86 protein-coding genes and 1 tRNA gene (2 of these 87 cut by a window edge) are annotated in these 115,343 nt (G+C 43.1%); 44 read left to right on the forward strand and 43 right to left on the reverse strand.

Translation table 11 applies throughout. The features are described 5' to 3' along the window. The 5 genes from ACEN2L_RS11805 to ACEN2L_RS11825 all read left to right on the forward strand — a co-directional run. Positions 1–2,752: the 3' portion of an efflux RND transporter permease subunit gene (locus tag ACEN2L_RS11805; protein WP_441743947.1), read on the forward strand. 389 nt of this gene lie to the left of the window's left edge; 2,752 of the gene's 3,141 nt are visible here — the last part of the coding sequence; its start codon lies off the left edge, out of view; its stop codon occupies positions 2,750–2,752. Between the two features lie 269 nt (positions 2,753–3,021). Continuing rightward, positions 3,022–3,297: an oxidative damage protection protein gene (locus ACEN2L_RS11810; RefSeq protein WP_441743949.1), complete on the forward strand. Its 276-nt coding sequence runs from the start codon at positions 3,022–3,024 to the stop codon at positions 3,295–3,297. 195 nt (positions 3,298–3,492) lie between these two features. Further along, a tRNA-Phe gene (locus tag ACEN2L_RS11815) sits at positions 3,493–3,568 on the forward strand. 324 nt (positions 3,569–3,892) lie between these two features. Then, positions 3,893–4,288: a c-type cytochrome gene (locus ACEN2L_RS11820; RefSeq protein WP_372340870.1), complete on the forward strand. Its 396-nt coding sequence runs from the start codon at positions 3,893–3,895 to the stop codon at positions 4,286–4,288. Positions 4,289–4,414: 126 nt separating this feature from the next. Beyond that, a complete protein-coding gene (locus ACEN2L_RS11825; RefSeq protein WP_441743951.1) occupies positions 4,415–7,045 on the forward strand; it encodes a sensor domain-containing phosphodiesterase in 2,631 nt (876 codons plus the stop codon). Positions 7,046–7,052: 7 nt separating this feature from the next. On the opposite strand, the gene rep is transcribed toward ACEN2L_RS11825, so the two are convergent. Beyond that, on the reverse strand, positions 7,053–9,068 hold the full coding sequence (gene rep / locus ACEN2L_RS11830) for a DNA helicase Rep (protein ID WP_441743953.1): 2,016 nt from the start codon (positions 9,066–9,068) through the stop codon (positions 7,053–7,055). A 160-nt stretch (positions 9,069–9,228) separates the two neighbouring features. On the opposite strand from rep, the gene ubiK reads away from it, so the two are divergent. After that, positions 9,229–9,480 carry a ubiquinone biosynthesis accessory factor UbiK gene (gene ubiK / locus ACEN2L_RS11835; RefSeq protein WP_306020100.1) on the forward strand — a complete coding sequence of 84 codons (252 nt, stop codon included), beginning with the start codon at positions 9,229–9,231 and terminating at the stop codon, positions 9,478–9,480. On the opposite strand, the gene ubiA is transcribed toward ubiK, so the two are convergent. Next, on the reverse strand, positions 9,467–10,333 hold the full coding sequence (gene ubiA / locus ACEN2L_RS11840; protein WP_441743955.1) for a 4-hydroxybenzoate octaprenyltransferase: 867 nt from the start codon (positions 10,331–10,333) through the stop codon (positions 9,467–9,469). The genes ubiK and ubiA overlap by 14 nt on opposite strands. Next, complete coding sequence (locus ACEN2L_RS11845; RefSeq protein ID WP_306020097.1) at positions 10,333–10,914, reverse strand: chorismate--pyruvate lyase family protein; 582 nt, start codon at positions 10,912–10,914, stop codon at positions 10,333–10,335. The genes ubiA and ACEN2L_RS11845 overlap by 1 nt, the downstream gene beginning before the upstream one ends. Before the next feature lie 151 nt (positions 10,915–11,065). Here ACEN2L_RS11845 and ACEN2L_RS11850 point away from each other — a divergent pair, with 151 nt between their 5' ends. Continuing rightward, positions 11,066–11,470 (forward strand): flagellar basal body-associated protein FliL, encoded by a 405-nt coding sequence (locus ACEN2L_RS11850; RefSeq protein WP_441743957.1) that lies wholly within the window; start codon positions 11,066–11,068, stop codon positions 11,468–11,470. On the opposite strand, the gene glpG is transcribed toward ACEN2L_RS11850, so the two are convergent. From glpG to ACEN2L_RS11885, 7 genes are all read right to left on the reverse strand, one after another. Further along, positions 11,445–12,323 carry a rhomboid family intramembrane serine protease GlpG gene (gene glpG, locus ACEN2L_RS11855; RefSeq protein ID WP_441744176.1) on the reverse strand — a complete coding sequence of 293 codons (879 nt, stop codon included), beginning with the start codon at positions 12,321–12,323 and terminating at the stop codon, positions 11,445–11,447. The genes ACEN2L_RS11850 and glpG overlap by 26 nt on opposite strands. A 14-nt stretch (positions 12,324–12,337) precedes the next feature. Then, the gene (gene glpE, locus ACEN2L_RS11860; RefSeq protein WP_441743959.1) at positions 12,338–12,667 is read right to left on the reverse strand and encodes a thiosulfate sulfurtransferase GlpE; all 330 of its coding nucleotides are present in this window, start codon (positions 12,665–12,667) and stop codon (positions 12,338–12,340) included. A 55-nt stretch (positions 12,668–12,722) separates the two neighbouring features. Further along, positions 12,723–13,748, reverse strand: a complete 1,026-nt coding sequence (tdh, locus tag ACEN2L_RS11865) for an L-threonine 3-dehydrogenase (RefSeq protein ID WP_441743961.1) — start codon at positions 13,746–13,748, stop codon at positions 12,723–12,725. Further along, positions 13,745–14,941, reverse strand: a complete 1,197-nt coding sequence (locus ACEN2L_RS11870) for a glycine C-acetyltransferase (RefSeq protein WP_306020112.1) — start codon at positions 14,939–14,941, stop codon at positions 13,745–13,747. Before ACEN2L_RS11870 ends, tdh begins: the two co-directional genes overlap by 4 nt. Positions 14,942–15,079: 138 nt before the next feature. Continuing rightward, on the reverse strand, positions 15,080–17,524 hold the full coding sequence (locus ACEN2L_RS11875) for a putative bifunctional diguanylate cyclase/phosphodiesterase (protein WP_441743963.1): 2,445 nt from the start codon (positions 17,522–17,524) through the stop codon (positions 15,080–15,082). A 3-nt stretch (positions 17,525–17,527) separates the two neighbouring features. Further along, on the reverse strand, positions 17,528–18,694 hold the full coding sequence (locus tag ACEN2L_RS11880) for a hypothetical protein (protein WP_441743965.1): 1,167 nt from the start codon (positions 18,692–18,694) through the stop codon (positions 17,528–17,530). Between the two features lie 2 nt (positions 18,695–18,696). After that, the gene (locus ACEN2L_RS11885) at positions 18,697–19,155 is read right to left on the reverse strand and encodes a substrate-binding domain-containing protein (protein ID WP_306020089.1); all 459 of its coding nucleotides are present in this window, start codon (positions 19,153–19,155) and stop codon (positions 18,697–18,699) included. 179 nt (positions 19,156–19,334) lie between these two features. Between ACEN2L_RS11885 and ACEN2L_RS11890 the strand changes: the two genes are divergently transcribed. Beyond that, positions 19,335–20,633, forward strand: coding sequence for a 3-deoxy-D-manno-octulosonic acid transferase (locus tag ACEN2L_RS11890; protein ID WP_441743967.1), 1,299 nt, complete (start codon positions 19,335–19,337; stop codon positions 20,631–20,633). Here the strand turns inward: ACEN2L_RS11890 and ACEN2L_RS11895 are convergent. Beyond that, complete coding sequence (locus ACEN2L_RS11895) at positions 20,625–21,701, reverse strand: glycosyltransferase family 4 protein (protein ID WP_441743969.1); 1,077 nt, start codon at positions 21,699–21,701, stop codon at positions 20,625–20,627. The genes ACEN2L_RS11890 and ACEN2L_RS11895 overlap by 9 nt on opposite strands. A 102-nt stretch (positions 21,702–21,803) precedes the next feature. Between ACEN2L_RS11895 and ACEN2L_RS11900 the strand changes: the two genes are divergently transcribed. Both ACEN2L_RS11900 and coaD read left to right on the forward strand, forming a co-directional pair. Next, on the forward strand, positions 21,804–22,526 hold the full coding sequence (locus tag ACEN2L_RS11900; protein ID WP_441743971.1) for a 3-deoxy-D-manno-octulosonic acid kinase: 723 nt from the start codon (positions 21,804–21,806) through the stop codon (positions 22,524–22,526). A 69-nt stretch (positions 22,527–22,595) separates the two neighbouring features. Continuing rightward, positions 22,596–23,090: a pantetheine-phosphate adenylyltransferase gene (gene coaD / locus ACEN2L_RS11905; RefSeq protein WP_441743972.1), complete on the forward strand. Its 495-nt coding sequence runs from the start codon at positions 22,596–22,598 to the stop codon at positions 23,088–23,090. A 69-nt stretch (positions 23,091–23,159) separates the two neighbouring features. On the opposite strand, the gene ACEN2L_RS11910 is transcribed toward coaD, so the two are convergent. The 3 genes from ACEN2L_RS11910 to ACEN2L_RS11920 all read right to left on the reverse strand — a co-directional run bounded on the left by ACEN2L_RS11910 (position 23,160) and on the right by ACEN2L_RS11920 (position 26,513). Then, entirely contained in the window at positions 23,160–23,759 is a 600-nt protein-coding gene (locus ACEN2L_RS11910) for an SDR family NAD(P)-dependent oxidoreductase (RefSeq protein WP_441743974.1), read from the reverse strand. Then, positions 23,756–24,205 carry an adenylyltransferase/cytidyltransferase family protein gene (locus tag ACEN2L_RS11915; protein ID WP_441743976.1) on the reverse strand — a complete coding sequence of 150 codons (450 nt, stop codon included), beginning with the start codon at positions 24,203–24,205 and terminating at the stop codon, positions 23,756–23,758. Before ACEN2L_RS11915 ends, ACEN2L_RS11910 begins: the two co-directional genes overlap by 4 nt. 1,285 nt (positions 24,206–25,490) lie before the next feature. Next, positions 25,491–26,513, reverse strand: a complete 1,023-nt coding sequence (locus ACEN2L_RS11920) for a glycosyltransferase (protein ID WP_441743978.1) — start codon at positions 26,511–26,513, stop codon at positions 25,491–25,493. Between the two features lie 983 nt (positions 26,514–27,496). On the opposite strand from ACEN2L_RS11920, the gene ACEN2L_RS11925 reads away from it, so the two are divergent. Continuing rightward, positions 27,497–28,531: a CDP-glycerol glycerophosphotransferase family protein gene (locus tag ACEN2L_RS11925; protein ID WP_441743980.1), complete on the forward strand. Its 1,035-nt coding sequence runs from the start codon at positions 27,497–27,499 to the stop codon at positions 28,529–28,531. Positions 28,532–28,550: 19 nt separating this feature from the next. Here ACEN2L_RS11925 and mutM read toward each other — a convergent pair whose 3' ends face one another. The 5 genes from mutM to radC form a co-directional block, all read right to left on the reverse strand. Further along, positions 28,551–29,363, reverse strand: coding sequence for a bifunctional DNA-formamidopyrimidine glycosylase/DNA-(apurinic or apyrimidinic site) lyase (gene mutM / locus ACEN2L_RS11930; RefSeq protein WP_441743982.1), 813 nt, complete (start codon positions 29,361–29,363; stop codon positions 28,551–28,553). After that, the gene (locus ACEN2L_RS11935; protein ID WP_441743983.1) at positions 29,363–29,833 is read right to left on the reverse strand and encodes a hypothetical protein; all 471 of its coding nucleotides are present in this window, start codon (positions 29,831–29,833) and stop codon (positions 29,363–29,365) included. Before ACEN2L_RS11935 ends, mutM begins: the two co-directional genes overlap by 1 nt. A 102-nt stretch (positions 29,834–29,935) precedes the next feature. After that, positions 29,936–30,091, reverse strand: coding sequence for a 50S ribosomal protein L33 (gene rpmG, locus ACEN2L_RS11940; RefSeq protein WP_068372994.1), 156 nt, complete (start codon positions 30,089–30,091; stop codon positions 29,936–29,938). Between the two features lie 11 nt (positions 30,092–30,102). Continuing rightward, positions 30,103–30,339: a 50S ribosomal protein L28 gene (rpmB, locus tag ACEN2L_RS11945; protein WP_441743985.1), complete on the reverse strand. Its 237-nt coding sequence runs from the start codon at positions 30,337–30,339 to the stop codon at positions 30,103–30,105. A 400-nt stretch (positions 30,340–30,739) separates the two neighbouring features. Further along, positions 30,740–31,414 carry a RadC family protein gene (radC, locus tag ACEN2L_RS11950; protein WP_306021519.1) on the reverse strand — a complete coding sequence of 225 codons (675 nt, stop codon included), beginning with the start codon at positions 31,412–31,414 and terminating at the stop codon, positions 30,740–30,742. A 129-nt stretch (positions 31,415–31,543) separates the two neighbouring features. Between radC and coaBC the strand changes: the two genes are divergently transcribed. Further along, positions 31,544–32,734 carry a bifunctional phosphopantothenoylcysteine decarboxylase/phosphopantothenate--cysteine ligase CoaBC gene (coaBC, locus tag ACEN2L_RS11955; RefSeq protein ID WP_441743988.1) on the forward strand — a complete coding sequence of 397 codons (1,191 nt, stop codon included), beginning with the start codon at positions 31,544–31,546 and terminating at the stop codon, positions 32,732–32,734. A 46-nt stretch (positions 32,735–32,780) separates the two neighbouring features. After that, the gene (slmA, locus tag ACEN2L_RS11960; RefSeq protein WP_306021517.1) at positions 32,781–33,371 is read left to right on the forward strand and encodes a nucleoid occlusion factor SlmA; all 591 of its coding nucleotides are present in this window, start codon (positions 32,781–32,783) and stop codon (positions 33,369–33,371) included. Positions 33,372–33,441: 70 nt separating this feature from the next. Here slmA and ACEN2L_RS11965 read toward each other — a convergent pair whose 3' ends face one another. Continuing rightward, entirely contained in the window at positions 33,442–35,076 is a 1,635-nt protein-coding gene (locus tag ACEN2L_RS11965; protein WP_372340899.1) for a M28 family metallopeptidase, read from the reverse strand. A 134-nt stretch (positions 35,077–35,210) separates the two neighbouring features. On the opposite strand from ACEN2L_RS11965, the gene ACEN2L_RS11970 reads away from it, so the two are divergent. The 4 genes from ACEN2L_RS11970 to ACEN2L_RS11985 all read left to right on the forward strand — a co-directional run bounded on the left by ACEN2L_RS11970 (position 35,211) and on the right by ACEN2L_RS11985 (position 38,609). Then, positions 35,211–35,789: a TetR/AcrR family transcriptional regulator gene (locus tag ACEN2L_RS11970; RefSeq protein WP_306021516.1), complete on the forward strand. Its 579-nt coding sequence runs from the start codon at positions 35,211–35,213 to the stop codon at positions 35,787–35,789. Between the two features lie 146 nt (positions 35,790–35,935). Further along, positions 35,936–36,268 carry a DUF1820 family protein gene (locus ACEN2L_RS11975; RefSeq protein ID WP_306021515.1) on the forward strand — a complete coding sequence of 111 codons (333 nt, stop codon included), beginning with the start codon at positions 35,936–35,938 and terminating at the stop codon, positions 36,266–36,268. 74 nt (positions 36,269–36,342) lie between these two features. After that, entirely contained in the window at positions 36,343–38,109 is a 1,767-nt protein-coding gene (locus tag ACEN2L_RS11980) for a DUF885 domain-containing protein (RefSeq protein WP_441743990.1), read from the forward strand. Further along, on the forward strand, positions 38,106–38,609 hold the full coding sequence (locus ACEN2L_RS11985) for a hypothetical protein (protein ID WP_306021513.1): 504 nt from the start codon (positions 38,106–38,108) through the stop codon (positions 38,607–38,609). The genes ACEN2L_RS11980 and ACEN2L_RS11985 overlap by 4 nt, the downstream gene beginning before the upstream one ends. A gap of 117 nt (positions 38,610–38,726) precedes the next feature. Here the strand turns inward: ACEN2L_RS11985 and ACEN2L_RS11990 are convergent, their stop codons facing one another. Further along, the gene (locus ACEN2L_RS11990; protein ID WP_441743992.1) at positions 38,727–41,330 is read right to left on the reverse strand and encodes a glycosyl hydrolase 115 family protein; all 2,604 of its coding nucleotides are present in this window, start codon (positions 41,328–41,330) and stop codon (positions 38,727–38,729) included. A gap of 192 nt (positions 41,331–41,522) precedes the next feature. Between ACEN2L_RS11990 and ACEN2L_RS11995 the strand changes: the two genes are divergently transcribed. Together ACEN2L_RS11995 and ACEN2L_RS12000 are read left to right on the forward strand one after the other, a co-directional pair. Further along, a complete protein-coding gene (locus tag ACEN2L_RS11995; RefSeq protein ID WP_306021511.1) occupies positions 41,523–42,299 on the forward strand; it encodes a 3-keto-disaccharide hydrolase in 777 nt (258 codons plus the stop codon). 176 nt (positions 42,300–42,475) lie between these two features. Next, entirely contained in the window at positions 42,476–43,441 is a 966-nt protein-coding gene (locus ACEN2L_RS12000; RefSeq protein ID WP_441743994.1) for a hypothetical protein, read from the forward strand. A gap of 2 nt (positions 43,442–43,443) precedes the next feature. On the opposite strand, the gene ACEN2L_RS12005 is transcribed toward ACEN2L_RS12000, so the two are convergent. After that, positions 43,444–43,908 carry an EVE domain-containing protein gene (locus tag ACEN2L_RS12005; protein ID WP_441743996.1) on the reverse strand — a complete coding sequence of 155 codons (465 nt, stop codon included), beginning with the start codon at positions 43,906–43,908 and terminating at the stop codon, positions 43,444–43,446. 242 nt (positions 43,909–44,150) lie between these two features. Here ACEN2L_RS12005 and imuA point away from each other — a divergent pair, with 242 nt between their 5' ends. The 3 genes from imuA to ACEN2L_RS12020 are packed head-to-tail and all read left to right on the forward strand — an operon-like array spanning position 44,151 to position 49,382. After that, positions 44,151–44,840, forward strand: coding sequence for a translesion DNA synthesis-associated protein ImuA (gene imuA, locus ACEN2L_RS12010; protein ID WP_441743998.1), 690 nt, complete (start codon positions 44,151–44,153; stop codon positions 44,838–44,840). 13 nt (positions 44,841–44,853) lie between these two features. Beyond that, positions 44,854–46,272, forward strand: coding sequence for a Y-family DNA polymerase (locus ACEN2L_RS12015; RefSeq protein ID WP_441744000.1), 1,419 nt, complete (start codon positions 44,854–44,856; stop codon positions 46,270–46,272). Beyond that, positions 46,272–49,382, forward strand: a complete 3,111-nt coding sequence (locus ACEN2L_RS12020; protein WP_441744002.1) for an error-prone DNA polymerase — start codon at positions 46,272–46,274, stop codon at positions 49,380–49,382. Before ACEN2L_RS12015 ends, ACEN2L_RS12020 begins: the two co-directional genes overlap by 1 nt. Before the next feature lie 37 nt (positions 49,383–49,419). Here ACEN2L_RS12020 and ACEN2L_RS12025 read toward each other — a convergent pair whose 3' ends face one another. The 4 genes from ACEN2L_RS12025 to ACEN2L_RS12040 form a co-directional block, all read right to left on the reverse strand. Then, the gene (locus ACEN2L_RS12025; protein WP_441744004.1) at positions 49,420–51,534 is read right to left on the reverse strand and encodes a YjbH domain-containing protein; all 2,115 of its coding nucleotides are present in this window, start codon (positions 51,532–51,534) and stop codon (positions 49,420–49,422) included. Further along, entirely contained in the window at positions 51,534–52,253 is a 720-nt protein-coding gene (locus tag ACEN2L_RS12030; protein ID WP_441744006.1) for a capsule biosynthesis GfcC family protein, read from the reverse strand. Before ACEN2L_RS12030 ends, ACEN2L_RS12025 begins: the two co-directional genes overlap by 1 nt. A gap of 32 nt (positions 52,254–52,285) precedes the next feature. Further along, positions 52,286–52,963, reverse strand: a complete 678-nt coding sequence (locus ACEN2L_RS12035) for a YjbF family lipoprotein (RefSeq protein ID WP_441744007.1) — start codon at positions 52,961–52,963, stop codon at positions 52,286–52,288. 78 nt (positions 52,964–53,041) lie between these two features. Further along, positions 53,042–53,467, reverse strand: coding sequence for a hypothetical protein (locus tag ACEN2L_RS12040; RefSeq protein ID WP_441744009.1), 426 nt, complete (start codon positions 53,465–53,467; stop codon positions 53,042–53,044). A gap of 612 nt (positions 53,468–54,079) precedes the next feature. Between ACEN2L_RS12040 and ACEN2L_RS12045 the strand changes: the two genes are divergently transcribed. Beyond that, entirely contained in the window at positions 54,080–55,321 is a 1,242-nt protein-coding gene (locus ACEN2L_RS12045; RefSeq protein ID WP_306021077.1) for a malic enzyme-like NAD(P)-binding protein, read from the forward strand. Positions 55,322–55,410: 89 nt separating this feature from the next. On the opposite strand, the gene ACEN2L_RS12050 is transcribed toward ACEN2L_RS12045, so the two are convergent. Continuing rightward, positions 55,411–55,923, reverse strand: coding sequence for a hypothetical protein (locus tag ACEN2L_RS12050; RefSeq protein ID WP_306021078.1), 513 nt, complete (start codon positions 55,921–55,923; stop codon positions 55,411–55,413). A gap of 246 nt (positions 55,924–56,169) precedes the next feature. On the opposite strand from ACEN2L_RS12050, the gene ACEN2L_RS12055 reads away from it, so the two are divergent. Continuing rightward, a complete protein-coding gene (locus ACEN2L_RS12055) occupies positions 56,170–56,805 on the forward strand; it encodes an RpiB/LacA/LacB family sugar-phosphate isomerase (RefSeq protein ID WP_441744012.1) in 636 nt (211 codons plus the stop codon). 94 nt (positions 56,806–56,899) lie between these two features. Here ACEN2L_RS12055 and ACEN2L_RS12060 read toward each other — a convergent pair whose 3' ends face one another. The 3 genes from ACEN2L_RS12060 to ACEN2L_RS12070 all read right to left on the reverse strand — a co-directional run bounded on the left by ACEN2L_RS12060 (position 56,900) and on the right by ACEN2L_RS12070 (position 59,997). After that, positions 56,900–58,219 carry an alpha/beta hydrolase family protein gene (locus ACEN2L_RS12060; protein WP_441744014.1) on the reverse strand — a complete coding sequence of 440 codons (1,320 nt, stop codon included), beginning with the start codon at positions 58,217–58,219 and terminating at the stop codon, positions 56,900–56,902. 144 nt (positions 58,220–58,363) lie between these two features. Then, entirely contained in the window at positions 58,364–59,167 is an 804-nt protein-coding gene (gene iolB, locus ACEN2L_RS12065; protein WP_441744016.1) for a 5-deoxy-glucuronate isomerase, read from the reverse strand. An 8-nt stretch (positions 59,168–59,175) separates the two neighbouring features. Next, positions 59,176–59,997 carry a MurR/RpiR family transcriptional regulator gene (locus tag ACEN2L_RS12070; protein ID WP_441744018.1) on the reverse strand — a complete coding sequence of 274 codons (822 nt, stop codon included), beginning with the start codon at positions 59,995–59,997 and terminating at the stop codon, positions 59,176–59,178. Positions 59,998–60,150: 153 nt separating this feature from the next. Between ACEN2L_RS12070 and ACEN2L_RS12075 the strand changes: the two genes are divergently transcribed. From ACEN2L_RS12075 to ACEN2L_RS12100, 6 genes are all read left to right on the forward strand, one after another. After that, positions 60,151–62,067 carry a bifunctional 5-dehydro-2-deoxygluconokinase/5-dehydro-2-deoxyphosphogluconate aldolase gene (locus tag ACEN2L_RS12075; protein ID WP_441744020.1) on the forward strand — a complete coding sequence of 639 codons (1,917 nt, stop codon included), beginning with the start codon at positions 60,151–60,153 and terminating at the stop codon, positions 62,065–62,067. After that, on the forward strand, positions 62,068–63,909 hold the full coding sequence (gene iolD / locus ACEN2L_RS12080; RefSeq protein ID WP_441744022.1) for a 3D-(3,5/4)-trihydroxycyclohexane-1,2-dione acylhydrolase (decyclizing): 1,842 nt from the start codon (positions 62,068–62,070) through the stop codon (positions 63,907–63,909). It abuts the gene before it with no gap. Between the two features lie 30 nt (positions 63,910–63,939). Next, complete coding sequence (locus ACEN2L_RS12085) at positions 63,940–65,442, forward strand: CoA-acylating methylmalonate-semialdehyde dehydrogenase (RefSeq protein ID WP_441744024.1); 1,503 nt, start codon at positions 63,940–63,942, stop codon at positions 65,440–65,442. Positions 65,443–65,539: 97 nt separating this feature from the next. Next, positions 65,540–66,730 carry an AGE family epimerase/isomerase gene (locus tag ACEN2L_RS12090; protein ID WP_306024433.1) on the forward strand — a complete coding sequence of 397 codons (1,191 nt, stop codon included), beginning with the start codon at positions 65,540–65,542 and terminating at the stop codon, positions 66,728–66,730. 10 nt (positions 66,731–66,740) lie between these two features. Further along, positions 66,741–68,027: a sugar MFS transporter gene (locus tag ACEN2L_RS12095; RefSeq protein ID WP_441744026.1), complete on the forward strand. Its 1,287-nt coding sequence runs from the start codon at positions 66,741–66,743 to the stop codon at positions 68,025–68,027. Continuing rightward, the gene (locus ACEN2L_RS12100) at positions 68,028–69,692 is read left to right on the forward strand and encodes a glycoside hydrolase family 28 protein (RefSeq protein ID WP_441744028.1); all 1,665 of its coding nucleotides are present in this window, start codon (positions 68,028–68,030) and stop codon (positions 69,690–69,692) included. Between the two features lie 353 nt (positions 69,693–70,045). On the opposite strand, the gene ACEN2L_RS12105 is transcribed toward ACEN2L_RS12100, so the two are convergent. Then, complete coding sequence (locus ACEN2L_RS12105) at positions 70,046–71,080, reverse strand: LacI family DNA-binding transcriptional regulator (RefSeq protein ID WP_441744030.1); 1,035 nt, start codon at positions 71,078–71,080, stop codon at positions 70,046–70,048. Positions 71,081–71,456: 376 nt separating this feature from the next. Between ACEN2L_RS12105 and ACEN2L_RS12110 the strand changes: the two genes are divergently transcribed. Then, entirely contained in the window at positions 71,457–72,935 is a 1,479-nt protein-coding gene (locus ACEN2L_RS12110; RefSeq protein WP_441744032.1) for a mannitol dehydrogenase family protein, read from the forward strand. Between the two features lie 113 nt (positions 72,936–73,048). Then, the gene (locus ACEN2L_RS12115) at positions 73,049–73,861 is read left to right on the forward strand and encodes a ThuA domain-containing protein (RefSeq protein WP_306024439.1); all 813 of its coding nucleotides are present in this window, start codon (positions 73,049–73,051) and stop codon (positions 73,859–73,861) included. Positions 73,862–73,931: 70 nt separating this feature from the next. On the opposite strand, the gene ACEN2L_RS12120 is transcribed toward ACEN2L_RS12115, so the two are convergent. Then, positions 73,932–74,921 carry a Gfo/Idh/MocA family protein gene (locus ACEN2L_RS12120; RefSeq protein ID WP_306024440.1) on the reverse strand — a complete coding sequence of 330 codons (990 nt, stop codon included), beginning with the start codon at positions 74,919–74,921 and terminating at the stop codon, positions 73,932–73,934. A 255-nt stretch (positions 74,922–75,176) separates the two neighbouring features. On the opposite strand from ACEN2L_RS12120, the gene ACEN2L_RS12125 reads away from it, so the two are divergent. The 6 genes from ACEN2L_RS12125 (at position 75,177) to ACEN2L_RS12150 (ending at position 84,607) form a co-directional block, all read left to right on the forward strand. Further along, the gene (locus ACEN2L_RS12125; protein WP_441744034.1) at positions 75,177–76,505 is read left to right on the forward strand and encodes an ABC transporter substrate-binding protein; all 1,329 of its coding nucleotides are present in this window, start codon (positions 75,177–75,179) and stop codon (positions 76,503–76,505) included. Beyond that, entirely contained in the window at positions 76,505–77,389 is an 885-nt protein-coding gene (locus ACEN2L_RS12130; protein ID WP_441744036.1) for a carbohydrate ABC transporter permease, read from the forward strand. The genes ACEN2L_RS12125 and ACEN2L_RS12130 overlap by 1 nt, the downstream gene beginning before the upstream one ends. Position 77,390: 1 nt before the next feature. After that, on the forward strand, positions 77,391–78,320 hold the full coding sequence (locus ACEN2L_RS12135; RefSeq protein WP_306024443.1) for a carbohydrate ABC transporter permease: 930 nt from the start codon (positions 77,391–77,393) through the stop codon (positions 78,318–78,320). 13 nt (positions 78,321–78,333) lie between these two features. After that, on the forward strand, positions 78,334–79,422 hold the full coding sequence (locus tag ACEN2L_RS12140) for an ABC transporter ATP-binding protein (RefSeq protein ID WP_441744038.1): 1,089 nt from the start codon (positions 78,334–78,336) through the stop codon (positions 79,420–79,422). Positions 79,423–80,304: 882 nt separating this feature from the next. Then, complete coding sequence (locus tag ACEN2L_RS12145; protein WP_441744040.1) at positions 80,305–83,007, forward strand: TonB-dependent receptor; 2,703 nt, start codon at positions 80,305–80,307, stop codon at positions 83,005–83,007. A 217-nt stretch (positions 83,008–83,224) separates the two neighbouring features. Further along, positions 83,225–84,607, forward strand: a complete 1,383-nt coding sequence (locus tag ACEN2L_RS12150; RefSeq protein WP_441744041.1) for a hypothetical protein — start codon at positions 83,225–83,227, stop codon at positions 84,605–84,607. 98 nt (positions 84,608–84,705) lie between these two features. Here ACEN2L_RS12150 and ACEN2L_RS12155 read toward each other — a convergent pair whose 3' ends face one another. From ACEN2L_RS12155 to ACEN2L_RS12185, 7 genes are all read right to left on the reverse strand, one after another. Next, positions 84,706–86,448, reverse strand: a complete 1,743-nt coding sequence (locus tag ACEN2L_RS12155; protein ID WP_441744043.1) for an Lnb N-terminal periplasmic domain-containing protein — start codon at positions 86,446–86,448, stop codon at positions 84,706–84,708. A gap of 96 nt (positions 86,449–86,544) precedes the next feature. Beyond that, positions 86,545–86,910 (reverse strand): adenosine deaminase, encoded by a 366-nt coding sequence (locus tag ACEN2L_RS12160; RefSeq protein ID WP_306024448.1) that lies wholly within the window; start codon positions 86,908–86,910, stop codon positions 86,545–86,547. Between the two features lie 147 nt (positions 86,911–87,057). After that, positions 87,058–89,340 carry a GH92 family glycosyl hydrolase gene (locus ACEN2L_RS12165; protein WP_441744045.1) on the reverse strand — a complete coding sequence of 761 codons (2,283 nt, stop codon included), beginning with the start codon at positions 89,338–89,340 and terminating at the stop codon, positions 87,058–87,060. Between the two features lie 175 nt (positions 89,341–89,515). Beyond that, positions 89,516–90,157, reverse strand: coding sequence for an HAD-IA family hydrolase (locus ACEN2L_RS12170; RefSeq protein ID WP_441744046.1), 642 nt, complete (start codon positions 90,155–90,157; stop codon positions 89,516–89,518). A gap of 4 nt (positions 90,158–90,161) precedes the next feature. Continuing rightward, positions 90,162–92,495, reverse strand: coding sequence for a GH92 family glycosyl hydrolase (locus ACEN2L_RS12175; protein ID WP_441744047.1), 2,334 nt, complete (start codon positions 92,493–92,495; stop codon positions 90,162–90,164). Between the two features lie 80 nt (positions 92,496–92,575). After that, the gene (locus ACEN2L_RS12180; RefSeq protein ID WP_441744049.1) at positions 92,576–93,304 is read right to left on the reverse strand and encodes a FadR/GntR family transcriptional regulator; all 729 of its coding nucleotides are present in this window, start codon (positions 93,302–93,304) and stop codon (positions 92,576–92,578) included. Positions 93,305–93,519: 215 nt separating this feature from the next. Next, positions 93,520–95,022, reverse strand: coding sequence for a catalase (locus ACEN2L_RS12185; protein ID WP_441744051.1), 1,503 nt, complete (start codon positions 95,020–95,022; stop codon positions 93,520–93,522). Positions 95,023–95,438: 416 nt separating this feature from the next. Here ACEN2L_RS12185 and acnA point away from each other — a divergent pair, with 416 nt between their 5' ends. The 5 genes from acnA (at position 95,439) to ACEN2L_RS12210 (ending at position 108,550) form a co-directional block, all read left to right on the forward strand. Next, positions 95,439–98,204, forward strand: coding sequence for an aconitate hydratase AcnA (acnA, locus tag ACEN2L_RS12190; RefSeq protein ID WP_441744052.1), 2,766 nt, complete (start codon positions 95,439–95,441; stop codon positions 98,202–98,204). A 734-nt stretch (positions 98,205–98,938) separates the two neighbouring features. Further along, positions 98,939–100,030, forward strand: a complete 1,092-nt coding sequence (gene fbaA, locus ACEN2L_RS12195) for a class II fructose-bisphosphate aldolase (protein ID WP_306022959.1) — start codon at positions 98,939–98,941, stop codon at positions 100,028–100,030. Between the two features lie 90 nt (positions 100,031–100,120). Next, on the forward strand, positions 100,121–101,107 hold the full coding sequence (locus ACEN2L_RS12200) for a polysaccharide lyase family 7 protein (protein ID WP_441744054.1): 987 nt from the start codon (positions 100,121–100,123) through the stop codon (positions 101,105–101,107). A 503-nt stretch (positions 101,108–101,610) separates the two neighbouring features. Beyond that, complete coding sequence (locus ACEN2L_RS12205; protein WP_441744056.1) at positions 101,611–104,646, forward strand: TonB-dependent receptor; 3,036 nt, start codon at positions 101,611–101,613, stop codon at positions 104,644–104,646. 322 nt (positions 104,647–104,968) lie between these two features. Beyond that, positions 104,969–108,550 carry a VCBS domain-containing protein gene (locus tag ACEN2L_RS12210; protein WP_441744058.1) on the forward strand — a complete coding sequence of 1,194 codons (3,582 nt, stop codon included), beginning with the start codon at positions 104,969–104,971 and terminating at the stop codon, positions 108,548–108,550. Between the two features lie 220 nt (positions 108,551–108,770). On the opposite strand, the gene ACEN2L_RS12215 is transcribed toward ACEN2L_RS12210, so the two are convergent. The 4 genes from ACEN2L_RS12215 to ACEN2L_RS12230 all read right to left on the reverse strand — a co-directional run bounded on the left by ACEN2L_RS12215 (position 108,771) and on the right by ACEN2L_RS12230 (position 114,793). After that, the gene (locus ACEN2L_RS12215) at positions 108,771–110,735 is read right to left on the reverse strand and encodes a phytase (RefSeq protein ID WP_441744060.1); all 1,965 of its coding nucleotides are present in this window, start codon (positions 110,733–110,735) and stop codon (positions 108,771–108,773) included. Beyond that, the gene (locus ACEN2L_RS12220; RefSeq protein WP_441744061.1) at positions 110,735–111,733 is read right to left on the reverse strand and encodes a purple acid phosphatase family protein; all 999 of its coding nucleotides are present in this window, start codon (positions 111,731–111,733) and stop codon (positions 110,735–110,737) included. Before ACEN2L_RS12220 ends, ACEN2L_RS12215 begins: the two co-directional genes overlap by 1 nt. Positions 111,734–111,817: 84 nt before the next feature. Continuing rightward, positions 111,818–111,958 (reverse strand): hypothetical protein, encoded by a 141-nt coding sequence (locus ACEN2L_RS12225; RefSeq protein ID WP_441744063.1) that lies wholly within the window; start codon positions 111,956–111,958, stop codon positions 111,818–111,820. A gap of 126 nt (positions 111,959–112,084) precedes the next feature. After that, positions 112,085–114,793: a TonB-dependent receptor gene (locus ACEN2L_RS12230; RefSeq protein ID WP_441744065.1), complete on the reverse strand. Its 2,709-nt coding sequence runs from the start codon at positions 114,791–114,793 to the stop codon at positions 112,085–112,087. Between the two features lie 329 nt (positions 114,794–115,122). Between ACEN2L_RS12230 and ACEN2L_RS12235 the strand changes: the two genes are divergently transcribed. Then, positions 115,123–115,343, forward strand: the 5' end (the start) of a protein-coding gene (locus ACEN2L_RS12235) for a diguanylate cyclase domain-containing protein (RefSeq protein ID WP_441744067.1). 682 nt of this gene lie beyond the right edge of the window; 221 of the gene's 903 nt are visible here — the first part of the coding sequence; it begins with the start codon at positions 115,123–115,125; its stop codon lies beyond the right edge, outside the window.

Below are 115,343 nucleotides of genomic sequence, written 5' to 3' on the forward strand. Positions count from 1 at the left end.
TAAATCGTCTTCTGGTTTTTTGTTAGTAGCCGGTTTTTATTCCTCTGACGGGCGTATGGATCGCTTCGATATTTCGGATTATGTGGCCTCTAATGTCAAAGACCAAGTTAGCCGCTTGTCCGGCGTGGGTACTATTCAGTTTTTTGGATCACAATATGCGATGCGAGTTTGGCTTAATCCAGACAAACTAACGCAGTATGGGGTGACGGTCAGTGAAATAATTAACGCTATAAAAGCGCAAAACTCGCAAATAGCAGCGGGTGCATTAGGTGGCGCGCCATCAATTGCTGGCCAACAAATTAGCGCCAGTATCGTGGTAGAAACCGGGCTTGAAACGCCTGAAGAGTTCGGTGATATACTGTTACGGGTTGCTGATGACGGATCAACCTTGCGATTGTCAGATGTAGCACGTATTGAACTGGGTGGTGAAAATTACCAAATATTATCCGAGTACAATAATCAGCCGGCAGCGGGTATGGCTATCAGTTTGGCATCTGGTGCTAATGCTTTAGACACGGCAGCCTTGGTTAAAGAGCGTATTGCTCAATTGCAGCCGCAATTTCCAGCGGGGCTAGAGGTGGTTTATCCTTATGATTCAACACCTTTCGTTAAACTATCTATTGAATCAGTTATTCATACCTTATTAGAAGCCATTGTCTTGGTCTTTTTTGTTATGTTTTTGTTTTTACAAAACTTCAGGGCAACGCTTATACCCACTATTGCTGTACCGGTAGTGTTGTTAGGCACCTTCGGTATTCTGTATCTGTTCGGTTACTCAATAAATACCCTCACGATGTTTGCCATGGTATTGGCTATTGGGTTATTAGTTGATGACGCAATTGTCGTAGTAGAAAACGTTGAACGGGTGATGCATGAAGATGGCTTGTCGCCCAAAGAAGCCACTAAAAAATCGATGAAGCAAATTACCGGAGCACTTATTGGTATTGCGTTAGTGCTATCTGCGGTGTTTGTGCCGATGGCCTTTTTTGGCGGTTCAACAGGTGTGATTTACCGTCAGTTTTCCGTCACCATTGTATCTGCGATGGCACTATCGGTGCTGGTGGCGTTAATCTTAACGCCGGCCTTATGTGCCACTATGCTCAAACCTATTTCTAAAGAGCACAAAGCGCAAAGCGGCTTCTTCTTTTGGTTTAACAATAAATTTGAATCCATGACCAAAGGGTACCAAAACTCATTGGGTCGCATTTTAGGTCGTACCGGCCGTTATATGCTGATTTATGTCGTTTTGGTTGCCGTACTAGGCGTGTTATTCATGCGTTTACCGACAGGCTTCTTACCTGATGAGGATCAGGGGCGTATGTTTGCTCTTGTTTCTTTGCCCCAAGGTGCCTCAATGGAGCGCTCATCTTTGGTGATGGATAAAGTAGAAAACTACTTTTTAGAAGATGAAAAAGAAAATGTTGAAGCGATGTTTTCAGTGGTTGGCTTCAGTTTTCAAGGTAGCGGACAGAACAACGGTATGGCCTTTTTACGACTCAGAGATTGGGAAGAAAGACCTCGAGAGGATCAAAACGTTCAAGCAGTGGCTGCGCGCGCCATGAGGGCGTTATCGCAACTTAAAGAAGCGTCCGTATTTGCTTTTATTCCTCCACCTATCGCTGAATTAGGTAATGCCACTGGTTTTACATTTGAGCTACAAGACCTTAGTGGTAAAGGGCATCAGGCGTTAATGGCTGCACGTGACCAATTATTAGGTATGGCGTCTCAAGATAGTCGTTTACTCGGAGTACGTCCTAATGGCTTAGGGGATACCACCCAATTTAAAGTCAATATTGATAAACAAAAAGCCATGGCCTTAGGAGTGTCAATCGCCGATGTCAATCAAGTATTTACTACTGCTTGGGCTTCTACTTACGTCAATGACTTTGTTGATGGTAATCGAGTGAAAAAGGTCTTTGTGCAAGCCGACGCCCCTTACCGCATGATGCCGGATGATATTAAAGACTGGTATGTGCGAAATGATGAAAACAAAATGGTGTCACTCAGTGCGATCAGCACCTTTGGATTGGTATCAGGCTCACCTAAATTAGAGCGCTATAATGGCGTTTCGTCTGTCGAAATTTTAGGGCAAGCCGCTCCGGGTCTGAGTTCTGGTGCAGCAATGGAAGCAATGGAAGAATTGGCAGCCAAGCTTCCTGAAGGTTTTGGATTTGAGTGGTCAGGGTTATCGCTACAAGAGCAAAAATCGGGTTCGCAAGCGCCCATGTTATACGCGCTGTCGATCCTAATTGTATTCCTATGTTTGTCCGCCTTATATGAAAGCTGGAGCATCCCTACCGCGGTGGTATTAGTTGTGCCGCTAGGGATTTTAGGTGCAGTGATTTTTACCTTGCTCAGAGGTCTTACAAACGATGTGTATTTTCAAGTCGGCTTGCTCACCACCATAGGTTTGGCCGCCAAAAACGCCATATTAATTATTGAATTTGCGAAAACCTTGTATGAAGAGGGAAATAGTCTGATTGATTCTGCAATTGAAGCATCAAGGCAGCGTCTACGTCCTATCATCATGACATCTCTAGCCTTTATGTTGGGCGTTACTCCCTTAGTATTAAGTTCAGGAGCAGGCTCCGGAAGTCAGCACGCTATTGGTACTGGTGTATTTGGTGGAATGTTTTCTGCAACTGTTCTAGCCGTATTCTTTGTTCCGCTGTTTTTTGTATTTGTTTATCGAATTTTTGGTATAGACAAAAAACAAAGCGAACCACAAAAAGAGGATGAAAGTCATGTTTAGTCCCTTATTTGTTGCCTTGGTGATGGTTATCTCCCCAATGCTGGCCTACGTCTTGGGTGCGCTACTTTTTTCAATGTTTGAGTGTAAAAAAATGAAATCTACTAGCAAGGTTAAGGCTCAGGCTTAAGGTTGTATTTGCTATTTATTGGGTTAGGACTGAAGCAAACTAATTTGCTAAACTGCTGCCACTATCGATTTTAGGCTTACATGCACCTTTGATTATATCTTTCTTGGGTGCTTGAACGTTATTCAGACAAAAGGGTACTAACATGACTAGAACAGTACAGTGCAAATACTTAAAGAAAGACGCTGAAGGTCTCGACTTTCAACTTTACCCGGGTGACTTGGGCAAGCGAATTTTTGACAACATCAGTAAAGAAGCATGGGCGTTGTGGCAAAAGAAACAAATTATGTTAATCAATGAAAGAAAGCTAAACATGATGAATGCCGAACATCGGCAATTTCTAGAAGCTGCTATGAGCGACTTTTTGTTTGAAGGCAAGGATGTTGAAGTTGAAGGATACGTGCCGGTAAAACAACAGTAAAACCCACTGTTTTTGGAATGAAAGCGGGCAATTTGATAATTATTAACCACTGTTTGTTTGTTTTTACAGCAGTCAGTAAAAAAAGTGTTTTTTTTTATATAAAATAGTTGACTTGAATCGCCATAATCCGTTTAATACGCACCCACGACGAAGCAGGTCCTACAAAACATCGTAAGGCGCTAGTCAACCAGTTTTGCCCAGATAGCTCAGTCGGTAGAGCAGGGGATTGAAAATCCCCGTGTCGGTGGTTCGATTCCGCCTCTGGGCACCATTACAACAAAGCCTGCAAGAAATTGCGGGCTTTTTTGTTTGAAGCGAAATTAAGGTAGATCTATTGTTACCTGTAAAAAGCAGCCTGGCTTATTGCTTAAATAGATATTAGCTGACAGTCTAGCCATTAACTGTGTTGTATTTTTACTTTAAGACGCTTGCCTTCTAAAAATCGATAAGTTTAATATTGGTTGAAACGTCAGGAAAAATTGAAAAATATTTAGGTGAATGACTAAACAGTTGTTCAGTAAAGATTAGTCGTTATAATCTGATCCAGAATTTTGCTGAGGACGTTTTAATAACGTCAACCCTTGTGGAGAGAAACGTGAAAATAAAAAGTTTGATTTATATGGTAGTTGGTTTGTCTTTAACCTTTGTTGCTCATTCTCAGGATGCCGCCTCTGATGATATTAAATCGCGTATTCTACCTATCGGCAAAGTTCACGTTGCTGGTGCTAAGGCCGAAACAGCTTCAGCTGGCCCTCGTAGTGGCGCTCAAATTTATGGTAAAGCCTGTGTGGCGTGTCATGGAGTTGGCGTATTAGGCGCTCCTAAGCTACACGATGCTGCTGATTGGGCGCCTCGTATCAGCCAAGGGTTTGATACTATGTGGCAGCACGCTATTAAAGGTTTTAACGCGATGCCGCCAAAAGGCACTTGTGGTGATTGCACTGACGATGAAATTAAGGCTGCCATTGAGCACATGATTGAAGGTATTTAGTGCTTAGTATATAAGACAAAAGCACAAATTAAGGCCACCTAGTGTGGCCTTTTTCGTTTTTATAGTTTATTTTAAGAGATTAATTTTTGCCAAAATTCTAACTATAAGTGCATAAAAATTCATAAAATGGCTGCTCCCGATATTAATGTGGAACTTTCTCTAGAAGAGTTAAGAGAGTTAGTTCCGCAATTACAACAAGTGACAGAAAAATATAAGCGATCTGAAGCGATTCAGAAGTCGCTATTTGATATTTCTGAACTAGCCAGTTCTGTGAGTGACTTAGCTAGCTTGTACCCAGCAATTCATGAAATTATCGCTGGATTTATGCCAGCAAGAAATTTTTACGTGGCATTTTTAGAAGAAGAAAATGCGATAGTTGATTTTGCTTATTTTGTTGATGAATCTGAAGATTTACTTGAACGACAGATGTCGGCAGAAGATTTAAAAAACAGCTTAACTGGGTATATTCTCTCCAGTGGTAATTATTTATTTTTAGTCAAAGAAAACTTTCAACAACAAGTCGAACAGTTAAATATTAAGTATATAGGCCCCATGCCTGTTGATTGGATTGGTGTGCCTCTTAAGCGAGGGAATCAGATCATCGGCGCAATGGTGGTGCAAAGCTACGACGAGGCAGTACGCTACAAACAAGAAGACTTAGATGTACTGTTGTTTGTTTCACAGCATATAGTGAATAGTTTGGATCGTGTCAAAAGTCGTGAATTAACTGAAAAGACAATCCGACAACGGACAAAACAGCTTCGTCAGATGAATGACGAGTTGCAGGAAGAAATTTCAGAACGTCAAAAAATCGAATCACTGCAACAGGCGCTATTTGAAATTTCTGAATTATCTGCCTCTATCGATACCGATATGAACGTTTTCTATGCCGCTATTCACGATATTCTTTCTAGATTGATTGGCGCGCCAAACTGTTATGTGGCGATACTCGATTCCCAAAAAAACTCCTTAACGTTTCCGTACTTTAAGGATGAGCTAAATACCCAAGCTGAAACCCGTTCATTGGGCCTTGGTTTAACCGAATATGTTATTCGCCAAGGGCGAGCAGCATTACTTGATTCAACTAACGTAGGTCAACTCACACAAGACAATGAGCTGGATGAAAGAATTGCAAATGTGATGATTGCTTCTAATGACTCTTGGTTAGGCGCGCCTTTATTCATTGATGGCAATATTTCGGGGGTGATTGCAGTACAAAGTTACGGTGGTAGTCATAAATATACCCAGAAAGATTTAGAGTTTCTGCGTTTTGTGTCCCACCACATTGCGGTAGCACTAGGGCGTAAACGCTCTACTGAGGCCATTCAAACCTACAATCAGCAGTTGGCGGAAAAAGTCAAAGAACGCACAGAAGAATTAAACCAAACCAATTTGTATTTGCAAAAACAAATTGAAGAAAGAAAACAGATTCAGCAACAGCTCGAATACGACGCGCACCATGATGGCTTAACCGGACTTGCCAACCGAGTACTGTTTAATCATCGACTTGAGCTCGCAGTAGCCAATAAACTTCGTTATCCACAAAATAACTTTGCGGTGGTGTTTATTGACCTCGACCGATTTAAGCAAATAAACGATTCTCTTGGTCACCATGCCGGTGACTGTTTTTTACGTGAAGTGGCTCAGCGAATATCATCTTGTATTCGTGGTCATGATTTACTGGCCCGTTTAGGTGGCGATGAGTTTGTTGTTTTATTTGATAATTTTGAAGTAGAAAAAGACATCGAAGAGATCTCTTCTCGTATCATTAATGCCATTGCTGAGCCTTTTGTTATTGATAATAAAGAAGTGTATTCTGGCGCGAGTATTGGGATTGCTTACATTGAAAACGGTTATCAATCGGCGGATGAAATTTTGCGTGATGCCGATGCTGCAATGTATCAAGCCAAAAGCTCAGGTCGTGGGCGTCATGTTATTTTTGACAAAACAATGCGAGATAAATTACTCGAAGAGCTTGAGATAGAAAGCGAGTTTAGACAAATGCTGAAACTTGAAGCTTTTGAGTGTTATTCGCAGCCAGCCTTTGACTTAATAAGCAAAGAGAACATTTACGAAGAGTGTTACATTAGGTGGGAACATTCAACCCTCGGTAAAATTAAACGAGAGCAGTATTGGCAAATTGCTGAGCAAAGTGGCTTAACCGTTGAGATGGACAAGTTCATGCTCAAAAAAGCCTGCGCTGTGTTAAAGCAATGGTCACTAAGCAACTCACAGAAAGTTAATCACCGTTTAGCCATTAATTTATCTATCCACCACCTTACTCAATCATCGCTAGCAATCCAATTAGTCGAACAAATTAAGCAGGCTGGAGTTGATCCTAAAAAGCTCGTTATCGAGTTTGATGAAAACGATTTAAATCGCCGCTCACAATTTGTCTTACCAGCCATAAAAGTATTAAAACGTTCAGGCATTACCTTGGTATTGGATAATTTTGGTAGTGGCTTAGCGTCTTTGAGTTACTTGTATTCCTACCCTTTTGATTATGTAAAAGTCGATCATCGTTTTGTTAGCACCATTCCTCGTTCTGAGCGCAACTTAAAATTAGTGCAGTCGGTCTTATCTATCTCCACTCATTTAAAATTTAAGTTAATCGCAGAAGGCATTAAAACCGATGAGCAATACCAAGCATTGATTAACGCTGGATGTGAATTTGGTCAAGGGACTTACTTGCAAAAAGTACAGCTATTACCGATTTGTCATGAGGGGATAAAGAGCGTTGAACCTCACCTCATTTAGTGGAGTGTTATTTTTTAGCTAACATATTGCGTAGGTTTGCTATACCAACCTGACCTTTTTGTTGACGTACTTCAGCGCTATCCTTATTTTTCTTTTGTTCCCATACAATGTCGTCCTGAGGCAGTTCATATAAAAATCGACTGGGTTCAGGATTAATGATTTCACCAAATTGACGTCTTTCCTTTACTAAGGTGAAAAATAAATTTCGCTGTGCCCGGGTAATACCCACATAGGCTAGTCGCCGCTCCTCGTCAATATTGTCTTCATCAATACTGCTTTGATGGGGCAGTAAACCTTCTTCCATCCCGACCATAAAAACATAAGGGAACTCCAAACCTTTTGAGGCATGTAGGGTCATTAACTGCACTTGATCTGACTCATCTTGGTCTTCTCCTCGTTCCATCATGTCACGTAAGATGAGGCGATTGACTACTTCTTGTAAGGTCATCGGTGGGTCAAGTTCGTTGCCCTCTAACATACCGCTTATCCAGCCAAATAAAGTACTGATGTTGGCCATAGCCATTTCGGCTGCTTTAGGGCTTGTGCTAGTCTCGTATAGCCATTCTTCATAGCCCATGGCCTTAATCATGTCCCGCACTGTGGAAATGCCATCGCCTCGTTGAACGTGGTCAGACAATTCAACTATCCATCGGCTAAATTGTTCAATTGAAACCAGTGCTTTACCGCTTACATGCTCTTGTAATTGCGGATCAAATGCCGCGGCAAACATTGAGGATTTATTTTTGTTTGCTAAGTTGCCTAGTTTTTCTAGGCTTACACGTCCTATGCCACGTGTAGGGGTATTGATTACCCGTAATAAGGCATTGTCATCATCTTGATTAACCAACAAGCGCAGGTAGGCCATGATATCTTTTACTTCAGTACGTCCGAAAAACGACATGCCACCACTTATTTTGTAGGGGATACGATTACTCATTAAAAATTTTTCGAATACTCGCGACTGAAAATTTCCGCGATACAAAATGGCATAGTCTTTAAAGTGTGTTGCCTTCATAAATTTGTGTGCAAGCATTTCAGCCACTACCCGCTCTGCTTCGTGCTCTTCGTTTTTAGCAATGATGACATTCAAAGCATCACCATAACCGAGCTCAGAAAACAGTTTTTTTTCGAAAACGTGAGGATTATTTTGAATTAATATATTAGCGCAGTGCAGAATTCGACCTGAAGAACGATAATTTTGTTCTAACTTAATTACCCGTAAACTGGGGAAATCTTTTTGTAATAAAATGAGGTTTTGTGGCCTGGCTCCACGCCAAGAATAAATAGACTGGTCGTCATCACCTACCACGGTGAAACGCGCCCGTTCACCAACCAACAGCCGTACTAGCTCATATTGGCTGGTGTTAGTGTCTTGATACTCATCGACTAATAGATAGCGGATCTTCATTTGCCATTTTTGGCGAACCGTTTCGTTCGACTGTAACAACAGCGTTGGCAGTAAAATCAAATCATCAAAATCAAGGGCATTATAAGCACGTAAATTATTGTGATAACGCTGATAAAACTCGGCAAATTCAGCATCACTGGCTGATAGCGACATTTTCTGTAAATGTTCAGGCAAGATTAAGTCATTCTTCCATGACGAAATACGGCTTTGTAATTGGCTCAGTTGTTCTTTATCACCGTCAAGCTCGACAGTGGTGAGATCTTTGAGTAGGGCCAAACTGTCTTTATCATCAAACAGTGAAAATCCCGGTTTTATACCTAGGGTTTTCACTTCAGCCTTAATAATTGTTAAGCCGAGCGTATGAAATGTCGAAACTTTTAAGCCCCTAGCTTCTTTTTTCCCGAGGGTTTGGCCAACTCGCTCTTTCATCTCACGGGCAGCTTTATTGGTAAAAGTAACCGCAGCGATAAATCGGGCAGGCATGTCACATTCACGCACCAAATAAGCTATTTTATTGGTAATTACTCGAGTCTTGCCGCTGCCAGCTCCAGCGAGAACTAAGCAAGGGCCTGAGATGTAATTTACTGCTTCATTTTGGCCTGGGTTGAGTTTCATGTGTCCTTAAAATTGCCTGTTTACTGTGTGGGCCGTGGATTGTAAGAAATTATCAATGTTTTGACCAACAATACCCGAATAGATTGCGCAATGAGGTTTTTTTAAGGTGGTTTATCTTTTGGCTTTGGTTACAATACGTTTTTATTCAAGGACAAAACCCATGTTAAATCCCAAAAAGCTAGAAGAAATAGCCAAACAAATTTCTGACTCAGTACCCCAAGGCGTAAAAGAAATGGCTGAAGGTGCTGAATCACGGGTTAAACAAATTTTACAAAATCAAATTAGTCGCTTGGATTTTGTTAGCCGTGAAGAATTTGATGTGCAAACTCAAGTCTTAATTCGAACCCGTGAAAAATTGGCTGCGCTTGAAGCGCGTATTGCTGCTTTAGAAGCCAGCGCTAAGGAAGATTAAGCCAATAGTGCAGCATAATGCCTAAAGCGATGACTAAACCCACGTAGTGATTATGTAAAAATGCGGCAAAACATGCTTCTCTCACCCGATCTTTAATTAGAAACTGTTGATACAGAAAAAGTCCGAGACTAATAACTAGGGCGCAATATACCGGCCATGAATAGCCGAGTGTGATACTGATGAACAGCAGGATTGCCAAGGTGATAAGTTGCAATGCAAAGATGATTAGTTTGTCGTACTGACCGAATAATACTGCCGTTGATTTAACGCCTATTCTAATATCGTCATCACGATCTACCATGGCATATTGGGTGTCGTAGGCCACCGTCCAGCATAAGTTGGCTAAATACAAACACCATGTTATCCAACTGAGCTCTTGATTGATGGCCATAAAAGCCATAGGAATAGACCATCCAAAGGCGGCCCCCAAAACGACTTGAGGTAGATGAGTATATCGTTTCATAAAAGGGTAAAGAGTGGTTAAGGCCAGTGCGCCAAATGAAAGCACAATAGTTTGCCAGTTCAACCAGAACACCAAAAATAGCGCAATCGCCAACAGCGAAAAAAAGCACATTAAGGCCTGTTTACTACTAAGCTCTCCTGTTGCTAAGGGGCGTTGAGAAGTACGTTTAACCGCACCGTCAATTTTACGATCAGCAAAGTCATTAATAACGCAACCTGCGGCTCGCATGACGACAGTACCAAGTACAAATATCAATAAAATCCCTGATGATGGTACACCCTTCGCTGCTATCCACAGCGCCCATAAACAGGGCCACAACAACAAATAAATACCAATGGGTTTGTCCATGCGCATTAAGCGCCAATAAGCTGAAAAGGGTTTAGTTAACATTAAGTGATACTCGTATCGCTGCATTGTTCATAAGCCGGTGACTGAGGTAAAAACAACTCTGCGACTGACATAGGTAAGCCCGAAAATTGAAATATTGACCGCCGCGCCCATATTGTTTGCTGGCATGAAATATTTAAGGCAGCGGTAACCGCGTTTTTTTCATCTAACTGGGTTAGTTGAAAGGGCATACGCTTAAATCGTGGATCATTGAAAATGAGCTTTCCAAGTGGTTGCTCACCCAACTCTGCAAACTCTGCATCGCACATTTTCTGAGGAATAATCGAACGAGCAAATACCCATGGTTGGTGATTGCCCCACAACACCACCTCTCTAACTTGCCAATCTTGTACGTGCTTACTTGGCACAAGACTATTTAATTGTGACATTTCCTCAAGACTGACCGGGACATGCCGTTGACCTAGTAATTGCACATGAAAATGATCACAGTGTGACTGTAAGCGCTCAGTTAAAGAACCGGTGTCTAACAGCCAGTTTTTAAGTTTGGTGTTAGGGATAAGATAGCGTTCAGGTGGTTGCCAATATGCGCTAAGACCAATTGGAAATGAATGACTCGTTTTCAAATTTTGTTCTTTGTATTTTCAATAGTTTGCATAGTAACAAGACAGACGCTAAGACTAAAGCAAGGAAGATATAGTTTTATCTAATCTCAATAATTTTGTTAAACTGTGGTCACTGTCTAAGTAGGTAATTCAAAATCATATGTATAGATACATGCGTAAAATCTCTTTGATATTTGCTTTAGTGTTTGCTACTCAAGGTCAGCTTGGTGCTCAAGAAGTCGCAGGGAAAAATTTTGCTTATTTTAGTCTTGAGCCCGACATCGTCACTAATTACTTGGGCGTGAATGCACGAAAGTTGGGCTATGTGCGGGTTACATTAGAGCTTATGTTGGAGGATGCGGATTACTTAATCGCAGCTGAGCATCATGCCCCTTTGCTGCGAGCTATTACCATAGAAATTTTTGGCCGCCAGACTGAAGAGAAAGTAAAGTCACTGACTGGTCGTGAAGATATTCGTCGTGCCTGTCTCGAAAAAATGCGTGAATTAATGAAAAAAGAAACAGGCAGTGAGATGGTTAAAGATGTTATTTTTACAAAATATCTCTATCAGGGATAACCTGTTTACATTCAAACCGGCTTAAGACGAAAGCAAATAAACACCCAGATATTAGCCCCGCCGTATGAGCAGTATTGGCCATATGGAGCCACAATATATCGGCATAACCTACGACTAACCAAACCAATAAAAAAATAATTATTGGTTTTGGTAAGCTTATTCCCCATTGCGGTTTTAACCAGCCTAACCACCATACACAGCCTACTAAGCCATATACCACGCCAGACAAACCGCCAAAGTTAGGGCCATCAATCAGAAGTTGGGCAATATTGGATGTAATAGCGGTAAATAAAAATAACAGCAACAAACAACTCTTCCCAAAGGTTTGCTCAATTTGCTTGCCTAACATCCACCACCACAAAATATTAAAAGCGATATGAAGGGTAGAAAAATGAATAAAGGCGGGTCCCACTATCCGCCACCATTGATGGTTATCGGCTAAATCTGACAGCGGCAAAATTCGAAGCCAATTATACGGTCCCAGTATGCCCAAAAATGCCAAGCCAAAAGTGAGTAAGCATACAACCAGTATAATAGAGGTGAGGGGAACTTGTTTGAGGTTTTGCACGATAAGCTGCGACGAAAACCACGAGCTAGCGGGCAAGTTAATACTGTTACCTTGTTGCCAAGCTGCTTCTTGATATTTTGTTGCATAGGGATCAGCAACAAATTCATCTGCAATGGTTTTTGCTATTTGCCACTGTGACTGATGCACCACGACACTATGACCATTAGGTTCATGGGCCAAAATATACTGTGCTTCAACCCCCTGATTTTGCAGATAATCAGTCAATAATCTCGCGGGGCGTTCTTTAGAAAAAGTGACTAATAGGTTTAAATCAGAAATACGTATTTTCCTTACTACTTTTACTCTGCTTGACCTTGAGCGATTGTTTGGCTTTTACGCCACGCCTCAAAACCGCCATCTAAGCTATACACTTCTTCAAAACCTTGGTGGATCAGAAACTGTGCAGCTTGTTGGCTACTAATGCCATGATAACAACAGACAATGACTGGCGTAGAAAAATCCGTACTCGCAACAAATTGTTGCAATGTACCGTTTGTTAAGTGGCTTGCTTGGGGAATATGCGCCGCTGCAAATGAGTTTTCATCACGAATATCGACCACTTTTGCCAATCCCAGGCTTAATTTTTGCTGCGCATCTTGTACAGATATATGAGCGAACTGCTCCATCATATAGCGTTCCTAGTGAGTTTAGGACTAAATAACTTGCGGTATTTAGCCCAATAATTTACTGCCAATTTAGAATGACTTTGCCTGATTGACCCGAGCCCATGATCTCGAAACCTTGTTGAAATTCATCAATGGGAAACTGGTGCGTTATTATCGGACTTAAATCTAAGCCACCTTGAATAAGACTTGCCATTTTATACCAGGTTTCAAACATTTCTCGACCATAAATGCCCTTTATTGTTAAACCTTTAAAAATGACTTGGTTCCAGTCAATAGCCACATCGTTAGGAGGAATACCTAACATCGCGATTTTTCCGCCATTGTTCATATGAGTGAGCATATCTCGCAGGGCTACAGGTACGCCAGACATTTCTAAACCAACGTCAAAGCCTTCGGTCATGCCGAGCTCATTCATCACCTCTTTAAGACTCGTTTGAGTAATATTAATTGCCCGGGTTGCGCCCATCTTTTTGGCAAGCTCCAAGCGAAAATCGTTTACGTCGGTAATCACTACATTACGAGCACCCACGTGTTTCGCTACTGCGCAAGCCATAATTCCGATGGGGCCAGCACCGGTAATTAATACATCTTCGCCAACTAAATCGAACGACAAAGCTGTGTGTACAGCATTGCCGAAAGGGTCAAAAATGGCAGCTAGTTCACTGGAGATATTATGTGGAATTTTAAAAGCGTTAAACGCTGGAATAGCCAAGTATTCAGCAAAAGCACCTTGACGGTTTACCCCTACACCGGTGGTGTTACGGCACAAATGACGACGCCCAGCGCGGCAGTTTCGGCAGTGTCCACAGGTGATGTGCCCTTCGCCAGAGACGCGATCACCAATAGCGAAACCTCTTACTTCTTGTCCTAAAGCAACCACTTCGCCAACATACTCATGCCCCACGACCATAGGCACAGGTATGGTTTTTTGCGACCATTCATCCCAATGATAAATGTGCATGTCAGTGCCACAAATGGCGGTTTTATGGATCTTGATTAATAGATCGTTATGCCCCACCTCTGGCATCTCGCATTCGGTCATCCATATGCCTTTTTCTTTGTGTAACTTGGCTAAAGCCTTCATGCAATCACTCCTAAGTCTTTACCTACGGCAATAAACGCGTCAATGGCTTGATCAACTTGTTCAAGGCTGTGAGCCGCTGACATTTGTGTACGAATACGAGCTTGTCCCTTAGGCACGACTGGGAAAGAAAAACCAACGACATAGATCCCTTTTTCAAGCATGCGCTCAGCCATGTCACTGGCAAGTTTAGCGTCGCCTAACATAACCGGAATAATGGCATGGTCTTTACCTGCTAGCGTAAAGCCTGCATCGGTCATGCGTTGTCTAAAGTGTTTGCTGTTACGATTCAATTGCTCACGTAAGGCTTTGCCTGTACTCATCATCTCAAAGACTTTCAAAGATGCTGCAACAATGGGCGGTGCGACTGAATTCGAAAATAAATAAGGGCGAGAGCGTTGACGTAACCAGCTAATCACTTCTTTTTTACCAGATGTGTAACCGCCAGATGCACCCCCCAAAGCCTTGCCCAAGGTGCCAGTTAATATATCTACACGACCTAATACGTCACAATATTCATGACTGCCACGACCCGTGTCTCCAACAAATCCAGTCGCGTGGCAATCATCGACCATAACCAAGGCATCATATTTATCTGCTAAGTCACAGATGGCTTTTAAGTTTGCAATCACACCGTCCATTGAAAACACGCCATCTGTGGCAATGAGTTTGGTTCGTGCTCCGTCTAAACCAGCTTGAATCAGTTGTGCCTCTAATTCTTGCATATTGTTATTGGCATAGCGATAACGTTTCGCTTTTGATAAACGCACACCATCAATAATACTGGCATGGTTTAAGGCATCAGAAATGATAGCGTCGTCAGCCTCTAAAATGGTTTCAAACAAACCACCATTGGCGTCAAAACAAGACGGGTACAATATGGTGTCTTCGGTTGCTAAAAAGTCGCTGATTTTAGCCTCTAATTGTTTATGAATATCTTGGGTGCCGCAAATAAAACGCACTGATGCCATGCCAAAGCCATGAGAATCCAACCCCTGTTTTGCTGCCGTAATAAGATCGGGGTGATTAGCCAAACCCAAATAATTGTTTGCACAAAAATTGAGTACTTGCTGGGCGTTGTTGACGGTTATATCAGCTTGTTGACTCGAATTAATAACACGTTCTGTTTTGTACAAACCTTGGGCTTTAGTGTCTTCAATTTGCTGCTGTAGGCGGTTAAAAAAGTCTTGTTTCATCATGCTGTCCGTTGAAAGTCTAGGAGGCTATTCTACTGGTATTCAAGGGACATAAGCCAATCTGTTGTGTAAATTAACTCGTGCAGAGTAAGCACCAGTGTCAGTAGAATTTTACAATGTTGAGGATATACTTCAATGCTAGTTAGAAGGGGTAAGCCAAATTCCGTTTTCTACTTTATTGGGTAATAGGCTATAGAGCTCTATTTCGTCAATCGGTTTAGAAATAAAATAACCTTGGCCGATATTACAACGCATCGTGCTTAACATTCCAAGCTGAGCCTGTGTTTCGATGCCTTCTGCTATCACTTGCATACCAAGATTACCGACCATTGCAATAATTGACGAAACTATCTTCATTTCAGCATTATCTTCTTGCATGGTAGAAACGAAACTGCGATCTATTTTTATGTATTCAACCGGCATTTGCCTTAAATAAGACAACGATGAATAACCAGTACCAAAATCATCGATTGAAAAGGTAAAACCTAAGGCACGTAACTGATGCATGGTATCGATGGTTTGCTTTACATCAGCTACGACGGTTTGCTCAGTGAGTTCTAATTCGATTTGCGAGGCATCACGAGAGTAAACCACCAATTGCTCTTTGAGAAAGGGAATAAGTAAGGGATCCAAAAACTGACTAGCAGATAGATTTACCGCTACTTTTAAGCCAGGCATGCCAATTAAATCTAACTTTTCTAAGATGACAAATGCACGGCGTAAACCCCAATAGCCTAAATTGATCATGCTTTCTGAATTTTCAATAACCGGAATAAATTCATCAGGCGCGATACGACCTTTTTGAGGATGAATCCAGCGTATTAAGGCTTCAAAACCAATTAACTTATGAGTATTGATGTCAATCTGGGGTTGCAGAGCAAAACTAAGCTCGTCATTGTGCAAGGCGTGACGAAGTGCTATTTCTATCTCAGCATGGCGCATGACATCGTTCAACATATTGCTATTAAAAATTGTAATTTTATTGCTTCCAGCGTCTTTAGACGCTTTCATGGCAATGTCGGCTTGGCGGATAAATTCATCTACCGAGATAAGTCCTGTATCAGTGCAAGTCACGCCAATACTGCAAGAAGAATAAAATTGACGTTCACCAACAACTATAGGGTCGTGAAAATGTTGAATCAGTTTTTTAGGTAGTTCTTGAGCTCGATTGCCTTGCTCACTTTCGTGAAAAATAATGATGAATTCATCACCGCCAAGGCTGAAAAGTTGTTCATTATCTTGTAAACATTGCTGAATATGGTTTGCGCCTTGGATCAAAAATTCGTCTCCAATACTGTGTCCATAGCTATCATTGACCTTGCGAAATTTATCAAAGTCTAGAAACAGTAAGACGAGCCTGCCTAAAGTATGACTTAAATCGGATAAACGCTTTTTAATCTCATGATTCAGCATGTTTCGATTTGGAAAACCAGTCAGGCGGTCGTATAAGGCAATGGTTTCGAGTTCCTTTGTGCTCTTTTCAATCTTTTTGTCGAGCTCTTCTAATTCATCACCTAATAAACAGGTGGTGTCTTGCAGAATGTCTATTTCATCTAAAAAATATTGCTGGTCGGTTCGTTTATGCTGGCGAAATTCACGATAATTTTTATCTGCCAATAATGGCAGCATCTTGGTAATTGCCATCAAACGTTGGCGAAACTGTCTGGTTAAAAGCCAAATCGCGATAGCGCACAGAATCACTACGAAAATGGATATGCCAATAACATTGGTTCGATAAGCTCTGTGAGCATTACTGACATTACTAATATCATGTACGGTCAATAAATAAATTGCCTCGTCAGTGGTCAGATCAATAGGAATAAGATTTAACAACAAATCACTCTGTGTTGCAGTGAGACGATAGCCTGTAGCAAGAAGAGAACTGACTAATAGATGAGATGGTACTTGCTGCAGCTGGTCTTGCATAAACTGCCGATTACTGGTGCTAATAGGGGGTTTAACAATAAGGTCAGTTACTTTTTTGTTTATTATCTCTTGTTGGCTAATGCCGACTATTGCCAAATCCGCCAAGGTGGTTTGATTCAGTGCTGCTAATACTTCCATCAAGGAGCTACTGATGGTCAGAACAATCACCCGGTCGTTATCAATTAAAATAGGCATACTGATAAATTGTTGGCACTCTTCGAGGCAGCGTACCACCGACAGTGATGATTGTTGTTGCAGTACATCATTAGCATGTTCTTTGACAAACTGAGGGGTGTCATCTGACGTGCTAAACAAAGTTGTGCTGTTGTTATCAATTAACCATAAGTTATTAATTTGCCAATTAATATTTAGGTATTCAAATTCGTGTCTAAGAAAAGCAGCGATCGCGTTAAGTGAGTCAGGGTTGTCGTCTTGAAAATGAACAAATGACTCAAACCAAGATTCAATTCGGTTGCGCAGTAAGTCTTGAATAAGCTGAAATTGTTTTTTATCTTGCTCGCGCAGTAATTGTTGTTGGTATAAATAATCTTGGTCTGTTTTGTTTATCCACAAAGCGGTCATAGAAATACTGGCAATCAAAAGAAAAGCCATAATCAGGCTCATGATTTTAAAAGGCAGACTGACAAAACGACGCATAAATTAGTACCAATACATTAGCTGGATTGCCCACATATCCCAATATTCATGCTGATTAAACTCAGTGTTTGGGATTAAGTAAGGTGCTAAATGACCAGTACCTTTTACTCGGTGATATTCGGTTTGCACTTGAACATTTTTAGCAAATTTCCATGTCAGTCCTAAGGTGAGTTGATCCATATATCCAAAATAAGCGGGAATGTTGCCATCCGATAATGCCTCTAATTTTTTACCACTGCGATCTTTTCTGTCTCTGTCATAGAGATCTAAACGGGTCATTAGTGTTAGTTGTGGATTTAAAAAATAACGACCTTGAACATAGCCACCGTCGGAAGTTGTTTTTAATTTATACGACGGAAAAAACAGGCCATCTAAAGTGGGTTTTTCTCTAATAAATTCTGAAGCAAATTCCCAATTTTCACCTTGATACAAAAAATGCAAATTCATGCGCTGAGTTTTCGTCGCCCCATCAAAATAAATATCTTGCTCTGCGGCATCATAGCTAAAGTCCACTTCTAATAATGAGACACCGAATTGCCATTGCGATGCTTTGGGGCGCCAATAGATGCTGGCTTGAAGATCTTTATCGTGATTTACCTCGCCAAGAGCATGCACACCCAGCAAGCGGTCTCGTTGTTTATTACTGACAGGTGTTGAGCCATAGCTAAGGTTTATATCCCATTCGCCCCACGCATTTTGCGTATTGGCTACGGCCATAATCCCATCCACACCAAGGGCAAAATCTCGAAAGGCGTCAAAGTACATGGATTGTGCTAAGACGATAGATGGTCGGGTGTGTGGCACGTCGCGGGTGGCAGAATAGAGCCAGTGATAATTTTTGTTGCGACCTAACTGTAATTTTAATTGCCAGTCAGCATCGCTGAGTAATTTCCATTCAAGAAAAAGATAGTCAACACGGAATCCTTCCGGGTAGCGATTACCGCCATTTAGATAAACACCTTGCCCTGCAACACGCAATTGATTGTTGATTTTATAAGAGCCGTTTAACCCTACTTCCGTTAACTTTAATGAAACTTCTCCATCATTTTGGACAAAATTACTGTCTTGAGCTTGGATGACGCCTTGGGCCACAAAACCATGAATTTTAAGGTCGTCAGCATGAACATTGAAGGCAAACATAAAAAATACAATGAGACAAAGCCAAGGCATAATTACTGCTCCTCAATTAACTGAATTAAATGAATACCCATGGGTATTTCTGAGGTCATGACATACCCTATTGCGCCTGGTTGTTGTTTTACTTTTGCAAGCATTTCACTTTCAGTTTGCACCCTAATAGGACCTTCTCCTAAGCCAGAAAAAATCAGCTTGTTCCAAATGCGTTCTAATTGATACGGAAACACACCAAGTATCTCGCGACTAAAGAGTTGATGGGTTCCATTTTGGTTGGCGAGTACAAACACCACGATAGGTTGAGCGTTTGGCCAGTTGGTCTGATACATGGTAAAAATGCGTTTTACTTGATCGTTGTCGAGTCGGTCAATATCAACAGATTGATTGGCGATGATACGAATGTTTTTTTCAGCGCAATAGGCAGTAGATAAAGCAAGGTTGATTACAAGTAGTAACCCTATAAAACTAACTTTTGTCGCCATCCCGCCAAATTTCAAGCCATCACTCCATTTAAACGATTTATTTTATACTAGAATATTTGTTTGAAATTCGCACAAATAAATTAGTATTCAATCTCTTACAGCTAAAACTAGTGGTCTAGAGCGCGTAATCCGATATTCATCACTATGCTGAAATCTGGTAAAGTTTAGTCTGATAAAAAACGAGCCTTGAATACATGCCAAGATTGACTGAATTAAGCGTTAAAGGAGAGTTAGCCCGCTATCTTTATTCACTGCTGTGGTTGCTATTATTACCTATTTTACTGATAAATTGGTTATTTAATTTCACTAAATTTAACTCAGTGGTAGCCAAAGAATATTTGTCACGCTTTGGTTATAGTAACAAGAGCATCGTAAAAGGCGGTATCTGGTTACACTGTGCGTCGGTAGGTGAGGTTGTTGCGATGCAACAATTGGTGGAACGACTACTAATCACTCAGCCCTGTGGGGCAATTACAATCAGCACCAATACTATGACAGGGCGGGAGCGTGTTCAGCAACTGTTCGCCGATAAAGTCGTTCATCTGTATTTACCCTATGATTTTTCTTGGTGTATTTATCCACTATTGAAAAAAATACAACCCAGAAAGCTGTTAATTACCGAGATGGAGCTGTGGCCTAACTTATGCCATTGCAGTTGGCGTAAAAAGGTGCCTACTTATCTAGTTAATGGGCGCATGAGTGAAAAATCAGCCGCTAGTTATCAAAAGCTTGCTTGGCTGAGTCAACCACTGCTCAATAAGCTGTCTGGGATTTGTGCTCAAGGCACCAGGGATGTGGATAATTATTTGGCGTTGGGTGCGAATAACACCACCTTAGTGCTGACCAATAATGTTAAGTTTGATTTAGTTATCAGTGAAAATGACTACGCTGAAGCAGCTAAAATGAGTGAAAAATTTCACCTTAAAAACCGCACTATTATCGTTGCGGGTAGTACCCATGATTCGGAAGAGCTGGTGGCGATTGAGGCCTACAGGCAACTAGCGCAACAATTTCCTAATTTGCTTTTGATACTAGTGCCACGCCATCCGCAGCGTTTTTCAGAGGTAAATGACATCTTGCTACAGCAAAAACTGATCTTTACTCGAATGAGTGAGCCGGAGTACAAAGAGAACCTAGAGGTATTACTCGTCGACAAAATGGGTGTGCTACGAGCGTTATATTCTTTAGCCAATATCGCTTTTGTAGGAGGCAGTATTGCCTTGCGCGGGGGGCATAATGCCCTAGAGCCTGCTGCCTTCGGCGTACCTATCTTAATGGGAAAATCAACCTACAATAATCCACAAATTTGTGAAACCTTACATCAAGCAGGCGCGTTAGCCTTTATTGAGAATAGTGACGACTTCAGCCAACAATGTGTCAGGTGGTTGGAGGATGAAACATTGCGCCAGCAAGCTACTGACGCAGGACTAAGGGTTATCAAGCAAAATAGAGGTGCTATTGAGCGTACATTAGCTGTGTTGAATTTATTGTAAGCTGCGAAAATATTCAACCAAACGTATAGCTTCATGCTCAACACCATATTGTTGTTCTACATTTATTCTGCCGTTGCGCCCTAAAGCGAATAATTTTTTTGTGTCTGCAAGTAACTGATCCATTTTTTCCGTTACGGCTTGTTGGTCATTAACTGGCACAATGTAACCATCAATGCCTGGTCGCACAATATCTTCCCATGCGCCCGCTTGGGTGGCTAATACTGCCGCGCCACTGCTCATTGCTTCTAAAACAGTTAAACCAAAACCTTCATTGTCACTCAGTGCACACACTAGGCTTAATGCGCTGAAAATTTTTGGAATAGCTGCAAATGGTAGCTCGTCGGTAAAGGTTATCCGGTTGCCTAGTCCTGCGGCTTCAATCTTCGCTTTGAGCTGGTTGACCAAGTCTTTGTTGCTGCCAGAGATAGCGCCAACAACGACAGCGTTATAATCGGGATACTTATTGAGTACATCAATGCATCCTTGAACAAACAGATGCACACCTTTTTGCTTGCGCACCCGACCCAGAATACCAATCCCGTATTTGCCGCCATAACCTAATGCCTGCCACGCTTTTACTTTATCTGGTGCGGGCGAGTAGTTTTCAATTTGTACACCATGGGGATTAATCATTGCTGGTGGCTCAGCTAAATAAGAAGCAGAGCGATTACTGACTGCAATAACACCATCCATTTGACGTGTTAACCACAGGGTTGACCCCGACCGATGACGTTGCGCCGCAGAACTAAATACCAGCTTTATTTTGGCTCTGAAAAGATATTTCAAAATAACACCTTGGATCATTTCATCTACACGACGTGCATGAAAAATGCGCCATTTGCCATTTTTTAGGGGTTTACGGCACATCCAAGCCGTTTGCCAAAAATTGATAGCCAAGCTTTGGTCAGATAAAAAGTGTTTTCCCATCACTCGCAAATTGATCATGTCGCGTTGATAAGACAAGACTTGCAACATAGTCGAAGTCACACCCGAAAAGTTAGAATTAGAATTACCAATAATGAGTTCCACTTCGTCAGTTGGCACGGGTGTGGTGTAAGATTCACTCATGTTGTATATCCTGCTTATTGATTGAATTGGGCTAGAAAATCGAGACTATTTTTGTGATTTATTTACAATAAGGCTCACACTATCGGGAGTCCGCATAATAGCATGCTACAGATTGAGCGAAAAACTATTGGTGACAGTGTTTTACTGTTCGAAGACGATTTATTGGCTGATGTGTCTGTTGATATGTTTAGCGCAGACTTTTGGCAGCAGCAGCATAAAGTCACAGGTCAAGCGTTTGGACGAGGCGTCACCACTTTTTTTCAACAAAAGGGTAGAGAATACGTATTGCGCCACTATCGCCGTGGTGGTTTAGTGGGAAAAGTCTTACATAATCAGTATTTATTTACGGGGTTACATCGCACCCGCGCTTGGCAAGAAATGCACTTGCTTAAGCGAATGCATCAGTGGGGCTTGCCTGTGCCCAAAGCAGCGGCTGCTCATATATGTCGTAGTGGATTCATTTACACAGCAGATATTATTTTAGAAAAAATCCCCTTAGCCCAAGACGTATTTAGCCTATTAGAAAAACAGCCTTTAAGCCCAGCGGCTTGGACGACAATTGGTGCAGTTATTAAGCAAATGCATGATAAACAAGTCTTTCATCACGATTTAAACATCCACAATATTATGCAAGATGTGCAAGGAAAAATTTGGCTCATCGACTTTGATAAATGTTACATCCGCAAGGGTGAGCAGTGGAAAAACGAGAATTTACAAAGGTTATTACGCTCTTTACGAAAAGAGCGAAGTAAAAATTCCCTATTTTGTTGGCAAGAAGACCACTGGCAATGGTGTCTGAGCGGTTATCAAGGAACTAACCTTTAAAATTAAATTGGCGTGAGGGTAGGTCTTTAAGTTAGCCTAAAGCATTATTTTTGTTGTTAAAGTTAATATATGCACACTAAAGCCATTTATCCGGGTACATTTGATCCTATCACTAACGGCCACGCCGACTTAATTGAGCGTGCCGCCAATATGTTTACTCACGTTATTGTAGGCATTGCCGCCAATCCTAGCAAAAAACCCTTATTCAGTTTAGATGAAAGGGTAGAGTTGATTAAACAAGTCACTCAACATTTACCCAATGTCGAAGTCATTGGTTTTAGAGGTTTATTGGCTGATTTTGCTGAGGATCAAGGCGCAACTGTTCTCATTAGAGGTTTACGAGCAGTTTCAGACTTTGAATACGAGTTTCAATTAGCTAACATGAATCGTCGTTTAAATCCTAATCTTGAAAGTGTTTTTATGACACCATCTGAAGAAAACTCTTTTATATCCAGTACTTTGGTGAAGGAAGTGGCCTTGCACCGGGGCAAAGTAGAGCAGTTTTGTCATCCTTGTGTGCAGAAGGCATTAACTAAAAAGCTGCAGGCTCAACAGGAAAACTAGCAGCAATTGAAGGGCTGTTTGAGTGTAAATTAGGATTAGAGAAAATATCATCTAATCCTAATTAGGTTTTTAAGGATTTAAAATAAACTCATCTTTTCTAAAAAATAGTACATCCCCGCTAGTATATTTTCCATTCAAAATATCGATTACATAACGTGACATATGTCGACAATCCATTGCATTAGCATTGGATAAATTCAAGTTATCTCTAAATTTTGTATCTATGGCACCAGGGCATAAACAGAAGGCTTTGACCTTATCGTTTGCTAAACATTTAGTAAAAGTAATAACAGCCGCTTTTGATGAGCAGTACGATGACCAGTCAGGGTAAGCGTTGAAACCTGCCGTAGATGATATGTTAATAATAGTGGTTTGAGCATTAGCGTGTAAAGCTTGTTTGGATACTAAGAACGTACCGATAAGATTAACATTTATATCATTAATCCAAGCATCAGCATCAGCATCTAAAATACGTTTGGGATGAATGCTCCCAGCATTATTGATAACAGCATCAAAATGTTTATCTGTAAAAAACTGCTTCACTGAGAGCGGATCAGTGACATCAAGTTCTTTGCGACCAACTGTGGTGATATCGAATTGATGCCTAAAGTCAGCAATAAAACTTTGCGCCCAATCCCCGAGGCCACCAGTGACCAATATCTTAATCATTTTTTGATAACATCGGGAATTGAGTGCGTATCAGCAGAACTGACTAATTCCTTATATTGATTATAAATTTGTTTTTTGAGTTTTGTGCTACTAACTCCTGCGCCATAGGGGAAGTAAAAGACTTTCACCCCTAAGTCCCTTAAGTAGTCATATTTACCCTTCCAGTCATCACCAACGACAAAAATATCTATATTCAGATCTTTTACTCTCTCAGTATGTTCAAGAGAGCGTTGCGGGATAACAACATCGGGGTACTTTAGTGCTTCGATAATGGCAATACGTTCTTCAAAAGGAATTGAAGGTGGCTTTTTATAAGAACAAACTAATTCATCAGTGCTGACGCCAACAATTAAAGTATCTCCGAGACCTGCTCCATATTCGATCATTTTTAAATGATTCCTATGAAACAAATCAAAGGTTCCTGACACATAGACAACAGTAGTCATACCATATTCCAAAATTAGAAGAAGAGTTTATACAAATTAAAACATGCTCAAAGACGCTTTAAGTCTTGTCTCGATTTTACCGATGAACGTGGAGAGTAAGCTAACATTTTCTGACGTTTTGACGCAAGGCTGTCGTAACCAATGTAATCGCTGTGGAACAGGGTGGCATCATACTTTCTTAGGTAACTTATTTGATTTTCAATGAGCAGCTCGCGAATTTCTGCTATCAGGTCATCATTTATGAGCTTTATCGACTAATTAGACACCATCGAAAATCTTGCCTAAATATCAATTAGACCTACAAATTAGGAGATATCATTTTTCTTATCATGGCAGTCAAATTAGGCTGCGCACAGGGATGGAAGACTATCAAAATGTTTGGTGATACCGAGCTAGATTGATTACCCAAATACCGGGAATTCAAACACGGTATTGCTACCCTATACGGTAGGGCGAATTATCCGTAGTATCAACAATGAAGCCCTCTCAGAGCGTTTTGGACAATGGATTAATGAAAACGATAAGACAGTAGTAAACCTCATATCACTTTTGATGGCAAAACCTCAGAGGAAGTGGTCGTTGCTCATGAGGCGATGCCCTTCCTACGATGAGTTCGATGCTAATGGCCAACGGTTTAGTGCTATCGCAACGCGAGACAGAGGGTAAGAAAAATGAAATCAAAACGATACAAACTAAGCTGGGTTGTTTATTGTTAAGGGGGTTCGTCAGGAAAGCGCAGACGATGTATTACAACCTAAAGATAATCGAAAAAGTTTACATGAAGAAATCAAGACCTACTTCCATAAACTCAGACGAGAGCGTAGTTTCTTATTTGACGCAGAAGTCGTTACCAAGGTGGATGAGGACGACTTGTGGAACGCTATTATTGCATGTTAGTCATTGAGTTATCGAAAACAGCAGGATTGGTTCTTGGGCGTGAGGTTTAGGGAAGATGAAAGTCAGATTTGGACAAAAATGGAGCCAAAACGTTGCAGTTTTAGACGGGCATTTTCGAATCTAATTAAAGGGCATTGCCTAAAAGATAATGTCGCAGGTAAGAGACATCGTGCAGGTTGGGATGGCAATTTCAAAGCTGAGTTTTTAGTTGGTGGATTTATAACAAAGTATGCTCCCGACCTGTGCGTCTTTAATAGTACAGATGTATCATCCCGCTCGAAAAAGATAGCATCTCACTCAAATAAAAAACAAAAATGAATCCAATTGGCTTTACATTTCTCAATTAACACTACTACTAGACGGTCGAAGAAAGTAAGTTATTAGTTTTTTACCATTGTCCATTATTCTTATATGCGATTAATTGCTGTTGATAAAACTTGATAACCTCGGCCACTTTTTCCTCTGGTGCAAAGCGTCCCATCGGATACTGGCGTTTTTGCAAATATTGGCTTTGTTGTAGTTGTTTGCTTAAATGCGTCACACTATCAATATCGACCAACTCTTTATCAAACAAAGGTTGTAGATATTTAGCACCTTCGGTGGCGGTGGCAATAATCGGTAAACCTGCATGCATTGCTTCTAAAAAAACTAAGCCAAATGGTTCCGTGCGAGCAGCGCTGACAAACAAATCGAAGGATGCTAACCAGTCCTGTGGAGTGTCGCTAAAGCCTGGCATAATGACATGAGCGGGTGCTTCTTCTCGGATCGCTTGCCAGTTTTTCCCTTCGCCCACAATCACCAAATAGCTATTAGGGATTGCCGCCAATAAAAAGGCTTTAATTAACGTATCGTGGCCTTTGCTTTTTTCAACCCTACCTAATGTGCCAATTACTAATGCATCTTCCGGTATCTGATATTCTCGCCGCAGCCTCTGGCCTGCTAGTTCTGTAGTTACACGAGGCCCTGACCAATTGTCTAACTGAATGGTATGCGACTTTAAATGCTTGGGAATGGTTAATAATTGCCAAGGGGCTATTGCAATAAGCGCGTCTAGCTTTGCATGTTGCTGCTTTTTATAGTGAATATGCAGGGTGGCTATGCGTAAACATAAGCCCTTAAGACCTTGCAGAACCCGACAGGCAGCGCTTAAATGCGCGTGTGCCACATCCGGCTTGAGTTGCTTGAGTATGTTGCGGCAGCGATATAAAGCCAACAATTTAATACCACCGATCAGCATGATATTAACCTTTGGAGAAACATGCTGTGCGATTGCATTTGAGCGAGTTTCGGCACCACGTTTATGCAGAATTAGCGTCACATCGTGTTGCTCAGCCTGCAAGTTGGCTAACTCAATTGCATAGCGCTCACTTCCGGCAAAACTATGGGTTAAAATAAGATGGGCAATTTTCACTGTTTTGAAGTCTCGAGTAAAGGGAGTGGTTAAGTTACCGATAAAATGAAACGTTATTTTTTATAAAACGAAAATACATGGTGCCTCATGTTTGCCATATTTACCTCTTTTATATACATGATGGAGTGAAACTCGGCTATTTTTCGTCTGCAGCTAGACTATTTTATAACCCATTAACCCCGGCGTAGAGCGTTTATAGTTATTTTTACCTGTTTATGTGGCCTACCCCATTCTTTTGGCTCTTTCAACGTGTTTTAGAGGGTCTTATCCTGAGCAATATTGTCAGTATATCCGCACGCTGGGGCGCCAACCCAGACTATCCATAAAAACCACCGTGTAATAGCTAGGCTTTGTATTTCTCAGTTTGAGTTGTTTTATCATGATCTCTCTATTGACCTAAGGATCCAGCAAGACTTCCGGTTCCCCTTTGGTAGGGCACAGACCGCGCCAAATAAATACGCGTACTCATATTGCTGCTGTTTAACTACTCTTGGCCGACTTCCTTTTACGACCCATACGCCGGTTGTTGTGTTTCGTTGTCCAAAGCCAGCTTCATCTTGAAACCAAATATCGACCTTATCCAAACGAATGCGCCCTAGACTAAATTTACTCAATTCAATTTCAGTTTTTTTAAATTCTTCTTGGATTTCTTCTGGGAACTATGCAGAAAATGGAGCCAAAAACAAGGCATGGTTTAGGCAGGCATTATTAAATCAGATTAAAGCGCCTCCGCCGAAAGATAACATCTCAGAGAAACGGCAACGTGCAAGGCGGGAAAATAATTTTAGAGCGAAGACCTATTTTGGATGATTTATGAACTAAGTGCGTTGTAGCCCTTCGCAATGGGATAAATAACGGTCGTTGTGGCATTGGTGAATTTCTTGATATTAGTGCTATCTTTTTGCATCATGACTGAGTGAGTCAGGCAAGCTATAGTTTTGTAGTCATGTTTTTTATCTCGGTTAATTTTTAAAGGAAGCGTAGTGAATTATTACTTGTTTTATGTGGTTTTAGACTATTCATTTGAAATACTTAGGCCATTGCAACAAGAAATTCTTAAGCGAGGTGATGATGTTGCGTGGTTTGTTGAAGGCATTGAGGTGGATATGTCAAAATTTCATCCTGAAGAACGTGTTTTATCTTCAGTAGAAGAAGTTATCAAATTTGATCCAATCGCCGTTTTTGTGCCGGGTAACACGGTGCCAAGTTTTATTCCCGGCTTAAAAGTGCAAGTTTTTCACGGTTTTGAATGGAAGAAGAAGGGGCATTATCGAATCCGAGATTGCTTCGACTTATATTGTACCCAGGGGCCTTTGTTCACTGAAGAATTTAATAAGATACGTGCCAATGCCAAAAGTAAGCATTTTGAAATAAAAGAAACAGGTTGGCCTAAAATCGATACTCTTTTTAACGCCCCAGCTTATGAGTGGAGTGATAAACGACCCGTACCCACGTTATTATATGCACCAACCTTCTCACCAGCCTTTACTTCTGCCCCTGATTTATACGAAGAAATTAAGCGTCTTGCACAAGATAAAAAGTGGCAGTGGATTGTCAAATTTCATCCCAAAATGCCGGAGGAGTGGATTGAAAAATTTAGAGAATTAACCTCGGACAATATTCATATCGTTGATATTGAGTCTCTGGCTTCGGTACTGCAGGCCGCCGATGTAATTATTTCAGATACTTCATCCATCATTACCGAATTTGCATTGCTAAATAGACCAATAGTGACGTATAGAAACTCAGTTCCTGAACCCCACTTGATTGATATTCAGGAAGCCAAAGCTTTAGAACAAGCTATTGAACGGGCTTTAACACCCTCTGATGCGCAGATGAAAAAAATTCAAGAGAATGTAGCTAAATTGCATCCTTACAGAGATGGCCATTCCAGTACTCGAGTTTTGGAAGCAACCTTGGACTTAATCAATAGAGGCATAACGCATTTGGATGCAAAACCTTCTAATATCATTCGAGAATTTAAAATGCGTATGAAGCTATCTTATTGGCGTTTTTAAACTGAAAATATTACGCTATTTATTTTTGGCAATTGTCACAAAAGAAGGTATTGCGTTGGCCAATAGTGACTGATTGAATGGGTTTAATGCAATTGACACAAGGTTGATTTAGTCGGCCATATACTCTGAGTTCTTGGGCAAAATAACCGGGTTTACCATCCGCTTGAGCAAAATCTTTTAAGGTCGTACCGCCTTGTTGGATTGCGTGGGCTAATACTTGTTTGATGATTTGGCCAAGGGCAAGGTAATCTTTCTTTTTTACTTTGTCGGCAGGTTTTCTTGGATCAATACCGGCTAAAAATAACGATTCGTTTGCATAAATATTACCTACGCCGACCACAATTTTATTGTCCATGATAAAGTTTTTAACTGCGACGGATTTTCCTCTTGAGCGCTCAAACAGTGTTTTACCGTCAAAATCATCAGTAAGTGGTTCTGGTCCTAGATTGCTGAACACACTTAAAGCAGGTTGACCCACCGCTTGCCATAAACATGAACCAAAACGCCTCGCATCATTAAATCGCAAGCAAGCACCGCTACTCACCACAATATCTAGATGGTCGTGTTTTTTAACTGGCGTATCACTGGGTACAATATGTAATTTGCCTGACATGCCTAAATGAATCACGATGCTGCCGAGTTCGGTATCAAGTAATAAATACTTGGCGCGGCGTCTAATTGACTGAATCACCAAGCCTTCCGCAAGGTGAATATCCTGAGGAATTAACCAACGTAATTGACGATGCCGAACAACAATCTTTTCAATTCGTTGGTTTTCTAAATGAGGGCTTATGCCCAATCGACTTACTTCAACCTCTGGTAATTCAGGCATCACTTATCACTTTCTATGATTAGACTGTTGTAAGGGGCATCAATAAGTTGATACAGGCGCTGTTGGCTTAAAACGAGCGTATTACCATTAACCTCGAATACTTCAAACTTTAGAGGTGATTGCTGGCCGAGCACACTAATAAAAACGATGCGACTATTACTGGCTTGCGAAATACTCAGCTCGTTTGCTGCGTTATCTATCGTGGCGTTTAACCAAGCTTGGTTCAGTTCAACGAGCTGGTGTAATTGCACATCAATCCCTACAGCGCGCCAACCTTGACCGATACGTTCTACCTTTACATCGCCAAAATCTATAGAGGCTATTACAGCGTCTTGGGGTATTAGATGACTGGGCTGCTCACTATCAACACCACCATTGAGAAAATTGGACGTGGAGTTAAACAAGAAAATCAAAATCAACATACTGAAGATAATGACGTTATTCCATGCTCTGCGCGATAATTTAATCATGATGATGTGCTTCTAAGCCCAAATATAATGAATTATGCCATATTGGTAAAACGCAAAAAACCCAGCCAAAGCTGGGTTTTTCAGGAGACAAAACCAGTAGATTTACTTAATTTTGGCTTCTTTGAACAAAACGTGCTGACGAATTTTAGGATCAAACTTTTTGATCTCCATTTTGCCAGGCATATTACGTTTGTTTTTATCGGTAGTGTAGTAGAAACCAGTACCAGCAGTAGAAACTAATTTAATTTTATCACGCATGATCTGATTCCTTAGATTTTAACGCCGTTGGTACGTAAATCAGCTAAAACTGAATCAATACCTTTTTTATCAATTATACGCATACCTTTTGTAGATAAACGCAACTTAACGAAACGGTTTTCACTTTCAACCCAAAAACGGTGGGTTTGTAAGTTTGGCAAAAAGCGGCGACGAGTCGCGTTTTTAGCGTGCGAACGGTTGTTACCTACCGTTGGCCCTTTGCCAGTAACTAAACATACTCTGGACATCGTATTGTCTCCAAACAATCTAAAATTTTAGCTCTGACAAGAAACAATAAGCAACGTGCCAGCTAATTCACTATTAACAAGAGGGCGCATTTTATACAGCAATCCCTAAGTGAGATCAAGAATATTTGCAGAAAAACTACGTTTTTACTATCTCGAAGGGGGTTTTGATGGGCTTATTAAGTTTTATCGCTTTTCAGATCATCAAATTGATCTCGAACAATTTTACAGCGCCGTCATCTCGTTTGTGCCCAAAATGTGACTCAATGGCACCTAGCTACCTTTTTAATGCACTATGCCCTCAACAGTTTTTATCCTCAAGCCCTAGGTTAGTACAAAAGCCGTTTAGCGGAATCATCACTTATTGCGCTTTTAATGACGTTCGCATGGCTCAACTCATATTTTATAGTAAACCGCGCTGGGCAAAAGACACCGCTACGCCATCACCGATAACAAAATGGTCAAGCACTCGTATGTCGACTAAAGCCATGGCGTCGATAATCCGCCGAGTGATATGTTGATCCGCTTGGCTTGGTTCAGCTACGCCTGATGGGTGGTTATGCGCGAGAATAACCGCTGCGGCGTTATCATCTAAGGCTTGTTTAACAAGCACCCTTGGGTACACACTGGCGCTATCGATGGTGCCGTAAAACATAGGGCGATACTTAATTAAACGGTGTTGACTATCAAGCATGAGCATGGCAAATACTTCTTGGCGTTGATCGCGTAACTTAGAGAGTAAAAATGTTTGGGTTTGTTCTACTGAGTTGAGTGCATCGACTCTATCCATTTTTTCCGCAAGAAAACGTTTAGTCATCTCCACACTGGCTTGCAACTGTACAAACTTAGCTTGTCCTAAACCTTTGACCTTACAAAACTCGGTTTGAGAAGCACTACATAAACCACGTAAACTGCCAAAGCTCGATAATAAATAACGGGCTAAATCAACAGCGCTGCAACCTTGAATACCGGTACGTAAAAAAATGGCGAGAAGTTCGGCATCAGAAAGTGATTCTGAGCCCAACTTAAGTAACTTTTCTCTGGGTCTTTCATCCACGGGCCAATCAGTAATTTTCATGCTTCCTTGCCTTCTTGCTTGAATTGAGACTCAATCCGGAATGTGAAGTAAAATAAGCCTAGCAAAAGGATGCCTTTCCAGCCAATATTACAGGGAGTTAGAGACGGTTAATCCATAAATAAGTATGTTATGTCGATAAATAATAAAAATGTATTGTTAGGTATAACCGGCGGCATTGCTGCCTATAAAGCCCCAGACTTGGTCAGAAAACTCGTGGCTCTAGGTGCCAATGTACGTGTGGTATTAACCCAATCTGCACTGGAGTTTGTCAGTCCCTTAGCCTTGCAAGCGGTCTCGGGAAATCCTGTCTCTGATAATTTACTGGATAAAGATGCAGAGGCGGCAATGGGGCATATTGAGCTGGCAAGATGGGCTGATATCTTATTAATTGCGCCCGCAACGGCTAACTTTATGGCGAAGTTGACTCATGGTTTGGCCGATGATTTATTATCGACGCTGTGTCTGGCAACGGCTGCACCTATCGTTATTGCTCCGGCCATGAACCAGCAAATGTGGCATGCCAGTGCCACCCAGCAAAATGTAAATGTGTTACGCCAGCGTCATGTTCGCATTTTAGGGCCAGCTGCGGGAGAACAAGCTTGTGGCGATGTCGGCTTAGGAAGAATGTTAGAGCCACAAGATATTGCTCACTTATTAAATGAAGCTTTGCCTTCGAAAGTGCTACTAGGTAAAAAAGTGATGATTACGGCCGGTCCAACACAAGAAGCTATTGATCCGGTGCGTTATATCTCTAATCATAGCTCGGGTAAGATGGGTTATGCTTTAGCAAAAGCCGCACAAGCGATGGGCGCTGAGGTGGTTTTAGTCAGTGGCCCAACTAACCTTGTTGTTCCGCAAGCGGTGACGACGGTGCAGGTTAAAAGTGCGGAGCAAATGCATCAAAGTGTGATGGAACAGGTTGCTACCTGCGATATTTTTATTGGCTGTGCTGCCGTTGCTGATTATCGACCCGCACAAACTACCCCGCAAAAAATTAAGAAAAATGACCAAGAGTTAACGCTTACTTTTGTTAAAAACCCTGATATCCTTAGCGATGTAGCACATTTGCAACATCCACCCTTTACCTTAGGTTTTGCTGCCGAAACACAGAACGTTAGAGAATACGCACTATCAAAATTAGCCCGTAAAAAGCTCAACATGATTGCGGCCAATGATGTATCAGATAGTCGTATTGGTTTTAACAGTGAGCAAAATGCCTTATCGGTATTTTGGCCGGGGGGTGAAGTTACCTTAGCGATGGCCGATAAACAGAAACTGGCCTTGCAATTGTTGCAACTCGTGTCAGAACAATTTAAATAGAAAACAAAACAATATAGTGAACGCCATTGCTAATTAGGACCAAATAATGCCAGCAACAAAACGCCCCAATCGTCGTGCCCAAATACTGCAAGCTCTAGCCAGTATGTTACAAACCAGCCCTGGTCAAAAAGTGACTACGGCAAAGTTGGCCGCCCACGTGGGAGTGTCTGAAGCTGCGTTGTATCGTCATTTTCCGAGTAAGGCGCGGATGTTTGAGGGCTTGATTGAGTTTATTGAAGAAACCTTATTTTCTCGTATTAATAAAATCCTCAACGAAGAAAAAGACACCGCTACTCGCTGCCAGCTGATTTTGCATCTTATTTTAGGTTTTGCAGAAAAAAATCCTGGTATTACTCGGATTCTAAACGGTGATGCTCTAATGGGTGAGCAAGACCGATTACGTGAGCGTATCGCACAATTGTTTGAGCGCTTAGAGACGCAGATGAAACAAGTACTACGAGAGCGTAAATTACGTGAGGGTAAAACTCTACCTGCAGACGAAGGTTTGATTGCCAACATGCTAATTTGTTATGCCGACGGTAGGATCAATCAATTTATTCGTAGTGAATTTACTCGCCGTCCCACTGAAGGTTTTACTGAACAATGGCAATTTATTAATAAGCAGTTTTTTAACTAGTCGCTGTTTTATACGCCCCATGCAAAAGCCCGCTAGTTTAGCGGGCTTTTTGTGTTAATTGGCTATGCATTTATTTCGAGAAGGTATCACCAAAAAAGTCACCTTCGTTCCAGCTTGAGCGTTTTGCTTGATTCGCTAAGGTTAAACCAATTTGGTAGTTTACTTCGGCAAACTTGGTCGCCGCTTTCCAATTAAAGGCCTGATTAAAGTCATCGCCTGGTTTGTGGTAATTGGTCGCGATAAAGTTACCAAATTGTTTGCTGCCATCAATGTTTGGATCCGCAGACTGCAAGCCCGGTACAATAAATACCGAAGGGATACCTTGTTTAACGAAGCTGTAGTGATCAGAGCGAGTAAATAGCGCTTGCTCTGGCCATGGATCAGGGCTAAGGATTAAGCCAATATTCTCGGCCGCTGTTGCAACTGAGGCTTTTAAATCACTGTGGTCAGCACCAAAGGCAATCACATCAGCAAATTCATAGGTCAAAATTGGCATGTCTAAATTAACGTTAGCAACCAAGGCACTTTGTGGCACAGTAGGATTTTGTGCATAGTAATCAGAGCCTAACAAGCCTTTTTCTTCGCCCGTTACCGCAACAAATAAAATCGAACGCTTAGGGCGGTTTTCGAGTTGACTAAATAAACGCGCAGTTTCAAGCAATACCGAAGTACCTGTTGCATTATCCATCGCGCCATTATTGATTTTGTCTTTGGCGACTGTTTTAGCAAAACCGATATGATCAGAATGAGCAGAGTAAACGATATATTGTTTTTTCAGCTCAGGATCAGACCCTTCCAGAATAGCGACAACATTAGGGCTTGAAATCGTTTTGTGCTCGCTACGTGATTCAAGTTTTACGCTCAGAGGTATGTCAAAACCCTTTGGCGATTTATCTTCTTCTAACATAGCGTAAATCTCATCGAGATTTTGCGGGGCATTAATAAACACAAGTTCTGCTGCTTCTTTACTTAAATAAGCGCTACTTAGCAGTTGCGGAAACACATTCGCTGGCTGACCACTTGCATCTAACCATCGCACGCTTGGAGTGTGCAAGTAGTTCAGTAAATTTTGGTAAGGGCGCACTTTTTCAGCAGTTGGAGTACTAATAGTAATAAAGCCAATCGCCCCATTTTCGCTGGCGTGTTTTTGTTTTTCAGAGCTAGAGCCAAAATGAGCGCCTTCTTCGCTAGGGAATGATTTTGGCTTACCAGACAACGCCACTACAACCTTACCCTCAACATCAACATCCGCATAATCGTCATGCTGTAGTTCAGGCGCTACAATACCGTAACCCACAAAAACCAACTTACCTTCCAACAAGGCGTGTTCAGTCACCGGGTTTGCGCCAGATAAAAACTGTTTCGGGTAAGAGAGTTCTATATCACCTTCTTCGCTGCTCAACGTCATGTTAATTGATGCTTGGTCAACATGGGCTTGTCTGAAGTTAATGCGTTGCATGTAAGTACCATCATCGCCAGCGGGTTTTAAGCCATATTTCTCAAACTCGGCGGCGATGTACAACGAGGCTATTTCGTGGCCACGTGAGCCAGTATCGCGCCCCTCTAACAAGTCATCAGCTAAAAATCGGATGTGGGATTTAATGCGCATTGGATCGGCATGTTGTTCCATTTTTGGGGCATCAGCCTGACAGGCTGCTAATATGATTGAGCCTACTAGAAGGCTGGTGTATCTGCGTAAAGTCATCAAAGCACTCACTATTATTATTGTTGAATAAAACCGTCTTACATTAAGCGAGTTTGCTGCAAAATGCCATCTTGACAGAATCATTATGTCAGCTAATCTATTGAGAACATATGTTCTAAAACTGACTGAATTTTATGCCTCGTAAAGCGCAATACAATGTTGACGCCGTACTAAACCAAGCCATTGATATTTTTCTCGAACATGGATATCACGGGACGATCATGGATGAAATTATTGCGCGTGCTGAGTTTAATCGCCGTGGTTTTTATCTTGAGTTTGGCAGTAAACAACATTTCTTATACTTGGTGTTGGCACATTACCAGCAAAATTACCTTAAAAAGATCATGCAACACCTTGAGACAAACCAAGGATTGCCCTCTATTGCTGCGTTTTTTGAAGCCTATGTCAAACATGTCAAAGGGAAGGGATGTTTACTGATTAATTGTATTGCAGAGCTTGGTTTTGACGATGCGAAAATTAGGGAAATTGGCCGTCATTACCTCGACCGTTTACAAATTGATTTTATTGGTTGCTTAGAAAAAGCACAAAATTTAGAGCAGCTACATCCACAAACTAATATAGAGTCCACAGCGTTGCAGCTTACAAGTTATGTGCAGGGTTTTGCTGTAAATGCCATTTTGGCTGGCGATACTGATGAATTACAAATTGCGACTCAAGCATTACTGGGGCCCTTATCACTCAAGCCGGTATAGATTAGGTCGTTTGAACACCAAATGAGTCAGTAGATTTTACTCTAAGCCTTGAGAACAGCCCGATTCATCTCCATATTTAGCCATCATAACAGCAAAAAACAAATGCCTTTGTTTTATCCTTTATTCACCCCTTTTGAGTTGTCATCATGTCTACTAAAAATCCCTTATTTCGTATTCAATTTATCAGTAACGGCGAGCGTTATGAACTGTTTGTGCGAGAGGTCTCGCAAGGCTCGATGTTTGGCTTTGTTGAAATAGGTGACTTTGTCTGGGATAGCCATACGAGTTTGGTACTAGACCCAAGTCACGAAAAATTAAAATCAGAGTTTGCCGACGTCACCCGTACTTATATTCCCATGCATAGTGTGTTGCGCATCGATGAAGTAAAAAAGCAGGGAAGTTCTAAAATTAGTCAACTATCTGATAAGGTGATGGCTTTTCCTAGTCCTATTTACACCCCGAAAAATACCCCAAAATAACCACATGGTCATTTCAAAACGGGGTCAAATCTCTTATGCTGCGATCTAAGCTCTGAAAAGCATGCGGATTATTGATGAAATTAGTTGTATCGCGATTGTGTATTATTTTGGTTTTGGTGGGTTGTTCACTGGGTACTTATGCTAAGGCTAGCGAAGACACTGAAACCGCGTTTAATACCTTGTTGGATGAGATCTGGCAGTACGAATTATCTGTTCAGCCAGTGAGTGCAACGGGTTATGGAGTGCATCTGTTTGATGACCGCCTCGCCGATACATCACCGGCAGGTTTGGCGGCAGAAGATGCTCAATACCGCTCTTTTTTAGCGCGTTTAGCGACTATCAATAGCGCTGAATTGAGCCGAAATGAGCAAATTACACTGCAAGTTCAGCGCTACCGTTTGCAAGACTACATCGACCAATATGCCTTTAATGCGCATTTTATGCCTCTTACTTCTGAGTCTGGTTTTCATAGTAGCTTAGCGTTTTTACCTGCGATGACGCGTTTTAAGGGTGTTGAAGACTACCAAAATTATCTTGCTCGATTGGCGCAATTTCCCCGTATTTTCGCTGAGCAAATTTATTGGATGAGGCAGGGCATCGCAACCGGTATAGTGCAGCCTAAAGCGGTACTCACAGGCTTTGAAGATTCCGTGAAAGCGTTTATTTTTGAAAAGCCCCAACAGAGCGAGTTTTATCAGCCTTTTTTACAACTTGATAGTGTGGCGATCAATGCAGTTGAAAAAAACCGTCTGCGTTCTCAAGCTGAGCAAATTATCCAAGACTCTGTTTTTGTTGCTTATCAGGATTTTTACGATTTTTTGCTACAAGAATATTTACCTGCAAGCAAAGATAATATTGCCGCTACCAGCTGGCCTAAAGGCCTCGAGTATTATCAAAATCGCAGCAATCACTACACCACCACCACCTTGCCAGTCGAAGATATACATCAATTGGGCCTAAGTGAAGTGAAACGTATTCGTGCTGAAATGCAAATTGTGTTAGATGGCCTCGATTTTGAAGGTGATATAAATCAGTTTATTAACTTTTTACGTAGCGATCCGCGTTTTTATGCAAAAACGCCAGAAGAGTTATTGAAGCAAGCGTCGTATATCGCGAAAAAGATGGACGCTCGCTTACCGCAGTTATTTAATATATTACCGCGTATTCCCTATGGTGTAGCTCCTGTGCCTGAATCTATTGCGCCTAAGTACACGACTGGGCGTTATGTTGCACCCACTCGCGATGATCAACCTGGGTACTATTGGGTTAATACCTATGCCTTAGACAAACGTCCCTTATATGCACTGACGGCATTAACCTTACATGAAGCAGTACCAGGCCATCATTTGCAAATATCCTTAGCTGCTGAGATGCAAAACTTGCCTAATGTTCGGCGCTATAGCTACATGTCGGCTTTTGGTGAAGGCTGGGGACTGTATGCTGAATACCTTGGCAAAGAGGTGGGCATGTACACTAACCCATATGACGAATTTGGCCGTTTGAGTTACGAAATGTGGCGTGCGTGCCGCTTGGTTGTTGATACTGGCATGCACGTAAAAGGCTGGTCTAGAGAGCAAGCCATTGAGTTTATGTTAGAAAATACTGCTTTGTCAGAACACAATGTTAAAACTGAAATCGACCGGTATATTTCGTGGCCAGCTCAAGCCTTGTCTTACAAAATAGGCGAGCTGAGCATTAAAAAGTTGCGTTTAAAAGCCCAAGAAAAATTGGGTGAACGCTTTGATTTGCGGGCATTCCACGACGCTGTGCTGGCCTATGGATCAGTGCCATTGTCTGTTCTAGAAACCAATATTGAACATTATATAGCGAACCAACCATGATCATCTTTGGCGTGATAGCGGTCTTAGTTTTAGCCTTGATTTTTCTGGTTCTGCGTGCACAAAATGCCCAAGCAGAATTAAATAAAGCAAAATTCGAACTTAAAACCTTACAGAAAAACACCAAGTTTTCACTTGGTTCAATTATGTTAATGTCTAAACAATTAACTAATAGCTATCGCTTAAAGTTAGATGCGTTGCGACGTCATGGCGTATTACATGGTAATGACTTAGATGTGGCGCAATTTATTGTCGAAAACGTCGAGTTTGTTGTCATGCAGTGCTGTGAAAAACATGCCACAGTTGAAGAAGCAATCAAAGGGGCGTTAGAGGGGGCAACGATTGATATGGCAGCGGTGCAAGAATATATCGCTCGCCAGTCAGTTGATGTAAGGGTGCCGTGGAGTAAAAACACCTTGGATGGCTATTTAGCAGCCTGTAATAATTTACTGACGACTAAAACCAAAGCCCCCGAAGCTGCAATCGAAGAGGCCGCTATCTGAGATTTCGGTGGGTGGATAGTCAAAAAAAAAGTTTTTACTGCGTAGTTTAAAGTCATTTTTTACCATCAGAATCGAGCAATCGAGTGAATAAGCTCGCTGTTATTCACTCGAAGCCTGTTATTTAGAAACAGATGCACCTAAATAACTGAGTGGAATAGGCGAGGTGCTGGCAACAATTTTTTGTACAACTACGTTGTCATCTAATCGCCATAACTTGATGGTGTGCTGCCCTTTGGGAACATCAACAAATACCCGTTGTAACATACGTGCGTTGGTTTTTACCGCTTCATTCCAATCCCGTTGTTCTTGTAGAGTTGTGGCGTTAGGCGCTGGTAATAGTTTGTCTGCCACTACTTGCATGGGACCATCATCGACCGATAAACCAAAACGTAAGGTAGCTTGACCGGTGGTATTGAGAGTGGGTACCAAAAACACCTGCACACTTAAATCCCCAGTCTGTTCGACAATGATGTCATATTCTAATCGTACCGCATCGTCTTTGTTGGTGGGCTCTTGCCCCTGAGGAAATGCTGTAACAGCCCCTTTGGTGCGGCCTAAGTGGTTAATGACCTTCCATGTTAAGCCTTTGTTGTTGACCGCTCGACTAAAATCAGGCCCTTCAATGGCACTGATATTAGGCTGTAATTTGCCTGTGTTTTGCTCAGTAAATTGAATAGGTTTACTGGGCTTGTCGTTGATGACTCGGGTAATGGCCGGCATGACTTGCTCGTCTGGTTGCTGCCAGCTGGTATAACCAATGTGGGCTTGTGCCATCATGCCGTCCCATTTGCCGTTTAACAGACCATGATAAGTATCGGTAAGTTGTTGGTCCCGCGCAAAAGTCGATTCTACTTGGTCCGCAAAAAAATTCGCTCTGCTGTCATTGGTAGCCGCTAAGCGGTTATTCCAAGCTGCTGCATAATAAAGTGCATAAAGATTAGATAAAGCAGCAATTGGATACTCTACCAGCTGATAATAGGCAGGTAGTTGTGGCTCGCTTAATGATTTTTTAAGCATTAGCATTTCTTGCTCAAGGTCTTGCCACTGATGCACAAGTTTGGCAAATTCACCACCGTCTAGACTGTCGGCTGTTGATTCCCCCAAGTTAAAACTGTTGGCATCGATAAGTTCAGGTTTACGCCTTGCGGCATATTGGCTGTAGCGAGTAATTAGCATGGCAATTTTATCGGCATGTTTAGTGCCAAACGCGGCTTGTGCCCAGTCTTTAGGGTAAGCATGTAGCTTGTCTAAAGTCATGGCTTCTGGGTTCCATGCTTGTGCCATGAAAGCGCTTAGAGGATACTCAACGGGTTTAATATCACCTACATTGACTATCCAAATATTGTGAGCACCCCGTTTGTAAGCAAGATCCATTTGTTGCCATGTTTTTTCTATTTGCACGGTATTGAGCCATTTGTAGTTACGTGGCACACCAACATAATCGAAGTGGTAGTACACCCCAAAGCCCCCTGAACGCTCGAGGTTAGTGGTGGGTAAACGGCGAATTTGCCCCCAATTATCATCAGCGAATAATAACGTGACGTCATCTGGTACCTGCATGCCGTGATCATAATAATCTTGAACTTCTTTATATAAGGCCCAAACTTGCGGGGTTTTTTCTGCCGATTTTTCGGTCACTTGTGCAATGATTTTGCGCTGATCTGCGACGATTGTTTCTAACAACTGAGTTGCGGTATCTTCGTGCATGGCTTCATCACCATCGCCCCGCATCCCCACGGTGATTAAGGACTCGTAGCCTTGCCCATCGCCCTTTGACATCATGCGCTCTATGCCACCACGCCAAAACTCACGTAAGTTTTTTGCATTACTGGCGTAATCCCACTTACCACCAGTAATACCTTTATCTTGGTTGCGGTGCCATTCATGGTGGGCTCGGCTTAAGGGTTCATGATGGGACGTACCCATCACCACACCCATGGCGTCAGCAAGTTTCATGTTGTTCGGATCATCATCGTTAAAGGCTTTGGGTGGCCACATAGCAGGCCACAAATAATTGCCTTTTAGTCTTAATAATAATTCAAAAACATGGGTGTACATTTTGGCGTTTAAACCGCCAAAATGTTTATAAGACCATGTGGTGAAACTGGGTGCTTCGTCATTAATAAAAAAACCGCGATATTGCACTTTAGGGGCGTCTTGATATTCACCTGCATTCACGTAAACATCATTTTGATGTTCAATGGGTACATCAGCAAACCAGTACCAAGGTGACACCCCCATTTGTTCTGATAACTCGTAAGTACCAAATACCGCACCGCGTCTATCTGCGCCTACCACCACTAAAGCTTGAGTGATCCCCGCGAAAGGCGAATCAATCACCACGCGCTTATACGCCTCCCATTTGCCTGTGATGTCGTCGATATTGAGCTTGCCTTGAGTGACTAACAGGTCAATTATCTTACTTTGACCTGCTTCAGCGATAATGACTACTCGGTCATTGGCTTCATTGAGATCATGCACTGTTTTTGACTTCTTGCTACTAACCAAAGCCAAATCTTGCGCAAAGCTTTGAGCGACATGTTGCAAGGCTGAGTTAGCTTGTTTTTCTACAAAAATGGTGGCTGGTTGGCCCGCTTTTATTAGTTCGAAGCTCCCCTTATGTTTCTGCAAACATACCGAGGCGGGTACCTCACAGGCCTGTGCAAAAGAAAAAAGTGATATGCTGATAACGGTCAAACTAACGCGTAAAAAATTATACATAACTAAGCCTTATTGTTCATCTCATTCAGATCACATGAGATGCGTCTGAAAACTCAGTACGCAGTATAGAGGTAAGTAAGTGGTTGCCGGGTTTACTAAATTTGTTAATTCAATAAGGGTATTTTGTATGCTAGGTGTTAAGGTGGTCGTTTGGGCGAGGGTACCATTTAAAAATAATCAATGAGGAACGCCATGCTACATAAGCGATTTTTTGTTTTTTCATCCATATGTTTTTGGCTAAGTGGATGTGCAACTGACAAGCCATCCGAGCAGTGGGTGAACTTATTTAATGGTAACGATTTAACAAATTGGACCGTCAAAATTAATCATCACAAGGTAGGAGAAAATTATGGCAATACGTTTAGAGTTGAAGACGGTTTGCTTAAAGTCAGGTACGACCAATATGAATTCAATGATGAGTTTGGTCACCTTTTCTACAATACGCCTTTTGATAATTTTCATCTGCGACTCGATTACCGTTTTATTGGTGAGTTTGAAGAAGGTGCCCCTAGTTATGCCCGACTCAATAGCGGCGTGATGTTTCACAGCCAGTCTCCTCGTTCTATCAACCTAGACCAAAACTGGCCTATATCAGTAGAAATGCAATTTTTGGCTGACACGGGTGATGGCTCTCGTTTTACTGGCAGTATGTGCTCACCGGGTACTGATGTTGTTTATGCGCAAAAGATATATCCAGAACATTGTTTGCCATCGAATTTTAAAGCCCTCACAAAAGAACAGTGGGTACACGCAGAGTTGATCGTTAAGCAGAACACGATTACGCATATGATCAACGGCGAGGTTGTTTTGCAATACAGTCGCCCCACGATTGATGGAAAAGATGGCATTGTTGTGGGGCAAAGTCCCGAATATAAAGAACACGGCAAGATACTCCAATCGGGTTATATTGGTTTGCAAAGTGAAGGCCAGCCCATAGAGTTTAAAAATATCATCATTAGAAGACTCTGAAGGTTGGTAATACATTTATGGGGTGTAAATGATATTGCGCGCTTCCCCATACTCCCATGTATTTTATGTTTATTGGTATGGGAAATGCAGAACCCTAGTATTAGGCGTGCCAATCGTGTATAAAATTTAATCTTAATTATCCCTGTTCTAACAATACTAATAAAGATTACTGCTACATGATAAATCGGGGCGTTTCAGCTTATTTTCTAATCACACTATTATTTTTAGCCAGTGCCTGCGGTGTTGTCGCCCATGCCAATGTTTCACCATTAATGGATAACGTAACAGTAGTGAATATCCCTTATATGGACAGGCCAGCTGCCCACCGTAGATATACCGATGATTTATTAACCCTTGCACTGCAGTTATCTACAGAAAAATATGGACCTTTTAAGATCATTCGCCAACGTTTTGAAACGGTAGTGGGCCGACAATTGCTTCAGTTAGAAAAAGGGGATTGGTTGTCTGTTGCTACATCAATGCCCTTGCCCAGTTGGTTGGAAAAAGCCGACGTTGTGCATTTTCCAATTATGAAGGGGCTTGCAAGTTATCGTATGTTTTTTACTGATCAAGCACATGTAAGTGCTTTGGCAGAAATTGAATCGCTCGATGTTCTAAAAAAGCAAATGATCGGTCAGGGTCGAGGGTGGTCAACGGCTAAAATACTAGAAGACAATGGTTTTAGAGTGATGTATGGCCCTACTTATGAAACACTCTTCCCTATGTTAGAGGCCAATCGCTTCTCTTTACTGATGCGTGGCATTTATGAAATTGAAGCAGAGCTGCCGCTTTATCAAAAAAACATGCCTAGTTTAAGAATTGCTGACAATTTCGCAGTTTACACCTATTTACCAATGTATTTTTTCGTGAGTAAAAAGCAAGCTAAGTTAAGCCAGCGCTTAAGGTATGGACTTATACAAGCCGCCGAAAGTGGTCAGTTTGATGCGCTTTTCAATCGCTATTTCGCCAGCACGGTGGCGATGTTGCAGAATAATAATCGTTCAGTGTTTTACCTCAACAATACCAACGTTGTTGGCCAAGACTTTAGAAGGGATGAACCCTATTTACTGGACTTTATTCGTCAACTTGAGCGCAATAAGCCTGTTATTCAAAGTGACGAAATCGTTTTGCTTGGTGAGTAAACCTACCCCTTTGTTGCTTTCAAAAGCAGCTCAAACTCGTTTTTGCTCACCGGCATTATCGACAAACGGTGGCCTTTTTTAACCAAACCTATCTCAGTAATATTTGGCATACTTTTGATTTTGGCTAAACTCAGCACTCTAGAAAACTTCTGTTTAAACTGCACATCTACCATCACCCAGCGAGGATTGTCTGGACTGGCTTTAGGGTCAAAATATTTGGACTCGGGATTAAATTGGCTGTGATCGGGGTAAGCTTCTTTTACTACTTCAGCTAAGCCGGCAATGCCTACTTCTTTACAGCTGGAATGATAAAACAATACTTGGTCACCTTGTTTAACCTCGTCGCGCAAAAAGTTACGAGCTTGGTAATTACGAATCCCGTCCCAGTGTTCGGTTTGATCGGGTTTAGCAGCGAGGTCATCGATACTAAAGGCGTCAGGTTCAGATTTAAATAACCAGTATTGCATTGGATTGCCATGATAAATGAAGCAGATAGCCTTAATTATCCTCGATTTAGTCGTGGTTTCAAGTTTGTCTGATGCACTGTGAAAATGTTCAAAAGCTAAGTTTATTAACGGCATTAAAAAAGTTTTTAGGCCGCAGATAAATACGTCTATTTTTTAGTAACTTAGATTTTTACCATGACGCAAAACTTGCATCTCAAAAAAGCCTAAATATACTGTATATAATTACAGTATGTTGTGAGCTTATGAACCCTATCCTTGAACATCTCAAAAATAAAAACCTCTTATGGCAAGCTAATCATACTAGCCAAATAGCGTATGCAAATAGCACGGGTTTTAGTGAGTTAGATCAACAACTACAAGGCGGTTTTCCGCAAAATGGAGTAATAGACATTGAAAGCCCCATTGGCATTGGCGAGCTTCGTTTACTGTTGCCTGATTTATTGGCTCGTCAGCAAAGTGGTGATCGTTTGTTGGTTTTTATCGCTCCTCCCATGCTATTAAACAGTGAAATGTTAGCGGAGTTTGGCTTTGAACTACATCGTGTTTTGATACTAAAAACTATTTCAAGCGCGCAATCTTTGTGGTGTGCAGAGCAATGCTTAGCCAGTGGTTGTTGTTATAGCGTGGTGCTGTGGCAGCACGACATAGCCATAAATCAAGTGAAACGTTTGCATCTGGCGGCAGACAAGGGGGATGCCCTCATCACCATGTTACGCCAGCAAAAAACGGTACAGACTGCTTTACCGGTATCTTTAGCCTTACGTTTACGTGCGCAGCCTCAAGGCTTACATGTTGAGGTAACCAAACGCAAAGGGGCTTGGCCTAGCTCTGCTTTCACTGTGGATATGAGTAATAAATGGCCTGAGTTGAATTGCCAATCTATCGCAGAAAATGTCGTGCAGTTTCCGAATCGTCATTCTCAAATCGCATAGCGAAAACGCAATCATGTTGTGGTTGTATCTCGATTTTCCCAATTTGCAATTAGATGCTTTGCTTGCTCAAGTGCAAGGCGAAAAGATGCCTCCTTTGGTGATCTTAGATCAGCGTAGCCATAACATAGTCCAAGTGAGTGCAAAGGCGAGAGCTGTAGGTATTAATTTAAATATGGGTTTAGGAACGGCTGCTGCACTGGCACAAGACCTACAAGTGGTGCCTTATGAGCCCAAAATAAACGACAACAAGTTACAAGAAATTGCTGAAATATTATATCTCAGCACCAGTGATATTAGCTTTTTTGCACCACAGGGCTTGTTGCTTAGAATTAACCATATGCTGAGACTGTATGGTGACTTAGCGAATTATTGGCAAGTGATAAAAAACCAATTAGCCCCTTTAAAACTGACCTACCATTACGCCACGGGGCACTCACCATTGGCGGCTAAAATCTTAGCTAAAAAAAAATGGGATACCATTAGCGATGATCTTAGATTACTGCATCACAACATTTCTCAGTGCCAACTATATGAAACAGATATTAGCCCTAAAACGCAGCAGCAATTGACACGTGTAGGTGTGCGTACGATACAAGATTTACTTGCCATTTCTTTTGCTGATATGGCTAAACGTTTTGATATTGGGCTAGTTAATTATTTAGGACGATTAAGTGCAGAGTTTAAACATCCAATTGAATTTTATCACCCGCCTGAGATATTTAGGCGTTACATGGAATTATTGTTTGATATAGATAATAGTCAGTTTTTACACAGACCATTAGGGCATTTACTACAGGCATTAGAACAATTTTTGAAGTTGCGTGACCGATTAACACAGACTCTTATCATTCTATTTTATCAACGTGAACATGAGCCTATTGAATGGACGATTGGTTCACAACAAGGAGAATATTTAGCGAGCCGATGGCAAGCGCTGATTAAAATCAAGCTAGAGCAGCTACGCTTAGATTCTGCGGTTTATGCCATCAATCTGACAACGGGGCAAACGCAAATTAGAAGTCCTGATAAAGGCGACTTATTTAGTGCCAAACAAGGCACGTTATCGCGTTTGCAATTGGTTTCGCTGCTGCAAGCTAAGTTAGGCGAAAAGGCAGTGATGAGTCCAATTGTTAATGACGATTATCGTCCTGAGCATGCTGCAAACTATGCCCCACCGGTGTTGCTCGATGAATCCAATCATAATGTGAGCCATATATTACAGGCCATGCGACCTAGTTTTTTATTAACGCCTCCGCAACCTTTACGTGAAAAAGTGAGTATTGTACATGGCCCAGAACGGCTCAATACCGGCTGGTGGGATAATCGCACCGTGGTCCGTGATTATTACATTGCGCGAAATCAACAGGGTCAGTGGTATTGGGTTTTTAAAGAGCAAGATGCGGTTTGGTACTTACACGGTGTTTTTAGCTAATGCGCAGTTCTAGTTATGCTGAATTGTTTTGTCAGAGTAATTTTTCTTTTTTACAAGGCGCCTCACATCCACAAGAGCTGGTAAAGCGCGCTGACTTTTTGGCTTATCAAGCCATTGCTATAACGGATGAGTGTTCTGTAGCTGGCGTGGTAAGAGCTTTTACCGCTATTAAAGATCACCAATTGAGTATTAAGTTGATTGTGGGCAGTTTATTCAAACTCAACGCCCAGCTTAGCGTGATATTACTGTGCCCAAATCGTCAGGCGTATGCAGAGTTATGCCGCATCATTACCAATGCTCGGCGCCGCGCAGTTAAAGGTCAGTATCAACTGGATAGTTGGGATCTTAAAAGTTGTCAGCACTGCCTTGCCCTGTGGTTACCTACCGGTGACGTCCCTAGTGATCATCAAACTGCCAAACAGCTACAAAGCATTTTCAAACAGCGTTTATGGATTGCTGTGCAGCGCCACCTTACTGCCAATGAACACCGATATTTAGAACATTGTCGTTGTTTACAGCAATTATACCACCTGCCGATCACCGCATGTGGTGCAGTGTTAATGCATGATCCTGAGCGTTTGATGTTACAACACGCTTTAACTGCGATAAAACAAGGTAAAAGCATCAGCAGTTTAGGGCGGCATTTATTATCAAACAGTGAGCGTTCCTTACGACCATTAGAAAAACTTCAGCGTTTATATCCGCAGAAATGGTTACAGGAATCGGTTGAGATTGCTGATCGTTGTACCTTTGATATGAGCGAATTACGCTATGAATATCCCGCTGAATTAGTACCTGAAAGAAAAACGGCGACTCAATACCTACGGGAATTAGTTTTACTGGGCATGCATACGCGTTTTGCCCAAGACGGTAAGTTAGCGTTTGCGATTAAACGGATCATTGCCAAAGAGTTGAAGCTCATCAAAGAGATGGGATATGAATACTTCTTTTTGACTATCTATGACATTGTACAATTCGCTAAAAAGCAAAACATCCTTTATCAAGGTCGTGGGTCTGCCGCCAATTCGGTAGTGTGTTATTGCTTGGAAATCACCGCAGTGGATCCTCGGCAAATCGATGTATTGTTCGAGCGTTTTATTTCAAAAGAACGACAAGAAGAACCAGATATCGACGTGGATTTTGAACATCATCGACGTGAAGAAATCATTCAGTACATTTATCAAAAATACGGACGTGAACGTACCGCCATTGCAGCCACGGTAGTGACATATCGACAAAAAAGTGCGATTCGAGAAATTGGCAAAGCCATGGGTATTGATGAAAGCCAATTGGCGTTTTTTATTAAAAACATCGACCGCCGTGATGTGCAAGTTGATTGGCAAGCACAAATTACTGAGCTTGGCTTTGCTTCAGAATCATTGCAAGGCAAACATTTTGTCTATTTGGTGAATGAAATTAAAGGGTTTCCGCGGCACTTATCACAGCACGTAGGAGGCTTTATCATCTCTGCCGGACCCATGTATCACTTAGTACCTATTGAAAATGCCGCCATGGCTGAGCGCACTATTATTCAGTGGGATAAAGACGATCTTGAGAGTTTAGGTTTACTTAAAGTTGATGTACTGGCCTTAGGTATGCTGAGTGCGATTCGCCGAGCTTTTGATTTAGTAAGTACCCACTATCAGCATGATTGGAGTATTGCGAAAATAACTAAGTTAGGTGATGACAGGCAAGTGTATGAGATGATTCAACAAGCTGACACAGTAGGCGTGTTTCAAATTGAGTCACGTGCACAAATGAGCATGTTGCCTCGACTCAAACCTAAATGTTATTACGACTTAGTAGTACAAATCGCCATAGTAAGGCCTGGGCCGATACAAGGGGATATGGTACACCCTTATCTGAAACGGCGCGATGGAATAGAGCAAATCCATCATCCATCTAAAGCCGTTGAGGCAGTACTTAAACGTACTAACGGCGTGCCTATATTTCAAGAGCAAGTGATCAAAATGGCCATGGTGGCTGCAGGTTTTACTGGCGGTGAAGCTGATCAACTAAGGCGGGCCATGGCCTCTTGGAAAAAAGAGGGTGAGCTGCTTAAGTTTCGCGATAAATTAGTCAACGGCATGTTGCGACGAGGCTATGAGTTAGATTATGCCGAGCGGATTTTTAATCAAATAAAAGGCTTTGGTGAATATGGTTTTCCAGAGTCGCATTCTGCTTCATTTGCCGTATTAGCCTATGTATCTTCATGGCTTAAACACTATTATCCACAGGCATTTTACGTCGCATTGTTAAATAGCTGGCCGATGGGCTTTTATCCGCCAGCACAATTAATACAAGATGCGCAGCGTCATCGTATTCATATATTACCTGTGTGTATCAACGCTTCTGACTACGAACATAAATTCGAATTTTATAATAATGATTGGGCTATTAGGTTAGGTTTTAGCCTGATTAAAGGCTTGAAGAAAAACGCGTTAATTTCTGTATTACAACAGAGACCATTAAGTGGTTTTAAACGGATGGAACAAATTAAAAAATTGGGCTTAGCCCGTCACTATTTGGAGGCATTGGCCAGTGCCAATGCCTTTAGTTGTATCAGTGATAATCGTTATGCCGCACGGTGGGCGTTAATGGATAGCGAGAGTGACTTGCCATTATTTAATCAAGTTGCTGAGTCGATAGACATCGGTATGCAAGCTTCATTTGGAATTACAACACCGAGTGCCAGTGATACCTTAATTGAAGACTATGCTTCAATGAGTTTAACCTTGGGCAAACACCCTATTGCCTTGATCAGAGAGGCAGGGCTTCTGCCTAAGCATGTGAGTGCTGAACAACTCATTAATCGGCCGCATAAAACGGTTGTTAGTGTGGTGGGCTTGGTGGTTGGCCGACAACGCCCAGGCACCTCAAAAGGCGTTACTTTTATTACTTTAGAAGATGATACCGGTAGTATGAATGTGATTGTGTGGTTGGCTACTGCGAGAGCCCAGAAGCAAGCGTATTTAAAATCTAAAATATTAAAAGTGAATGGTATTTTGGAGCGGGGCGACGGTGGCGTCACCCATATCATAGCCGGAAAATTAGAAAACTTAAGCCACCTAATTGCCCAGCTTGATTCCCGCTCCAGAGATTTTCATTAAATGTCGCCTATGCACAGCCTCTCGCTAAGGCAAGCTTTTAGTTCAAGAAAGGTGAGCGTAAGTCTGTCATGTCATTTAACTCAGAAGGTCTATTCAACTTCTGACCACCATCACGAGCGATAGGAATCCAAGGGATTCTGCCTCTACCTTTGGCAGGTTCAAAGACAAATAAGTCGAAAGGAATAGAGATATAAAAGCCTTTAGTAAAGCTTCCTTCGCCATACTCTTCAGCGCTTACGTTGGTAAAAGCAGCGTAGGCACCCACGATCATGCCACTGTCAAACCGTTTAGCAAACTCGATATTTACGCCTTTATCTTTGGCTAAAAACTGTCCGGCACTCACCGTTATTTGAGTGTCTGACATAAATGAGGGGCGCCAATAAACATTGGCATGTCCCGTTAGGACCTTATAATCCATAAAGTCCCAATCATTCTCAAAAGAACGCTGCTGAACGTAGTTCAAATCCACCCCAAATGCTAGGTTGCTGTCCACAGGTCGATATAAAATTTCAGCGCCTACCCCACCAAACATCCCTTCTAAGTAACCAGCATAAGCTTGGGCATAGGTATCTTCCATAACTCTATCGAACCAACTTAAATAAGCCGACTCCATGGTGACTTTACTGCGTGTGACATATTCTCTTGTGTAGGTTCTAACACGGGGTAAAGGCGTATTAAGACCATCAACTTTGTAATTAAATTTATCGAAATTTTCCAGTAACGTCGCTTTTATACTACTTTGGATGGAAAAATGGCTATTGAAGGAATAGCCTCCAGTCATATATAAACCGCCTTGATATAGGTAAAAATCTTCCGGGTTACCAAAAGTTTGGATCCAAAAACTTTCTGCTCCATAAAATATACCAGAGGTGATATTGGGATTATAATGAGTTAACGCTTCTTCTGAGGGATCTTGGCGCTTATAAGTTGAGCCAATATCACTTTCCAATGCCTCTAGGCGCGCAGCGGACTTAAATGTATCTGCATCAATGACGGTTTCAAGAATGGGCAAACTACCAGCATTTTCAATTATGTGGTATTGCTTAATATCATTTGGAAGCTCTGATGCGAGAATGCGGCCAACACGCTGAATAGACTCATCCTTGTCGCGATAATTAAGTTGCGAACCATAAAAAGTGATTTGGTTATCCGCTTGATAAGTGGAATTCAGTATGAAACCACCATCCTTTAATAATTCATTATAGAGTTTGTTTCTATCAAGGTCTTGCATTGAAACCGCGGGTGTGGTGTTGATTAAAGAGCGCGGCGCTCTGTCTAGCTTAATCTGTTTAGCCGTATGCATATTTAGCTTGTAGCTTATGCCGAAGCCAATGGTGTTACCGCGCTGATAATTTAAACTGAAGTCGAAATCTTTCCATTGATACACTGCACCAACATTCCATTGGGAATCTTGAACTAAATTACCTGCCCTATCATTGATATAATTTTTACCCTCGTACTCTAGCTTAAGCACTAAACCGTCTACCGGCGTCACATATTCAATTCCGCCGAATAATGAAGTGCTGCCTTTAAAAAATTTACCAAATTCTACGGTACCACCACTGCCAGAAAAACCATCTTCGCGATCACAAAAGCGATCGGCAATTTCACAAAAAGGGTTAGTAAAATTATCGCCCGTTCCCAAATAGCCCCAACCTAAACCAAGGTGAAAATCCAGCGATCCAAAAGCTTTACTCAAAGCAATAAATTCACTATCAAAGAAGCCTGTACCACCGATATCTTTAAAACCTACAGAGACATCCGGAGTATAAAAACTTTCTTGCAAGAGACGAAATTTGACATCTATCCCCTTATCTTTAAGTGTTTGTTTACCACTGAAACTGGGATAGGGGCTATACAAGCGGGTTCGCACATCGGTGTACCTTACTGTTGATTCCATCCAAGGGAATAATTGTAATGTAGCGGACCAAAACCGATATTCCTCATTATCCGTATAATTGAGAGTCAGACTCCCATCGGCAGCCATGCGAGCAGTCGGTGTTTGTATTAAACCTACTCCTCCTTGCACCATTTGTGAGGGGTGGTTATGAACCAGTGGACCATTAGCTTTAATTGATAAACTTGTAGCCATTATTGCGAAGCTAAAAATCCATACACCTAGCTGACGCAAAAAGTCGGTAATACTAACCATTACATTATCCTATTTAAGGCAAGTCGAGCGATTTGATTATTCAAATCTTGGTTGTCACTAAAAAATTGCGACTCATCGAAAGGAACAAATATTTGACTGCCAGGCATAATGTCAACGCAGGCGGCATTCCAATAAGCAATGCCTATTTTATCAATTTGACCATCGGCCGTAATGAGGTAAACAGAATCTTTATTTTGTAGCTCTGGGAGGTTAGCTGCAATATATTCATGGGCGCAGGTATCTTTTTTCATCGAAATATTAAGTGTTTGCGATACTAAACCAAATACATTAAAAAAATTGGGGCGGGTAACTAAGTCGATTTGGTATTGCCCTTGTTCAAATTGCGGGTTTAATTGTGGATTAGTTTGAGCGCGATCATAGTCTAGGTTAATGATGACTCGATCAGCTAGTTGCCAATTTTTTATCTGTTTTATGAGGTCACCGACTAACACTGCATTCTCATCCGACGCGCTTAATTGCATAAACTTCAGCTTAGTTAGAACGTCATTGCGCAGTGTTATAGCATTGCTAGTATTTAAACGAAACAATTTGGCTGCTGGCCAGTACCAGTTGTCTGCATAAGCAATATTATGCAAAACTTGGTCAAGACGCGGAGGTTCAGCAAAGGTAAAATTTTGCTGATTTATATTAATATTAATGTCTGCAGAGCAAATATTCGAAAATAAAATAAAGATATGCAAAACTAATACACGCGTCAAAATAGCGTTCCATTTTTGGAAAAGTAAATAAATCATAATCTCACGGCCCGGCTTACATATGTGACATCAAAAAAATGTCCGTTGGGTAGGATTTTCTGTTTGCTACGCAAAAGTTGCCCGGTCTCCCGATGTAACCAAAACTGATTCACCCAACTGTGTTCCTCTTGCTCTCGTAGTTTACTTGCAGTCATATGAACCTGTTCTTCAATTAAAAGAGTATCAATCGATTTATCTTGAATGGTGATAGAGCGATTCCCCAGAACAGAAAAAGTTGAATCTACATTGACACCAAAATTGACGGAATTAAAGTCAATCACTCTGTGCCAAGTTGTAGCCTCGTCAATCGTGTCAGGAGATAACAATGGGTCAGGTGATGTTGAAAAAATAAAATTGAGATTATCATTCAAAGAAATGGTTTTAATTATTCGACCATTTTTTTCGATGAGCGCTGCATTATCAACCGAGACCCACTTATAGTTACCATTTTCTATGAAAGCTAGGGCTAATATTATGGTTGTTGAGTCCTGCTGTTTTACATAGATTAAATCCGCTGGAGACTGCTTTACCTGTTCTGTGGATAATACAAAATTTTGAGGGTCTTCAAATGCCATGCGCATACTATTTATATACGCTTCATGTGTTGAAGAACAGGAAGGCAAGACAAACAACAGGCTTAAAAATAAAATGAGACAAAATTTACGTTGTTGCATATTCACCAATAGTCGAAGAGCGGAATAAGACACATAAAAAAGCCGCCAAATGGCGGCTCCCTAAACTACACTTAACTACTAGTTAACTAGAGCGGGTGCATAAGTAAATGTTACTGGTACGGTAATGGTAGCTGTACCAGTGTTAGTGCCAGTACCAGTGCCAGTAATAGTAACTGTAGAAGCTGTACCGATACACACACCATCAACCGGTGGTTGATCGCCCTCAGCACATGTATAAACTGGCTCGACGGGTACACATGCACCAGCAACTAATTCTTGTCCATCTGGGCACTCTACAGGAGGGCGGGTTTTTACACTACCATTGCTATTAGCAATGGTAGCCGCAGCCACAGCCGCAGCCGCAGCCGCAGCCGCGATTTGAGGTAAAGTCATCTGACCAATACTGTATTTAGATGAGTAAGTGCCGCCAGCATTTTCCTGAGCATAAAGATTACTAGAAATTAGCAATCCTGCAGTCAATATTGATATCGCAAATTTCTTCATAATTGTTCCTTGCAAAAAATTTTAAAAAGTAAATTTAGGCAAACATAATAATTCATGACTGTTGGGAATTCAATCAATTATTAGTCAAATATATGATGCAGCTGAAGTCTCCGGATTTGGTGTTAACACAAATCGAAAAAATCACTAAAAGTTTACTTTAAATAACTTAAAATTCAAGAGCTTAAAAAATTTATGCAAGGAGAAAAAAATGTTTTTCGCGGCAACAATAATTTTCAACCGAAATGAGGAGTGTGGTGAAATAATTTACTCTTTTTATGATCCGCTATTCAATAAATATAAAAAGAGTTGATTCTTTGTCTATTGTTGCATTTTGTTTGGTCATTTAAAGCGTTTAACAAATTATGAATAGGGTAAGACCAGTTTGTGTCAGTGCCGACACTCTTTTTATCATTCTTGTTTATGCCAAAAATTGCTAAAAACCATGCTTAACGAATAGGTTTCGTAAATACACTTGTGTTACATTCACCTTAGCCGAGTATTTTAAAAACTATAATAAACTCATGGGGTTACGTCTTTTTGTAATTCAATGTGAAATAATACAGGTTATACAACAACTTAGCTTCAAACCCTACACACAGGATTACAATCACAATGACAGATTTTCGTCAGCAAGCTCTTGACTACCATTCCTTACCGGTGCCTGGAAAAATCAGTATTGAACTAACTAAACCAGCAGAAAGTGTAACTGATTTAGCCTTGGCTTATAGCCCCGGTGTAGCAGAACCTGTTCGCGAAATTGCAGCAAATCCGGACGCGGTTTATCAATATACTGGCAAAGGAAATTTAGTCGCAGTTATCTCTAATGGTACCGCTATCCTTGGCTTGGGAAATTTAGGTCCCTTAGCGTCTAAGCCAGTAATGGAAGGTAAGGCGCTTTTATTCAAGCGTTTCGCTGGCATTGATTCCATTGATATAGAAGTTAAACATCAAACTGCTGATGACTTTATCAATACGGTGGCCAATATTGCGGATACATTTGGCGGCATAAACTTAGAAGACATCAAGGCACCAGAATGTTTTGTAATAGAAAAAGCATTAATTGAACGTTGTGATGTGCCGGTATTTCATGATGATCAACATGGTACGGCAATAGTCACTGCTGCCGGAATGCTTAACGCTCTGGAGATTCAAGGCAAACTCATAAGTGAAGTTACCATCGTATGTATGGGGGCCGGTGCAGCCGCTATAGCTTGTATGGAGTTATTAGTAAAATGCGGCGCTAAGCGTGAACGAATTTATATGCTAGACCGTCAAGGTGTTATTCATACGCGGCGCGTCGATTTAACTGAGTATAAGCAGCTTTTTGCCAATAATACTGATAAACGAACCTTAGAAGATGCCTTAGACAATGCTGATGTGTTTGTTGGCGTTTCAGGGCCTGATGTGTTGCCCGCAGAGGCATTGACGTTGATGGCACCTAATCCGGTTATTTTTGCTTGTTCTAATCCCGATCCTGAAATTAAACCTGAACTGGCACATAGTGTCAGGCAAGACCTTATCATGGCCACCGGGCGCTCTGATTACCCCAATCAGGTAAACAATGTATTGTGTTTTCCGTTTATTTTTCGTGGCGCTTTAGATGTACGCGCTTCGCGCATAAACGACGAGATGAAAATTGCCGCAGTTGAGGCTATTCGAAGTATTGCAAAAGAGACTGTGCCTGAAGCAGTGTTAAAAGCCAGTAACGTGACAAGTTTGAGTTTTGGTAAAGAGTATATTATTCCCAAGCCGATGGATCCGCGCTTGCTTAAACGAGTGGCAAAAGCGGTTGCCTTGGCTGCTGTTGAATCTGGCGTTGCCAGAATCGCTCTACCCGCTAACTATATGATGTAGACTCCCGTATATTTTCGGCTCGCTTGTCACTTGAGTTGACAAGCGACCTTTTAATGCTTCTACTGATTTTGTGCCTTTGGGGGCCCATTTTATAAACTGATGACTAAGGCATTATCTCGAATAACAATATTTTGCGGCTGTAATCCAGGAAAAAGCTGATTGATTTGTTTTATATCAAGTAAAAATATCATTGGTAATTGCTGACCAATTGCTTGCTTCAACGAATCTAAAACAGCTGCAGATTGTGCTATCGAGTTATCAAGAACCGTAAATTCCCGCAAGCTAGGTTTAATAATTTCAATTACTTGTTGTTGTTTGTTGAAGTACACCTGTCCTTGGGCACTGGCAATGGCGCGTAATTTTTGGCCGTTTTGCTCCGCCACTATTACCGTTTTTAAGGCAATATTGTTAGTACTGCTGATGAGGGTCACTTTAGGATCAGTAAATGTCACATCAAAGCCTTGGTAACTTTGTTTTACCGGAAAGCTCATGGCTAACATGCTATTAATTTGTTGCTCTGCAAGGGTGATTTCGAATGCCTTGGCACTCAATGTGACTACCATTAATAAACAAAATAAAGTGATACGTTTGAAAGAGACCATTTAACCTCCAAAATTTATAGGTTGATTCTACCGCGTTTAAGGCCCACCCACAGTGAAATTTAAACTGTATTGCAATAAATGTGTTTCTGCTGATTTCAAGCTAGGCATACCCCTACAAAAATCCAATCGTAACCACTTGGTGAATCGAACAAATATTCATAATTAAACTTATCTGATTAATTTGGTTTAGTCAGACCCGTATTAATGCCAAAATTCACGTCAATAAGATGAATATCTGGAGTAATAATGAAAATTGCCTTAATGAACGAGTTTAGCCAAGCAGCTAAAAATGAAGTGGTACTTGCACAATTAAACGATGTAGCAGGTGGATTAGGCCATGAAGTGTTTAACGTCGGAATGAGTGATGACAATGACCATCGTCTAACGTATATCCATTTAGGCATTATTGCCGCGTTATTGTTAAATTCAAAGGCAGTGGACTTTGTCGTATCGGGTTGTGGTACTGGTCAAGGCGCATTAATGTCGCTAAATGCCTATCCAGGCGTTGCTTGTGGCTATTGTATTGACCCTGCTGATGCCTATTTGTTTGCTCAGATCAATAATGGCAATGCACTTGCTTTACCTTTTGCTAAAGGATTTGGTTGGGGGGCAGAGCTAAATGTTCGTTATATTTTTGAAAAAGCCTTTACGGGTGACACGGGTATGGGTTATCCACCTGAGCGCCGTGAATCGCAAGTAACCAATGCTGGGATACTTAACGGCGTTAAAGTGGCAACCAGCAAACCTTTGTTAGAGGGGTTGAAAGCACTTGACCCTGAGTTAGTTAAGACTGCTGTAGGCGGTAAACGTTTCCAAGCTTGTTTTTTTGAGCATTGCCAAGATCAAGCACTCGCGGATTTTGTGAGACCATTTACTGTATAATCCTATTAGGCTTAAAAACTGCTTACAAAAAAGGCCAGTTTAATCTGGCCTTTTTAAATCTAAGTCAGCGTAACTTTATCGCATTTCAGCGTATTCATTGTCCTTCATCGAGGGTTTCAAAACGTAAACCCTTTGCTGTCCGTTTTTTAAATCCCTGCCAATAGTTATGTTCTTTTTTGGGTTCGCCAGCATCATCCATTGCCCATACCCCGTCGTTCGAATTTTCAATAAGGTCCAGATAATCATCCATCGCTACGTTATGTTTTAAGTATTTATTTAACCAAGCTGTGACAAAATGCTGAGCAATATTATTCATCCTAGCACTGTCCCACACGGCATCAATATAATGCTCACTGACATTGAAGCCTAAATCTTTATCAAATACAAAAGACTCTTCGGGTGCAGGCATAACCGCTCCGGCATTGTGATTGGCGTTATCGTATGTGAGTAAAGAGCGTTGGGCATTTTTCACACCTTGCCAAATGGCTCTCACGCCGTTTTCATAACCAGAGACATCATCTTGAGAACCCGCTATAAACAACATCGGCTTGCTGATTTTTTGTAAAGTATTAGCATTCCACATGCCGTAGTTCATCCCCCAAGGCGCAAAAGCAATAACGGTCTTTAAGCGGCTATCGGCTTGTGGTTTTTTGCCTGTTTGATGGCGAGTTAGTGTAGCAAACGCTGGGCTTTGTGGGCTGTTCGCCGCTAGCTCTGTTACGCCAGCGCCCGCATTGATTACTGCACCGTAACCACCCATTGAATAGCCAATAAGTGCGCTGTTTTTAGCATTAACCAAGGCATATAAAAACGACGTAAGGTTAGCAGACATCTGCTCAATTTGGTCTAATACAAATAACTGATCAATAGGACGATTAACCAGGGTAGACGCAAAGGCAGCTCTAGTGCGATAGGTGGAGTCGGTGTGGTCAATAGAGGCAACTACGTAGCCTTTAGAAGCAATATTTTCGGCTAAATGCGCTAGCAAATATCGATTACCCGGGTATCCGTGTGAAATCAGAACTAAGGGGTAAGCTTGTTTATTGACCAAAGGTGCAGCATCACGTACCGCTTTGCCATGCAGTTGAACTTCGTTTTTACCGTCTCGTATGTAGGCGTCTAAGGTCGTTTTGCCTTGACTGTTTTTAACAGCTGGATACCACAATTCCACAGTAAGCGGGCGCTCATATCGCGGTAAAACGGTAGGTTTAGGTTGAGAAGGATCCAGCGCCAACATATCAATTTGGTTAGGGTTAACGAGGGCTATCGTTTTAACGCCAATTGCGTAGGGTCCATACGCGGCTAACTCTGGTGCATCGGGGCGCTGCGTATCGATGCGATTTTCTGCCCAAGCACTATTGAGTGTACCAATAGCCACAGCAGTGTAAAAAAATACTAAACTTTTTTTAATCATAACCACCTCCAAATCCAAGATTATGCTCATATGAATATGACATTCTGAGGAACTATCGGTGGTTTTGCACTGTTTAATTTACAGTCATTCAAGCCTAAAACTAATCGATTGGCTGGAGCCTATTGAACTAAGTGCCTGATAAATTTATTTTTTTAACATCCACTCATGATCGGGATCATTGTAAAACACCCATTCTCTTTTGGGACCCGCCATGACATTTAAATAATACAGATCATAGCCATGTGGTACACCAACAGGGTGATAGCCCTTAGGCACCGTCACTACACTGTTGTGCTCTACGCTAATGGTTTCGTCAATACTGCGGTCGTCGGTATAAACCCGTTGAAAGGCAAAACCTTGTTGTGGTTTGAGTTTGTGGTAATAGGTTTCTTCTAGTGCACTTTCTGTTGGCAAGGCGTCAGTATCGTGCTTATGTGGCGGATAGCTTGACCAATTACCACTCGGGGTGATCACCTCGGTGATCAGAAGTTTTTCCGCGTTCACATTATTCATCATAATATTACGTACATAACGAGTATTGCTGCCTTGTCCTCGGATCATTAACTCGCAATCTTCGGGCTTAATCAATCTAACGGGCAGTTTGCCTGCCGCTGGAGCACGGCATAAGGCAACTTCGCAGTCAGTTAATGCGCTGATAGATAGGGTTTCACCTGGAGGCGCATACACTGCATAAGGCGCTTTATCTTCAAATACGGATTTACGTTCGCCGAGGTTTATAAAATTTTGTTCATGGGTGGCAATATCAACTCTGCCAAATACTACTACCGCACAAACTTCGGTTTTGTCAGTCGCAAAACTCTGGGTTTCACCGGCTTTTAATACTACGACTTCAAAACCGACATAATTCCAATTTGCAGAAGACGGAGTGATATGTTGAATGCGTTTTTTATTGTCCAGAGCCTGGGGACGAATATGTAAATATGACATCAAATTTCCTAAGGGTTATTTGGGTGGTGTATTAGACCTAACATCAATGCTTGAATAATATTCATGCAGCCATTTAATGAACGAAAAGAATGGATTTCAGCTTCTTTAATTTTTATGCATACATCAGCTTGGTCAGCTAGGGGGCTCAACGGGCTATCAGTTAAGGCCACTAATTTTACGCCTCTAGATTTCGCTTCTAAAGCAATGTTGAGCGTTTCACTGGCATAAGGACTAAAACTAATGGCAAACAAGGCATCACCCTCTGACATTAAATTACACTGGGCTTTGCCCATCTGGCCGATACTGTCGATCAGGTGGGCTTTGCGGCCAATATTGTTTAATAGATAGCTAAAATAGGTGGCCACCGGAAATGAGCGCCTTACTCCTTGAATATGAATAATATTTGCTTGATGCAGTAAGGTAATCGCTTGATTGAGTGCGAGGCCATCCACTTGTTCGCACATCGTTTCCATGGCTTGGGCACTGCTGGCACTCACTTGGCGCAACCAGCTTAAACCGCATTGGTCGTCATGTTCGCTTGAAGCTTGGAGCACTGATTGCATACGGGTTTGATAATCTGGTGCTGAGACCAATAATTGGTCTTTAAACAGTTTTTGCATATCACTAAAGCCTTCAAAACCCATGGCATGCGCAAATCTAACCAGGGTTGAGGCATGCACACCCGCAGTGCTCGCGATGCTGGCCACAGTACCAAAGGCGATACTGTTGGGGTTATCTAAGACAAAGCGAGCGACTTGTTGCAGGCGTTTACTCAAAGAAGCGAATTGGCTTTCAATAGCGTGTTCAAGTTCTGATTGCGTTGTAAGCATGACATCCTACGAATGGTTAAAAGGCATCAATCTATCTATTGCAGAATCATAGAGCATAAAAAACAAATATTCCATAATTGATTTTATGAAATATTTGTTCTATTTTAGTTTGGTATTTAATGATTCATTAACAAATAGAGAGTACGGATATCCATGCACGGAGAAAAGAATTTAGATGTTATTTGCTTGGGGCGAGCGTCGGTGGATTTATACGGACAGCAAATAGGCAACCGTCTGCAAGATATTTCGTCTTTTGCTAAATCCCTTGGCGGGTCTTCCTGCAATATTTGTTTTGGTACCGCAAGGCTTGGGCTGCGCTCTTCCATGTTAACCCGCGTGGGAGACGAACAATTTGGCGAGTTTATCCGCGAAGAGCTTCAGCGTGCAGGTGTAGATACCAGCCACGTGATAACTGATCCTGAGCGTTTAACCGCTCTGGCTATCTTGTCCATTAAAACCAAAGAAGAATTCCCATTGTTGTTTTATCGCGCTGATTGCGCCGATATGGCCATCGATGTGAGTGATTTCGACGAAGCTTATATTGCCTCCTCCCGTTCTCTGTTAATCACCGGTACGCATTTTTCAACCCCACATGTGGACAAAGTAGCACGCCAAGCCATTGAATATGCACGTAAAAATAATACAAAGGTTATATTAGATATCGACTATCGCCCGGTCTTGTGGGGCTTAACTCGTCCTGGCGATGGTGATACTCGCTTTGTATCAAATCAAAGTGTAAGTGCACATTTACAATCAATTATTCCTTTGTGCGACTTGATTGTTGGTACTGAAGAAGAAGTGCACATTGCTGGTGGTAGCACCGATACCATCAAAGCGCTAAAAGTGATCAGGCAGCACAGTAATGCAGAGATTGTATTAAAACGTGGCGCCATGGGCTGCTCTATCTTTGCTAATGCCATACCCGATAATATTGATGAAGCGCCGTTTTTTGCAGGGGTAAGAGTTGATGTATTAAACGTATTGGGCGCAGGAGATGCCTTTATGTCTGGCTTCTTACGCGGCTGGTTGCGCGGCGACGACTACGCCACAGCATGTGGCTATGCGAATGCCTGCGGAGCCTTGGTAGTGTCACGCCATGGCTGCGCACCAGCTATCCCCACCCCAGAAGAGCTTGATTACTACATCGCCAATCAATACGAAATCGCAAGGCCTGACCTCGACCCTGAACTTAACTACCTCCATCGCGTTACTACCCGCAAATCCGCTAATTGGAGTGAGTTATGTATTTTAGCCTTTGATCATCGCAAACAGTTTGTAGAGATGGCGCAAGAAGCAGGGGCTAACATCTCTCGTATAAGTGTACTAAAGCAACATATTCTGGCGGCACTACAACAAGTGGTTGAGCAGAAAAAAGTATCGCAGCACGTTGGCGTGTTGATTGATGATACCTATGGCCAAGATGCCCTCAATGCGGTGACTGGAAAAAATTGGTGGATAGGTCGCCCTGTTGAAGTCCCTGCTTCAAGGCCGCTTGAGCTTGAAGGTGGACGTTCTATTGGCTCACGTTTAGTCACATGGCCACAAGAACACATCGTTAAATGTTTGGTGTTCATGCACCCGCAAGACGATGTCGCCATGTGGGACATACAATCAAGGCAAATTATAGAGCTATATCGAGCCTGCTGTGTCAGTGGTCATGAATTACTGCTAGAAATCATTCCACCCAGTGATATGGCCGCTGATGACAACACCGTTGCGAATGCCATGGAGATGATTTACAAACTAAACGTCCGTCCAGATTGGTGGAAGTTACCGTCACCCTCTGTTGCTGCCTGGTCAAAGATCAGCGCACTGATTACTCGTTGTGCCCCACATTGCCAAGGCGTTATTTTGTTAGGTTTAGATGCACCACTAGCCCAACTGGCTAAAGGCTTTGCAGACAGTGCGAACTTCCCTTTGTGTAAGGGCTTTGCGGTTGGGCGTTCAATATTTTCAGCGGCAAGTAAATTATGGTTAGCCAATAAAATTTCAGATACCGAGTTGCAAAACCAAGTAGCTGATAATTATCTCACCTTAGTTGAGGCGTGGAATACACGTAAGGACCAGTAAATGCAAACAGTTACATTAACCGCCGCTCAGGCTCTAGTCGCTTTTTTGCGCCAGCAATACATGGTGATTGACGGTGAAGAACAGCCTATTTTTGCTGGGGTATTCGCGATTTTTGGACATGGCAACGTCGCCGGCATGGGTGAGGCTCTAAACCACGTGCGTAAAGAATTTCCAACATACCGAGCACACAACGAGCAAGGTATGGCGCATGCGGCAATTGCCTTTGCCAAAGCCAATCAACGACGCAGAATGATGATGTGTACAACGTCAATCGGCCCTGGGGCAACCAATATGGTTACCGCAGCGGCTTTGGCCCATGCCAACCGGTTACCGGTATTGTTAGTGGTGGGCGATATTTTTGCTAATCGCAAACCAGATCCTGTCTTACAGCAAATCGAAAACTTTGGCGACCCAAGTATTTCTGCCAACGATTGCTTTAGACCTGTTAGCCGCTATTTTGATCGTATTAGTCGTCCAGAACAGATGATTAACAGCCTGCCGGTTGTCATGCAAACTTTACTAGATCCTGTTAATTGTGGGCCAGCCACTTTAGCATTTCCACAAGATGTGCAGGCCGAGGCCTTCGATTTTCCGACGTCTTTATTTGCTAAAAAAGTGCATCGTATCCGTCAGCCGCAAGCAGAAACCTACGAACTTGAACAAGCCCTAGAAGTTCTCAAAAATGCTCGCAAACCGCTGATCATTGCGGGCGGCGGGGTACTTTACTCTGGCGCCGCGGAGGTGTTGTCAGCGTTTGCTAAAGCTCGTCATATTCCGGTAGCAGAAACCCAAGCCGGCAAAGGTTGTTTAACTTGGTCTCATGAATGCGCTGTGGGTGGCATCGGCGTCACGGGAAGCGAAGCGGCGAATCAATTAGCAGCAGAAGCTGATGTGGTGCTGGCTATTGGCACACGTTTGCAAGATTTCACCACGGCTTCGCGCACCTTACTAGAAAGTGCTGATAAAACTCTGATTCAGCTCAATATTGGTAGCTTTGACGCCGCAAAACATAATGCCTTACCACTGGTGGGTGACGCAAAAGCGACGCTTACCCAGTTAAATGAGCAGTTAAGTACGTGGCGCGCAGGGTCGACATGGATAGCGCAAGCGCAAGCGTTAAATGCGCAATGGCAAGCAAAATACCAAGCGCTTACTGCCAATAATAGCCAAGGTTTACCTTCAGATGCCCAAGTATTAGGCGCGGTAAAACGGGCCTCGCAGCCTACTGATGTTGTGGTGTGTGCCGCTGGAGGATTACCGGGTGAGTTACACAAGTTGTGGCGGGCCGAAGGGCCAGGTACTTACCATGTTGAATACGGCTTTTCATGCATGGGCTACGAAATTGCGGGTGGCTTAGGGGTAAAAATGGCCTCTCCTGAGCGTGATGTCATCGTAGTGGTGGGTGATGGTTCGTACATGATGATGAATTCAGAGCTCGCGACATCCGTGATGTTAAAACAAAAACTCATCGTGGTGCTTTTAGATAATCGCGGCTTTGGTTGTATACATCGTCTGCAAAACGGCACCGGTAACGCTGCGTTCAACAATTTGCTTGAAGATTGTGCAGGCGATCATCATGCCATGCAAATTGATTTTGCTATGCATGCTCGCTCTATGGGGGCAGATGCCGAAAAGGTTAGTAATCTTGATGAGTTAGAAAGTGCCATTACCAAGGCCAAAAAAGCCCCAAAAAGTACGCTTATTGTTATTGATACCGACCCTCTCATTAGCACCGATAACGGCAGCTGGTGGGATGTAGCGGTACCTCAGGTTTCCCATAGAAGTGAGGTTAACGCAGCGTATGAAGCGTATGTTAAACAGCAATCAAAACAACCTTATTAATCCATTAAAAAACGTCTTACGAGAAAAAACATGCACACTTTAGGTAATTTTATCAACGGTCAAAACGTCGCAAGTCAAAGTGGTCACTTTGCTGCAATTTACAATCCAGCAACAGGTGAACAAAGCAAGCAAGTGGGTTTATCGAGCGCAGCAGAAACCCAAGCTGCCATTGCCGCTGCCCAAGCCGCATTGCCACAGTGGAGTGCCGTTACCCCACTAAATCGCGCGCGAATTATGTTTAACTTCAAGGCTTTACTTGAAGCAAATAAAGATGAACTGGCCGCCTTAATTACCGCCGAACACGGTAAGGTTTTCTCCGATGCGCAGGGCGAGCTGACCCGCGGTATTGAAGTAGTAGAATTTGCCTGTGGCATTCCGCATTTGCTTAAAGGCGAACAATCGATGAATGTGGGCCGTGGTGTGGATAGTTTTACCCTCATGCAGCCCGTTGGCGTGTGTGCGGGCATCGCACCGTTTAATTTTCCCGCCATGGTACCGCTCTGGATGTTTCCAGTCGCCATTGCCTGTGGCAACACCTTTGTAATGAAACCCTCTGAAAAAGACCCTAGCGTGCCCTTAAGACTTGCAGAACTCCTGAAAGAAGCGGGGCTGCCTGATGGCGTATTTAATGTGGTAAACGGTGATAAAACCTCAGTTGATGTGCTATTAAGCGACCCAGATGTAAAAGCCGTCAGCTTTGTTGGTTCTACGCCAATCGCTGAATATGTTTACCGCACCGGCAGTGCGAACGGTAAACGAGTACAGGCATTAGGTGGCGCTAAAAACCATATGTTGGTAATGCCTGATGCGGATCTTGATGGTGTAGCTGGCGCATTAATGGGTGCAGCATATGGTTCAGCCGGTGAGCGGTGTATGGCTATTTCAGTGGCTGTGTGTGTTGGCGATGCGACGGCAGATAAACTGGTTGCCCGCTTAAAGCAAGAGATTAGTGAGATGCGTGTTGGTCCTGGTATGGGTTTAGATAATGAAGCACATATGGGCCCACTCATCAGCAGACAACACGCTGATAAAGTATTGAGTTATATCGAATCGGGTATCGAAGATGGAGCGCTTTTGTTAGCCGATGGTCGCGATTATCAAGTAGTAGGTAACGAACATGGTTACTTTGTTGGTCCCACTTTATTTGACAACGTGAAGCCTGGCATGCGCATTTATCAAGAAGAAATCTTTGGTCCGGTCCTATGCGTGGTGCGTGTGAATAGTTTTGAGGAAGGACTTGCCTTAATCAACTCCCACGAATATGGAAACGGTACGTCTATTTTCACCGCGAATGGCGAAGCCGCCCATGCCTACACCCATAATGTTCAAGTGGGCATGGTGGGCGTAAACGTTCCAATCCCTGTGCCAATGGCTTTCCATAGTTTTGGCGGCTGGAAACGCTCAATTTTTGGACCATTAAACATGCACGGTCCTGACGGTGTACGTTTTTATACCAAGATGAAAACTATCACTGCTCGTTGGCCAAAAGGGCAGCAAAGTGAAAATCAATTCACTATGCCAACCATGAAATAATCTGCTTGTTTTTACAGCAAATCAGTATGTTAGAGGGAGCTTGTGCTCCCTGCAGCCATCAACAAAGTGCATGAATACCCAAGGAGATAATAACAACATGACGACTGTGCCATTACCTGCACCATATAATCGTGCCTTTTTGCTTGAACATTGCCATTCAATCTTAAATTTTTATGACCCTAGAGTGATAGATAACGAAGGCGGTTATTTTCATAACTATCTGAACAATGGTGACTTATTCGAAAAAGGTATGCGCCAGTTGGTCAGTAGCTGCCGCATTGTGGTGAATTATGCCCGCGCTAGTCGAGAACTACACAAAGCCGAATATCGTGATGTGGCCTTGCATGGCTTAGCCTTTGTTGAACAAGTGCACTGGCGTCCTGATCAGCAAGCTTATGCGTGGTTGTTGGAGGATCACAATCCACTTGATATGACTCAGCAAAACTACGGCTATGCCTTTGTATTATTGATGTATTCAGCCATTCACAAGGCCGGTATTCGCGATGTTGCTGACAAAATTGCCGCCACCTATCAATTAATGGAAAGTCGTTTTTGGCAGAGTGACTATGAGCTCTATGCTGATGAGCTTAGTGCTGATGGTGTGTTGTCTGATTATCGCGGTCAAAATGCCAATATGCACAGTTGCGAAGCGATGATTGCCGCTTACGAAGCCACCCATGAATTGCGTTATTTAAGACGCGCCAAGTTGATTGCACAAAACATCACCGAGCGGCAAGCGGCGTATACAGATGGTCTGATTTGGGAACATTACACCCCTGATTTTAAAGTCGATTGGGACTACAACCTCGATGACCCTAAAAACCTTTATCGTCCTTGGGGATTCCAGCCCGGCCATCAAACCGAATGGAGTAAATTATTATTGGCTATTCATCGTTTGAGTCCTGACCAAGCATTAGTCACTAAAGCGACGTTCCTCTTTGATAAAGCCTTTGACGTGGCTTGGGATCATCAGCATGGCGGTTTGATTTATGGCTTTGACCCACAAGGTAAGTGGTGTGATGACGACAAATACTTTTGGGTGCAAGCCGAAAGCTTCGCCGCTGCGGCCATGCTGTATCAAGAAACGGGTGACAATAAATACAAAGTCGCCTACGAACAGCTCTGGCAATACAGCTGGACCCACATGATCGATCATGAATATGGCGCGTGGTTCCGGTTACTGACAAGAGACAACAAAGCATATTCAAATCAAAAAAGTAGTGCTGGAGCAAAATGTGATTACCACACCCTCTGCGCGTGTTTCGATGTTTTAACTGGTATGGTGTAAGGAGTCAGCGATGCAAAGTTCACAGTCAAACGTTAAAATTAGTCAAAAGCCTGAAGGCTTGAGTATACATTTTGCCTTTGCGGCCATGACCTCGTTGTTTTTTATTTGGGGTTTTATCACTGCACTTAACGACATTCTTTTACCCTACTTAAAAGGGGCATTTAGCCTGAGCTATCTGCAGGCAGGGCTTGTGCAGTTCTGCTTTTTTGGTGCGTATTTTATTGTTTCTCCTTTTGCCGGACGCATGCTCGAAAAAGTAGGGTATAAAAATGGCATCATCATTGGTCTAGGCACAGTCGCCGCGGGGTGCTGTTTGTTTTTTCCCGCAGCAGAAGCAGCGATTTATGCAGTATTTTTATTTGCTTTATTTGTGTTAGCGGCCGGTATCGCTATTTTACAAGTTTCAGCTAACCCTTATGTAGCGGTTCTCGGATCAGAAGAGACCGCCGCTTCGCGTCTTAATTTTGCACAAGCGATTAACTCTTTAGGTCACACTGCGGGCCCCGCCTTTGGGGCAATTTTGATTTTATCGGCTGTAGAGCAAAGCGGTTCAGCTAAGGCTGTCCAGTTACCTTATCTACTTATCGCGGTGGCTTTAGTGGTGGTAGCCTTGGTTTTTTATAAACTGAAGTTGCCTAACATAAGCGAGCATTTAGACGAGTCAAAAGCCGCTAGTCACTTTACCTTGTTTAGCCATAAACATCTCACTTACGGTGTGTTAGCTATCTTTTTATACGTGGGCGCAGAAGTAGCGGTAGGTAGTTACCTAGTCAATTTTTTTATGCAATTGGGTATTGAAGACATGACCACTGTGACCGCCGGCAAAATGGTATCGTATTACTGGGGAGCGGCCATGGTTGGGCGTTTTGCTGGCGCATTGATCATGCGCTATGTGGCACCCACCACTTTACTTGCGATTAATTCAGTCCTCGCGGTAGCGATGATCATTGTTGCGGTAAATTCCAGTGGTGAAATGGCCATGTGGACCATCCTAGCGGTAGGTTTTTTCAATTCTATTATGTTTCCCACTATCTTCACCTTAGCCATACGTGGTTTAGGGGAACACACGGGGCGCGGGTCAGGTTACTTATGTCAGGGCATCGTTGGTGGGGCCATTTTACCTATGATTCAAGGCCAAGCCGCTGACATGATGACTTTGCAATGGAGTTTTCTCATCCCTGCTGTCTGTTACCTTTATATCGCGTGGTATGCCTTACGGGGCAGTCGTGTGAGTGTGCCAGTAGGAGAATCCGCCTCTGACGCTGAGAAGCAAACGAAACACCCGGAGCGCTCATAAATGAATAGCTATTTAAATCGTCGAGGTTTTATCAAAACCAGTTTAGCGGCCTTTAGCGCCAGTTATTTTGCCTCGTTTTCGATAAATGCCAAACAACTTGAGTCTTATTGGAGGCAATTTCAACAGTCTCGCCACCCCAGTCAAAGACCGATTATTAATACGGGTAAGCGACTAGATGTCAGAGACTTTGGGGCTAAAGGCGATGGAAAAACGAAGGATACCAAAGCCATTCAAGCGGCAATTGACGAGGTAGTTAAAAGTGAGCAGCCCGGCACGGTATGCTTGTCTGCTGGCGTTTATCTTAGTGGTAGTTTGCGCCTCGGCAGCCAAGTTAACCTGCAAATTGACAAACAGGCGATGTTACTAGGCAGTACCGACATTCAGGATTACGAGGATGCGCAGGGCAATATTCTCGCATTATTGGCTGGCGATCACTGTGAGTCTGTTTCCATTAGCGGTGAAGGCACAATTGATGGGCAGGGCAGGCAGTTGGCATTAAATATTAATCGGCTCCATCATGGGGGAAAGCGGGTTGAGGCCGACTTTAACGAGCGTAGAAATCGTTCCAGACATCGCCCTAACGTTGTTGCACTTCATCACTGTCAAAAAATAAAAATCTATGATGTCACCATTAAAAATGGTGCCTTTTGGGTGCAACATTACGCGGCTTGCCAAGATGTAATGATAGATAACATCGTGGTGGACAGTGACGCCTTTTGGAACAATGATGGCATTGACATAAACGATTGCAGAAATGTCCGCATTACCGGTTGTTTTGTGAATGCCGCCGACGACGCCATTTGTCTAAAATCGACCACTGGCGGCGAGTTTCACAACGACAAGGTTTACATTGGGAATTGTGTAATGCGTTCCAGTTCGAACGGCATAAAGTTTGGGACTGAATCGATGCATGGTTTTACTAACGTGACTATAGAAAATATTCGCGTGTTTGATACTTACCGCTCAGCGATTGCCTTAGAAACTGTTGATGGCGCTAAGCTTGAAAATGTGCACATAGATGGGGTAGATGCGAGTAATGTCGGGTGTGCCATTTTCATCCGCTTAGGTCAAAGAAACCGAGATGTACCGCAAAATACTCCCTTAGGCACACTTAAGAATGTGGTGATTAAAAACCTCAAGGCAGAAATTTCCGCAAGCCGCGCCGATGAAGATTATGAAGTGCGCGGACCGGGTCTAAATACCTTTTTTAATCCTATTCCCTCGTCAATTACTGGTTTGCCAGATGCAGCAGTTGAAAACATTCGGTTAGAAAACATTGATATTACCTATCCAGGTCGAGCGAACAAGGGCTTAGCTTATCGGCCTTATGACCAGTTGTTTTTAGTACCACAAGAGCGCGATGCTTACCCTGAATACACCATGTTTGGCGAACTTCCCGCTTGGGGTTTATATGTAAGGCATGCCAAGAACGTAGAGCTGATAAATATTACATTGAGGGTCAATGAGGCTGATTTTAGGCCTGCATTTGTGTTTGATGATGTAAGTGGCTTAAAGCTCAAACAAAGTAAAATCCATGCGCACAATGACAAGCATTTGATACTGCATGATGTCAAAGGACTGTCTGTGGAAGGGGTGTTAGCGCTAGATACAAACAAACAACTTGCGCCTGTTAAACAGGATGCGTGGTATCAGAGCGCCAGCTGAAGTTAAGTTAGTGATACAAACTAAAGGCCCCTAAAAAAGCTAACGTTTATGCTTGAACAGAAAAATGAGCGTTTGGGGGTTTATAGCAATCCGTAACGATAGGAGCTTACTCAGCAAGAACTTAAACCCTGAAACAAGGCGCTTGAATGAAAAAATAGTAGGGCTCTTTCGAGTTCGAGCAACCCAGAGTAAGGACTTTTATACCCTAACCTCTGTTTTGGAGCAAAAGAGAAGGCATCAGCCACTGACGTTTAGCCCCAATCTTGTATCCAAACAGATATCAGAACCCTCAGAAGCTAAAAGATACCCGAGTGCTTATCAATAATCTCAGTTTGGTGGTTAAGCCGAACCCGCTATTTATTGGCTGCCACGCTGGTTGACGCTCGAATAACTAATTCTCCATCAAAAATTTGCGTGCCGTCTGGCCCTCTGGCTGGTACTTGTGATTTTTTATCTTTGAGGCGGCCAATCAATAAACACGCGGCTTGATAACCGATAGTCAACAGTGGATGGCGAATGGTGGTAATGTTAGGCCACACTTTGGTTGTGAGGGCGATGTCATCAATGCCGCACACGGAAATGTCCTGAGGCACTTTTAAATTTCTACTTTGTATTTCGTACAGTACACCCAGCGCCATTTCATCATTGGCGGCAAAAATAGCGGTAGGGCGCGGCGTTTTATTCAACAAGGTCGCGGCGGCATCGATACCTGATTGATAGGTGTAATAACCTTGTGCGATCAAGGCCTCGTTGACTTTTAAGCCCGCTTCTGCAAATGCTTGGCGATATCCTGCTTCACTGCGCTGACTTGATTGCTGATCGGGATGCCCCAACACAAAACCGATGTGCCTATGTTGCAATTTTAGCAGGTAGTTGGTCATGTCATAACTGGCTTTTGTTGAATTAAAGCCAAGTGACTCGCCGCGATTAAGATCTTTAGGGCCGATACGTAAATAACTGACGTTTTTTCTGTCTAACATTTCGAGCAATTCGATTTTGTCGCACATCGGCGGGCGTAAAATTAAACCGTCGACCAAGGTACTGTCGATATATTCTTCTACTTCTTGTACCAGAGTAGGGGAGCGGTAGTTGCAGTCATATAAAAACAGACCCATTTGTTCTTCAGTACAGCCTTGGAGTATGCCTTTTTGCAAGTTCATCAAATAGCCGGGGCTAGTATTGTCTGACACCAATGCAATAAATAACGACCTGTTTTTGGCCAGCGCCATACCCAGTGGATTGCGTTTAAATCCGAGCTCTTGAATGGCCATCTGTACTTTTTGGCGCATTTCGTCTTTAACGTTAGCTTCATTATTTATGACGCGTGATACGGTTTTCTTGGATACACCGGCATGACGGGCTACATCCATAATGGTGACTGATGCCATACTTATTTACCTGTTATTTTCGGCTACGTTTGAATCTAAATGCCTTGCTATGCAGCATGATCATATATAACCGCTTTATTTACTAGAAGAAAGCGCTATTCAGCGAAAAGCGTACGATGAAATGTAGGGCATTGTTTAAATCAATGTTGTGTGTTTTTTGTTAAATTGTTTGATTTTATTTGTTATATGATTTTAGTTATAAAGGGATTTGACACCGGTGTCAAATCCCTTTATAACTTATTGATATCTTCGGACAACGCTGTTCATCATTATTGCTTTGGTCTATTTTTTCGTCATTTGACGACATTAATCTACCAATAGCGCGAGATTTAGCATTTTAGATGATCCAGCCCTATTACATCGTGAGAAAAAATCCATGTCGGCCAGCAGATTAAATTTAGCTTTGCTTGAAAAACAGCAAATCAGCACGTACCGCCAAGCAGAAAAACCAATCAGTATTGTGCATTTAGGCATCGGTGCCTTCCACCGTGCCCATCAAGCTTGGTATACCGATAAGGTAAATTTACTGCAAGAAAATGAACCTTGGTACATTGCTGGGGTGTCATTGCGTAGCAGTAGTGTGCAAAAGCAGTTACAACCACAAGATGGATTGTACAATGTCGTCGAGTTTGACGCAGACTTTCAACATACCCAACTTGTGCAAGCTGTTTCGCAAGTGCTGGTGGCGCCCGACTCACCTGAACGTGTACTTGAATTAATGGCGCAAGAGCACACTAAAATTATCTCACTGACGGTGACTGAAAAGGGATATTGCCACGATCCTGCAACAGGGCGGCTAAACCTTGACCATCCAGATATCAAACATGATTTAGCCAATGCTAATGCGCCCAAATCAGCTATTGGCTATTTGGTGTTTAGTTTGCAGCGCCGGTTTAAGCTCGAAGCCACAGGGGTTACCGTGCTGTGTTGTGACAATCTGCCGCAAAATGGCCACACCCTAGCTGGGCTTGTAGGTGAGTTTGCTAAGCGCATTGACCCTGCTTTAGCATCGTGGATTGTGGACAACGTAAGCTTTCCGAACAGTATGGTAGACCGCATTGTGCCAGCCACAACCGAAGAGGATATCCAACAACACGCTCTAACCGGACGAGAAGATCGTGGGTTAGTTAAAACAGAGCGCTTTAGCCAGTGGGTAATTGAAGATAATTTTATTGTGGGTAGGCCGGCTTGGGAACAAGTTGGCGTGTCACTGGTTTGTGCAGTAGAGCCATTTGAAAAAGCCAAATTGCGTTTACTAAACGGTGCTCATTCGGCACTAGCCTATCTTGGTTATTTGAACGGCTACCAATTTGTGCATCAAGTCATGCAAGATAAATCCTTTGTCGTTTTTTTACGTCACATGATGCGCAACGAGATTTTACCCACTTTAGTCGCACCAAAAGGGATGATACTTGAGGACTATATAGAGCAATTGCTGACTCGTTTTACTAACCCTAACTTACACCATCGAACTTACCAAATTGCCATGGACGGTTCGCAAAAGTTGCCGCAGCGCTTGTTAAATACCATTGAAGATCGTTTAAATAACAATGCGTCTTTTGACTGCTTGTGTTTTGCGGTAGCGGGTTGGTTGCGTTATTCCATGGCATTTGATGGCAAAGGTGAGCCAATTGAAGTGCAAGACCCTTATGCCCGCGAACTTTTTGCCATTCAGCAAGCGCACTTTTATCAGATAGACGATCTAATCGATAACTACTTGTCCTTCGACAAAGTGTTTTCAAGGCAACTAGCGCAGTCAGAATTATTCTGCTCTCGCTTGAAATATTGGCTCGGTATTATCTTGGCAAACGGGATTAATACCGCACTGAAAGTGTTATTGATTGAGGTCAAATAGCCTCAGGCAAACACACGAATATTAATCAAACGGCATATGAACTAAGCATAAGGCGATATGCCAGCAAGTAGCGGATAGCCTCGGTAGGCAGTTGGATAGGACAAAGAAAAGATATGATAAACGTAACAATGTGGAACGAATGTCGTCATGAAGTAGAAGATGAAGAAGTGGCCGAGGTTTACCCAGAAACCATCGGTGGCTGCATCGTCAATATGCTTGAGCCTTATGGCTTTAACTTAAGGTCAGTTACCCTTGATGACGAGCATCAAGGCTTGAGTGACGAGCTAATTGCTCATACTGATGTACTGATTTGGTGGGGCCATCGCTACCATGATGAGGTGTCTGATCAGCTGGTAGATAAACTGCAAAAACGAGTGCTTGAAGGCATGGGTTTGATTGTTTTGCACTCAGGTCACCATGCCAAAATATTTAAGCGTTTATTGGGAACCAGTTGTAACTTAAGTTGGCGTGAAGCCGAAGGTGGTGAGCGTGAGCGCTTATGGTGTTTAAAGCCTTCTCATCCTATCGCTGCCGGGATCCCGCCGCATATTGAGCTGCCAGAGTCTGAAATGTACGGTGAGCCTTTTGATATCCCAGATCCCGATGAATTAATTTTTAACTCGTGGTATCAAGGCGGTGAGGTGTTGCGCAGTGGTTGTACCTTTACTCGCGGACGAGGCAAGATATTCTTCTTTTCGCCTGGCCACGAAACCTTCCCGATTTTTCGTAATGAACACATCATTCGGATTATCGCTAATGCAATTAAATGGAGCAATCAGGCTCATCAAGATGGTTGGTTTTTTGAAAATTGGGGGCGTCCTGAGCCTCTAGAAAAGGGCGCACCACGGCAAACCTACTTTAAAAAACCCCGTAAACTGATGGTGGCTGAAAAGCTTGCGGCTAAAAATGCAAAAAATACTAAATAAGCCATGTCTCGTTAGATCGAACATAAATAAAGCTGCCCGTTGGCAGCTTTATTTATATCGGAGTCATACTTTATAAAACGATAGTTTTGCCGTCAGCGCCAGCGCTGTCTTTAATGGCATCCCACAATTTCGCCATTGCAAGGCCTTGCTGAATATCCGAAGGATTAACAATATCACCCTGAATGGTTTGCATGAACACGTTCATCAAGTTATTGGCTGATTCTTGTTCTTTGCGTACCACGTGACCTGTACTGTCTTCAATTTCAATCCAGCGGCCCCATGCACAAATACGCACTACGTAGTGGGTAAAGTAACACTCAATACGCGAAGTACAGCGAATACTGTTGCCGCAAGCATGCAGGTTAAACAGCGTGCCGTTGGCTAATTCTCCGCTCACCGTCGTGACGATATCAACGGGGTAGTTCATGTTCTGCATATTCGCGGTAATGTTGCGCAGTGGGCTATTCATTATCATTGAGACGGTATTCATCATGTGTGCGCCGGTATCAAACATAAAACCGCCGCCAGAGATCTCAGGTACTTGTTTCCAGTGGCCTTCATAGGTCGTAGCCCAGTTTTCCCAAATTGACGCGGTCACACTAACTAGTTCGCCGTAGGTCTTTTCTTGGACGTCTTTTTTAAGTTGATGAACCAAAGGAGATAAGCCGCCTTGGTAAGCGACCACTAAGGTTTTACCAGACTGTTCTTGTGCAGCAATTAAGCGCTCGGCTTCGGCAACACTGGTAACCATTGGCTTTTCAAGCAAGACATCTAAACCCAACTGCAGCGCCATTTCAGCCTGCTCAGCGTGATTAGCGTGAGGCGTACAAATATATACCGCATCCAAATTATCTTGCTGACTTTGCAGCAATTCTTGCCAGCTTGAAAAGAAAGCGGGCTGAGCTTGCGCTTGTTGCTGTGCGATACGGCCAATATTTTCCATAGCTTGGGCATTGGGGTCCATCACTGCTTGAATACTGATATCCTCTCGGGCTATCCACGTTTCGATATACTGGGTCGCTTTTTTACCACAACCGATCACGGCTAATCTTAGCGTCACTCACTATCTCCTAAGTACCACACAGAGCCAGAATTCTCTCTCCATGTCTTTGTACAATTAAATTTATTTGCTATCTGATACCAACATTAAATTTCATCTTGACACCGGTGTCAAGATCCGTGATATTGAAAATGTGATTATTTTGTTAAATTACCTCGATAAGGTGTTTGCAGTGTGAAGAGTTTTGTTAACGTGTATTTTACGAGTTGCTTGGAGACTCACGGTGGGCGTTTTTATTATGGGGTCGATTGACTGATGGTTAAGTATGTATACAGCCTATTAGCGGTAGTGGCACTTAATGCAATCGTGCCTGCCAATGTGCTTGCTCAGGATTTAGCAAAAAAGTCTACTTTGGTGATTGCCGAACACCGAGCAGCAAGACTTGAAGCCTTATATAGCCTGCAAGACAAGTTAGAGCAGCAATTAGGTGTTCAGCTCAAAATTGTTGAGTATCCGGCACCAGCGCAAGACTATTTTACTAAATTGGTGACCGAGTTAAGAGCAGGCAATGCGCCAGATGTTTTCACTATTCCTAGGGATCTACAATTGGATGATCTCGCGGCCGCAGGTTATTTAGTTGATCTGTCTGGTGCTATGGAAAATTGGGATGGCTATCAACATTTACCAGAGCTGATTAAGTTGTTGTCGAAGGGTAGCTTCGATGGTCACAACTATGCGGTGCCATCTATTGTTGCGGTTGAACAGCTTTACTATCGCCATGATTTGCTAGAACAAGCAGGTATCAGTACCGCTCAACCCACCAGTTGGGACGACCTGCTGAATCGGGCCAGACAAATTAAACACGTAACAGGGCAGTTTCCTTTGTTGTTTCCGGCAGGATTAACCTGGGGTATGGGGTCGTACACCGAGGGTTATCGTTATTTATTGGCAGGTTTTGCCGACTATCAATTATTAGACCAGCAAGGCAGGTATCGGCTCGGCGAAAAAGCGCCCCTTGAGGCCTTTAAGTTTTATCAAACCTTGGTTGATGAACAGTTAATGCCAATCAAACCCCTACTCAATCCAGAACCTTGGGTTATTCCTAAATACGAAATGTTCCCTAAAGGTCAATTGATGATCACCACCTGCGGTACGTGGTGCCGCGTATTTGATTGGGGAGAAAATAGTCGTAATCCTATTGCGAATATTGAGCAAGCGGTCGGTACATGGAAAATCCCAAGTGCAGATGGCTCTGACCCTTTTGTGCTCGCGTCTATGGTTTACGCATGGGCCGTGAACGCTAAATCACGTCAAGCGGATTTGGCTATAAAGTTAGCGCTTGCGCTTGGGGACAACGATGTGGCCATTACCTATGCGCAAAAGCTAGGCAATGTACCCGCTCGTTTAGATGCCGAGCTTCATCCGGATTACGCCAGTTTGGGCATACTTGCTCAGGCTCACAAGTTATTACCTCGGGCGCGAGCATTGCGCACCACAGTAGGCTCAAATGCCGTGATGGCAGGGGTTGCTCGCGCAACTGAGGCAGTGATAATTGGCCGAGAAGACGCTGCTGGAGCACAACAACTATTGGAAGATTACGTCAGCAGTGTCTTGGGCGACGAAGCAGTAAGTAGGAATCAATAATGGCAATGAGTTTTGAACGAAAAAGGCAGCTGGGTTATCGCATGATGATGGCGCCCGCCTTGATATTAATGGGGGCCTTTATTGTATTTCCTGCGTTTTATGCCTTCTCTTTGAGTTTGACGAATGATGCTTTATTAGGCTTTGCTGCCAAAGAATCCTCTTTTGTGGGATTGCGTAATTTCAGCCGTTTATTTAGTGATCCCTTATTTTGGAATTCACTCAAAGTGACTTTGATTTTTGTAATCGGTTCGGCGGTGATTGGTCAGTTTGTTTTGGGGTTTGCCGCTGCCGTATGTTTGCAACGAGATATAAAATATAAATCTATCTTTAATGCCATTATTTGCTTGCCGAATGCCGTACCAGAAATGGTGGTCGGTTTTTTATGGATCTCGATGTATGCCAGTGGCGACTACGGTACCTTAAATCGCATTGTTGCGTGGTTTGGGGTTGACCCACAGCAGTGGCTGTACACCTTTCCTCTCTTTTCGATCATCATCGTAAACACATGGCGGGGTATCGCGTTTTCCATGATTTTGTTGACCTCTGGTCTAGCGTCGATCCCTAAAGACATTTACGAAGCGGCTCGAGTCGACGGTGCGACCGACAAACAAATCTTTATGCGTATTACTTTGCCAATGATGATGCCAACTATCTTTCTGTATATGTTTGTTTCAACCGTAACGACCTTCGCCATTTTTGGTTTGGTTTATACCCTCAGTCGAGGCGGGCCGGCTAATAGCACTGAAATACTCGGTATCTATATTTACAACCAGTCCTTCACCTCATTTCAGCTTGGTTATGGCGCTGCCGTCGCAGTGGTCAGTTTGGTGGTGTCTATGCTGATCGGATTCTTGTATGTGCGTGCGTTAAAGGTTGAGGTGTAGGATGTCGCTAGAAACAAATGTAGTTACACAACGTTATAGCAGCGCAGAGCAAGCAACAAATCGAAAAACGTATTTCACGCTTATTTTGATTTCTCTGTACTGTATTGTGCCGTTTTTTTGGGTTTTACTGGCTGCCTTCGATCCCAAGGCCAGCCAATTCTTGCGTTTACCAGACGAGATAACCTTTGGCCACTTTTGGAATTTATTTGCTAATGAAAATGGCTTGCGCTGGATATTTAACTCGGTTCTTATCATTGGTATTGCAACCCTATTAACCCTGGTGTTTGCTGGCTTTGGTGGTTATGCCCTATCACGCACGCAAGCATGGTGGAAACGTCCTTTGTTGTACGCCATTATTTTGGTGCGCATCGTACCACCACCCGCCTTAATTGTGCCCGTATACAAGGTGATGTTGGCTTTAAACGATATGGTCAACAGCGCAATTCTCAATATTACTGATGACATAGAAACTCAAGTGATGCTGAGCCGCATGTTTTCTTTTGTTGATGGTTATTTAGGGCTAATACTTATTCATACCGCGATGCAATTGCCTTTGGCCATTTGGATCATGAAAACCTTTTTTGATGCCATTCCTAAAGACTATGAAGAAGCGGCGGCGCTAGATGGTGCCAGTCAAATGCAAACCGTGCGAAGAGTGCTTATTCCGTTAGCGTTGCCGGGTTTTGCCGCTGCGGGTCTGTTTGCTTTTATCAACGCATGGGGCGATTTTTTAATGCCCTTAATGTTCACCTCATCACCTGAACTACAAACCTTGCCACTTGGCATGTTTAGAGCGTTTTTACGGGTTGACGCCATTGATTATGGATTTCTTACCGCACTGGCTGTTATCTACACACTACCAGCCGTTATTGCATTTTCGTTTGCTAGAAAGTTTCTGACTCAGACTTTTTCTGGTGGAGTTAAGGGTTAAACAGGACAGCACAATGTCAGAAATTGAATTGATAAATATCAAAAAGCAGTACCAACAAACAGAAATTGTAAAAGGTATTGATATAAAAGTTGAGCAAGGCGAGTTTGCCGTTATTGTTGGGCCGAGTGGCTGTGGTAAGTCGACCTTGCTGCGTATGATTGCCGGCTTAGAAGACATTAGTTCGGGTGAATTACGTATTGGCGGGCAAGTGGTTAACCATGTATCGCCAGACAAACGGGGCATAGCTATGGTGTTTCAATCTTATGCATTGTACCCCCACATGACCGTCGCCGATAACATTGGTTTTGCTTTGAGTTTAAAAAAAGTCGATAAAGCTGAAATCAGTAAACGAGTCAAAGAAGCGGCAGAGATGCTGGAACTTACGCCCTTGTTACACCGCAAACCGGCCGAGCTTTCTGGTGGCCAGCGTCAACGTGTAGCCATCGGTCGGGCGATAGTGAAACGTCCAGAGGTGATCTTATTTGATGAACCACTCTCTAACCTTGATGCCAAGCTTCGGGTGCAGATGAGAGCTGAGCTGATGCGGTTGCACCGCGAATTTGGCTCGACTGTAGTGTATGTCACCCATGACCAAGTTGAAGCCATGACCATGGCGCAAAAAATTATTGTGTTAAATGAAGGCAAGGTCGCACAAGTAGGCAAGCCTATGGAGCTTTATTTGCAACCAGAAAATCAATTTGTGGCGCAGTTTATCGGTATTCCCAAAATGAATTTATTAGAGGGAAACATCGACGGACGAACTTTTACCCTTAACAATGGTGAACAAATAGAACTGCCAGGTGACTTTGCACGCCATACTAAAGCGCAATTAGGTATTCGCCCTGAGCACCTAGAAGTTAGCGATAAAGCAGGGCCATGGCATGTGTTTTTAGTCGAGCGTCTGGGGGTTGAAACCTTTTTACATCTGCGTGATCACAACAATCAACAAGTGGTAGTGAGGCTTGAAGGTGATAGCAAGCTAAACGAAGGCATGAAGGTCACACTAAACTTTGCTGCACAGCGCTGCTTTTTGTTTGACTCAAAGGGCCAACGAATTGCCGCAGCAGTGGCTCAGCTCAACAGAGTTAAAAGCCCCGCTTAGTTGCTCTTAGCTGCGTTTAATCAGCCTTTTGTGGCTCGTGCGTGTCTCGGTCGAAGTACTTGCAGGGGGTGAAGTTCTAAGCGAAACCACCTGCAATTGATTGTTTCGCATAACCGGTACAAAAAAGGGCTTTTGATGCGGCGAAAGCGCTGTCTAAGTAACAACATCCTCAGCGTGGGGCAAGTTTAGATTTTCATCATTCTACCTTAACCAAGCCGCTAGCGCTGGGGCTATGTCACTTTGAACATGATGTTTTACGCGGGGGCGCTTATTACTTACCAAACAGTGCTGAGGCCGGGGTGATAGTAGTGAATAATCCGCTAACCCTTCAATTAGATATCCAGCGTTTTAACGCTCAAGGGTACATAATGAGAACCCGATCAGGCCAAGGGATGGTACGTGAGCCAAGCTAAGAGAATGACGCTACCAAAAGTGCTGCACAAATCATGTCCACTGATGTTTATTCTGGCTCCTCCCATCGTGTTGATTCAAGCCCACCGCTTTGTTTTATAAAAACCTTGCCGTGTTCATCATTTAGTCACAATACAGCCATACATTAAGCATCCTTAGTATAACTTGAATTGTTGTTACCGGTGTCATTACTAATTATAAAGGTCTGTAGCGGTTTTTTAGCTGATTTAATATAGGTAAAAGCGAAATTTGTCTATAACGTATACAAATACTTATCAACATAAAATTTACATTTTATATTAAGCAGCAGCTACACGTTATCTGAAAGCGTGGTTAATGACCTAACTCCCTTTAAAAATAGCGTAATTGGTGAGTTAACAAAAATTTATCAAATATTTACATTTTTTGTTGACACCGGTGTCAGTAATTCATATTGTTATGTTGTTATTTTGTTAATGAAAGGGCACATAAATGAAAAATAGAACAAAAAGCGTACTAGCAATCGCGATAGTAAACGTTTTAGCTACTTCGTATTCACCCGCGTTACTGGCACAAGAATCCACTGATGATACAGAAATAATCGAGGTTAAAGGTTTTAGAAGTTCGGTTATTAAAGCAAAAGATTTAAAGCGTGAAGCGCTGATTGCACAAGATTCAATTGTTGCAGAAGATATCGCAGATTTTCCTGATTTAAACTTGGCTGACTCATTGCAACGTATTCCAGGCGTGGCAATTACCCGTGAAGGCGGTGAAGGTCGTCAAATATCCTTACGCGGTATGGGCCCTGATTTCACCCGAGTAGAATTGAATGGCATGGAAGCGCTTGGTTCATCTTCGTCTCCGATGGATAGTCGTGGCGCAACCAGTCGTTCAAGAGCCTTTGATTTCAATATTTTTGCCTCCGAATTGTTTAATCAAATTGATGTAAAAAAATCTTATTCTGCTGATATGGAAGAAGGCGGTATTGGTGGTACGGTTGGTTTACATACGGCGAGACCATTCAACTATAAAGGCTTTGAATCATTAGTTGGGGTGCAAGGTGGTACCAATACTAATACGGATAGCTTTGATCAACGTTTAGTGGGCATGGTCTCCAACACTTGGGATAATTTTGGTGCATTGGCTTCGATTGCGTATAGCACAAAAGAGTCTCGTGAAATGGGTTACAACACCTATAGATGGCGTAAAAGAAGTACCAGCAACTATAGCGATAGTTTAGATAGTCAAACCCAAGCCTTGCTTGAAGATGGTGAACTGTGGTTCTCCCGAGGTAACCGATATTCAGTATGGAACAACCAGCAAGATCGCCTCGGTGTGACGGCCGCCTTACAGTATCGCGCTTCTGATGATCTAGAATTTAGTCTGGATTTTTTACATGGAGAATTAGAGAACACCTTAGACGAGCATCATATTTCAACGGGCGGCTCCAGTAGTACAGCTTTAGGTTTTGTAGAAGAGCTGGATTACATTGATAACAATGGCGACAAAGAGGTGGTCTTTGCACGTTACTCAAATTCTATAGTTAGAACCGAATCTCGAGAAGATTACAACGAATCAATCTTCGACCAAGTGACCCTGCAATCTAAGTGGACCATCAGCGATGAGTTGAAAATGGTTGCACAAATTGGTAGCAGTAAAGCAGATTATAATCAGCCTAAAGTAAATAAAGCTAACTTGATCCGTCGAAACAGCGGTATTACCACTGACTTTACCCAAGACCGTTTTTATGGCGTGAATACCTACGATTTTGACCCAACCTCATTAGATGGCTGGGCAGTGAAAGATATTTATTTCAAAGAAGACTACATTACCACTGAGTTTGATAATGCTAAGTTGGATTTTGACTACTTAGTCGGTGATTCTGGTACCTTGACCTTTGGCGTTAACTACAAAAAGTTCGTCAACAGCGGAGAGCGTAGAGAGGATTCTGGCTACGTTGAAAACAAGGCTCCACCTCTTAATGCCGGTATTGATACCGTTACAGCTGACATCACTGAAGTCTACTCTGCACATCCAGACCAAAGCTGGTTACAACTCGATATGGATGCAGCTAAAGCCTTTTATGGTTTAAATGGCCTAGAGTTAGGTGAAGACAAAATTGTGCCCACCGAAAGTTATCAAGTACAAGAAGAAACACAAGCCGCTTATGCCCAGTACACTTGGGACAATATGTTAGGTGATTCTTTGTTACGCGGAAATATCGGCTTGCGGTATTACAATACTGAACTCACAGCAACCGGTATTTCTGAAGGCGAACAAATTAGAATAGTGAGAGATTACTCAGGAGTCTTACCGACCTTAAACTTGTCTTATGAAGTAATGGAAGATGTACTGTTGCGTTTTGGTGCCAGCAAAAACTTAACTCGTCCGTCATTAAACGCCTTGTCGGTTTCTGCAAGTGTTTCTCAAGCTACGTTGGCTGAGGGTGACATAGGTAAAGTGACAGTGGGTAATCCAAGCTTAAAGCCTTACTCTTCTGTAAATATCGATACATCAATTGAATCGTATTTTGACGGTGTAGGTTTCTTGTCAGCTGCGGTTTTCTATAAAGATATCAAAGATTTTGTTGTCACTGAGACTTTAACAGAAACCTTTACACTGGCTGAGTTGTCGTTGCCCAATTCGTTGCTACCTAATGGTGGTACACCAACGAGTCAATTTAACGTGACGTCACCGCAAAACTCAGATTCATCTACCATTAAAGGTTTTGAGTTTGCCTTTCAACGTGACTTAGACTTTTTGCCGGCACCTTTTGACAAGTTAGGCGTGATAGCCAACTACACATGGGCAGATGGCACCAGTAAATACCGCAATGTACAAGGCACAGGTGTTGATCAAGTTAAGGCTTTCCAAGGCTTATCGAAAAGCAGCTACAATATGACATTGTATTATGAAACTGATTCATGGGGTGCTCGTATTGCGGCGGCCTACCGTGACAGATTCATCAGTGCTGTTGAAGCCGGTTTAGGTGATGAAGATGAGCGCGGCTTTCATGAAACCACTTATGTAGATTTTTCAGCGTTTTATCAAGTTAATGAGTCAATTAAAATTAATATTGAGGGCATTAACTTGACCAATCAACGAGAAGAGCAATACAGTGATTCCAGTGATCGTCAATACAATACAACAACAAGTGGCAGAACGTATATGGCTGGTGTAACTTACAAATTTTAAGTCAGTTACTCAGCGTTATCGAAAAACGAAAAGGCGTTGCGAATTTCGCAGCGCCTTTTTAATTGATAAATAGCAAAAATGTAAATAACGAATTGCATAACATCCGAGTCTAAAATTGAGAAGTGTCATGTTTTACAAAAGAATACCTCCGAGCAACGCCTTGTTGTGCTTGTTACTACCTGTGTTAGTTTCCTGTCAAAACCATCAGGCGAAGTCATTGAGTGAACACATTACGCAGGCAAATAAAGGCAAACAATGGCTAGCTGGTGATCACCATATACACGGTAAATACAGCGCAAAATGGGATACTTCGACGAATCCGCCCACACCTATATTGCGTGGTGACGCACAATATGCCACCGCTATTTATGCGCAGATGGCAAAGCACCATAACTTAAGTTGGATGGTTACTACAGATCACGGCGGACCGAACCACAGTGAGTTGAATTTACACCAAGCCTATCCTGAACTTGTAGACTCACGTAAAGCCACACCAGAAGTATTGCAGTTCTATGGTATGGAATTCGACACGCCGGGCGCCCGTCATTGTAGTTTGATTATTCCTTACTCTGACAACGAAGCGAGTCAGTTATACAACATTGAAAAAAACTTTAATCGTCGTGAAATAGAGCCTGATACCAGCAGTCGTGATAGCAACGAATTTATGCTTAAAGCACTGCGTAGCATGCAAGCACAAGCATTAAAACCCATTCTAATCACTAACCATCCAGCCAGATTGGCCACTGATCTAGGCACATTCAACAAAGTGACACCCGCTCAGTTGCGCAGTTGGCAAGATGCAGCACCAGATGTGGTCATTGGTATGGAAGGCGCACCAGGTCATCAAGCCAATGCCCTTAATCCTGACGGCTCAATTCGTAAAACTGGGCGTCGTGGTGGTTATGACGACTTCCCGACTATGGGGGGCTTTGATCAAATGACCGCCCAAGTAGGTGGCGTTTGGGACAGTATGTTAGGCGAGGGACGCCATTGGTGGATCACCGCTACATCTGACAGCCATATGCACTATACCGAAGGGCGAACGGACTTTTGGCCTGGCGAATACTCTAAAACCTTTGTATATGCCGAAAAACAATACGACAGTATTCTTGAAGCCCTGCGCGGTGGTCATGTGTTTGTGGCCACAGGTGATTTGATTAACGAACTTTCAGTGTTGGTGAGCGATGAACAAGGGCAACAGGTTGATATCGGTGGCACCTTAAAGGTGAAAAAAGGCGACAAGGTGAATATCCGCATTCGTTTTCGAGATCCCAGCCAGCCAAACTTTGGCCGTGGTACGCCAACGGTAGCCCGTGTCGATGTTATACAGGGTGATGTAACAGGCAAAGCAGCTAATTCTTCTGTCGATCATAATCCAAGTACAAAAGTGAGTGCTCGCTACACTTCAAGCGATTGGCAGGTCAAAGGCGAATATCGGGAATTTCAATTTGCTATTGCGGATATTGAACATTCACAATATATCCGTATTCGCGGTACAAATCAGGCAAATGAACTAGAGCCAACAATCGACCCTCCGGGCGAAGACCCATGGTCTGACTTATGGTTTTACAGCAATCCGGTATTTATTCTGGTGGAATAAGGCCTTATAAGCTTGGCACCGGTTTAGCTGATAAAGCCTGATCGGTGTCAGGCATTTATGGTGCTTGTCGCACTTATTTAGTGCCAAGTTAAATAAGTTTAGTAAAGATACTTAAAATACAGTCCAAATGACTGTTGCTCATTTAAATTTGTCCATTTTTTTTCAAATGTCCCGTGCAGTGAAATATTTTGCTGGGTATAGATAGAGTGAGTAAGGGCTAGGCTTTTAATGACTTGGTCCCCCTGTCGTTGATTGTCGGTAATTGAAAATGACACGAGAGTTTTCATATCAAATATTTGATAAAACATCAGACCTACCTCTGGGCGAGTATAAATATAGCCATGCCCCTCACTAAAGCCTAAACCTACATTCATCTGTGAATACAACAATAAATCATGGGAGAGTTTCACTGCGAGCCCTATGCCGCTATAAATATCTAAGGCTAAAGCACGCTGTAAATACGGGTTTACGTGTTGTTGAACACCAATGCGCAATTGGCTAGATACGCCACCGGTAAAAGGCTCATAGGGCACCAAGCTGCGCATTGCATACAACGACCATTCTTCTAACTCAATCTTTGTATTTTGGGCTGAAACTAAGAGTGATAATGAGGATAGTTCCAGTGCACTTTCACTAAAGAACTGACGATTATCATCTTCGAGTCTGCGTGATGCTGGCATATAGTGAATCTGAAACCAATTTTCGCTGTCTATTTGACGCATCCCTACCGAAAACTGCGAGTCGTTGGGCGCCGCGATGGGCTGTTTATAAGCGCTCAAATCAATGTCGAATTGCTCTAAGTTTTGGTCTTGGCCAAAGGCCTTAAGTATTCCTTTATTATCGTTAAAAGTAGTTCTATCTATCGCTCCATTTTGTAATTGGTAGAGATAAAAACTTTCAAGTAGCTTTAATGATAAAAACTGTGATTCAGCATGGCGTGACGCAAGGTTTGCTAGATTTCGAGAATCGATCTTCGGGTCAGGTATGGGGTTATTTCTCAGGGAATGTGCGTCCTGCAACATTCTAATTTTCCACTTATTTGCAGCTATAACAGTGGTTGTTGATATTAGTTTATTTGCCTGTGCTGACTTCACGACATCTAGAGGTGTGACCCATGCGTTAGGTTCGGGGCTCATTGTCGGTTGGCCGATTGCTAACAGCAGTTGAGTTAGCGTTGCGCAATTATAGGTGTGAAAAAAATAAGGGATGGTCGCATTTTTTAATTCCCATAGGTGGGCGTGAATAAGTTGCAGTTGCTCTGGGTTAAAATCAAGTTGGTATTCCCATACATTCCGTTGCTCTGCGTTTAAATACTGATCAATGTGCTCTTGATAAGGAGATACTTTGAAGAAACTTTGTTTGCCAATAAAGAGACTTTCCCACAGTATTTTTGCAGCATTAATACTGTCTAGTTCGGTAAAAAAAGAGACGGCATGAGAGACGGCGTTAGCCTTGTTATTGGTCCCTTCAATTTTCAACATAACATGGCCCATCATGCTGCTGGCTTGAGTTAGATTTTCAGAGGTATACACCAAATAGATTTTGTCTGCTGGGGCTAAAGTAGAAAACTCTGTGTAGCCTACGCAATCGCTCATTGAGAAGTTTGACAAGCTGATAGTTAACTGGCGTTCAATGTAGCGTTTTCGCGCGGGGAAACGGCAGGCAGCAGATGGCTGCATAGTCAGTAATTCGATCGTTTTGCTTAGTTCATTTAGGCTGCTAAAGTCTTCTGCAGAAAGCAAAAAGGTAGGATCGGAAATTCTAGGAGTATTCGCTTGAGCTTGAATCAGGGCTTGCCATACTGGGTCTTTAGCAAGAGTCTGCATTTGAGTAGGTGACACTGCGGCTTCTGTCTGCTGAGAAAAAGTGCAAATAAGCAATAGCGCAAATAAAAAGGAAGCCGTAAAGCTTCCTTTGTTCAGGTAAAACATGAAATATTAGTTACAGCTGATAGTGACAGAGTCCTGATATTTCCACATTTTTTTACTTCCCATGTCGGTACTTGAACCGAAAACACCACCAGAAAGAATGTTCACCCAAAAAGTAGGTTCAATTTCTTTGTTCAGTTGGGTTTCTGAAGTACAACCTTCAGCATCAGTGACTAAAATTTTATCAGCATTTTCTTTTTTAAGAGTGATAACACCCGGTGCTTGCTGAGTGGCTCCATCAACGTTGACATCAATTTTTTGACCATTAGAGGTAGAGACGTTTATTTTGTGAGTGTCTTCAGAAAGAATTGTGGCACAGCCAGAAGTTACGATTACAGTGGCAGCAACTAAGGTTCTCAAAACCAATTTTTTCATTCAAATTTCCTTTTTATTTTATAATTTAGGCAAAAGCCGCCGGCATTATACTCAAAGTAGTATTCGATGCACTCAAAATAGGTCTGGTTAAAATTTTTTGCAAAAAAGTGCAATAGAGAACGTTATATCCCGCTTGCACCCATCATGCTAATGTTGAATCGACTTAGATGGTGGTAAGTTTTCGCTACCCCATTTAGAGGGCTTTGAGCCCATTTTGAGGATGAGTTCTCCGCCGTTGATGATAGCTTCGTGTTCAATCCACGCCTTATTGAAGTCTTTACCGTTCAAGGTGGCAGAGACGATATATTTGTTTTTATCACTTAAATTATCAGCTTTGATCTTGAAAATCTTGTTGTTACCAACATGCAAGGTTGAAGACTTTAAATACGGCGTATTGAGTAAATAATAAGGTTGACCTGCATTAGGGTATAAACCCATCATATGAAAGGCTAACCATGAGGACATTGCACCCGAGTCGTCGTTACCGGGTAAGCCATCGCGTCCACTATGGTAGTGTTTATCGATGATTTGATGAATTCTATCCGAGCTTAAATAGGGTTTGCCTAACCAGTGGTAAAGCGTTGAGGTTAAGAATGAGGGTTCGTTACCGACATTGTAATAGTCTTTATCAAACAAGGTATTTAAGCGCTGTTCAAAGGCTTGCTTACCGCCGCTTTTTTCAATGAGTTTGGCGACATCGTGGGGCACATAAAACGAGTATTCCCACGAACTGGCTTCATAGAAGAAGCCACACCACCAACACACACAATTTGGCCAGTCTTGGGCGATAGGTGTGTAAGGAATACGGGCGTTTAAGCCTTCAGTGCTGGCGCACGGCACTTCGTCAACCCAATTACCCGTGGCATCTTTAGGCATAATAAAACCCTGCGCCCCATCATGTTCAATGTCGCGCCATAGGTTTTGCCAATTATCAGCTTGTTGGCTAAACCGGTAATACTCGCCCATGCGCTCTAAACCTTCTGCGACAGTTGCCAGTGCAAAGTCATTATAAGCGTATTCAAGTGTACGATTGCCTGCACGAACGTAGTCTGTAGACACATACCCCAAACGATTATAGTCCTCTAAACCGCCTCGGCCTTCTCGCTCCGCATTGCCGCCTGGTGCAATAGTGGCGTTTTTAATCATGGCTTTTAACGCTTGGTGATAGTTCACGCCACTTAACTTTTTAACGTAGGCATCGGCAATCACTACATCAGCATTCGAGCCTCCTTGGGTTCTGCCGTTGCTGTTACCGCTGCGTCCTTCAGGTAAATAACCGTCGTATTGATAGATATTTAGCATGGCGTTGATGATGTCTGCCTGACGCTTGGGCGCGATCAAGGTAATCAGCGGAGAGGATGAGCGAAAGGTGTCCCAAATGGCGTAAAAATCATCGTAGTAGGGCGTGGCGGTCCATAATGGGTTTTCGCCTGAACGGTCAACTGGCATCAACATGGTATGATATAAGCCGGTATAAAACATGATTTTTTGTTCACGGCTGGTGGACTTATCAACTTCAATTTTAGAAATTAGCGCCTCCCACTTGTTTTGCGTATTCTTGACTACCTGGGCAAAATCCCAGTTGGGTAATTCGCTGTTGAGGTTTTGTTTGGCTTTGGCTTCACTGATAAACGACAGTCCTATTTTCAGATTCACCGTTTTACTTTTGTGATTGCTAAACTCACACACTAAACCGGTTTTTTCAGCCGAATCAAACTGGCTGATTTGCGCTGGGTAAAGGGTTTCACTTTTAAACGTGCTGAAGTTGTCACAGGGCTGATCAAACATGGCTGCATAATAAACGGTATAAGCACTGCCGTTGTTCCAACCGCCACGAATACGACTGTAACCGCGCACTTCAGTTGGTGACACGACCTCGACTTCAGAGCCCACAAATTGTTGAGCTTCACGGGAGTCAGGTACCGACTTCTCACCCAGAAAAAAACCACCGTCTATTTTAATGGCGTTGTGTTTGGTGTCTTTGAAGGTATAGCGATGAAAGGCGGCTCGATCAGCGGTGGCTAATTCGGCTGTGATGCCCCATTTACTCAATTCAGCGGCGTAATAACCCACTTTGGTGCTTTCACTGGTGCGTAAACTGTGTTGCTCAATGCTATCAAAGTCACCAGAGTAAGGCATGACGGAAATATTGCCGTATTTCGGGCCGCCACCCGTACCACTAACATGGATTTGGCTAAACCCCACAAGAGCTTTGTTTAAGTCAGGATCGTAACCACTGTTACTGTGAGTGCCAATATCTGGACCTGGTTTTACCATGCCAAAAGGATTGCTTGGTCCAACAAATACGTTACCTAAGCCTACTGAGCCGATAAACGGGTCGATATATTGGTGGTAAGTGGTCTGGGCAATACTGCTGTTACAAAAAATAGTCGCGCTTAACAACAGCGACGTTTTGACTAAATTAGACATGGATTGACTCTTTTTTAATAGTTACGATTCTTTACTCATGAAGCGGGCAAACAAACGCTTCTTGAGGGTGTTAACGTATTTTTAACACACTATTGACACCGGTGTCAATTTCATCGAACGCCTTATCAAAAGGTAAATCAGTGAAGCGTCTGTACCAGTGTGAGAGCGCTCACTATTAACGAATCTTGGCAATTAAACTGGGCAGTTGAGCGGCATTTTCAAACTGGTATACCTGCTCGAAAGGGCAATGTTCTTGATGGGGGTTATAAAAAAATACGTGCATCCCGGCTTTTACTCCCGCCTCTATACCAGCCATGCTGTCTTCAATCACGGCACATTGCGAGGGCGCAAAACCCATTTTTTGGGCACTGCATAGGTAGATGGCGGGGTCGGGTTTAAAGAAGCCAATATCGTAGGCACTAAATAGGTTTTTATTAAAGTACTGGCTTAAACCACACAGGTCTAATGCTTGCTGAATTTTTGTCAGCGGCCCATTTGACACCACTGCTTTGGCTTGCGGCAATTGCTCGAGGGCTTCAGGTATGCCGCTAATAGGGTTGAGTTTACGTTTAAATAACTCGGCTACCACTGCTCGATAACGTTCAATAAAATCATCGCTAAGTGTTACGTGATGAGTTTCAGCTAAATTTGCAAAGATTTTTGCTAACTCACCCCCGCGATAATGTTTAACCAAGTAAGCGGTATCCAGTCTTACGCCCAATGGCCGAAACAAAATAGCGATGGCGCGATTACACAGCCATTCACTGTCGACTAAGGTGCCATCGTTATCAAATAGTAAACACTGAATACGGCTCATCTCGTTATTTTAAGCTGGTATTGGGCGTGTCAGACATGGTTAATTCGAGCACACCACCTTGTACTATTTCACTGTGGCGCAAATAAGTGCGTGACAGGGTAAGCCCGTTTAGTTTGATGGCCTTGATATAGGGGCTTGTTGCATTATTACCTGTGGCGACGATGCTAAATGTGCGGCCCGAGTAATATTGCTGATCGAGATGAATATCGATGCGTTCGAACTGCGGGCTACCTATCCAATAAATGGGGTCGACTTCTGTACCACCAGTGAGTTGAAATAAACCTATCTTCATCAGTACACTCAAACTGCCCATTAAGCCCTGATCTTCATCGCCGTTGTAGCCAAAGTCAGGGCTTAAATCTGCGTACACCGTATCAACGACTTTCCTTGACCAGTATTGAGTTTTCCAAGGCGCACCTGCCGCACTAAACATAAACGCAGTTTGCATACTGGGCTGATTGCCGTAATTAATAGGCGTGCGGCTGTAATCAGCGTTAGCCTCATGGGCATGGGCTTTACCAGAGGTAAACTCCTGTTTTTCTGCGATTTTAAAAGCATCATCAAGGCGTTGAATTAATACCTCATTGCCCCCCATAAGTTCAGCTAAACCCTGGATATCATGGGGCACAAACCACGTACCTTGTGCTGGGTTAGACTCAACAAAGCCGTTTTCATACAAATAAGGATCAAAGGGGGTTTGCCAGCTACCATCTGCATTTCGGGAGCGCATAAAGCCTGATTCTGCATCAAATACATGGCGATAGTTTTGTGCACGATTACTGTAATACGCATAGTCTTCGTCGTGGCCCAAGGCTTTGGCAAACTGAGCTAACGCGTGATCTTGAAAGGCGTATTCTAAGGTCATGCCCGTGCCACGGCGGTGGTTACCATAGTTACTTTCGTTTTCTGGTAAGGGGTAGGGCACATAACCTTTGTCGAGGTAATGGCTCATGCCACCACCCGCTAGGCTGTAATGTTCATAACCTGCTCTGGCCATCATGCCTTGTGCAGAATGACTATGTTGTAAACCCCGATAAGCCAAATCAATATCAAAGTCACGAATACCTTTCATGTAGTTAGACACTATAAAGGGGGTTGATGAGGCTCCCGTCATAACGTAGGTGTAGTTACCACCAGAAGGACCACGCGGAATTTGCCCGCCATCACGATAATACTGCAACAAACTATTCGTAAAATCAGAGGCCACCTTAGGATAAGCCAGAGGCCATAGCGTGCTGATAGTCCACTGTGCACCCCAAAACGAGTCTGAATTATGCTGGTTAAATTTCGGTTTACCTTGAGGGTCAAGGGGGAGTTGCCCCACGCGCGCTATACTGGCTGTTTGATCCATATATTGGCCGTTGGCATCTGAAATAATTCGGCGGCCTTGCAAGGCATGCCATAAGTCGGTGTAAAAACGGCGTCGCTGGTTTTCTGTGCCACCGCTAATTTCAATCTGCGACAGCATCTTGTTCCATGTTGAATCGGCCTGTTGTTTTACTTGCTCGAACTGCCAATGAGCCAGTTCTGCGTCAATATTGGCTTTGGCATTGTGTTCAGACACATAAGAAATGCCCACTTTGAGTAAGGTTGCCTGAGCTTGTCCTTTCAAATTCACTAATACGCCAGCATCTTCGCCATCAATCCCGCTAACGTGTTCAAAAATTTGTTCTTTGCGCCACGCAGTGAGTGTGTCGATGTCTTGATTAAACTGCGCATAAAAATAGACTTTAGTTGGGCGTGGTCGTCTAAACGTTGCTTTGTTAGTGATGAAGCCACTAAGCGCTGAGCTGCCTTGCTGATGAATTTCAGCGTGGCCTAATTCTGAAGGGCCTAATTGGCCGCCAAGTTGAAATAAAAGCTGTTGTGCTTGGTTAGCGGGATACTGAATTTTGTGCAAACCCACCCGAGTGGTGGCAGTAAGCTCTACATTGATATTGTAACGGTTTAAATAAACCTGATGATAGCCTGGCCTGACTTGTTCTTTTTCGTGACTGAAGCTTGAGTAGTAATCATTTTTTAGTTCTTTGAGCGGTGTGTCACTTGAAACAGGCATCACCGATAAGCCAGATAACTGCCATGCATGAACATGACTAAAGCCTTTGATTTCTTCGCTATTGTAGCGATAACCGCTGCCCCAGGCGCCGCCAAGTTCAGTGTCGGGACTTAAGTTGACCATACCAAAAGGTAATGATGCCGAGTCGAAAAAAAACCATCTGCTATTAGCGGTATCGAGATACGGGTAAACCAAATCCGTGTGTGACTCAGTAGCGTGAACATTAACTGAGGCCACCACTAAACTTGCGATACAGAGCCGTTTGGCAAAAGTCATAAGCATGTGTCTATTTCCGAGAAAAATAAAGTTAACTGACTATATACCAACAGGACAGTCCAATTGCAACTTTGGTCTGTCCAATTTTAATCAGCTAGTGATAAGGCATAAGTCTCAGTCACTTGCGATAAATGTTCATGCATAACCTTTCTCGCCCCTTCTGAATCGCGTCGGCTCAGCATCTGATAGAGCTCTTCATGGGCTTTAATATTTGGGTTAGCACCGTGCTGACGGACTTTTTCAGTAAATAAACGACTAATCTCTGAAGATTCTCGCAGGGCCCATAGCCATTCGACCATGGTGAAAATAGCGCTGTTTCTTGATGCGTGTGCAATAAGTTGATGAAACTTACCGTCAAATAATTCTGCTTCTTTGATTTGATTCTGCTCAACCAATTTGCGCATTTGGTTTAAATAAGTTTTTAACTTGAGTAATTCTTCGTTGCTGATGCGCTGTGCTGCCAAGGCGGCCGCTTCGCCCTCAATTAACAAACGTGCTTCCATAATTTCGAAAGGTCCGGGGGCATCTTCTAACAATAAAGAGTTTTTGATTCGGTCTGACTTGAGCACATACACCCCTGAACCGGGTCTAATTTCCACTGAGCCAGATACTTCCAAGGCAATTAGCGCTTCACGCACAGTTTGCCGACTTACATCAAATTGTAAAGCGAGATCCCGCTCTGCAGGAAGGCGATGCCCCGGATTCATATTTTGCGATTGGATCAGCGCTGACAACTGGTCGGCAATATTCAAATAGAGACGCTGGGTATGTGTATGACTTTTGTCGCGCTGGGTGGGTAAAACAGGTACAAACATAGGGATATGGCCAGGGTTTAATTGCGCTGAATTGGACGGTTCAAACCGTAGTGTGTCGTCTTTGGATTGACCAATTTAAGCTATTCGCCCCTGATTTTCAAACCCAAAGCAGATTTAATCATTAGCCCACCCAAGGTATTGTGGGGACACGTTAGGGGGTTGATAGAGTCAAAATAAAAATGGGCAATGCCTATCATTGCCCATTTTCTCGTTACTTATTTATCTTCAAGTGGGGTGTTGTCAGTAATAGGAACCGTATTCACATCGCTATCCATTTCTTCATTGGCCTTGCGAACGCCGGCTTCATACTCAGGATGCACGCGTTTTAATACTGCGTACCATCTCTCTTTAACTGCCATAGAACAAGGTCCCATAGCTGCCGCGTAATTTGCGTATAAGCGTTGCTTTTGTTCGTCGCTGAACAACTCGAAAAGCGCTCTAGGTTGAATAAAGTCGGCATCTTCTGTCTCCTGTTTATATCTATCAGCATTGCCGTCAATTTTTAGTGGTGGCTCTTGCACACTCGGATCAGCCACAGGGCCGTCATGCTGGTTGGGTTCGTAATACGCGTCGGCGTTATCGAAATCATTGGTGAAAAAACGCATTGCACCATCTTTGTGGTAATGGTTCACCTTGGCATTTTTAGGGCGGTTAGCCGGTAAGGCTTCATAATGGGTACCGAGGCGATACCGATGGGCATCTGCATACGAAAATACTCTCGCTTGGAGCATTTTGTCTGGACTTAGGCCTATACCAGGTACGACGTTTGAGGGGCTGTAAGCGGCATTTTCGACCATCTGAAAGTAGTTATCTGGATTTTTATTCATCTCAAGCTCGCCCACTTCTATTAACGGATAATCAGCGTGCGGCCACACTTTGGTCACATCGAAGGGGTTGTAGTTTTGTTGGCCGGCTTCGGTTTCAGGCATCACTTGAATAAACAAGGTCCATTTTGGAAAATCGCCATTATCAATCGCGTTGTACAAGGTTTCTTGGTAGGCCTCTCGGGTTTTACCAATCAATTTTTCGGATTCTTCATTAGTGTAATGCTGATGACCTTGTTGCGTTTTGAAGTGAAACTTCACCCAAAAACGCTCGCCTTGCTTGTTGTACAAACTGTAGGTGTGGCTGCCGTAGCCATTCATGTGCATGGGACTAGTTGGAATGCCGCGATCAGACATCAAAATAGTGACCTGATGTACTGACTCTGGCTGTGCAGCCCAAAAGTCAAACATCGCTTCGGGTGACCGCAAGTTGGTTTTAGGATGACGTTTTTGCGTGCGAATAAAATCGGGAAATTTATAGGCATCACGTACAAAAAACACTGGGGTGTTATTACCCACCATGTCCCAATTACCCTGTTCTGTATAAAATTTTAAGCTAAAGCCTCTCACGTCTCGCTCGGTGTCCGCTGCGCCTGATTCACCGGCAACGGTTGACCAGCGGCTCAGAACTTCGGTTTGCTTACCGATGCTAGAAAAGATATCTGCACAGGTATATTGGGTAATATCATGCGTAACTGTAAATACCCCTTGCGCGCCCCAACCTTTGGCGTGGACAGCGCGTTCAGGTATACGCTCTCTGTTTTGGTGGGCTAACTTTTCAATCAGTTGGTAATCTTGAAGTAGTGACGGACCACGGGCGCCGGCGGTAAGGGTTGTGTCATTTGATGGAACAGGCGTGCCTGCGGAAGTTGTTAGAGTCGGTTTCTTAGACATGTTATTGGTTTCCTTTTTTTAACGCTATCGAGCAAATTTTGTCGAGTAAAACATCTAACTACTGTTCAAATATCACGCCAAAACATGGATCTACGGCTAAATCACTCCCTCGTTGCGGCGTGTAGTACGTCTCGGTTCATCGCAGCTCGTTCAAAAATCGTCAAACAAAGGCTGTTATCCTGTTAAATCCGCAAATGTTACAGGTCAGTGAGTAATATTTACGCTATCTGGGGTGTAAAAATAGGTAAAGCGCGTTAAAGCCCTCTATATAAGGCTTATCATAGCTGGTGTGTAACTTGCTCTTATCACTCCACATTCGTTTCGTCGCCTCGGTATGGAGGATAAGCACTTCATCTTTAAAAATAAGACGTTGGTAGGCGGGCGAAAATTTTTTTGATGCACCAAGGGAGCTTACTATGCACAGCACTTCTCACTATTTAAAAACACTGTCAGTTGATGGCAAAGCGTATCGCTACTTTAGTCTTGAGACTTTAGCCAAAGACTATGCGCTATCTAGGTTGCCATTTGCGGCTAAAATTTTATTAGAAAATTTACTGCGTCATCATGATCAAGCCTTTGTTCAGCCTGAGGACATTGTAAAATTGGCCAGTTGGGATGTATTAGATCCAACACCCACAGAAATAGCCTTTGTGCCCTCTCGCGTTGTATTACAAGATTTTACCGGCGTGCCTGCTGTAGTCGACTTAGCTGCGATGCGCGACGCAATGGTAGATTTGGGTGGCTCACCGCAAAAGATTAACCCATTAAAACCGGTAGAATTGGTCATTGACCACTCTGTTATGGTTGACTTTTTTGCCCAAAAAGATGCGTTTAGTAAGAATACCGCCAAAGAAGTCGAACGAAATAAAGAGCGTTATCAGTTTTTACGTTGGGGTCAGAAAGCCTTTGACAATTTTAAGGTGGTGCCACCAGGTAAAGGCATCGTGCATCAAGTTAATTTGGAATATTTAGCCAGAGTAGTTTTTATCGATGACAAGAGTGACAGTGAAAATTCAGTGAATAATGGCGACAGCGAACAAGCCAATCAAATTAGCTCAGCACTGTTATATCCAGATACCTTAGTGGGTACTGACTCACACACCACCATGATTAATGGCCTTGGGGTATTGGGCTGGGGTGTTGGTGGCATTGAAGCAGAAGCCGCCATGTTAGGGCAGCCGGTTACCATGTTGGTACCAGAGGTAGTAGGTATGGAATTATCCGGTGCTTTACCCGCGGGTACTACTGCAACTGACTTAGTGCTCACCATTACCGAAACGCTGCGTAACTTTGGGGTTGTAGGTAAATTTGTCGAATTTTTTGGCGAAGGTGTCAAACATCTGTCGATTGCTGATCGTGCAACCATTGCTAATATGGCGCCTGAATACGGTGCAACCTGCGGTTTATTTCCATTGGATGAGCAAACTGAAACTTATTTAAAGCTTACTGGCAGAGACGAGCATCACATTAAGGTCATTAAAGCGTATGCCAAAGCGCAAGGCATGTGGGGAACAGAGGCGCAGCAGTCTGCAGAATATCACGCCACTTTGAGTCTGAATCTAAGCGAGGTGGTGAGCTCGATTGCTGGACCCAAACGCCCACAAGATCGTATTCCTTTGACTCAAGCTGCGACCCAGTTTAATCATTGGTTATCAGAGCAGCAAAAATTATTGGTCACCACTGACGATACTGAGAAAGGTCGTTTTGATAGTGAAGGGGGCCAGCAAGTGACGCCTGATGATCACGAGCCTGATTGCGACTACAAAGGCCAGCAATTTAAACTGAAAGACGGCGCTGTTGTTATTGCCGCTATTACTAGTTGTACAAATACTTCAAATCCATCGGTATTGGTAGCGGCAGGTTTGTTGGCCAGAAAAGCCAAGGCCTTGGGGCTTGCGGTAAAACCTTGGGTAAAAACCAGTTTTGCCCCAGGCTCGCAAGTTGTTACTGAATACCTCGACAAAGCACAGTTAACCACCGACCTAGAATCCATGGGCTTTAATTTGGTCGGCTACGGTTGTACTACTTGTATTGGCAATTCTGGTCCTTTACCTGACCCCATTAGTCATGCAATTCGACAGGGAAAACTGAACGTTAGCGCTGTGTTATCCGGTAACCGTAACTTTGAAGGCCGCATTCATTCTGATGTTAAAGCCAATTACCTGGCATCTCCGCCTTTAGTGGTGGCGTACGCACTAGCGGGTAACATGAACGTGGATTTGCTCACCGAACCACTCGGTACTTCTAAGGCAGGCAAGCCTGTGTATCTGCGAGATATTTGGCCAACTAATGATGAAATACAAACCCTAGTGAACGAAGTCGTCAGTAGTAAAATGTTCACTGAGCGTTATGCCCACATTTTTGAAGGCGACGAGAGCTGGAATGCCTTAGAAATAGCTGACAGTGCCCAATATGATTGGCCAGAATCAACTTACGTTAAAAAACCAACCTTTTTTGCCGACATGGCGCTAAAGCCCGCAGCGCTCAGCGCCATCAAAAACGCTCGCTGTTTGTTAAAGTTGGGAGACTCAGTGACTACCGACCATATCTCACCAGCTGGCAGTATTGACCCTTCTGGCCCGGCTGCGGAATATTTACGTGAACATGGTGTGGATGAGCAAGACTTTAATTCATTTGGTTCACGCCGTGGTAATCATGAAGTAATGATGCGCGGCACCTTTGCTAATATTCGTTTGAAAAATCAATTAGCACCTGGCACGGAAGGCGGTTGGACACGGTTACAGCCCTCAGGCGAACAAATGAGCGTATTTGCTGCCGCCATGCAATATCAGCAACAGGATATTCCCTGTATTGTGATCGCCGGTAAAGAATACGGTACGGGGAGCTCACGAGACTGGGCGGCTAAAGGGCCTTTGTTACTTGGTGTAAAAGTAGTGCTTGCTGAAAGTTACGAGCGAATTCACCGCTCGAATTTAATAGGCATGGGCATTTTACCCCTCCAGTTTAAGGAAGGTGAAAGCGCGGCCAGTTTGAAACTTGACGGTACAGAACAATATTCCATAGATGTTATACAACCAGATCAGCAAGACGTAACAGTGAGAGTGGCAAAAGATGATAGCGAATTTAGCTTTAGCGCCACAATACGCATAGATACCCCCAACGAATTTAGCTATTACAGTAATGGCGGTATCTTGCAATATGTATTGCGTCGCTTAAATTAACGCAAAGCCGCAAAGCCGCAAAGCCGCAAAGCCTAAATTGTCCGGCTGTGTATTCAACCAACGTTGCATGCACAGCTCTATTTTTTAACATCAAGCATTCACACTGCGGCCTCTCACCCTCTTTCTCGCCTTTAGTTATCCTATCCCGCGTATTTTTGCATGGCTTATTTTTAAAGGGTCGTAACAGAATTATCAATCTGCGTTCTTGCATCGGTGAACTAATTCGCTCTTTATATGAATTGTGGTATGACCAACTTCCTATTTGACTAACTATCATATGACAAGTGTTCGTCAGTGCCGAGAGTAGAAATTTACGTTGCAAGGTATGAACGGTGCCAGTTTTTAACGATTGTTAGCGCAGAAAGGGCTTTATAACCCATGCGCTATGACCCATGCACTGATTGGTAGAGGAACAAGATGCGAGAGGAGGTAACAAGGAAAACCAACAGAGTTACCCCTTTGTTTTCTATTGAAAACACTAATTGGTTGACAGATTGGTAATAAGTTAATACTGTTTGTTATAGCTTATTGGTCAGGCATTGAACCCATTAACACGCCTGAATGAAGAGTTAAGGTACAAATTTGTAGATACAAATTCGACTTAGCCCCTTTTGTATGGTTTTAAGCTCAGGCTTTGTGGCCCTCCGGATTTGCCGCTCTGGTGGTTACATTAATGAAACTGGCAGGCGAAAATTCTGCTTGTTAAAGGCGATAATCGAGTAAGGAAACCATCAATGAAAAATGTAATTCACCTGCTTCAACCTGGTGTCATAGTGGGTGAAGATGTTACAGCTTTATACAGTCATGCCCGTAGCAATCAGTATGCGTTGCCGGCGGTTAATGTAGTTGGAACCAACTCAATTAATGCCACATTAGAAGCAGCCAAAAGAGCACAATCTCCGGTGATCATTCAGCTATCACATGGCGGGGCACAATTTTTTGTTGGCAAAGGTCTGTCTTTGCCTGGCCAACAATCTGCTGTACTTGGCGCTCTAACTGCAGCGAAGTATGTTCATGCCGTAGCAGAACATTATGCAGTGCCTGTGATGCTGCATACCGATCATGCTGCTAAAAAATTATTACCATGGATTGATGGCTTGTTAGAAGAAGGCGAGCGTTACTTTGAGTTAACGGGTAAACCCTTATTTAGTTCACATATGCTCGACTTGTCCGAAGAGCCATTGCTGGACAATATAGACATTTGTGCAGCCTATTTGTCTCGCATGGCCAAAATGGGCATGACCTTAGAAATCGAACTGGGTTGTACCGGCGGCGAAGAAGACGGTGTCGATAATTCTCATTTAGATAACTCTGCCTTGTATACGCAGCCTGAGGACGTTGCTTTTGCCTATGAACGTCTAAGTCAAATTAGTCCTAATTTTATTATCGCGGCATCATTCGGTAACGTACACGGCGTGTATAAGCCGGGTAATGTGGTGCTCACTCCGAGGATATTGCGAGAGTCTCAAAGCCATGTGTCAGATAAATTTGGCCTACCCGCTAATAGCTTAAACTTTGTATTTCATGGCGGTAGTGGTTCTGAGCCTGAAAAAATCGCCGAGTCACTGACCTATGGTGTGGTTAAGATGAATATCGATACTGATACACAGTGGGCAAGTTGGCAGGGTGTTTTACATTATTACCAGCAGAAACAGGATTATTTACAGGGGCAAATTGGCAATCCGGATGGGGAAGATAAACCTAATAAAAAGGTTTATGATCCGCGAGTGTGGCTGCGTCAAAGTGAAGAATATATGGTAGAGCGACTTTTGCAATGCTTCCAAGATCTTAATTGTGTAAACCGGTATGCACTAAACACGGACTAACAATTAAGGCATGCTGAGTCTGCGCGGAACTTAGTATATTCGCTCAGTCTTTTACGAAATGGGTCATTTTTAGTGTTTGGAGATTATTGAATGAAAACCTTAAACAAAGCGCTATTTAGCGCTTTTATACTAAGTAGTCTATTGGCCTCGAATGAGACAATAAGTGCCACAAGCGCTAATGACTTCACCATTGCGGCGTCGCATCTTTCGTTAGCTGAAGGGGTTCTACTTGGTGATCTACAAAAACTTGATCCGAAAAAAAAACCGAGCGAAAATTTTGACTTATTAGATTGGAGCCTAACGCTGCCAACCGATCTCAACAAAGACAAAAAAGCCGATACCGTTTATGAAAAACCACTGAGTGAAGGCTTCGAATTAAAACCCTTATTTTATACCGCAGATGACGGAGGCATGGTGTTTGCGTGCCCTAATGAGGGGGCAAAAACCTCCAATAATACCAAGTATGCGCGAACCGAGTTGAGAGAAATGTTGCGCCGCGGCAATACCCGCATGAAAACACAAGGAATCACCGGTAACAACTGGGTATTGAGTTCAGCCCATGGCTCAGACCGTAAAAATGCAGGTGCGGTTGAAGGCAGTCTAGAAGCGACGTTAGCGGTTAATCGGGTGTCGACGACGGGAGATGAAAAAATGGTCGGTCGGGTCATTATTGGTCAGATTCATGGGACCGATGATGAGCCAATTAGGCTGTACTATCGCAAGTTGCCTAATAATACCAAAGGCTCTGTCTATTTTGCCCATGAAATAAACGGTGGCGATGATGAGTGGATCGATTTAGTGGGTTCGCGTTCTCACACCTTGGCAGATCCGCAAGATGGCATCGAATTAAATGAAAAGTTTAGTTATAAGATCACCGTAGAAAACGATGTTTTATTTGTCACCTTGATACGACAAGGGAAAGAAAATGTTACCAAGCATTTTGATATGAGCAACAGTGGTTATAGCAGCAGTGACCAATACCTGTATTTCAAAGCCGGTGTTTACAATCAAAATAACGGCGGAACCCCCAAAGACTACGTGCAGGCTACTTTTTACCACTTAGATAATCAGCACTGACAACAACGAGCCAGTGTGATGCGCACTCATAGAGATAACAAACCCTGTGCTAATAGATGAAGCAACGTTACTGCCACTCTACGATACCTGCCGCGTAGACGATCTTGGTCTACGTTAGCCTCTGTTAAGCCTCACCTTTATTTTATATCAAGTGCCCCGCATGGGATGCCCCGCATGGGATGCCCTCATATATCTGTCTCTACATCCTATAGTTTGATGCCTTTCATCATGAATGCTTGCTGCCTGCAACAATCAATCGCTCTGGTCTGATAGTTCCTTATCTTAAAATCCCCTTTTTGGTGATTTTTATTGGTAAGTTTATTATGTGGCTGTTTTCTGAAATTGGTAATTTATATTGGTAAGGTTTATTGGTAACAATTATTTTGTTAATTGGTTGATACATTGCTTTTAATTGCGTATATTCAAAACAACAATTGCATAACATAAATATAACAGGCAATTCTCAATCACATGCTCGCTCAAAAAATAACGGAGAACTCGATATGTCGTTGATATCAAGGAAACATAGAGACTTAAGTAATCAGGAGGAGCAATTTAGGCTTTCGCCTGTTGCAAAATTGGTGAAAGCTGCCGTTTTCGTCTCTTTAACCAGCTCATTGGCATTTGCTGCCCAAGCTCAAGAGTCGTCTGCGCCAACGTCTGCTGACGTCGATGATGAGTTGGAAATCATCAACGTAGTTGGTACACGTAAAACCATTCAAGACCAAATCGCCATCAAGCGTGAAGCGACTACTGTTGTTGATGGTTTATCTTCAGATGACATTGGTGAATTACCAGCTCTGTCAATTGGAGAAGCGCTGGAGTCGATTACTGGTGCGGCGTCTCACCGTGAAAATGGTGGCGCCACGGAAATCACGATTCGTGGTCTTGGTCCGTTTTTGAGTGCAACCCATATCAATGGCCGTGAAGCCACGAATGGTAGTGGTGACCGTTCAGTTAACTTCTCACAGTTTCCGTCGGAGTTGATGAGAAAAGTAGCCATTTATAAAACTCAAGATGCATCGATGATCGAAGGTGGTGTTGCAGGTGTTATTTCCTTAGAAACCGTACAGCCCTTAGATTTTGGCAAGCAACGCATTCAAGGCGAAGTGAAGCTTAATTACAATCCTGATGAAGGTAATATCGACAATTCTTTACAAAGTGATGTGGGCTACCGCGGCACCTTTAGTTACGTCGATCAATTTGAACTAAACAATGGCCAGTCTCTTGGGGTTTCGCTTGGTGTACAACGCCAAGACATCAGTCAGCCAGAGGCAGAATACCGGAGCTCAAGTCCAAGCGGTACATCGCTATGGCCTTGCTTAAACGATCCATCCAACACCAATGAAGGTTTTTACCGCAGTAGTGCTGGTGACTGTGAAGACCAAGTGTCAGGTAGCAGTAATCAAGGGTATCAGACAGGCATAAACCCTGAAACTGGCAAAGCGTACAGTGATGGTACGCCTTATGCCTGGACTGGCAGTAGCCGTAGCTATCGTCAAAATGAAACCCTAGATGAACGTGATGCGTTTTTCTTAGCAGTGCAATATCGCCCAACTGACGCGTGGGATATTAATATTGATGCGCAACTATCAGATCGAACTCAAGAAGAAGCCCGTCATGATTTGATTTGGCTGCAAAAGCGGGTTACGCCAGGAGTAACAGGTCAAAATCTCATTACTAATGAGGTGGGTGGCATACTGCACTGGGAAGGCGAAGAGCGATTTGAATCGGCCGGAGAGCAATTCTCACGCGAAGAAAATTATGTTGGTTATGGCATCAACATTGAGCATTACACGACAGATGCTTTAACTATTAACCTTGATCTTGCTTATTCACAAACCAAACGTGAAGAGCTGCAAATATCCAACCGCGGCAGAACGGCAAATCGTCCGTTCTTTACTTGGGATATGGGAGAGTATATTCCTTCCATTACCGTCACTGATTTTGACGTAAGCGATATAGCTAACTTCACGGATAGCCTACGTACCCGCCTTGACCGTGAAAACGTTCGTGAAAATGAAATTATGTCTGCTCGCTTAGATTTTGAGTACTTGCTTGATTCAGGTATGTTCAGAGCGGTTAAAGGTGGTTTGCGTGTGTCTGAATTAACCTTTTTGCAATTAGGTGGCACTGAAGGTACGGGTTCAAGAACCGAATATGCCTTAGATTCATCCGCCCCTGAAGCACTGGGTATACTTGAAAATTGTCAGATTGATTTCCCTGAAAGCAGCTTTTTATCATCGGTGTCAGACGGCAATCTGATAACCAACGTTGATAGTGACGGAAAGGTAATTAGTAGCGGCACAGGTTCGTCTTGGGCAACCTATGACAATGTCTGTTTTTCACAAGCCGTTGTTAGCTTGAGTGGTGGAGACTTTGCGTACCCCGAGCTTGAGTATGAAAATGCGGGCACAATTGATGTTACCGAAAAAACCAAAGCCATCTACACCATGGTTGATTACGATACTGAAATGTTTGGAAAAATCGTTCGTGGTAATTTTGGCCTACGTATCGTAAACACTGAAGTCACCTCTGTTGGATTTAGAAGTAGTTTCAACGTATTAGTTGATGAACAAGGCATCCTCAGCTTACAAAAAAATGCAGTTAACGAGAGCATTGTAGGAGGTGGTAGTTACACAGAGGTATTGCCAAGTTTTAATTTCGTGATGGATTATTCTGAGGATGTCTTGTTACGTGCGGGTATTTATCGTGGTATGTCACGTGCCAACCCCGGCAACCTTGGCTATAGCCGCGATTTTCAAACGGATGATGATTTAGCGCCTACCTCAATTGCTGATTTGATTGTTGGGGTAAATGGTTCGGGCAACCCCGATACTAAACCGCTCATGTCGTGGAACTACGACCTTGCTGTTGAATGGTATCCCAATGAAGACTCGATTGTTGCACTTGGTCTTTATTACAAACAATTCCAAGGCGGTTATCAGCAAACTACCGTGCTTGAAAACTTCAATATTGAAGGACAAGACTACTCCTTACCTATCACTAACTCAGTAACCACCAACGATGAGTCTGAGATCATCGGCCTTGAAGCGTCACTTGCCTATCGTTGGGATAGTGGCATTGGCATCAAGCTAGGCTACAACTATGCGGATTCAAATTTTGAGTTTGAAGACAGTTTGTACGGTGACACCTTTGTTACCGACGTAGAGGGTAATACAACTCAGCTAACCGCTGGCATCATCGAGCCTGCGGGTGTACCTGGTTTCTCAGAGCACGTATTCAGTGGGCAGTTGTATTATCAAGTGGGTGATTTTGATACGGCACTTATCTACAAATATCGCAGCGACTACTTCCAGCCTTACACCACTGACGGCACACGTTTACGTTACGTTGATGAAGTAGGTGTGTGGGAAGCCCGTGCGTCTTACAAAATCAATAGCAACATTCGTGTGAAAGTCGAAGCGATTAACCTATTCAGTGCACCTAAGTCACAAGATTTCTTTGTTCGGAATAATTTAGGTGAGGTCAATGATTATGGTCCGCGTTTATTCGCTGGAATTAGCCTTAAGTATTAACCGAATCTAATCAGGGCTTAGTCAGAACGCAGCATAGTAAGGGTAAAACTCGCAAGCCAAGGCTGACGGGTTTTATATCGAATGCTTTGGGTTTGATTTGGATAAACCAACCAGCTCAAGGCAATTTTGCTCAAGCGCCTGATTCAGACACTTTATTCGCTAGAAGAAGTTAAAAATTTATAAATACAGTATTGGTAATAACAAAGCTATAGAAAGACAGTTTTTTTGTCATACCAATTCAATTAACACTATGTTGGCATGTACCACCTGTGGTGGATAACTAAGCAACGTAATAGAACTGAAACTTTCAGGAGTAGAAAGCATGGTTAATAAGTCACTTATATCCATCATCGTCGCGACCACCTTAGTGGGTTGTGGTGGTGGTGATAAAGACGAACTGGACGGCAATAGTAGAGGAAGTATCGCAATCACTGGTGGCGACTTAATTGCAGGTGCCACACTGACTGCATTAGCGACTGATGCAGACGGAATCAAAAATGACACCCTAGTTTATGCATGGTCTACAGGCGCAACTGGCTCGTCTTATACCATTACCGAAGCAGACGAGGGTTCAATTATTTCGGTATCGGCTCGATACACCGATGAAAAAGGTATTACCGAAGGGGTAGGGGCTGCTACCTCGGTTATACTGCCAACCCTAGAGGTAAGAGCTAAGGTTGTAAAAGGATCAGTAAGCGGTGCAAGCTGCGAACTATTTGCCGTCAATGAGAGTGGGGTAGCGCTGACGCCTGCTCAAGCCTCAGCCACCTCCGATAATACCGGTGGACTGACATTTGTAGATGTTCACTTTGAAGGTACAGGCCTCGTTTCATGCACTGGCGGAACGTATACCGATGAGTCAAGTGGTGCAACCCTTGACGCCCCAGCGCTTAGAGCGGTGTTGAGTGTTGTTGAAAATTTAGGTCTGGATGATAATGGCGAAGCGATCCCATCACCCCGCTATGTGGTTTCGCCTTTGACTGAGATGGCCGTTCAGGCTTCTAGTGCTGATTTAAATGCTTTTGCAGATAATGCGGCAACTATCAATGCCCGTTTTGGTATTCGTTTTGATACAACAACAGTGCTACCCACAGAAGTAGGAGTGGTTACCCTTGGCGCTGAAGGTGCTGAAAATGCAGACCGTTATGGCTCAGCCTTAGCGCTTTTATCGCAACTCGATGCCGATAACTCAGACAAAGACATGGCTGCTCTGATAGCCGATATTGCCGTTGATGTAGCAGATGGCACATTTTCAGAAGCAAACTTAGCTGCATTTGAAACAGCACAAGTAAACTTACAAACTACCTCTGCCGTTGCTAACGATCTAAATGACGCTTTACTTGACGTTATTGGCTCGGCTATTGGTTACAACAATACGCCAGTTGCAGCCATTATTGAGGGTACATTAAGCGGTACGGTAAAACATACTGCAATGAGTCCTCTAACGGGGGCCGTCAGTGTTGTTGATCCCAATTTTGAAGAAGATGCCATTCTGGCTCAGAGCGACGTGGTACTCGATTTTGGTACCTTCAGTATCAATGCTCAAGGCAGTTGGTCGTATACCGTTGACGTAGACAATGAAACGGTAGCGAACCTTGAAGTCGGTAACTCTGTCAACGATACCGTTACCATCGCGTCAATCGATGGCACCACAGCAGAGATAGCAATTCGTATCGCAGCGCTAACCCAAGTGGTAAAAATTTCAGATACGGGTAGTGACACGGGTGAGATAAAATTTAGCGTTGACAATTTACGTCAAGGCAAGTTGAGCGCTTCATTCTTAAAAGAGGTAACGCTAGGTAGCGATGGAAATGTAAAAGATGCTTACATTGCGCTGTATGGCAGCTCAGGTAGCTCAAGCGAAGCGCTAATTGATTTGCGTATTCAAGGTACGCAAACCGATAGTCTAGGTAACACGATTGAACCTCGATTCTTAGTTCGCAACACCGAAAATAGTGCTTACCCAGGTACAATCGTTACTGCTCCATTTGTTGAAGATAAATTTTATGAAGTAGAGATTACTTGGGATTTGGATGCAACTGAGCAACTCACTATTACCCTTGACGGTGAAGTGATTGGCGGTGGATCGTTTGCTACTGCAGCTGTTGTTGACTCGGATTTTACTAACCTAGATCAATGGTTTGCTGAAGGCATAAAATCGATTCAATTTAGGTTGGGTGACAACGATAGGACCATTCCTTTCGGCGCCTTCTTTGTTGACAACATTGCGGTATATTCCGATGTTGCCGGCACAGTAAGCGTATTTGCTGATGACTTTGAAAGCTATAGTGAAGGCAATACCTTAGACGGTGATGCGAGTTTGTATAGCCCCGCGATCTACTCTGAAGTCGTTGTATTTGATGCGGGTGACGGCACTGTTGAACCGACACCAGCAGCGTTCTTTAATCTAACTGCATCAATTGCCAGCGATCAAACAACACCGTTGACTGACACAGTCAGCATAATCGATCCCGATGAAGGTGAAGCCTCATTAGCGCCAGCAACCTTTACTTCAACCTATGGTGATTTTTCGATTCAAGCCGATGGTAACTGGACGTATACGCTAGATACGGCTAACGCAACTATTGCGGCCTTAGTTCAAGGCGAGAGCGAAACAGATACTATTTCTATTATGTCATATGACGGCACAATGGCTGACTTAGTGATTACAATCACAGGCAGCATAGTTGTGGATACAGGCGCAAATAATGTTGCAAGAATAGTTGATACAACCACTTCAGCTGATGGTGAGTTACGTTTGACAACCGCGTCACTGGCTGAAGGTTCTATTTCTGCATCCCTTAAGCTACAAGCAATTTCTGGCTTCACGGCGACACCTGATGTGGGTGAAGATAATACCGCTTATATTAGTATTTACGGTGGTTCTGCATCTTCGAATAACCTAACGGGTGAAATCATCTTTAGTAATGGCGCAGTTAAATACCGTGATGCTGCAAAAGAGCAGCAAACCATAGAAGGCCTAACTTATGCTGATGATACTGACCTTGATGTAGTTATTGACTGGACTGCAACAGGTTACTCGGTTTCAATCGATGGCGGCACAACGTTTTACGGCCCATATACGGCGATTAATACAGGCACAGCAACAGAAACGTATCAAATCCGTATTGGTAGTTCGTCGAAAGAATCAGCAAAAGAATTAATCGTTGATGACATCGTCATTGCGGATGGAACAGATACAGCCATTCTATCTGATGACTTCGAAATGTATGTTGATGGTGAAGATTTAAGCTCAACTTATTCAAGCTCTGCTGAGGCAACAGTTAGGACGCTAGCGGGAACGAGTGTAGACCTGGTAGCAAGAATCGTTGATACAACCACATCGGCTGATGGTGAGCTACGCTTAACAACCGCGTCACTGGCTGAAGGTTCTATTTCTGCAACCATTAAGCTACAAGCAATTTCTGGCTTCACGGCGACACCTGATGTGGGTGAAGATAATACTGCTTATATTAGTATTTACGGTGGTTCTGCATCTTCGAATAACCTAACGGGTGAAATCATCTTTAGTAATGGCGCAGTTAAATACCGTGATGCAGCAAAAGAGCAGCAAACCATTGAAGGCCTAACTTATGCTGATGATACTGACCTTGATGTAGTTATTGATTGGACAGCAACAGCTTACTCGGTTTCAATCGATGGCGGCACAACGTTTTACGGCCCATATACGGCGATTAATACAGGCACAGCAACAGAAACGTATCAAATCCGTATTGGTAGTTCGTCGAAAGAATCAGCAAAAGAATTAATCGTTGATGACATCGTCATTGCGGATGGAACAGAGACAGCCATTCTATCTGATGATTTCGAAACGTATGCTGTAGGTGATGATCTCAGTACAACTTATTCAAACTCTGCTGAGGCAACAGTTCAAGAAGACTGATCATCTAGTAACGGTAGATCAATCGTTTAAATATGGTGTAAAAAATGCCGCTTAGCAGTAAGCGGCATTTTTTTAGTTTGTACTATGTTTCTAATTCTTGAATGGCCCTTAGCAATGTCATATGCCACTTAACAGGAGCAATTAGCAGTAATAAGAAGGGAGAACATACCCGATAAAAGCATTGCAAATGTCACCAAAGATATTTTCAAGTTTGAGTGTATTACTCTGTTATCCAGCCTTGGATTACGTTGGCAATCATACTGCCACTGACTAATTTAAAGTTTTGTGTGTCGCTGGGCATTATGTTGTGACCGTCTTGAGCCACCATCAATCCTTGCGGAAATTGTGGGCCCAGCGGGGTTGATACTATTTCTATACCATCTGTTTCGGATACGCCGTCGATCATTTTGTCTAAGTCCATGGCGATCTGAAAGCTGCCTAAATAGCGATTGTTGTCTTCAAGGGCAAATACCGCATAGCTGTTGTTACCTTGGCTGGAGGCAATTAAATAGCGTTGTTTGTTCATCTGATAGATGGCGAGGCCTTCAACATCAGCTACAAAGTTATCTGCTAAAGGCGCAATCAGTACTGGCATGCTTTTAGTCGGCATGGCCGGTACTTGCCAAATACCGACTGCTTCTTCACCAAAGTATAACTGCCCACTGTTATCGTCTGCCACGCAGCCTTCGGGTTGGCTGGCGACGTTAAATTCACGTACCAGTGTGCCGTCAATCTTGCCATTATTAGTATTGAGCTTGTATTGCTGAAAACGGCCATTGGTGTCATTCACAAACACATAGTAGTGGTTGTTTGATTGATACATACATAAGCCGTAGGTGTCGTCTAAGTCGGTAGGGAAGTCACTTAACCAACTGACTTCACCCGTAGCAGGGGCGATGGCAAATAAGCTGAGGCTTTTGTTGCTGCGGTTGCTGGCGGCAGCAATATCAATGGTTTGGCCATTAAGCGTAAAACCATAACGCACATCAACATTATTAACGCGGCCCATATCCAATTGTTGCAGCAGTTTGCCTTGTAGGTCATGTACCATCAAACCACGCTTTTTGTTGGTGGCCAAAATACGGCTTTGTGCGGGATTCTGGCGGTTAACCCAAATGGCGGGATCATCGGCAGCATCGCCCGACGTGCCTACCGGTGTGGTTTCTGCCGCAGGGAGTACTTGGCTAAATACCTGATGAGTCGCTGTACCTTTAGGCAAAGTGATATCTATCTTGGCGTGATAGTAACCACCACTTTCGTCGTCGAACAAACCGATGTTTAATCCTTGCTCAGTGCTAAGGGCGACGGCACTTTCTACCGCTTGAGCTTGCTTGAGCGGATAGAAGCCTGCTGATTTAACCTGCGCTGGATCAATTATCCATATGCCCTGTTGCTCTGGTGTGCTAACCAATAAGCTGCCATTGTCGAGTACATTAACTGAGGTGACCTCGCCCTCTAGTTGACCAAATTCACCGGTCGCTGCAACAAGCTCACGTTGCAATTCGGCTTCAGGATCAGCCGAATAGCGCCACACGCCTATGTTACTCTCAACCAGGTAAAGAGCATCACGCTTATCATCCACGGCGCAGGATTTAACTTCGGGTACACCCACAAAATCACGCAGTAGCACATCACTGATGCCTTGTTGATTTCCGTCTACCACAATGCGCTGGCTTACTTTGCCCTGTTCGTCAGCCATAAACAGTGCGGTATGGCCTTGGGGCATGGTGTACCAACATAAGGTTTCGATGGCGGCGCTGGGTTTAATGGTCATTAGTAAGCTAAATTGCAGGGTTTGCCAATCTAAGCCTAGGATCAGCACCTGGCCATTTTCTTTGTTGCTGGTGGCGATTAAGCCAAGTTTTTTGCCAGCAAGGCTCACATTATCGCGCCAATCAAGCGCTTCCATGGAGCCTGCAAAGTGGCTAAGCGTTTGGCCTTGTTCATCAGTGAGCAGAATACCTTGCTCTTCACTGGTCAGTAGCCAATAGCTTTGCTGTTGATGTTTTATCGGAAACGCCAATTTGCCTTTTATATTGTTATTTACCTCAAAAGGGCTCATTTCAAGAGCATTATTTGACTTTAGACTGACTGTCATGCGGTTGTCAGCGTGGTCGTTATTTACCTGACATCCGGCGAGTAGGCAGGGCACTAAAAGGGCGGTAAGTAGACTTCTTTTCATCATTAGTCCTTATTGATTTTGTATTGATACAGCACGTTGCCAGTGCTGCTTATAAATTGGGTTACCAAGGTATTTTGGTTAACAGATACTGCCGCAAAACCTGCCGTTGATTGGGCAAATTTGGCAAATTCACTTTGTTTAACGGGCCGAACTTCAGAGCCTGCACCTGAGACAAAATGAGCTACAGTCGTGCCTTTGGGCTGATTATGTTGTAGGTCGTGTTCGTGACCAGCGTAATAGGCATCCACATGGTATTTTTCAAATATCGGCTCAAGCACTTGGCGAATGCCATCGGTTTCACCATAACGTTTGCCGCTTGAATATAAAGGGTGATGCCCAATCACTATTTTCCACTTTGCTTTGGATGTAGACAGTTTATGCTCTAACCAAACTAGTTGTTTTGGCCCATCTTGTTTTTGGGTTTCAGCGTATTTGGCTTCATTTTTATATTCTGGGTTTAAAGGATTGGTATCTAAAAACACCAACAATACAGATTGCCCACCTTTTAGCTCAAAATTAAGAGCGTAATAGGGAGCAGGCATGTTCCAGCGGCGGCTAATATTGCTGTAGTCGATTTGCGCTTGCCAGTTACCGCGATAATCGTGGTTGCCTAGCGTGGCATACCATTCTTCAAATAAGTGCGGACCAGTGTAAATGGCTTCATACGAGCTATACCAGTAAGGATCATTGACTGAAGCAATGCCGTTTGAATAAAAATTATCGCCGGTGGTCACAATAAAATCGCCATCGAGTTGTTCCATGGTGATGTCCATCCACTTAGCCACGGCGCGTTGCTCATAGTGGCCATTACGGCCCCAGTCGCCTAACACTAAAAAGTTTAGGCTTTTGGGTGTCGTGCTTAATTGCTCAATGTGATGTTGTTGGTAGTAGGCTTCGTCGTAGATTTCTTGGGCTTGCGATTGATCGCAGCAGAGAAATAAAACGGCCAAAAAACCGGCTTGTAATCTTATGCAATGCAAAATTGAGCGGGGTAAAATCATGATTTTCTCCGTTAATACTTAAACAGCTAAACGCGCCAATTAATGGCACGTGGTTGTTTGTAAATAAAGCTGGGTTCATACCCTTTATCCCGAGCGGCGTCCGCTTGAAACTGCACGTTTGTTGGCTTCACTCTTTCGTCCCAATCGGTAACCGACGTTGCGCCAACCGCGTTGCGCCAACCGAGTTGCAATTAGTACGGCTAAACTCATGGGGTTTTCACTCATTTGCCGCCACCGTGCAATTCCATCCTTAGGTTCGCAAAACAATACGTCCCTGTATTCGCTTTCCAATGGTATTGGGTAAAGTGACTACCTAGGACAGGGTAAACCCAGATAAATTGCAATGATGAACTATAACTTCCAATTAAACCCTAGCTCAAAAGTGCGACCATATTCTTCGTATTGGGCGCTGATACTGCGCTTGTCGAAATAGTTGTAATACGCTTCATCATTGATGTTAATGGCGTTGAAATACACATGCATGTTGTCGTTGATAAAGTATTTGGCCATAAAATCCAATTGCTGGTGGGCGTCTTCCATACGCATCATATCGCCATCGATTTCATCCAAGTTTTCACTTTTGTATGAGGTAGTTAAACGCAAGCTCATTAATTTACTTTCGTAACCTATGGTGAAGTTAGCAATTTTATCTGACTGATTAGGTAGGGTGGTTTTAAAACGCTCACCATCTAATTCAGTGATGGCTTCTGAATCACTAAACGTGCCGTTAGCTGACAATAATAAGCCGTTATCGAAAGCTTTAACCCAAGCTAATTCTAGGCCGCTTACCTTGGCAGATTCACCGTTTATGGCTTGCTTTACTTCTTTAAAACCTTCCCAGCCACTGGTGCCCGCTACATCTGCAGTGATAATAAAGTTGTCAATATTTTTGTAAAAATAGCCAACGGATAACACCCCAATGTCACCGGGGTAATATTCTAAAGTGGCATCGAAGTTAGCGGATTCATAAGGCTGTAATTCAGGATTGCCTGCTTCTGCTTCACGTTCCGTGACAAATTCGCCGTCGTCTTCTTCGGTTTTTGATTCGATTATTTGATAGGCACCCACATCTTCAAATTTGGGGCGAGAAATGGTTTGGGTATATGCAAAACGTGCAATTAAGCTATCGTTAAATTCGTAGCGTACGTTAATGCTTGGCAACAAATAATCGTAATTATGGTCTTTTTCCCAAGGGGTATTGACCACCTCTTCGCTATCAGTTTGCTCATTTTCAATCAGTTCAACACGCATACCGGCGGTACTGAAGTCGGTTTTTTCGTAACGCAGACCCGCGACAATACGCAAGTCGTTTATATCAATTTTACCCATTAAATATAGGGCAAAAATGTCTTCGTTATTGCTGTAAGTGGCACCATTGGATTCAACTTCTGAATCCAGTTCAACCAGCTCTAGTGCACTGCGATTTTGATTAAAATTGTCACGCATAACGTGTTTATTCAGACCAGGACCAAAATCGCCGAGGCCCCAATCAGGTGTCGACGTGGCAAATGCAGTTGCATCAACAACATCAAAATCACCGTCATAAATTGACGTATTGGCGCGATTAAACTTTTCGCGTGTACGATATTTGCCTCCAAATTTGATTTCAGTAGAGTGGCCTTGCCATTCGCCTAAACGTGTAAAATCAATCTTTGCACTGCTTTCGGTATCTTTGGCGTAGTTTTTAGCATACTCAATTTCATCTAAGGCATAGTTGCTCATGTCCATGGCGGCAGCATCTTGGGTAATAGTTGGAACTTGCCCCTGCATATCTGAGTCGATGTTCATCTCTTCGCCCACAAAAGTGTAATACAGCGAGTGAGGCTCTTTTTCATCGGCTTTTGAGTAGCCTAATTGATATTCTATTAACCAATCGTCGAGTTGATGTTTGGCGCCAGCGGTGACAGATAAAATGCTTTGAGCTTCGTAGCGGTCTTTACTTTCCCGTTCAATTTCTGAATCATCACCGTCAAAGGTAAAGGTATTTCTTAGGCGGTTTTCATCGTCAGAAAATTTACTGTATAAGCTGCGAATATAATATTGATTATTAAAGTTGGGCCGAAAATCCACGTTCAGTGCTGCGCCTAAACGCTCACGATTAATGGTGTAATAACGCTGTTCGATTTCATCGTCACCGTTCGACTCAATGTTATCAGAGCCAAAGTCGCGGCTAAAATAAGACACCGCAGCAGCTACCCCCCATACTTCGTTGATCACCGTGGTGCCACTGGCCGATACTTTAGGGCTAGTTTTATCACGTAAGCCATTGTGGCTGGCTTGCAAGCTAATACTGGCGCTATCACCCTTTCGGTCAAAGGCACTTAAACTTTTCACTTCCACCGACCCACCAATCGCGTCTCCGTCCATATCAGGGGTGACAGATTTAGACACTTCTAGGCTTTGAATTAATTCGGAAGGAATAACATCTAACGCAACAGAACGCACACCGGCTTCGGGCGAGGGCACATTTAAACCATTAATGGTCACACTATTTAAGTTTGGATCGATGCCACGGATACCAACAAAGCGGCCTTCACCTTGGTCTCGTTCAATGGATAAACCGGGTAAACGTTGTAAGGCTTCAGCGGCATTTTGATCAGGAAATTGACCAATCGCGTCAGAAGACACAATGGATTTTATACTGTCAGAAGCGCGCTGTTGGTTAATGGCAGTGGCTTGGCCAGCACGTTGGCCATAAATCACTATTTTGTCATCGGCAGTCGCCAATATAAAGGCCTGCTCAAGGGTTTCTCCAGCTGCGATAGTAATAGACACTTCTTCAGAAGGTAGGCCTAAATAGCGAATCACTAATGTGTAGTTACCTTGCGGTAGGCTACCAAAGCGAAATGAACCATCACGGTATGATACGGTGCTTATTCCCAATTCTTTGACGGTAATCTGTGCCCCTTCAAAATAGCTGGTTTGGCTTTGGTCAGTCAGCACACCTTGTAAGGTGCCGATGACTTTTTCTTTGGCCAAGGCAGTTGAACTAATGAAGGCAGCTAAACAGGCGAGGGCGAGTTTAGATTTGATTCTTGGCTTGAGGTTTACGCTTGGCATGGTGTGTCTCCGGGCAAATTTCTATTTGCTTTAAAAGCCGTTAATGTTTTGGTGGCCGACACGCTAAAGAAGGGCAATGACAGTTTTATTACGCTGCTATTTTTATCTGGTACTTAAAGGGCCAAAAATACCGAATTGTTGGGGTTTATTTGCACTGCCTGAGCTAATATGACCTCCCCGTAAAGGCCTAAAATTCATAGGTTTGACACTATTTTCCTGCGTTTTTTGTATTTCTTTTCATCTTTTTGTCATCTTGCTGAGCCAAAATGACCTCTTTGCTTCTCCTCCCTTATGTCAGGATAGTGGTTTAGTTTTTTGAGAGCCCATACATGAACTTTTCTTTATTGGCGCGCCATCAGATCTTGGTATCAGTGGTGGCGGCGTGTTTGTTTTTGTCCGTGAGTTTGAGCCTCGGCTTGGGCGAGCTGAAAACGTGGTCCGAAATCCAATGGTTGGATATAGTGGGCGAGGGCAGTGTAGCCGTGTTCTCGCTACTATGGATTGTGGTGTTATTGATTAGTCGCCCGCCTGGGCGTGTGACCACAGGTTT

The organism is Flavobacterium sp. W21_SRS_FM6, assembly GCF_052119645.1.
In the GTDB taxonomy this organism is placed as follows: Bacteria; Pseudomonadota; Gammaproteobacteria; order Enterobacterales; family Alteromonadaceae; genus Paraglaciecola.

Excerpts from the sequence above, each read along its gene's own strand:
- ACEN2L_RS12220 (WP_441744061.1), bottom strand. The coding sequence starts at position 111,733 with ATGATTTTACCCCGCTCAATTTTGCATTGCATAAGATTACAAGCCGGT.
- ACEN2L_RS11825 (WP_441743951.1), top strand. The coding sequence starts at position 4,415 with ATGGCTGCTCCCGATATTAATGTGGAACTTTCTCTAGAAGAGTTAAGA.
- ACEN2L_RS12005 (WP_441743996.1), bottom strand. The coding sequence starts at position 43,908 with ATGCAATACTGGTTATTTAAATCTGAACCTGACGCCTTTAGTATCGAT.
- ACEN2L_RS12035 (WP_441744007.1), bottom strand. The coding sequence starts at position 52,963 with ATGCAACAACGTAAATTTTGTCTCATTTTATTTTTAAGCCTGTTGTTT.
- ACEN2L_RS11810 (WP_441743949.1), top strand. The coding sequence starts at position 3,022 with ATGACTAGAACAGTACAGTGCAAATACTTAAAGAAAGACGCTGAAGGT.
- coaBC (WP_441743988.1), top strand. The coding sequence starts at position 31,544 with ATGTCGATAAATAATAAAAATGTATTGTTAGGTATAACCGGCGGCATT.
- ACEN2L_RS12160 (WP_306024448.1), bottom strand. The coding sequence starts at position 86,910 with ATGAAAAAATTGGTTTTGAGAACCTTAGTTGCTGCCACTGTAATCGTA.
- ACEN2L_RS12100 (WP_441744028.1), top strand. The coding sequence starts at position 68,028 with ATGAATAGCTATTTAAATCGTCGAGGTTTTATCAAAACCAGTTTAGCG.
- ACEN2L_RS11980 (WP_441743990.1), top strand. The coding sequence starts at position 36,343 with ATGAAATTAGTTGTATCGCGATTGTGTATTATTTTGGTTTTGGTGGGT.
- ACEN2L_RS12185 (WP_441744051.1), bottom strand. The coding sequence starts at position 95,022 with ATGTCTAAGAAACCGACTCTAACAACTTCCGCAGGCACGCCTGTTCCA.
- ACEN2L_RS12020 (WP_441744002.1), top strand. The coding sequence starts at position 46,272 with ATGCGCAGTTCTAGTTATGCTGAATTGTTTTGTCAGAGTAATTTTTCT.
- ACEN2L_RS12170 (WP_441744046.1), bottom strand. The coding sequence starts at position 90,157 with ATGAGCCGTATTCAGTGTTTACTATTTGATAACGATGGCACCTTAGTC.
- ACEN2L_RS12145 (WP_441744040.1), top strand. The coding sequence starts at position 80,305 with ATGAAAAATAGAACAAAAAGCGTACTAGCAATCGCGATAGTAAACGTT.
- ACEN2L_RS11870 (WP_306020112.1), bottom strand. The coding sequence starts at position 14,941 with ATGAAACAAGACTTTTTTAACCGCCTACAGCAGCAAATTGAAGACACT.
- ACEN2L_RS12130 (WP_441744036.1), top strand. The coding sequence starts at position 76,505 with ATGGCAATGAGTTTTGAACGAAAAAGGCAGCTGGGTTATCGCATGATG.
- ACEN2L_RS11985 (WP_306021513.1), top strand. The coding sequence starts at position 38,106 with ATGATCATCTTTGGCGTGATAGCGGTCTTAGTTTTAGCCTTGATTTTT.
- acnA (WP_441744052.1), top strand. The coding sequence starts at position 95,439 with ATGCACAGCACTTCTCACTATTTAAAAACACTGTCAGTTGATGGCAAA.
- ACEN2L_RS11890 (WP_441743967.1), top strand. The coding sequence starts at position 19,335 with ATGCCAAGATTGACTGAATTAAGCGTTAAAGGAGAGTTAGCCCGCTAT.
- ACEN2L_RS12015 (WP_441744000.1), top strand. The coding sequence starts at position 44,854 with ATGTTGTGGTTGTATCTCGATTTTCCCAATTTGCAATTAGATGCTTTG.
- ACEN2L_RS11915 (WP_441743976.1), bottom strand. The coding sequence starts at position 24,205 with ATGACTACTGTTGTCTATGTGTCAGGAACCTTTGATTTGTTTCATAGG.
- rpmG (WP_068372994.1), bottom strand. The coding sequence starts at position 30,091 with ATGCGTGATAAAATTAAATTAGTTTCTACTGCTGGTACTGGTTTCTAC.
- ACEN2L_RS12045 (WP_306021077.1), top strand. The coding sequence starts at position 54,080 with ATGACAGATTTTCGTCAGCAAGCTCTTGACTACCATTCCTTACCGGTG.
- ACEN2L_RS12180 (WP_441744049.1), bottom strand. The coding sequence starts at position 93,304 with ATGTTTGTACCTGTTTTACCCACCCAGCGCGACAAAAGTCATACACAT.
- ACEN2L_RS11965 (WP_372340899.1), bottom strand. The coding sequence starts at position 35,076 with ATGACTTTACGCAGATACACCAGCCTTCTAGTAGGCTCAATCATATTA.
- ACEN2L_RS12140 (WP_441744038.1), top strand. The coding sequence starts at position 78,334 with ATGTCAGAAATTGAATTGATAAATATCAAAAAGCAGTACCAACAAACA.
- ACEN2L_RS12125 (WP_441744034.1), top strand. The coding sequence starts at position 75,177 with ATGGTTAAGTATGTATACAGCCTATTAGCGGTAGTGGCACTTAATGCA.
- ACEN2L_RS12105 (WP_441744030.1), bottom strand. The coding sequence starts at position 71,080 with ATGGCATCAGTCACCATTATGGATGTAGCCCGTCATGCCGGTGTATCC.
- tdh (WP_441743961.1), bottom strand. The coding sequence starts at position 13,748 with ATGAAGGCTTTAGCCAAGTTACACAAAGAAAAAGGCATATGGATGACC.
- radC (WP_306021519.1), bottom strand. The coding sequence starts at position 31,414 with ATGAAAATTACTGATTGGCCCGTGGATGAAAGACCCAGAGAAAAGTTA.
- slmA (WP_306021517.1), top strand. The coding sequence starts at position 32,781 with ATGCCAGCAACAAAACGCCCCAATCGTCGTGCCCAAATACTGCAAGCT.
- ACEN2L_RS12200 (WP_441744054.1), top strand. The coding sequence starts at position 100,121 with ATGAAAACCTTAAACAAAGCGCTATTTAGCGCTTTTATACTAAGTAGT.
- ACEN2L_RS12175 (WP_441744047.1), bottom strand. The coding sequence starts at position 92,495 with ATGCTTATGACTTTTGCCAAACGGCTCTGTATCGCAAGTTTAGTGGTG.
- ACEN2L_RS12060 (WP_441744014.1), bottom strand. The coding sequence starts at position 58,219 with ATGATTAAAAAAAGTTTAGTATTTTTTTACACTGCTGTGGCTATTGGT.
- ACEN2L_RS12165 (WP_441744045.1), bottom strand. The coding sequence starts at position 89,340 with ATGTCTAATTTAGTCAAAACGTCGCTGTTGTTAAGCGCGACTATTTTT.
- ACEN2L_RS12110 (WP_441744032.1), top strand. The coding sequence starts at position 71,457 with ATGTCGGCCAGCAGATTAAATTTAGCTTTGCTTGAAAAACAGCAAATC.
- ACEN2L_RS11995 (WP_306021511.1), top strand. The coding sequence starts at position 41,523 with ATGCTACATAAGCGATTTTTTGTTTTTTCATCCATATGTTTTTGGCTA.
- glpE (WP_441743959.1), bottom strand. The coding sequence starts at position 12,667 with ATGATGGAGCAGTTCGCTCATATATCTGTACAAGATGCGCAGCAAAAA.
- ubiK (WP_306020100.1), top strand. The coding sequence starts at position 9,229 with ATGTTAAATCCCAAAAAGCTAGAAGAAATAGCCAAACAAATTTCTGAC.
- iolD (WP_441744022.1), top strand. The coding sequence starts at position 62,068 with ATGCAAACAGTTACATTAACCGCCGCTCAGGCTCTAGTCGCTTTTTTG.
- rpmB (WP_441743985.1), bottom strand. The coding sequence starts at position 30,339 with ATGTCCAGAGTATGTTTAGTTACTGGCAAAGGGCCAACGGTAGGTAAC.
- ubiA (WP_441743955.1), bottom strand. The coding sequence starts at position 10,333 with ATGTTAACTAAACCCTTTTCAGCTTATTGGCGCTTAATGCGCATGGAC.
- ACEN2L_RS11900 (WP_441743971.1), top strand. The coding sequence starts at position 21,804 with ATGCTACAGATTGAGCGAAAAACTATTGGTGACAGTGTTTTACTGTTC.
- ACEN2L_RS11975 (WP_306021515.1), top strand. The coding sequence starts at position 35,936 with ATGTCTACTAAAAATCCCTTATTTCGTATTCAATTTATCAGTAACGGC.
- ACEN2L_RS12135 (WP_306024443.1), top strand. The coding sequence starts at position 77,391 with ATGTCGCTAGAAACAAATGTAGTTACACAACGTTATAGCAGCGCAGAG.
- ACEN2L_RS11910 (WP_441743974.1), bottom strand. The coding sequence starts at position 23,759 with ATGATTAAGATATTGGTCACTGGTGGCCTCGGGGATTGGGCGCAAAGT.
- ACEN2L_RS12055 (WP_441744012.1), top strand. The coding sequence starts at position 56,170 with ATGAAAATTGCCTTAATGAACGAGTTTAGCCAAGCAGCTAAAAATGAA.
- ACEN2L_RS11875 (WP_441743963.1), bottom strand. The coding sequence starts at position 17,524 with ATGCGTCGTTTTGTCAGTCTGCCTTTTAAAATCATGAGCCTGATTATG.
- ACEN2L_RS12215 (WP_441744060.1), bottom strand. The coding sequence starts at position 110,735 with ATGATGAAAAGAAGTCTACTTACCGCCCTTTTAGTGCCCTGCCTACTC.
- ACEN2L_RS12085 (WP_441744024.1), top strand. The coding sequence starts at position 63,940 with ATGCACACTTTAGGTAATTTTATCAACGGTCAAAACGTCGCAAGTCAA.
- ACEN2L_RS12095 (WP_441744026.1), top strand. The coding sequence starts at position 66,741 with ATGCAAAGTTCACAGTCAAACGTTAAAATTAGTCAAAAGCCTGAAGGC.
- ACEN2L_RS11990 (WP_441743992.1), bottom strand. The coding sequence starts at position 41,330 with ATGTATAATTTTTTACGCGTTAGTTTGACCGTTATCAGCATATCACTT.
- ACEN2L_RS12230 (WP_441744065.1), bottom strand. The coding sequence starts at position 114,793 with ATGCCAAGCGTAAACCTCAAGCCAAGAATCAAATCTAAACTCGCCCTC.
- ACEN2L_RS11850 (WP_441743957.1), top strand. The coding sequence starts at position 11,066 with ATGCGTAAAATCTCTTTGATATTTGCTTTAGTGTTTGCTACTCAAGGT.
- ACEN2L_RS12040 (WP_441744009.1), bottom strand. The coding sequence starts at position 53,467 with ATGAAGAAATTTGCGATATCAATATTGACTGCAGGATTGCTAATTTCT.
- rep (WP_441743953.1), bottom strand. The coding sequence starts at position 9,068 with ATGAAACTCAACCCAGGCCAAAATGAAGCAGTAAATTACATCTCAGGC.
- ACEN2L_RS11880 (WP_441743965.1), bottom strand. The coding sequence starts at position 18,694 with ATGCCTTGGCTTTGTCTCATTGTATTTTTTATGTTTGCCTTCAATGTT.
- fbaA (WP_306022959.1), top strand. The coding sequence starts at position 98,939 with ATGAAAAATGTAATTCACCTGCTTCAACCTGGTGTCATAGTGGGTGAA.
- ACEN2L_RS12225 (WP_441744063.1), bottom strand. The coding sequence starts at position 111,958 with ATGAGTGAAAACCCCATGAGTTTAGCCGTACTAATTGCAACTCGGTTG.
- ACEN2L_RS11895 (WP_441743969.1), bottom strand. The coding sequence starts at position 21,701 with ATGAGTGAATCTTACACCACACCCGTGCCAACTGACGAAGTGGAACTC.
- ACEN2L_RS11970 (WP_306021516.1), top strand. The coding sequence starts at position 35,211 with ATGCCTCGTAAAGCGCAATACAATGTTGACGCCGTACTAAACCAAGCC.
- ACEN2L_RS12050 (WP_306021078.1), bottom strand. The coding sequence starts at position 55,923 with ATGGTCTCTTTCAAACGTATCACTTTATTTTGTTTATTAATGGTAGTC.
- mutM (WP_441743982.1), bottom strand. The coding sequence starts at position 29,363 with ATGCCTGAATTACCAGAGGTTGAAGTAAGTCGATTGGGCATAAGCCCT.
- ACEN2L_RS12000 (WP_441743994.1), top strand. The coding sequence starts at position 42,476 with ATGATAAATCGGGGCGTTTCAGCTTATTTTCTAATCACACTATTATTT.
- coaD (WP_441743972.1), top strand. The coding sequence starts at position 22,596 with ATGCACACTAAAGCCATTTATCCGGGTACATTTGATCCTATCACTAAC.
- ACEN2L_RS12210 (WP_441744058.1), top strand. The coding sequence starts at position 104,969 with ATGGTTAATAAGTCACTTATATCCATCATCGTCGCGACCACCTTAGTG.
- ACEN2L_RS11935 (WP_441743983.1), bottom strand. The coding sequence starts at position 29,833 with ATGATTAAATTATCGCGCAGAGCATGGAATAACGTCATTATCTTCAGT.
- ACEN2L_RS12090 (WP_306024433.1), top strand. The coding sequence starts at position 65,540 with ATGACGACTGTGCCATTACCTGCACCATATAATCGTGCCTTTTTGCTT.
- ACEN2L_RS12205 (WP_441744056.1), top strand. The coding sequence starts at position 101,611 with ATGTCGTTGATATCAAGGAAACATAGAGACTTAAGTAATCAGGAGGAG.
- iolB (WP_441744016.1), bottom strand. The coding sequence starts at position 59,167 with ATGTCATATTTACATATTCGTCCCCAGGCTCTGGACAATAAAAAACGC.
- ACEN2L_RS12075 (WP_441744020.1), top strand. The coding sequence starts at position 60,151 with ATGCACGGAGAAAAGAATTTAGATGTTATTTGCTTGGGGCGAGCGTCG.
- ACEN2L_RS12070 (WP_441744018.1), bottom strand. The coding sequence starts at position 59,997 with ATGCTTACAACGCAATCAGAACTTGAACACGCTATTGAAAGCCAATTC.
- ACEN2L_RS12025 (WP_441744004.1), bottom strand. The coding sequence starts at position 51,534 with ATGGTTAGTATTACCGACTTTTTGCGTCAGCTAGGTGTATGGATTTTT.
- imuA (WP_441743998.1), top strand. The coding sequence starts at position 44,151 with ATGAACCCTATCCTTGAACATCTCAAAAATAAAAACCTCTTATGGCAA.
- ACEN2L_RS12115 (WP_306024439.1), top strand. The coding sequence starts at position 73,049 with ATGATAAACGTAACAATGTGGAACGAATGTCGTCATGAAGTAGAAGAT.